General features: G+C 68.9%; 86 protein-coding genes (1 of these 86 cut by a window edge). 39 read left to right on the top strand and 47 right to left on the bottom strand.

Annotated elements, in window-relative coordinates; translation table 11 throughout:
• Positions 1 to 352: 352 nt before the first annotated feature.
• From ACIA8G_RS34115 to ACIA8G_RS34105, 3 genes are read right to left on the bottom strand one after another with little or no spacing between them, the layout of a single operon-like run.
• Positions 353 to 1,480 carry a sensor histidine kinase gene (locus ACIA8G_RS34115; RefSeq protein ID WP_396422832.1) on the bottom strand — a complete coding sequence of 376 codons (1,128 nt, stop codon included), beginning with the start codon at positions 1,478 to 1,480 and terminating at the stop codon, positions 353 to 355.
• A 2-nt stretch (positions 1,481 to 1,482) separates the two neighbouring features.
• Complete coding sequence (locus ACIA8G_RS34110) at positions 1,483 to 2,166, bottom strand: response regulator transcription factor (RefSeq protein WP_396422831.1); 684 nt, start codon at positions 2,164 to 2,166, stop codon at positions 1,483 to 1,485.
• A gap of 46 nt (positions 2,167 to 2,212) precedes the next feature.
• Positions 2,213 to 2,647, bottom strand: a complete 435-nt coding sequence (locus ACIA8G_RS34105; RefSeq protein ID WP_396422830.1) for a MarR family winged helix-turn-helix transcriptional regulator — start codon at positions 2,645 to 2,647, stop codon at positions 2,213 to 2,215.
• Between the two features lie 69 nt (positions 2,648 to 2,716).
• On the opposite strand from ACIA8G_RS34105, the gene ACIA8G_RS34100 reads away from it, so the two are divergent.
• Positions 2,717 to 3,673, top strand: coding sequence for a cytochrome P450 (locus ACIA8G_RS34100; RefSeq protein WP_396422852.1), 957 nt, complete (start codon positions 2,717 to 2,719; stop codon positions 3,671 to 3,673).
• Here ACIA8G_RS34100 and ACIA8G_RS34095 read toward each other — a convergent pair.
• From ACIA8G_RS34095 to ACIA8G_RS34080, 4 genes are all read right to left on the bottom strand, one after another.
• Entirely contained in the window at positions 3,660 to 4,298 is a 639-nt protein-coding gene (locus tag ACIA8G_RS34095) for an SPFH domain-containing protein (RefSeq protein WP_396422829.1), read from the bottom strand. The genes ACIA8G_RS34100 and ACIA8G_RS34095 overlap by 14 nt on opposite strands.
• A gap of 220 nt (positions 4,299 to 4,518) precedes the next feature.
• On the bottom strand, positions 4,519 to 6,432 hold the full coding sequence (dxs, locus tag ACIA8G_RS34090) for a 1-deoxy-D-xylulose-5-phosphate synthase (protein ID WP_396422828.1): 1,914 nt from the start codon (positions 6,430 to 6,432) through the stop codon (positions 4,519 to 4,521).
• Positions 6,433 to 6,494: 62 nt separating this feature from the next.
• Positions 6,495 to 7,685, bottom strand: a complete 1,191-nt coding sequence (locus ACIA8G_RS34085) for a class I SAM-dependent RNA methyltransferase (RefSeq protein ID WP_396422827.1) — start codon at positions 7,683 to 7,685, stop codon at positions 6,495 to 6,497.
• On the bottom strand, positions 7,682 to 9,667 hold the full coding sequence (locus tag ACIA8G_RS34080) for an APC family permease (protein ID WP_396422826.1): 1,986 nt from the start codon (positions 9,665 to 9,667) through the stop codon (positions 7,682 to 7,684). Before ACIA8G_RS34080 ends, ACIA8G_RS34085 begins: the two co-directional genes overlap by 4 nt.
• Positions 9,668 to 9,749: 82 nt before the next feature.
• On the opposite strand from ACIA8G_RS34080, the gene ACIA8G_RS34075 reads away from it, so the two are divergent.
• Both ACIA8G_RS34075 and ACIA8G_RS34070 read left to right on the top strand, forming a co-directional pair.
• Positions 9,750 to 10,412 carry a potassium channel family protein gene (locus tag ACIA8G_RS34075; protein WP_396422825.1) on the top strand — a complete coding sequence of 221 codons (663 nt, stop codon included), beginning with the start codon at positions 9,750 to 9,752 and terminating at the stop codon, positions 10,410 to 10,412.
• Complete coding sequence (locus ACIA8G_RS34070) at positions 10,412 to 11,068, top strand: potassium channel family protein (RefSeq protein ID WP_396422824.1); 657 nt, start codon at positions 10,412 to 10,414, stop codon at positions 11,066 to 11,068. Before ACIA8G_RS34075 ends, ACIA8G_RS34070 begins: the two co-directional genes overlap by 1 nt.
• On the opposite strand, the gene ACIA8G_RS34065 is transcribed toward ACIA8G_RS34070, so the two are convergent.
• Positions 11,065 to 11,562 carry an RICIN domain-containing protein gene (locus ACIA8G_RS34065; protein ID WP_396422823.1) on the bottom strand — a complete coding sequence of 166 codons (498 nt, stop codon included), beginning with the start codon at positions 11,560 to 11,562 and terminating at the stop codon, positions 11,065 to 11,067. The genes ACIA8G_RS34070 and ACIA8G_RS34065 overlap by 4 nt on opposite strands.
• Positions 11,563 to 11,601: 39 nt before the next feature.
• Complete coding sequence (locus ACIA8G_RS34060) at positions 11,602 to 12,090, bottom strand: RICIN domain-containing protein (protein ID WP_396422822.1); 489 nt, start codon at positions 12,088 to 12,090, stop codon at positions 11,602 to 11,604.
• A 125-nt stretch (positions 12,091 to 12,215) separates the two neighbouring features.
• On the opposite strand from ACIA8G_RS34060, the gene ACIA8G_RS34055 reads away from it, so the two are divergent.
• Both ACIA8G_RS34055 and ACIA8G_RS34050 read left to right on the top strand, forming a co-directional pair.
• Complete coding sequence (locus ACIA8G_RS34055; protein WP_396422821.1) at positions 12,216 to 14,768, top strand: AAA family ATPase; 2,553 nt, start codon at positions 12,216 to 12,218, stop codon at positions 14,766 to 14,768.
• Positions 14,769 to 14,851: 83 nt separating this feature from the next.
• Entirely contained in the window at positions 14,852 to 17,416 is a 2,565-nt protein-coding gene (locus ACIA8G_RS34050) for a LuxR C-terminal-related transcriptional regulator (RefSeq protein WP_396422820.1), read from the top strand.
• A gap of 67 nt (positions 17,417 to 17,483) precedes the next feature.
• Here ACIA8G_RS34050 and ACIA8G_RS34045 read toward each other — a convergent pair whose 3' ends face one another.
• The gene (locus ACIA8G_RS34045) at positions 17,484 to 18,188 is read right to left on the bottom strand and encodes a DUF3159 domain-containing protein (protein ID WP_396422819.1); all 705 of its coding nucleotides are present in this window, start codon (positions 18,186 to 18,188) and stop codon (positions 17,484 to 17,486) included.
• A gap of 41 nt (positions 18,189 to 18,229) precedes the next feature.
• The gene (locus tag ACIA8G_RS34040; protein WP_396422818.1) at positions 18,230 to 18,595 is read right to left on the bottom strand and encodes an OB-fold nucleic acid binding domain-containing protein; all 366 of its coding nucleotides are present in this window, start codon (positions 18,593 to 18,595) and stop codon (positions 18,230 to 18,232) included.
• Between the two features lie 84 nt (positions 18,596 to 18,679).
• Here ACIA8G_RS34040 and ACIA8G_RS34035 point away from each other — a divergent pair, with 84 nt between their 5' ends.
• On the top strand, positions 18,680 to 19,336 hold the full coding sequence (locus tag ACIA8G_RS34035; RefSeq protein ID WP_396422817.1) for an alpha/beta fold hydrolase: 657 nt from the start codon (positions 18,680 to 18,682) through the stop codon (positions 19,334 to 19,336).
• On the opposite strand, the gene ACIA8G_RS34030 is transcribed toward ACIA8G_RS34035, so the two are convergent.
• A complete protein-coding gene (locus tag ACIA8G_RS34030; protein ID WP_396422816.1) occupies positions 19,333 to 19,950 on the bottom strand; it encodes a DUF3710 domain-containing protein in 618 nt (205 codons plus the stop codon). The genes ACIA8G_RS34035 and ACIA8G_RS34030 overlap by 4 nt on opposite strands.
• A gap of 3 nt (positions 19,951 to 19,953) precedes the next feature.
• Positions 19,954 to 20,436 carry a dUTP diphosphatase gene (gene dut, locus ACIA8G_RS34025; RefSeq protein WP_396422815.1) on the bottom strand — a complete coding sequence of 161 codons (483 nt, stop codon included), beginning with the start codon at positions 20,434 to 20,436 and terminating at the stop codon, positions 19,954 to 19,956.
• Between the two features lie 24 nt (positions 20,437 to 20,460).
• Here dut and ACIA8G_RS34020 point away from each other — a divergent pair, with 24 nt between their 5' ends.
• Positions 20,461 to 20,922: a DUF3093 domain-containing protein gene (locus ACIA8G_RS34020; protein WP_396422814.1), complete on the top strand. Its 462-nt coding sequence runs from the start codon at positions 20,461 to 20,463 to the stop codon at positions 20,920 to 20,922.
• An 84-nt stretch (positions 20,923 to 21,006) separates the two neighbouring features.
• On the opposite strand, the gene ACIA8G_RS34015 is transcribed toward ACIA8G_RS34020, so the two are convergent.
• Positions 21,007 to 21,306, bottom strand: coding sequence for a DUF4193 domain-containing protein (locus ACIA8G_RS34015; protein WP_030474775.1), 300 nt, complete (start codon positions 21,304 to 21,306; stop codon positions 21,007 to 21,009).
• Between the two features lie 422 nt (positions 21,307 to 21,728).
• Between ACIA8G_RS34015 and cei the strand changes: the two genes are divergently transcribed.
• Positions 21,729 to 22,436, top strand: coding sequence for an envelope integrity protein Cei (gene cei, locus ACIA8G_RS34010; RefSeq protein ID WP_396422813.1), 708 nt, complete (start codon positions 21,729 to 21,731; stop codon positions 22,434 to 22,436).
• Positions 22,437 to 22,830: 394 nt separating this feature from the next.
• Here cei and ACIA8G_RS34005 read toward each other — a convergent pair whose 3' ends face one another.
• Entirely contained in the window at positions 22,831 to 23,625 is a 795-nt protein-coding gene (locus ACIA8G_RS34005) for an inositol monophosphatase family protein (protein WP_396422812.1), read from the bottom strand.
• A 115-nt stretch (positions 23,626 to 23,740) separates the two neighbouring features.
• On the opposite strand from ACIA8G_RS34005, the gene ppgK reads away from it, so the two are divergent.
• The 4 genes from ppgK to ACIA8G_RS33985 all read left to right on the top strand — a co-directional run bounded on the left by ppgK (position 23,741) and on the right by ACIA8G_RS33985 (position 27,462).
• Positions 23,741 to 24,502 (top strand): polyphosphate--glucose phosphotransferase, encoded by a 762-nt coding sequence (ppgK, locus tag ACIA8G_RS34000; RefSeq protein WP_396422811.1) that lies wholly within the window; start codon positions 23,741 to 23,743, stop codon positions 24,500 to 24,502.
• 227 nt (positions 24,503 to 24,729) lie between these two features.
• Positions 24,730 to 26,067, top strand: coding sequence for an RNA polymerase sigma factor (locus ACIA8G_RS33995; RefSeq protein WP_396422810.1), 1,338 nt, complete (start codon positions 24,730 to 24,732; stop codon positions 26,065 to 26,067).
• Positions 26,068 to 26,327: 260 nt separating this feature from the next.
• Positions 26,328 to 26,870, top strand: a complete 543-nt coding sequence (locus ACIA8G_RS33990) for a helix-turn-helix domain-containing protein (RefSeq protein WP_396422809.1) — start codon at positions 26,328 to 26,330, stop codon at positions 26,868 to 26,870.
• Between the two features lie 412 nt (positions 26,871 to 27,282).
• Positions 27,283 to 27,462: a hypothetical protein gene (locus ACIA8G_RS33985; RefSeq protein WP_030464836.1), complete on the top strand. Its 180-nt coding sequence runs from the start codon at positions 27,283 to 27,285 to the stop codon at positions 27,460 to 27,462.
• 71 nt (positions 27,463 to 27,533) lie between these two features.
• Here ACIA8G_RS33985 and ACIA8G_RS33980 read toward each other — a convergent pair whose 3' ends face one another.
• From ACIA8G_RS33980 to ACIA8G_RS33960, 5 genes are all read right to left on the bottom strand, one after another.
• On the bottom strand, positions 27,534 to 28,694 hold the full coding sequence (locus ACIA8G_RS33980; RefSeq protein ID WP_396422808.1) for an ROK family protein: 1,161 nt from the start codon (positions 28,692 to 28,694) through the stop codon (positions 27,534 to 27,536).
• A 4-nt stretch (positions 28,695 to 28,698) separates the two neighbouring features.
• Positions 28,699 to 30,129, bottom strand: coding sequence for a sugar ABC transporter permease (locus tag ACIA8G_RS33975; RefSeq protein WP_396422807.1), 1,431 nt, complete (start codon positions 30,127 to 30,129; stop codon positions 28,699 to 28,701).
• A 20-nt stretch (positions 30,130 to 30,149) separates the two neighbouring features.
• Positions 30,150 to 30,923, bottom strand: coding sequence for an ATP-binding cassette domain-containing protein (locus ACIA8G_RS33970; protein WP_396422806.1), 774 nt, complete (start codon positions 30,921 to 30,923; stop codon positions 30,150 to 30,152).
• Between the two features lie 73 nt (positions 30,924 to 30,996).
• The gene (locus ACIA8G_RS33965) at positions 30,997 to 32,118 is read right to left on the bottom strand and encodes a sugar ABC transporter substrate-binding protein (RefSeq protein ID WP_396422804.1); all 1,122 of its coding nucleotides are present in this window, start codon (positions 32,116 to 32,118) and stop codon (positions 30,997 to 30,999) included.
• A gap of 192 nt (positions 32,119 to 32,310) precedes the next feature.
• Positions 32,311 to 32,889 carry a TetR/AcrR family transcriptional regulator gene (locus ACIA8G_RS33960; protein WP_396422803.1) on the bottom strand — a complete coding sequence of 193 codons (579 nt, stop codon included), beginning with the start codon at positions 32,887 to 32,889 and terminating at the stop codon, positions 32,311 to 32,313.
• Between the two features lie 47 nt (positions 32,890 to 32,936).
• Between ACIA8G_RS33960 and ACIA8G_RS33955 the strand changes: the two genes are divergently transcribed.
• Complete coding sequence (locus ACIA8G_RS33955; protein WP_396422802.1) at positions 32,937 to 33,752, top strand: class I SAM-dependent methyltransferase; 816 nt, start codon at positions 32,937 to 32,939, stop codon at positions 33,750 to 33,752.
• 25 nt (positions 33,753 to 33,777) lie between these two features.
• Here the strand turns inward: ACIA8G_RS33955 and ACIA8G_RS33950 are convergent, their stop codons facing one another.
• Positions 33,778 to 35,463: a DEAD/DEAH box helicase gene (locus ACIA8G_RS33950; RefSeq protein WP_396422851.1), complete on the bottom strand. Its 1,686-nt coding sequence runs from the start codon at positions 35,461 to 35,463 to the stop codon at positions 33,778 to 33,780.
• Positions 35,464 to 35,604: 141 nt separating this feature from the next.
• Between ACIA8G_RS33950 and ACIA8G_RS33945 the strand changes: the two genes are divergently transcribed.
• Positions 35,605 to 36,708: a YihY/virulence factor BrkB family protein gene (locus ACIA8G_RS33945; protein WP_396422801.1), complete on the top strand. Its 1,104-nt coding sequence runs from the start codon at positions 35,605 to 35,607 to the stop codon at positions 36,706 to 36,708.
• Between the two features lie 87 nt (positions 36,709 to 36,795).
• Here the strand turns inward: ACIA8G_RS33945 and ACIA8G_RS33940 are convergent, their stop codons facing one another.
• Positions 36,796 to 37,044 carry a DUF3039 domain-containing protein gene (locus ACIA8G_RS33940; RefSeq protein ID WP_396422800.1) on the bottom strand — a complete coding sequence of 83 codons (249 nt, stop codon included), beginning with the start codon at positions 37,042 to 37,044 and terminating at the stop codon, positions 36,796 to 36,798.
• 31 nt (positions 37,045 to 37,075) lie between these two features.
• On the opposite strand from ACIA8G_RS33940, the gene ACIA8G_RS33935 reads away from it, so the two are divergent.
• Both ACIA8G_RS33935 and ACIA8G_RS33930 read left to right on the top strand, forming a co-directional pair.
• Complete coding sequence (locus ACIA8G_RS33935) at positions 37,076 to 37,966, top strand: pseudouridine-5'-phosphate glycosidase (protein WP_396422799.1); 891 nt, start codon at positions 37,076 to 37,078, stop codon at positions 37,964 to 37,966.
• Entirely contained in the window at positions 37,963 to 38,841 is an 879-nt protein-coding gene (locus tag ACIA8G_RS33930; RefSeq protein ID WP_396422798.1) for a carbohydrate kinase family protein, read from the top strand. Before ACIA8G_RS33935 ends, ACIA8G_RS33930 begins: the two co-directional genes overlap by 4 nt.
• Positions 38,842 to 38,947: 106 nt before the next feature.
• Here ACIA8G_RS33930 and ACIA8G_RS33925 read toward each other — a convergent pair whose 3' ends face one another.
• Positions 38,948 to 39,730 carry a DUF899 family protein gene (locus tag ACIA8G_RS33925; protein WP_396422797.1) on the bottom strand — a complete coding sequence of 261 codons (783 nt, stop codon included), beginning with the start codon at positions 39,728 to 39,730 and terminating at the stop codon, positions 38,948 to 38,950.
• A gap of 229 nt (positions 39,731 to 39,959) precedes the next feature.
• Positions 39,960 to 40,274, bottom strand: a complete 315-nt coding sequence (locus ACIA8G_RS33920; RefSeq protein ID WP_396422796.1) for a DUF3099 domain-containing protein — start codon at positions 40,272 to 40,274, stop codon at positions 39,960 to 39,962.
• A 75-nt stretch (positions 40,275 to 40,349) separates the two neighbouring features.
• Here ACIA8G_RS33920 and ACIA8G_RS33915 point away from each other — a divergent pair, with 75 nt between their 5' ends.
• The 5 genes from ACIA8G_RS33915 (at position 40,350) to ACIA8G_RS33895 (ending at position 46,865) form a co-directional block, all read left to right on the top strand.
• On the top strand, positions 40,350 to 41,834 hold the full coding sequence (locus ACIA8G_RS33915) for a PucR family transcriptional regulator (RefSeq protein ID WP_396422795.1): 1,485 nt from the start codon (positions 40,350 to 40,352) through the stop codon (positions 41,832 to 41,834).
• Between the two features lie 28 nt (positions 41,835 to 41,862).
• Positions 41,863 to 43,317 (top strand): methyltransferase, encoded by a 1,455-nt coding sequence (locus tag ACIA8G_RS33910; protein ID WP_396422794.1) that lies wholly within the window; start codon positions 41,863 to 41,865, stop codon positions 43,315 to 43,317.
• Positions 43,314 to 43,739 carry a D-aminoacyl-tRNA deacylase gene (gene dtd, locus ACIA8G_RS33905; RefSeq protein ID WP_396422793.1) on the top strand — a complete coding sequence of 142 codons (426 nt, stop codon included), beginning with the start codon at positions 43,314 to 43,316 and terminating at the stop codon, positions 43,737 to 43,739. The genes ACIA8G_RS33910 and dtd overlap by 4 nt, the downstream gene beginning before the upstream one ends.
• 223 nt (positions 43,740 to 43,962) lie before the next feature.
• A complete protein-coding gene (locus tag ACIA8G_RS33900) occupies positions 43,963 to 44,952 on the top strand; it encodes a sigma-70 family RNA polymerase sigma factor (protein WP_396422792.1) in 990 nt (329 codons plus the stop codon).
• Positions 44,953 to 45,206: 254 nt separating this feature from the next.
• Positions 45,207 to 46,865 (top strand): fumarate hydratase, encoded by a 1,659-nt coding sequence (locus ACIA8G_RS33895; RefSeq protein WP_396422850.1) that lies wholly within the window; start codon positions 45,207 to 45,209, stop codon positions 46,863 to 46,865.
• Positions 46,866 to 47,038: 173 nt separating this feature from the next.
• On the opposite strand, the gene ACIA8G_RS33890 is transcribed toward ACIA8G_RS33895, so the two are convergent.
• The 9 genes from ACIA8G_RS33890 to ACIA8G_RS33850 form a co-directional block, all read right to left on the bottom strand.
• The gene (locus ACIA8G_RS33890; RefSeq protein ID WP_396422791.1) at positions 47,039 to 47,836 is read right to left on the bottom strand and encodes an alpha/beta fold hydrolase; all 798 of its coding nucleotides are present in this window, start codon (positions 47,834 to 47,836) and stop codon (positions 47,039 to 47,041) included.
• A 3-nt stretch (positions 47,837 to 47,839) separates the two neighbouring features.
• Positions 47,840 to 48,364: a hypothetical protein gene (locus ACIA8G_RS33885; RefSeq protein WP_396422790.1), complete on the bottom strand. Its 525-nt coding sequence runs from the start codon at positions 48,362 to 48,364 to the stop codon at positions 47,840 to 47,842.
• 97 nt (positions 48,365 to 48,461) lie between these two features.
• Complete coding sequence (locus ACIA8G_RS33880; RefSeq protein ID WP_396422789.1) at positions 48,462 to 48,728, bottom strand: hypothetical protein; 267 nt, start codon at positions 48,726 to 48,728, stop codon at positions 48,462 to 48,464.
• Between the two features lie 257 nt (positions 48,729 to 48,985).
• Positions 48,986 to 50,113, bottom strand: coding sequence for a hypothetical protein (locus ACIA8G_RS33875; RefSeq protein ID WP_396422788.1), 1,128 nt, complete (start codon positions 50,111 to 50,113; stop codon positions 48,986 to 48,988).
• Positions 50,110 to 51,369 (bottom strand): glucarate dehydratase family protein, encoded by a 1,260-nt coding sequence (locus ACIA8G_RS33870; RefSeq protein WP_396422787.1) that lies wholly within the window; start codon positions 51,367 to 51,369, stop codon positions 50,110 to 50,112. The genes ACIA8G_RS33875 and ACIA8G_RS33870 overlap by 4 nt, the downstream gene beginning before the upstream one ends.
• A complete protein-coding gene (locus ACIA8G_RS33865; protein WP_396422786.1) occupies positions 51,366 to 52,268 on the bottom strand; it encodes a 5-dehydro-4-deoxyglucarate dehydratase in 903 nt (300 codons plus the stop codon). Before ACIA8G_RS33865 ends, ACIA8G_RS33870 begins: the two co-directional genes overlap by 4 nt.
• A gap of 9 nt (positions 52,269 to 52,277) precedes the next feature.
• On the bottom strand, positions 52,278 to 53,156 hold the full coding sequence (locus ACIA8G_RS33860) for a carbohydrate ABC transporter permease (protein ID WP_396422785.1): 879 nt from the start codon (positions 53,154 to 53,156) through the stop codon (positions 52,278 to 52,280).
• Positions 53,153 to 54,124 carry a carbohydrate ABC transporter permease gene (locus ACIA8G_RS33855; protein WP_396422784.1) on the bottom strand — a complete coding sequence of 324 codons (972 nt, stop codon included), beginning with the start codon at positions 54,122 to 54,124 and terminating at the stop codon, positions 53,153 to 53,155. The genes ACIA8G_RS33860 and ACIA8G_RS33855 overlap by 4 nt, the downstream gene beginning before the upstream one ends.
• Positions 54,121 to 55,437 (bottom strand): extracellular solute-binding protein, encoded by a 1,317-nt coding sequence (locus tag ACIA8G_RS33850; RefSeq protein WP_396422783.1) that lies wholly within the window; start codon positions 55,435 to 55,437, stop codon positions 54,121 to 54,123. The genes ACIA8G_RS33855 and ACIA8G_RS33850 overlap by 4 nt, the downstream gene beginning before the upstream one ends.
• 124 nt (positions 55,438 to 55,561) lie before the next feature.
• On the opposite strand from ACIA8G_RS33850, the gene ACIA8G_RS33845 reads away from it, so the two are divergent.
• The 5 genes from ACIA8G_RS33845 to ACIA8G_RS33825 all read left to right on the top strand — a co-directional run bounded on the left by ACIA8G_RS33845 (position 55,562) and on the right by ACIA8G_RS33825 (position 60,380).
• The gene (locus ACIA8G_RS33845; RefSeq protein WP_396422782.1) at positions 55,562 to 56,350 is read left to right on the top strand and encodes an IclR family transcriptional regulator; all 789 of its coding nucleotides are present in this window, start codon (positions 55,562 to 55,564) and stop codon (positions 56,348 to 56,350) included.
• Positions 56,351 to 56,393: 43 nt separating this feature from the next.
• Positions 56,394 to 57,221, top strand: coding sequence for an NAD-dependent epimerase/dehydratase family protein (locus ACIA8G_RS33840; protein WP_396422780.1), 828 nt, complete (start codon positions 56,394 to 56,396; stop codon positions 57,219 to 57,221).
• Entirely contained in the window at positions 57,218 to 58,720 is a 1,503-nt protein-coding gene (locus tag ACIA8G_RS33835; protein ID WP_396422779.1) for an aldehyde dehydrogenase (NADP(+)), read from the top strand. The genes ACIA8G_RS33840 and ACIA8G_RS33835 overlap by 4 nt, the downstream gene beginning before the upstream one ends.
• Positions 58,721 to 58,791: 71 nt before the next feature.
• Positions 58,792 to 59,376, top strand: a complete 585-nt coding sequence (locus tag ACIA8G_RS33830; protein WP_396422778.1) for a class I SAM-dependent methyltransferase — start codon at positions 58,792 to 58,794, stop codon at positions 59,374 to 59,376.
• Between the two features lie 191 nt (positions 59,377 to 59,567).
• Positions 59,568 to 60,380, top strand: coding sequence for a radical SAM/SPASM domain-containing protein (locus ACIA8G_RS33825; RefSeq protein WP_396422777.1), 813 nt, complete (start codon positions 59,568 to 59,570; stop codon positions 60,378 to 60,380).
• On the opposite strand, the gene cpt is transcribed toward ACIA8G_RS33825, so the two are convergent.
• Together cpt and ACIA8G_RS33815 are read right to left on the bottom strand one after the other, a co-directional pair.
• Positions 60,358 to 60,909 (bottom strand): chloramphenicol phosphotransferase CPT, encoded by a 552-nt coding sequence (gene cpt, locus ACIA8G_RS33820; RefSeq protein WP_396422776.1) that lies wholly within the window; start codon positions 60,907 to 60,909, stop codon positions 60,358 to 60,360. The two genes, ACIA8G_RS33825 and cpt, sit on opposite strands and share 23 nt — an antisense overlap.
• Before the next feature lie 161 nt (positions 60,910 to 61,070).
• Positions 61,071 to 62,390, bottom strand: coding sequence for a flavin-containing monooxygenase (locus ACIA8G_RS33815; RefSeq protein WP_396422774.1), 1,320 nt, complete (start codon positions 62,388 to 62,390; stop codon positions 61,071 to 61,073).
• Positions 62,391 to 62,485: 95 nt separating this feature from the next.
• Between ACIA8G_RS33815 and ACIA8G_RS33810 the strand changes: the two genes are divergently transcribed.
• The 6 genes from ACIA8G_RS33810 (at position 62,486) to ACIA8G_RS33785 (ending at position 67,380) form a co-directional block, all read left to right on the top strand.
• Positions 62,486 to 63,442: an ATP-binding cassette domain-containing protein gene (locus ACIA8G_RS33810; RefSeq protein ID WP_396422773.1), complete on the top strand. Its 957-nt coding sequence runs from the start codon at positions 62,486 to 62,488 to the stop codon at positions 63,440 to 63,442.
• A complete protein-coding gene (locus tag ACIA8G_RS33805) occupies positions 63,439 to 64,239 on the top strand; it encodes an ABC transporter permease (protein WP_396422772.1) in 801 nt (266 codons plus the stop codon). Before ACIA8G_RS33810 ends, ACIA8G_RS33805 begins: the two co-directional genes overlap by 4 nt.
• A 48-nt stretch (positions 64,240 to 64,287) precedes the next feature.
• Positions 64,288 to 64,959: a hypothetical protein gene (locus ACIA8G_RS33800; RefSeq protein ID WP_396422771.1), complete on the top strand. Its 672-nt coding sequence runs from the start codon at positions 64,288 to 64,290 to the stop codon at positions 64,957 to 64,959.
• A gap of 10 nt (positions 64,960 to 64,969) precedes the next feature.
• Positions 64,970 to 66,148, top strand: coding sequence for an RtcB family protein (locus ACIA8G_RS33795; RefSeq protein WP_396422770.1), 1,179 nt, complete (start codon positions 64,970 to 64,972; stop codon positions 66,146 to 66,148).
• Positions 66,149 to 66,218: 70 nt separating this feature from the next.
• Positions 66,219 to 66,809: a hypothetical protein gene (locus ACIA8G_RS33790; RefSeq protein ID WP_396422769.1), complete on the top strand. Its 591-nt coding sequence runs from the start codon at positions 66,219 to 66,221 to the stop codon at positions 66,807 to 66,809.
• On the top strand, positions 66,802 to 67,380 hold the full coding sequence (locus tag ACIA8G_RS33785; RefSeq protein ID WP_396422768.1) for a hypothetical protein: 579 nt from the start codon (positions 66,802 to 66,804) through the stop codon (positions 67,378 to 67,380). The genes ACIA8G_RS33790 and ACIA8G_RS33785 overlap by 8 nt, the downstream gene beginning before the upstream one ends.
• Before the next feature lie 57 nt (positions 67,381 to 67,437).
• On the opposite strand, the gene ACIA8G_RS33780 is transcribed toward ACIA8G_RS33785, so the two are convergent.
• From ACIA8G_RS33780 to ACIA8G_RS33760, 5 genes are all read right to left on the bottom strand, one after another.
• Positions 67,438 to 67,779: a hypothetical protein gene (locus tag ACIA8G_RS33780; RefSeq protein ID WP_396422766.1), complete on the bottom strand. Its 342-nt coding sequence runs from the start codon at positions 67,777 to 67,779 to the stop codon at positions 67,438 to 67,440.
• 557 nt (positions 67,780 to 68,336) lie between these two features.
• On the bottom strand, positions 68,337 to 69,104 hold the full coding sequence (locus ACIA8G_RS33775; protein ID WP_396422765.1) for a GntR family transcriptional regulator: 768 nt from the start codon (positions 69,102 to 69,104) through the stop codon (positions 68,337 to 68,339).
• A gap of 31 nt (positions 69,105 to 69,135) precedes the next feature.
• Complete coding sequence (locus tag ACIA8G_RS33770) at positions 69,136 to 69,921, bottom strand: glutamate ABC transporter substrate-binding protein (RefSeq protein ID WP_396422764.1); 786 nt, start codon at positions 69,919 to 69,921, stop codon at positions 69,136 to 69,138.
• A 195-nt stretch (positions 69,922 to 70,116) separates the two neighbouring features.
• Positions 70,117 to 72,744, bottom strand: coding sequence for a GNAT family N-acetyltransferase (locus ACIA8G_RS33765; protein WP_396422763.1), 2,628 nt, complete (start codon positions 72,742 to 72,744; stop codon positions 70,117 to 70,119).
• Between the two features lie 7 nt (positions 72,745 to 72,751).
• Positions 72,752 to 73,924, bottom strand: coding sequence for an acetoin utilization protein AcuC (locus ACIA8G_RS33760; RefSeq protein WP_396422762.1), 1,173 nt, complete (start codon positions 73,922 to 73,924; stop codon positions 72,752 to 72,754).
• 146 nt (positions 73,925 to 74,070) lie between these two features.
• On the opposite strand from ACIA8G_RS33760, the gene ACIA8G_RS33755 reads away from it, so the two are divergent.
• Entirely contained in the window at positions 74,071 to 74,673 is a 603-nt protein-coding gene (locus ACIA8G_RS33755) for a hypothetical protein (RefSeq protein ID WP_396422761.1), read from the top strand.
• Positions 74,674 to 74,706: 33 nt separating this feature from the next.
• Here ACIA8G_RS33755 and ACIA8G_RS33750 read toward each other — a convergent pair whose 3' ends face one another.
• Positions 74,707 to 75,555, bottom strand: a complete 849-nt coding sequence (locus tag ACIA8G_RS33750) for a sulfurtransferase (protein ID WP_396422760.1) — start codon at positions 75,553 to 75,555, stop codon at positions 74,707 to 74,709.
• A gap of 77 nt (positions 75,556 to 75,632) precedes the next feature.
• Between ACIA8G_RS33750 and ACIA8G_RS33745 the strand changes: the two genes are divergently transcribed.
• From ACIA8G_RS33745 to ACIA8G_RS33730, 4 genes are read left to right on the top strand one after another with little or no spacing between them, the layout of a single operon-like run.
• On the top strand, positions 75,633 to 76,328 hold the full coding sequence (locus ACIA8G_RS33745; RefSeq protein WP_396422759.1) for an iron dependent repressor, metal binding and dimerization domain protein: 696 nt from the start codon (positions 75,633 to 75,635) through the stop codon (positions 76,326 to 76,328).
• Positions 76,325 to 77,500, top strand: a complete 1,176-nt coding sequence (gene galK / locus ACIA8G_RS33740; protein ID WP_396422758.1) for a galactokinase — start codon at positions 76,325 to 76,327, stop codon at positions 77,498 to 77,500. The genes ACIA8G_RS33745 and galK overlap by 4 nt, the downstream gene beginning before the upstream one ends.
• A gap of 36 nt (positions 77,501 to 77,536) precedes the next feature.
• Complete coding sequence (galE, locus tag ACIA8G_RS33735) at positions 77,537 to 78,499, top strand: UDP-glucose 4-epimerase GalE (protein WP_396422757.1); 963 nt, start codon at positions 77,537 to 77,539, stop codon at positions 78,497 to 78,499.
• 6 nt (positions 78,500 to 78,505) lie between these two features.
• Positions 78,506 to 80,509 carry a prolyl oligopeptidase family serine peptidase gene (locus ACIA8G_RS33730; RefSeq protein ID WP_396422756.1) on the top strand — a complete coding sequence of 668 codons (2,004 nt, stop codon included), beginning with the start codon at positions 78,506 to 78,508 and terminating at the stop codon, positions 80,507 to 80,509.
• Here the strand turns inward: ACIA8G_RS33730 and ACIA8G_RS33725 are convergent.
• Positions 80,479 to 81,522 carry a DUF4192 domain-containing protein gene (locus ACIA8G_RS33725; RefSeq protein ID WP_396422755.1) on the bottom strand — a complete coding sequence of 348 codons (1,044 nt, stop codon included), beginning with the start codon at positions 81,520 to 81,522 and terminating at the stop codon, positions 80,479 to 80,481. The two genes, ACIA8G_RS33730 and ACIA8G_RS33725, sit on opposite strands and share 31 nt — an antisense overlap.
• A gap of 181 nt (positions 81,523 to 81,703) precedes the next feature.
• Positions 81,704 to 83,503 (bottom strand): Xaa-Pro dipeptidyl-peptidase, encoded by a 1,800-nt coding sequence (locus ACIA8G_RS33720; protein ID WP_396422754.1) that lies wholly within the window; start codon positions 83,501 to 83,503, stop codon positions 81,704 to 81,706.
• Between the two features lie 114 nt (positions 83,504 to 83,617).
• Here ACIA8G_RS33720 and add point away from each other — a divergent pair, with 114 nt between their 5' ends.
• Complete coding sequence (add, locus tag ACIA8G_RS33715) at positions 83,618 to 84,613, top strand: adenosine deaminase (RefSeq protein ID WP_396422849.1); 996 nt, start codon at positions 83,618 to 83,620, stop codon at positions 84,611 to 84,613.
• Positions 84,610 to 84,924, top strand: a complete 315-nt coding sequence (gene cutA, locus ACIA8G_RS33710; protein ID WP_396422753.1) for a divalent-cation tolerance protein CutA — start codon at positions 84,610 to 84,612, stop codon at positions 84,922 to 84,924. Before add ends, cutA begins: the two co-directional genes overlap by 4 nt.
• On the opposite strand, the gene ACIA8G_RS33705 is transcribed toward cutA, so the two are convergent.
• The 4 genes from ACIA8G_RS33705 to ACIA8G_RS33690 all read right to left on the bottom strand — a co-directional run.
• On the bottom strand, positions 84,907 to 86,844 hold the full coding sequence (locus ACIA8G_RS33705) for a UvrD-helicase domain-containing protein (RefSeq protein ID WP_396422752.1): 1,938 nt from the start codon (positions 86,842 to 86,844) through the stop codon (positions 84,907 to 84,909). The two genes, cutA and ACIA8G_RS33705, sit on opposite strands and share 18 nt — an antisense overlap.
• A gap of 166 nt (positions 86,845 to 87,010) precedes the next feature.
• A complete protein-coding gene (locus tag ACIA8G_RS33700; protein WP_396422751.1) occupies positions 87,011 to 87,814 on the bottom strand; it encodes a carbohydrate ABC transporter permease in 804 nt (267 codons plus the stop codon).
• The gene (locus ACIA8G_RS33695; RefSeq protein ID WP_396422750.1) at positions 87,811 to 88,677 is read right to left on the bottom strand and encodes a carbohydrate ABC transporter permease; all 867 of its coding nucleotides are present in this window, start codon (positions 88,675 to 88,677) and stop codon (positions 87,811 to 87,813) included. Before ACIA8G_RS33695 ends, ACIA8G_RS33700 begins: the two co-directional genes overlap by 4 nt.
• A protein-coding gene (locus ACIA8G_RS33690) for an extracellular solute-binding protein (protein ID WP_396422749.1) crosses the window boundary here: on the bottom strand, positions 88,674 to 88,799 show its 3' end. Its footprint extends 1,092 nt past the window's final position; 126 of the gene's 1,218 nt are visible here — the last part of the coding sequence; the start codon falls outside the window, past its right edge — the gene reads right to left on this strand; the stop codon is at positions 88,674 to 88,676. The genes ACIA8G_RS33695 and ACIA8G_RS33690 overlap by 4 nt, the downstream gene beginning before the upstream one ends.

The raw sequence follows: 88,799 nt of genomic DNA, 5'->3' as shown, positions 1-88,799 counted from the left end.
AAAGGAATTACCTCGACGAGGAGGTAATTCATATATTACTGGCTGTGTTATCGGCACGCTGTTGAGTTCTCAAAGAACACGCGCACACCGCAGTCCATCTCCGCGAGGAGGGAACTTCCGGGGCTGGTGTTGGTCTAGAAGTCTTTCGCCGCGCTCCGTTCCGGTTGTTTTCCGGCCCGTTCCGCGCTGGCAGAGAGAAAGTTACACGGCGGCCATCCAACATCCAAATCGGGGGTCACTTACGGCGTAACCGCAGGTCAGATGGCACGCGACTGGCCCAAACCAGGCAAGATCGACGCACAGTGTGACCGGGGCCACGTAGGCAATCTCGACGGTGACATCGTCCGGGGTGTCAGCTGGGTGCGCTCGGCAGGTGCACGGTCACCGACAGACCACCGGTCGGCACGGCCACTGCCTGCGCAAACCCGCCGTGCGCCGCCACCGCCGCCCGCACGATCGAGAGCCCGAGGCCGGTGCCGGACTGGCTGGTGCGGTCCTTGCCCCCGCGGCGGAACGGCTCGAACAGCTCCTCGACGCGGTCCGGCGGGATGAGCTGACCCGACGACGACACCCGCAGGACGGACCATTGCGGCCCGGTCTCCACCGCGGTCTCGATCCACCCGCCGACGTGGTTGTGCCGGACGGCGTTCTCCAGCAGGTTCCCCGCGATGCGCTCAAGCAGGGCGGGATCTCCGACCGCGAGCGCCGGCACGCATCGGAACACCGCGCGCACATGACGCACCTCGGCCTCGGCCCGCACCGCCTTCCACGCGGACTCGACCACCGCCGACAGGTCGACGGGCTCGCGCACCGCGAGCCCGACACCATCCGTGCGCGCGAGCAGCAGCAGCGCCGACACCAACTGCTCGGCACGCTCCCCCGCCGCACGCACGACACCGGCCATGCGCCGCAGCTCTTCGACGTCGGCATCCGGATCGGACAGCGTCACGTCCAGCTCCGTGCGCACCACCGAGAGAGGAGTGCGCAGTTCGTGCGACGCGTTCGCCACGAACCGGCGCTGCGAGTCGAAGGCGGCCTCCAGCCGGTCGAGCATCGCGTCGAACGTGTCCGCGAGCTCGGCGACCTCGTCGCGAGGCCCTTCCAGCCGCAACCTGGACCCCAGCGACTCCGCCGACAACCGGCGCGCGGCACCCGTGACGTCGTGCAACGGCTGCAGCACGCGACCGGTGAACGTCCACGCGAGCACCGCGGCGGCGAGCACCATGCACGCGAACGCGATCGACCCGGCCCGCAGCAGGTCTTGGCGCGCGGCGGCGGTCAAAGCGTCCGTCAGCACCGTCACGTCGACAGTGACGCCGTCGACGGTGACCTGACTACCCGCGGGAAAGGACGGGGAGGAGTCGAAGACCCGGCCGACCAGCACCCACCCGAGGAAGAGCAGCACAGCACTCACCACGGCGACGAGCGCGGTGGTGAGGAGCGTGATCCGGAGGCGGAGCCCCGGCCCGCGCCGACGCATGTTCAGTCCTCAGCTGGTCCGTTCGAAGCACTCGGCACCCGGTAACCGGAGCCCACGACGGTGTCGATGATGCCCGGTTCGCCGAGCTTCTTGCGCAACGTCATGACGGTGACGCGCACGGTCGTGGTGAACGGGTCCGCGTTCTCGTCCCACACGCGCTCGAGCAGCTCCTCGCTGCTCACCACCGAACCCTTGGCCGCGAGCAGCACCTCGAGCACGCCGAACTCCTTGCGGGTCAGCTCGATCGGCTGCCCACCACGCGCCACGGTGCGTCGCGCCGGATCCAGCTCCACGTCCTGAGCGGACAGCACGGGTGGCGTCGCCGGGGTCGCACGCCGAGCCAACGCCCGTACGCGCGCGACCAGCTCGGGGAACGCGAACGGCTTCGCGAGGTAGTCGTCCGCTCCCAGCGACAGTCCGGCCACGCGGTCCTCGATCGTCCCGCTGGCGGTCAGCATCATGACCCTGGTGAGCGCGCCGGAGCTGAGGATCTCCTTGCACAGTTCGTCGCCGGACATCCCAGGTAGGTCGCGGTCGAGCACTACTACGTCGTACCGCGTGACGGTCGACTTCTCGTGCCCGCTCTCGCCGTCGTAGGCGACGTCCACGGCCATACCTTCACGCCTCAGGCCGCGAGCGATCGCGTCGGCCAGAGGCGCCTCGTCCTCGACTACCAGAATCCGCACGCCACAAAGGTGCCACATGCACCTGAGAAGGCGCTTAACGACACCTTCACGTGCGCTGTTGGATCTCTTCTTCGGTCCGCACGGCCGCGCTGGTGAGGAAGCGCAGCACCACGGCCAGCTCGGCTTCGCTGAAAGAGCCGAGGTCAGCGCGGTGGCGTTCGTTCAGCGAGTCGTAGAGGCCGCCGACCCGCCGCACCGCGTCCTCGTCCGGTTCGATGACGACCTTCCGCCGGTCGAGCGGGTCCGGCACCCGGCGCACGAAGCCCGCCTGCACCAGCCGTTCGATCATCCGCGACGCCGATCCACTGGTCAGGTTGACCCGGCGGGCCAGCTCGCCCGGACTGGCCGGCCCCTGGTTGGCCAGCACGTACAGCGCCTGCAGGTCCGTCCACGTCATCCCGAGCTGCTCGGCGAGCATGCCGTTGAACTGGATGACCGGGATCTGCCACCGCGCGATGGCCCGCAGGACCTCTTCCGTCATGGCCGGCAGCCTACTTGCACCACGCAGTCGCTGCGTTACGCAGTAATTGAATGCTACGTTTACTGCGTGATGCAGCAAACCTGGTACGACCACCCCGTCTGGATCATCACCGACCCCGGCCTGGCCAGAACAGTGCTGTCCGACGGCCGTTTCGCCAAAGACCCCGCGTTGGCACCGAAGCACTGGGACACCCGCACGGCAGGTCTTGAACCCACCGCCGCCGAGCAGATGTCCGTGACCACACTCGACGGCGAGCCACACACACGGCTGCGCAAGGCGTTCGCGCCCCTCTTCAGCGCGGCGAAGATGCGCGCCTTCTACCCACGCATGCAGGCCATCGCGGCGAAGCTGCTCAACCAACTGCCGAACGAGGTCGACCTGATCGACGACTTCACGACCCGCTACCCGCTGGCGGTCCTCTGCGAACTGCTCGGCATCCCGGAGCACCACGTCGGCACGGCGATGGACGCCTGCCGCCTGATGCACGTCGACTACCCCGCCAACGTCCCCGCCGCGATGGCCGGATTCGCCCGCCTGGCAACGGAAGCGACCGCGGAGCTGCGCATGCCGGACGGCAGCACCGAGCAGGACCGCGACTACCAGATCTTCACGATCCTGTTCGCCGGCCAGCTCACCACCGACCTCGCGGCGGGCTTCCTCATCGCGAGAATCCTCAGCGACGCCAACGAATCCGCGGACGAACTGGTCCGGGAGACACTCCGCGAGCATCCCCCGGCACCGTTCACGCTCTGGCGCTTCACGACCACCGACGTGGAGATCGCGGGCACGCACCTGCCCCAGGGCTCACCGGTGCTCGTCGACCTCACGAGCACACCGGACCTGGTTTTCGGGTACGGCCCGCACTTCTGCATCGGCGCACAGCTCGCCCAGCTCGAACTCAAAGCCCTCGCCGAGACGTTCAGGACCGGCTATCCCAACGCGACGGCCACCGCACCGCTGACCCACAGCTCACCCGGCGGGATCATGGGCAGCAGGCTGCACGCGTTGCCGGTCAGGCTCGCTTAGCCCGATCCACCACCACGGTCGTCGCCGTCTGCAGGGCACGCAGCTCCAGCAACGCCGGGTGCTCCTCCGCCAGCCGGGCCGCGTTGAGCAACGACCGCAGCGCCGCGGTCTCCCCGCGTGCCCGCTCCAGCGCGGCACGGCCCTCGGACGCCGCTACGAGCTCGGCCAGTGCGGCCCGCCGCAGCTCACCGGGCATCACGACATCACGGACAGCCACGTCGGCCACCGACACACCCAGCTCATCAGCCCGTACGGCGACACCAGCCAGAACCTCGGCCGCAATGGCATCGCGCTCAGGGTCGACAGCGGAATGCGCGCGCGTCAGCACCGCACCGCGCAACGCCAGCTGCACAGCCGTGTAGAGCTCGGCCTCAGGCGCTGCCGTCTCCACGACGAACTTCGTCGGCGAGGACACAGCCCACCGCACCACCACGGTGACGCGCACCAGCACACCGTCCGAGGTCGGCACGTCCTGCGCGGCGGGAGTCATCGTGCGCGGACGGACGTCGACGCGGTGCAGCACGACGTGCCGCGAGAACTTGTGCTGTCCCGGCTCCACCTCGCCGATCAGCACGCCGCGGTCGAACCGGACGCCCCGCTCCCACGGGTACAACGTGTGCTTCATCGTCTCCACCTCCGTCCAGGCAGACCACGACCCCGGCCAGGCAGGGCGGCGGGCGGGAGTCCACAGGGGACTCGCAAAGCCCGAAACCCCCGTGTGCGACCGGGGTCGTGGCGTTCAGGGATCGAACCTGATGCTTCTAAGGCACCCAGCACCCGCCTGGACCGTGGAACCCGGCGAGGAAGACCTGCCGGGCCACAAAGAAGCGGGCGCGAGGTGGAGGTTAGCCGATCTGCTTGTCCGCGGGCTCGTCGATTTCGACCGGCAGGCACTCCAGCCGCGAAGCCCACTCGGTGACGCGACGCGCGACGTCCTGCGCGGTGATGCCGCACAACGCCAGCACCTCGGGACGCTCGCCGTGGTCGTGGAACTTCTGCGGCAACGCGATGTCGCGCAACGGCACCTCGACATCGGCGTCCCGCATCGCGGCCGCGAGCGAGGAGCCGAAGCCACCGTGGCGGCCACCGTCCTCAACGGTCACCACGAGCTTGAACGACGCCGCCATCTCCACGAGGTCCACCGACATCGGGTAGATCCAGCGCGGGTCGACGACCGTCACGCCGATGCCCTGGTCCTCCAGCCGTTGCGCGGCCTCGATACCGAGCTCGCCCAACGCGCCGACGGTCACCAACAGCACGTCGTTGCCCGACCGCCGAAGCACGTCAACGGAACCAATGCGCTCCAGAGCGGGCAGGTCGCCGCCGACGGACGCCTTCGGGTAGCGGATCACCGACGGTGCGTCCGAGATCGCCACGGCCTCGCGCAGCTCCTCGACCAGCGTCCCCGCGTCACGGGGCGCCGCCACGTGGACGCCGGGGATGACGCCGAGGATCGACATGTCCCACATGCCGTGGTGCGACGCGCCGTCCGGGCCGGTGACGCCCGCGCGGTCCAGCACGACCGTGACGCCCTGCTTGTGCAGCGCGACGTCCATCAGCAGCTGGTCGAACCCCCGGTTGAGGAACGTCGCGTAGACGGCCACGACGGGGTGCAGGCCGCCGATCGCCAGGCCGGCGGCGGAGGTCAGCGCGTGCTGCTCGGCGATGCCGACGTCGAAGAAGCGCGCCGGGAACGCCTTGGCGAACGGGTCCAGGCCCGTGGGCCCCTGCATCGCGGCGGTGATCGCCACGACGTCGGAACGCTCGCGGCCGACCTCCACCAGCGCGTCGGAGAACACGTGCGTCCAGGTGCGCTTGGACGGCTTGACGTCCTCGCCGGTGATCGGGTCGATGACGCCGGTGGCGTGCATCTGGTCGGCCTGGTGGTTCTCGGCGGGCGCGAACCCCATGCCCTTGCGGGTCACCGCGTGCACGATCACCGGGCCGCCGAACGACTTGGCGCGCTGCAGCGCGGACTCCAGCGTCGTCATGTCGTGGCCGTCGACCGGGCCGATGTACTTCAGGCCGAGGTCCTCGAACATCGCCTGCGGCGCCAGCGCGTCCTTGATGCCGCGCTTGGCGGCGTGCAACGCGGCGTAGAGCGGCTTGCCGAAGAACGGCGTCTGCTGCAGCGCGCTCTTGCCCTTCTCCAGCACGCGCTCGTAGCCGGGGCGCAGCCGCAGCGACGACAGGTGGTCCGCGAGACCACCGATCGTCGGCGAGTACGAGCGGCCGTTGTCGTTGACCACGATCACGACCGGACGCGTCTTGTCCGCCGCGATGTTGTTCAACGCCTCCCAGCACATGCCGCCGGTCAGCGCGCCGTCGCCGACGACCGCGACCACGTGGCCGTGGGCGCCGGTGATCTGCTTCGCCTTCGCCAGACCGTCCGCGTAGGACAGCGCCGTCGAGGCGTGCGAGCTCTCCTGCACGTCGTGCTCGGACTCCGAACGCGACGGGTAGCCGGACATCCCGCCCTGCTTGCGCAGCCGGTCGAAGCCGGCGCGGCGACCGGTGACGATCTTGTGCACGTACGACTGGTGTCCGGTGTCGAACACGATCGGGTCCTGCGGCGAGTCGAACACGCGGTGCAACGCCACGGTCAGCTCGACGACACCCAGGTTCGGGCCCAGATGCCCGCCCGTCTTGGACACCTTGTCGACCAGGAAACGCCGGATCTCCTCGCACAGCTGCTTCAGCTGCGCCTCGTCCATCCGTTTCAGATCCGCTGGTCCATGCACGGACTCCAGCAGGGTCACCACGCCCACCTCACTCCTGAAGACTGCCGCTCAGTCTACGGAGACTCGACTGAGACGCTTTGTCACCTGGTCTCAGGTACGAGCAACGCGATGCACTCCATGTGGTGTGTCATCGGGAACGCGTCGAACGCCCGCAGGTCTTCGAGCCGATACCCCTGAACTGTGAATTCAGCCAGGTCACGCGCCAGTGCGGCGGGGTCGCAGGCCACGTAGACGACCCGCTGTGGACGGCGGCGTGCGACTTCAGCCACAACGACCTTGCCCGCCCCCTTGCGAGGGGGGTCGAGCACCACGACATGAGGGTCCTCAACGGGCAGTCGGCGCGTCACCGCACGTTCCACCTTGTCCGACACCCACTCGACCTGAGGCATGCGGCGGAGGTTGCGCCGGCCGTCCTCGACGGCACCGGGGAAAGACTCCACGACCAGCACGGATCCGGTCTCGCCGACCTGCCGTGCGAGCACCGACGCGAAGAGCCCCGCACCGCCGTAGAGGTCCCACGCACGTTGCCCCGGTTCCGCCGCGGCCCACTCCCCCACGACCCTCGCGAACGTGTCCGCGGCCGCCGGGTGGACCTGCCAGAAACCGTCGGCGGAAATTCGCCACTTTCGTTGGGCGGCGGTCTCAACGGCTGTACCGGTTCCGGCGCGTCGCACGGTGTGTCGGCCGCGCACCTCACCCACATGCCGGTTGCCGTCACCGTCCTGGGTGATCGTCAGCTCCTGAGCTCGCCACTTTCGGTCGGTCACGGCCTCGACCATGCCCGGCCGGGCGATCACACAGTGGTCGATCGGGATCACATCGTGGGAACGGGTGCCGCGGAAGCCCGGCCTTCCGTCGCGGCCGACGGCCATCCGGATCCGGGTCCGCCACTCCAGCGGGCCGCCGGGCAGCGCCTCGACCTCCACCTCACGCTCGATCTTGCCGATGCGGGCGAGCTGCTCGTGGACGATCTGGGCCTTCAACGCCCGTTGCGCCTCCCACGACACGTGCTGGAAGTCGCAGCCACCGCACATCCCCGGCCCGCTGAACGGGCACGGCGCCTCGACGCGGTCCGGTGAGGGCTCCAGGATCTCCACGGCGTCCGCACGGCAGAACGACCCGCCGTTGTCCTCGTACACGGACACCACGACGCGCTCGCCGGGCAGTGCGTGCCGCACGAACAGAACGCGACCCTCATGCCGTGCAACGAAGTGGCCACCGTGTGCGACGGGACCGACCTCTACTTCGAACTTCTCGCCAACCCAGCTCATCGGTCGTCCAGTCCCCTTCGGACAGCGCCCGGTGCGATGACGTCCTTGTCGCGCACCTTTGTGGACGATGCGAGCTGCCACGGCACGCTGACCACCATCACACCGGGCTGGAACAGCAGTCTTCCCTTGAGCCGCAACGCGCTCTGGTTGTGCAGGAGCTGCTCCCACCAGTGACCGACCACGTACTCGGGAATGAACACCGTAACGACATCGCGCGGGTTGTCCGACTTCACCCGCTTCACGTAGTCGAGCACGGGCTTGGTGATCTCGCGGTACGGCGACTCGATCACCTTCAGCGGGATCTTGAAGCTCTCCTTCTCCCACTCCATCACGAGCTTGCGGGTGTCGCCGTCGTCGACGTTGACCGTGACGGCCTCCAGCACGTCCGGACGCGTGGCCTTGGCGTAGGACAGGGCCCGCAGCGTCGGCATGTGCAGTTTGGACACCAGCACCATCGCGTGGTTGCGCGCCGGCAGCGTGCGCACCCGCTCCTGCTGCCGCAGCTCCTCGGCGACGGTGTCGTAGTGCTTGCGGATCGCCGTCATCAACGCGTAGATGGCGGCCATCGCGGCGATGGCGATCCACGCGCCCTTGGTGAACTTGGTGATCAGCACGATGATCAGCACGGTCGCGGTGAGCGCCAGGCCGAACGTGTTGATCGCCTGCGACCGCCGCATCCTGCTGCGCGCCTGCACGTCGGCCTCGGTCTTCAGCAACCGCTGCCAGTGCTTGATCATGCCGAGCTGGCTCAGCGTGAACGACACGAACACGCCCACGATGTAGAGCTGGATCAGCCTGGTCACCTCGGCGTCGAACGCGATCACCAGCACGACCGCGAACCCGGCCAGGAAGAGAATGCCGTTGGAGAACGCCAGCCGGTCGCCACGGGTGTGCAGCTGGCGCGGCAGGTAGCGGTCCTGGGCGAGGATCGAGCCGAGCACCGGGAAGCCGTTGAACGCCGTGTTGGCCGCGAGCACCAGGATCAGCGCGGTGACACCGGCGATGAAGAAGAAGCCGGGCGGGAAGTTGTTGAAGACCGCGTGCGCGATCTGCGCCACCATCGTCTTCTGCACGTAGCCGTCCGGGGCGTTCGTGATCTGGTGGTCCGGCGACTCGGCCATCCGCACGTCGGTCAGCTGAGCGAGCACGATCAGGCCCATCAGCATGACCACCGAGATGCCGCCCATCAGCAGCAGCGTGGTCGCGGCGTTGCGGGACTTGGGTTTGCGGAACGCGGGCACGCCGTTGCTGATCGCCTCGACACCGGTGAGCGCGGCGCAACCGGACGAGAACGCGCGCAGCACCAGGAACACGAACGCGAGGCCCATCAGGTGGTCCTGCTCGGCGTGGATCTCCAGGCCGGAGCTCTCCGCCCGCATGTCGTCGCCCATCACGAAGCCGCGGAACAGGCCGTAGCCGATCAGCCCGAACACGCCGATCATGAACGCGTAGACCGGCACGGCGAACGCGCTGCCGGACTCGCGGATGCCGCGCAGGTTGACCGCCGTCAGCAGCACGATCGCGGCGACCGCGAACTCCGCCTTGTGCGTCGCGACGAACGGGATGGCCGAGCCGATGTTCGCCGCCGCCGCCGAGATGGACACCGCGACCGTGAGGATGTAGTCCACGAGCAGGGCGCTCGCCACCGTCAGCCCTGCTCTGCGTCCCAGGTTGACCGTCGCGACCTCGTAGTCACCGCCGCCGGACGGATAGGCGTGCACGTTCTGCCGGTAGCTGGCGACCACGGTGAGCATGACCACGACGACCGCGACGCCCACCCACGGTGCCATCGCGTAGGCGCTCAGGCCCGCCACCGACAGCATCAGGAAGATCTCCTCCGGCGCGTACGCGACCGAGGACATGGCGTCCGACGCGAACACGGGGAGGGCAATGCGTTTGGGGAGGAGGGTGTGAGCGAGGCGATCACTGCGGAACGGCCTGCCCACGAGGAGGCGTTTGGCAGCGGTGGCGAGCTTGGACACGGCCAGAGCGTAAGGGGTCCACTCACCGGGACGGGCTAATGCTCGGTAGGTTCTGCGGAGAGTTCGCCTGAGGAGGCATGTCGTGCACGTGGTGATCATGGGTTGTGGCCGGGTGGGTGCCTCCCTGGCCAGGGCCCTCGAACGACTCGACCACCAGGTCGCCGTGATCGACAAGGACCCCCAGTCGTTCCGCAGGCTGGGCAGCGACTTCCACGGTCAGCAGGTGATCGGGAACGGTTTCGACAAGAACGTGCTGGTCGAGGCCGGGGTCGAGCGCGCGGGCGCCTTCGCGGCGGTCTCCAGCGGCGACAACTCGAACATCATCTCGGCGCGGGTCGCCCGCGAGACGTTCGGCGTCGAACACGTCGTGGCGCGGATCTACGACCACAAGCGTGCCGCCGTGTACGAGCGGCTGGGAATCCCGACCGTGGCGACTGTGCCGTGGAGCACGGACCGGTTCCTGCGGATGCTGCTGCCCGAGGGCGCCGCGACCGCGTGGCGCGACCCGTCCGGCACCGTCGCGGTGCTGCCGATCGAGGTCGACGAGGCGTGGGTCGGCCGCCCCGTCTTCGAGCTCGAGGCCTCCGTCGGCGCCCGCGTGGCGTTCCTGATGCGGTTCGGCACGGGCGTGCTGCCCGACGCCAAGACCGTCGTGCAGGCCGACGACACCATCTACGTGGCGGCGCTGTCCGGCACGATCACCGACGTCGCGGCGGCGGCGCTGCAGGCACCGGAGGAGAGCTGATGCGGGTCGCTATCGCTGGTGCGGGCGCGGTGGGGCGGTCGATCGCGCAGGAGCTCGTGTCCGACGGGCACCAGGTCATGCTGATCGAACGCGACCGGGCGCACTTCGACCCCAACTCCGTCGAGCAGGCCGAGTGGGTGCAGGCCGATGCCTGCGAACTGTCCTCTCTGGAGGACGCCGGCATGCAGCTGTGCGATGTCGTGATCGCCGCGACCGGTGACGACAAGGTCAACCTCGTCGTGTCGTTGCTGGCGAAGACCGAGTTCGCGGTCCGTCGTGTCATCGCGCGCGTGAACGACCCCACAAACGAGTGGCTCTTCACCGAGTCGTGGGGTGTCGACGTGGCCGTGTCGACGCCACGGCTCCTCGCCGCGATGGTCGAGGAGTCCGTGACGATCGGCGACGTGGTGCGGCTGATGACGTTGCGGCAGGGGCAGGCGAACCTCGTGGAGATCACGCTCGACGAGGCGACGCCGTTCGCGGGCCGTGCCGTGTCCGAGCTGCTGCTGCCCCGCGACGCCGCGCTGGTGACGATCCTGCGCGGCGGGCGGGTCATCGTGCCGCAGCCGGAGGACACGCTCGAGGGCGGCGACGAGCTGCTGTTCGTCACGACCGCCGCCGTCGAGCAGGACATCAAGACCGCGCTGGGCTACTAGACCCACCACTTCTGGTTGAAGCCGTCGTGGCAGTCGTACAGCTGCACCGCCGCGCCGTTCCACCAGTTGGCGGCGGAGATGTCCACGCACCGGTACCCCGTCATCCAGATCCGGATCCGGCCGATCTCGTAGTCGTGCGAGGCCGGCCGGTAGAACGTCTGGTGGCCGGGCCTGTTCGGGTCGCAGTCGAACAGCTGCAGCTGGGCGCCGTTGTCACCGTTGCCCCAGGCGGCGGTGAGGCATCTGCCGCCGTCGGCGTTGCGCAGCCGCAGCCCGTCCCAGTACCAGCGCTGGGTCGGGGCGTTCTGGCAGTCGACCATGATGACGCCGGCGCCGTTCTGGCCGGTGGCGGCGGTCATGCACCGGCCGTTGAACTTCGACTGGACGTAGGCCCCCGTCTGCGCGCCCGCCGAGGCCGACGTGCCGACGAGCAGGCCGCCCGAGACGAGGGCGAGCGAGGCCAGGAGCGCGATCTTGCGCACGAAAGGTTTCATGCGCTCCTGACGCTCGCCGCGGGTGGCCTGATACAGCCGTCAGGAATTCCAGCGCTGGTGATTGCCGCCCGCGCAGTCCCACAGCTGCACGCTCGCGCCCTGCCACCAGTTGGCGCCCGAGATCTCGATGCACCGGTTGGGGCTGATCAACGTCCTGATCCGGCCTTCCTCCCCCGCCTGCCCGGACCGGTAGTAGACCTGCGCGCCGCCGGTGCCGCTGAAGTCGCAGGTGTACATGCTCAGGCTGGCGCCGTTGTCGCCGTTGCCGATCGACGGGACCAGGCACTTGTTGCTGAAGACGCTGCGCAGGCGTCCGCGGTCCCAGACCCACTTCTGGGTCGAGGCACCATTGCAGTCGTACATGTGCACCGACGCACCGTCGCCCGCGTTGAAATGCGCCACGCTGAGGCATCGCTGGTTGTGCCACGACCTGATCTCGACGCCTTCCTCGGCCGCCCCCGCCGACGAGGTGAACACGGTCCCCGCGATCAGTGCGAGCACCGCGAAGATCGCTGCCTTCTTCCTCATGACTCCCCCTTTTTCGTGCCGGATGTCGGCACTGAGGACATCCTGGGAGGGTCGCGAGTCGTCGTCATGAGCATGAGCATGCTCAACTTGGGTATCTGCACAACGGAAGCGAGCACTTACCAGCTGTGAGCGATCAGCTGCCCCTGGTCGGGCGCGAAGGAGAGCTGCGAGCCGCCCTGCGGGCGCTGGCCGCGGACGGAACCGTGCTGCTGTCCGGTCCGCCGGGCGTCGGCAAGACACGCCTGGCCGCGGAGGCACTCGCCGCCGTGCCGCACCCGGTGGTGCGGTGCTACGCCACGGTCGCCACCTCACGGATCCCACTCGGGGCGTTCGCGTCCCACGTGCCCACGGATCTTCCGGCCGGCGCGCCGGGACCCGGTCTGCTGCCCGCCGCGTCGGTGCGGGCCGCCGCCGAGCACCTCGCCCGCGGTGGACGCCGGGTGCTGTCGATCGACGACGCCCATCTGCTCGACGACACGTCGCTGGCGGTGTTGCAGCACGTTGTGCGCCACAAGCTGACGCGGGTCATCTGCACGGCGCGGCTGGGCTGGGGCCTGGCGGGGCTGACCGTCGTCCACGTCGACTCGCTCGACCAGGAGCGCGCGGACACCTTGCTCGCGACGGCTCTCGGCGGGCCGGCCGACGCCTCGACGCGGCACCTGGTGTGGGCGAACAGCCAGGGAAACCCGTTGTACCTCAAGGAACTCGTCGCCGCCGGCCTGCACTCGGGCGCGCTCGCCGAACGCGAGGGCGGCTGGAACTGGAGCGGGCCGCTGGAGCTGTCCGGGCGGCTGGCCGAGCTCGTCGACCTGACGCTCGGCCGCCTCGCCGACCCGCAGCGGCGGGCGCTCGAACTGCTCGCGTACGGCGAGCCGCTCGAACCGGAGCTGATGCCGATCCCGCAGGACCTCGTGGACATGGGGTTCGTGCGCATCGGTGACGACGGACGCGCGCGCGTCGCGCATCCGCTCTACAGCGCGCGCCTGCGGGCGACGTGCCCGACGTTGAGAGCCAGAGCGCACCGAAGAGCCCTGGCCGACCGGCTGGAGACAGGCGGCGCGGACCGGCCTGGTGACGCGGTCCGGGTCGCGACGTGGCGGCTGGACAGCGGCACGGCCGAGTCGCCGGACGTGCTCGCGCGGGCCGCCGAACAGGCGCTGTCCGCCCAGGACTGGGAGCTCGCGGAACGGCTCTCGCGCGCCGCAGTGGCACGTGGAGCCACATCACGCGTGGGGCTCGTGCTCGGGCTCGTGCTGATGTACCAGCGGCAGTGCGCGCAGGCCGAGGAAGTGCTCGCCGAGACCATGGCGGCGGGCGGCGACATGATCACCGTGATCCAGGTGGGCTGCACGCGCGCGTTCAACCTGTTCTTCGGCCTCGGCGACGAGGACGCCGCGGTCGCGGTGCTGGACGAGGTCACCGAGCAGGAGCTGCCGCCGGAGCTGGAGCACGCGGTGCTGTTCTTCGCGCTGACGTTCGCGCTGGAGGCCGCGCCGCTGCGGATCGCGCGGCTCGGCGGCGAGCTGCTGATCGCCGAGGGCGGCTGGGCGGAGACCGCCGGGCGGCAGCTGCTGGCGTTCGCCGATCAGTTCGCCGGCCGCTACACCGAGGCCATCGCCCGCGTCGAGGCCAACCACGAGGCGGTCATGGCGACGGCGGGCCGGTTCCCGTCGCTGATGAACGCGGCGAACGGCGTGCGGAACGAGAGCACCCTGCGCACCGGTGACCTCTCGGGTGCCGAGACGCGGGCGGCGCAGGCGCTGGCCGAGGTGATCGAGGAGGACCGCTGGTCGGTCACCCAGGTGCCACCGCGGGTGCTGCTGAGCCAGAGCGCCCGGCTGCGCGGGCAGGCGGCCGCGGCCGTGCGGATCACCGCGGAGGGCGTCCCGGAGTCGGGCGGGCAGCTGGCGATGATGTGGGACGTGCTGCTGCTCGCCGAGTTCGCGGCGGGTGCCGCGCTGCTGGGGCAGTCCGACCGTGCCGAACGGGCGCTGGCCAGGGCCGAGGCCGGGCTGCGGCCCGCGTGGCGTATCGCGCGGTTCGCCGTCGGTGCCGCACGGTCGTGGGTGCTCGCGGGCGCCGGACGTGTGAACGAGGCGATGCAGGCCGCTTTGGACAACGCCACCGCCGCACGGGCACACGGCGCGCACTCCGAGGAGATCGTGTCGCTGCACGACGCGGCCCGGTTCGGAGCGGACACCTCGCCGCGGCTGCTGGAGCTCGCGAAAACGCGCAAGGATCCGCTGACGACCGCGTACGCCTCACACGCTCAAGCGCGCGCGTTGCGTGACTCAGCGGGGCTGGAGGAGGTGGCGGAGGCGTTCATGGCGTGCGGGGCGACGTTGTACGCGGCCGAGGCGCTCGCGGAGGCCAGCAGGCTCTCCCGGTTGCTCGACCGGCCCCGTGACGCGGACCGGCTGGAACGGGAGGCGTCGGCGCTCGCGGAGTCGTTCGACGGCGCCACGACACCCGGTCTGGTGGTGACGAGCACCCTCGCCGCGTTGACCCCGCGTCAGCTGGAGATCGCGCGTCTGGCCGTGGCAGGGCTTACGAACGTGGAGATCGCCGAACGGCTGGCGATCGCCAAACGCACGGTCGACAACCATCTGCACACGACGTACGCGGCGGTGGGCGTGACGGGACGTGGCGGGTTGCGGGCACTGTTCGGGCAGAGCTGATGGGCACCCTTTCGTGCCCATCCTTTTCGGACCCGCACAAAACGATATGCGCGACCGACCCGGACTTCGGCACACTGCGCGTTGTGTGGCCGTTCGTGGGCAGGGTGCGAGAGCTCGGCGATGTGATGTCCGCGCTCACCGAGCCGACCGGGAAGGGCGCGGCGCTCGTCGGCCCCGCCGGTGTGGGCAAGACCCGGCTCGCGGACGAGGTCGTGACACTGCTGGAGCAGGCCGGGTGCACCGTGCGGCGCTGCTACGCGACCGTGGCGACGTCGGCGATCCCGTTCGGGGCGATGGCCGCGATGCTGCCCGCGGACATGCGCACCGCGAACCCGCTGGGTCGCGCCGTCGAGCATCTTCTCGCCGAACCGCAGCCGCTCGCGATCGTCGTCGACGACGCGCATCTGCTCGATGACGCGTCGATCGGGTTGCTGCATCACGTGATCCGGCACGGGCACGCGCGCGTGCTGGTCACCTCACGGCCGGGTGAACGTGCCGAGCTGTGGCAGGAGGGGCTGCTGCAGCGCTACCCGCTCGGTGACCTGTCCCGCGCGGAGTCCGACGAGCTGCTGGAACGCGCCCTGGACGGGCCGGTCGACTCGCGTTCGTCGTCGTGGTTGTTCGCGGGCAGCGCGGGAAATCCGTTGTACCTCAGGGAACTCGTCGTGTCCGGGCGTGCGATGGGGTCGCTGTGCGAGGTCGACGGGATCTGGTCGTGGCACGGCGCGATCGAGCTCGGCGGGCGGCTCGGCGAGCTGGTGCAGGAGAACCTGGGCAGGCTGGAACCGTCGCACCGGCGCGCGCTGGAGATGCTCGCCTACTCCGAACCGGTCGAGCTGGACCTGCTGGCGTCGCTCGTGCACGAGGAGGCGCTGGACGACCTCGAAACGCGCGCGTTGATCCGGGTCGAGTCGTCAGGGCGCCGAACCGTCGTGCGGCTCGGGCATCCGTTGTACGGGAGTCTGCTTCGGGCGACTTGTCCTTTGTTGCGCGCGCAGTCGCACCAACGCGCGCTTGCCGCCGCACTGGAGGCGACGGGCGCCCGTCGCCGCGAAGACCTGATGCGCATCGCGACGTGGCGGCTGGACGGCGGCTCACCCATCTCGCTGGACCTGCTCGCCGCGGCGGCCACGCAGGCCTGGGCCGCGCGGGACGCGACGCTCGCGGAACGCCTGTGCCGTGCCGCCGTCGACGCGGGCGGTCTGGGGCAGGTCGGGCACGTGTTCGGCCAGGTGCTGATGTACGGCCGCGCCCCGGACGAGGCGGAGGCCGCGCTGGCGGAAGTCATGGCGAGCCCGCTGTCACCGGCCGATCGCGCGCGGCTCGGCGCCGCCAGGTCCATGAACCTCTACTTCGGTCTCGGCGAGGTGGAGACGGCGGCCGCGCTGCTGGATCACATCGACGTGCCGGGGCTTCCCCAGGAGCTGCGGGATTGGCTGACAGTCGTGCGGAACGCGATCGAGGCCCAGCACCGGCACGTCGCCGAGGTGCTGGAGGCCACGTTCCAGCCCGTGGCGCCGCACATGTCCGTCTACCTGCAACAGAACAGGGCGCTGTCGTACCTGCACGCCGGCCGTTTCCGGGAGGTCGAGGAGGAGATCGCCCGCTACGAGCCGACAGTGCTGGCGTTGAGCGACGACGCGCCCCTTCTGCACAACGGCGCTCAGCGGATGCGGTGCTACGCGCTGGCGTTCAGCGGCCGGCTCGCCGAGGCCGAGCAGTTGGCGCTGACCGTCCAGGACACCCAGGTCGACGACCATCGCTGGACCTTCGCGGGGACGTCCTTCTACAGCGTGCGCTCGTTCTGCGCCCGCATGCGCGGGCATGGCGCCCAGGCGGTGCGCCTGGCTCGCGAGGGCGCGCCGGGCAGCCCGGACACCCCGCTCATCTACGACACGATCATCCTGTCCGACCTGGCCGCCTGCGCCGCCCTCATCGGCGACACCGCCCTGGCCGACGAAGCCCTGGCCCGTGCCGAGAAGGCCCAGCGCCCCGCGTGGCGGATCACCGGCGGCTCGGTCCTGCTGGGCCGCGCCTGGGTGCTGGCCGGCGCCGGAGACGTCCGCGGCGCGGCGAAGGCCGCCATGACCGCCGCCGACACCTCCGCCGAGTTGGGCGTGCACAGCCTCGAGGCGTGGGCGTTGCACGACGCCGCCCGTTTCGGCGTGGACACGTCTCTGCGCCTGGCGGCCCTCACGTCCACGATGGACGACCCGTTGACGTCGGCCTACGCGGCACACGCGACCGCTCTCGCGCACGCCTCACCGACTGTCCTGGAGGCCGTGGCGACCGATTTCCTGCAGCTGGGTGCGACTCTCTTCGCCGCAGAGGCTCTCGCCTCCGCCGCGCGCCTGCACCGGGCGCAGGACAACGCCAGGGCGGCCTCGCAGGCCTCCGCCCGCCAGGCTCTGCTGATGCGCGACTTCGACACCGTCCGCACGCCGGCGCTGCGGGCGGACGGCCTGACCCACCTGACCCGCCGCCAGGTCGAGGTGGCCCGGCTCGCCACGTCCGGGCTCACCAACCAGCAGATCGCGGAGAAGCTGCACACGTCCAAACGCACGGTGGACAACCACCTGCACGCGATCTACGGCGTTCTCGGGGTGACGGGGCGCGACGAGCTGCGGACCGTGCTCGGGCCGTCCTGACGGCGGTTACCCGGTAATGCGCACGGCCGGCACCTGTGTCAGGCGCCGGCCGTGGGAAGTGCGGTGATCAGTCGTGGGACTTGTCGCGTGACTCGGTCTCCACCACGCGCTTGAGCTCGTCCATGTCCGGGGTCAGCAGGTCGTCGGCCGTGCGGGCCAGCACCTCTTCCTCGGTCATCTTGGCCGCTGCGGCCTCCTCGGCCGCCTTCAGCCGCTTGTCCGCGCGGCGGACCGCCCACACCGTGGCGAGCAGCGCGATGGCCATCAGCGGGTAGCCCATGGCGAGACGCGCCACGGCCAGCCAGCCGACCTGGTCCTCGTCGTAGAGCCAGCGCTGCACGACGAACCGGGCGAAGAACACCAGGGCCCACACGAAGGTGGCGATGTCGTAGTCGCGGACCGAGGCCTTGTCGTCACGCCAGGAGCGATCGCGGCCGTTGAGGAACGTCCAGATCACGCCGGCGAGCGGCCAGCGAACGATGACCGACAGCAGGAACGCGCTGCCGTAGACGACGCTCTGCCATATGCCGAACAGGAAGAAGCCCTTGGCCTCGCCTGTCTTGTAGGCGATGAACGCGGCGATGCCCACGCCGAACACGGCGGAGATCGCGGGCTGGATCGTGCCCTTGCGGACCGCCAGCACCACGCCGATCACGATGGCCGCCGCGAGGGCGCTGATGATCGAGGCCATCAGGTTCTTGAACGCGAAGTTGACGAGCACGAAGACGACGACGGGCAGCGACGAGTAGAGCATTCCGCTCACGCCGCCCATCTGCTCTAGGACAGTGGGCTGTTTTTCAGTCTCAGCTGAGGTCATGAAGCGTTCTGCAACTCGTAGTAGGGGTTGTAGAGCACCTTGCGCCCGTCGCGCACGGCGATGCGGCCACGGGCCTTGATCGTCCGACCAGGCTCGATACCCGCGATGCGACGGCGGCCGAGCCAGACGAGGGTGACGCCCTCGGTCCCGTCGTAGAGCTCGGCTTCCAGCGTGGCGGCCGCGTCCCTGGGACAGAGCTCGACGCTGCGGAGCCGGCCGAGGACCGTGACCTCCTCACCGGACTTGCAGTCGCAGGCCTTCACCGCGCCGACGGCCTCCGCTTTTCGCGACAGGTCGTCTGCGTCGAGCTCGGCTGCATCGCTGGTCAAGCGATGAACCAAGCGGCGCCAATAGCCGCTCATCCCCGACTCCTGCAGTGCTCTGGTGGCCCCGTGGTGTGGACCGTCTGACAGTGAGGGTACGCACGAAGACCGACAATCTCGGGTGTGCCTGCCGAGACCGTCCTCCTGCTGCCCGGAACCGCCTCGGACGAGGTTTTTGTCCGTTCTGTCTTCACCGAACCGTTGTCGCAGGTCGGGGCCGTTTTGGACGCTCCACGCGTGCGCATGCTCAGTGAACGGTTGACGGCTCTCGACAGTGCCTGGAGAGGCCACCCGATCGTGGTGGGAGGTGTCTCACTTGGAGCGCACGTCGCGGCGCGGTGGGCGGTGCGGAATCCCGACAGGTGCGCGGGCCTCGTGCTCGCCCTGCCCGCCTGGACCGGCGCCCCGGACGGCGCGCCCGCCGCCCTCGCGGCCAGTGCCAGCGCGCAGATCGTTGCGGAGCAAGGCATCGACGCGGCTCTCGCCGGCACGACGGGCTGGCTGCACGACGAGCTCAAGCGCGCCTGGCACGGCTACGGCGACCTGCTGGTCCCCCACCTCGAAGAGGCGTCCGAATCGGCGGCGCCGACGCTCGACGAGCTCAGCACGCTCGACGTGCCAACGGGAATCGTCGGGTGCACCGACGACCCGGTGCACCCGATCGCCGTCGCGCAGGCGTGGGCAGCGGCGATGCCGCGGGCCGTCCTGACGACGACCACGCTGGACGCCTACCCGCACGCGCTGGGGCGTGCGGTGCAGGCGTGGCAGCAGGCCGGTTAGTCCTGCTGCTGCTGGATGTGGCGGGCGATCGCCTCCGGCAGCTCGACGGGCAGCGGGGTGCGGGGCGGCATCGGCTGCTCGCCGCGCACGACCACGGTGCCGCGCAGCATCTGCCGCAGCGCCTCCGAGTTCTGCTCGAAGTGCTCCTCGGGGCCGGCCGCGACGCCGCGCAGCATCCAGCGCGGGCCGTCGACGCCGACGAAGAGGATCTGCACGCCCTGGTTGCGCGCGGTGATCTCCTCGCCCCACTCGCCGTTCTCGCGGTTGATGCGGGCGCCGTCCTCCTTGAGGCCGACGACCAGCTCGGCGCCGACCTCCTTCCAGAGGCCACCCGACTTCGGCGCGGCGAACGCGCTCACCGTCAGCTGCCCAACGGACGTGAGGACGTGCACCGCGCGCACGGAACCGTTCTGCTGGTCCATCTCGACCTGCAACTGGGCCTCGTCCGGCATCGGCAGCTGCACCGATCCCAGGTCGAGCCGCTCCACGCCGTCACGGGGCGCCTCGGCCGAGTCCCACGGACCGTCGACGTCGTCGAAGACCTCGTCGTGCTCCGGGCCGGCGTCGACCGCCCCCGCGGAGTGACGACCGCGCTTGCGGCGCCTTCCGAACATCCCTTACCCCTCGGTCTCTGTTAGCGCTGAGCTGGCGAGCACCACGTGCCCGCCGGTCGAGCCGTAGCCTCCCGCACCGCGTTCCGTCTCCGGCAACGCGGTCACCTCGCGGAACACCGCCTGCTCGACGCGTTGCACGACGAGCTGGGCGATCCGGTCGCCGCGCGACAGCACGATCGGCTCACGGAGATCATGGTTCACGAGGCAAACGCGGATCTCACCGCGGTAGCCGGAGTCGATCGTGCCGGGCGTGTTGACCACGCTCAGCCCGACCCGCGCGGCCAGTCCGGAACGGGGGTGCACGAACCCGGCATACCCCGCGGGCAGCGCGATGGCGACACCGGTGCCGACCACGGCGCGCTCACCTGGTGGAATGACCACGTCCGATGTGGTGACCAGATCGGCGCCCGCGTCCCCCGCACGGGCGTAGGCGGGCACGGGAACCCCCGGATCGAGCCGGGTCAGCAACACCTCGACGCTGGACACGGCGGGCGAGATTACCCTGACGACGTGAGTGAGACTGCCGTGACCGCCACTACGACCTTCCGCGAGCGCCTGTACGTGACGTGGTGGATCTGGCCGCTGCCATTGCTGGCCACCGCGCTGCTGGCCGCCGAGGTGCACATGGGCTTCCCAGGCGTGCGGTCGTGGCTGCCGTACGTGATCCTGCTGCCGCTGATGATCGTGCTGATCGTGCGGATGGGCTCGACGAAGGTCGAGGTCGCCGACGGTGAGCTGCGGGCGGGCGACGCGCACATCCCGCTGGCGCTGCTCGGCGACGCGGAGATCATCGCCCCCGAGGACCGGCGCAAGGCCATGGGCCCGCAGCTGGACCCGGCGGCGTTCGTCGTGCACCGCGGCTGGGTCAAGCCGCTCGTGCGGGTGCGGGTGACCGACCCGGAGGACCCGACGCCCTACTGGGTGATCAGCACCCGCCGCCCGGAAGAGCTCATCGCGGCGATCAAGGCCTGAAACCAGGCTCGAAAGACACAACTGGGCGCCACCCGTGCGGGTGAGCGCCCAGTGTTATCGGCGGACTGGTTTGCGGAACGTCTGTCAGGCGCAGTCGCGGCAGATGTACGTGCCGCCGTTGTCCTCGGCGAGCCTGCTGCGGTGGTGCACCAGGAAGCACTTCGAGCACGTGAACTCGTCGGCCTGCTTGGGCAGGACCTTGAACGTGAGCTCCTCGCCGGAAAGGTCGGCACCGGGCAGCTCGAAGTTCTCCGCGCTCGCGTCCTCGTCGACGTCGACGACGCCGGACTGCGTCTCGTTCCGCCGGGCTTTCAACTCCTCGAGGGAGTCCTCAGCGAGTTCGTCCGCCTCGCTGCGACGCGGCGCGTCGTAGTCGGTCGCCATCTTCTTCACCCCTGCGGTCTACGGAGACTGTTCGTGTCGCTGGTTAACGCTCCAGCGACCTCTTTTGTGCCCCACGTCAAGGTGACGTAGGTCTCTCACACTCAAGTAGCAAGCCAACCCCCTTGACGTGACCGTCGGCTTGATCCACATGTGTGCGGAGCGCGCAGAGGGTAGCTCATTGTCCGAGTGACGCGGCATCGGGTTACCCCTTACCGACCGGACGGGTGACACAACCTTTCTACGCTGGACCGATACCCTGTGCGGGAGCACGTGCGCACCGGCGTGCAACCTGGCGCAGGGCCGGTACGTCCTGACTGTGAGCTATCAGGACGAGGCATTTGGGTCACGCCCGTCAGGGCGCGCGACAGCCGGGCAGGGCCTAGGCTGATCACAGGGGACGGAACACGGGGAGGGCTTCGGACGTGGGACCCGCATCGGGAAGTTTGACGCCCTACAAGCGGCGTCGGCCCGCGCCCGCGCTCGTCCTGTTCGCGGTGCTGCTGGTCAGCTCCGTGTTCGTGTGGGTGAAGGTGCTCGGCGGCGCGAGCGACGTGGACGCGGCCATCCGGTGCAACGCGCCTGGCCACGCGACCAGCACCGCCGACCCGGCGGCAGCCTCCTCGACGGCGCCTCCCCCTGTCCTGGGCACCGTGCTGGAGCACGACGCGCTCGACCGCACGAACCCGCTGCCGGTCGGCGACGTGAACTTCCGCGTGGTCAACGCCTCGACGCAGCGCAACCACGCGAAGGCCGTGGCGACGATGTTCACCGAGCTCGGCCTGAAGCAGGCGGCCGACCCCGGCAACGACCCGATCTATCCGGCGGGCGACATGGGCTGCCGCGGCCAGCTGCGCTTCGGCGCCCCCGGCGCGCAGGCGGCCAGGACGTTGTCCCTGCTCGAGCCGTGCCTGGAACTGGTGCGCGACGACCGGCAGGACGCCACGGTCGACGTAGCGGTGGGCAAGAAGTTCGACGAGGTCAAGCCGAACAGCGACGCCCGCAAGGTGCTCGACCAGCTCAAGGAGTGGGCCGAGCAGCAGCCGGAGCAGCAGGGCGGCCAGGTCGCGGCGGCCACCGCACCGACGCTGAACGCGGACAACCTCACCGCTGCGCGCGACGTGACCTGCTGACTTTGGTCCAGTTCACCCTCGGTGGCTGATCGCCGCCGCTTGTCTCGTCTGCTACGTCACCGATCAACGCGTGCTCGTCGTCACCGTGCTGTCCACGTTGACTGGACTCATGCCGCGTCAACGTGGACGACTCGAATCAACCTCGAATCAACATTGACGGCGCCTGGTCAACATTGACGCGTCCGATCAACATGTACAGGCCGGATCAACGTGCACAGCCTCGATCAACGTTGATCGCACCTCGTCAACGTGCACAGCCTCGGTCAACGTGCACAGCGCGCCAGTCAACGTTGACCGCGCCTCGTCAATGTTGACTGACCCCGTCAACGTTGACCGGCGCGAATCAATGTTGACAAGGCGCGATCAATGTTGATCCGGACGTTGACAGTGCAGGTCAGACCTTGCCGAAGCCCGACTCGACGAGCGCGGCGTACAGGGCGTCGGCGATACCGGGCGCGGCCGCGAACGTGGCGTCCTCCCCCAGCTCCGGCGACGACCCCGGCAGCCGCACCACCGCACCGGCCTCCTCCGCGATCAACCCGCCGGCCGCCCAGTCCCACCGGCCCAGCGCGTGCTCGGCGTAGGCGTCGAGCCGACCGGCGGCCACCGAGCAGAGGTCGAGCGAGGCGGCACCGGCCCGGCGCAGGTCACGCACCCGCGTCGCCATCCCGGCCCACGCGTCGGCCTGGCGCTGGCGGCGCTCCGGCCGGTACGCGAAGCCGTAACCCAGCAGCGACAGCGACAGGTCCGTGGTCGCGGACACCCGCAGCGGCGTGCCGTCCAGGAAGGCGCCGCACCCGCGGGCCGCGGTCCACACCCGCCCGGTCGCGGGCTCCACCACGGCCCCCGCGACCGACACCCCGTCGAGCTGCGCGGCGATCGAGACCGAGTACCAGGGGATGCCGTAGAGGTAGTTGACGGTGCCGTCGATGGGGTCCACGACCCAGGTCAGACCCTCGACGACAGCGCCGCCCTCCTCCTCGCCGAGCACCGGCTCACCAGGACGCAACTCGGACAGACGCGTCCGGACGAGTTGTTCTGAGGCGCGGTCGGCGGCCGTCACCACGTCCGTCGAGGTGCTCTTCGTGTCGAAGGAGACCACCGCTTCGGCACGCATTCGCTGAACAAGAGCACCCGCTTCCCGTCCGATGGCCGTAGCGATGTCAACGAGTGGCCGGGGATCGAACACGACCGGTTCCCTCCTGCGTCACTAGCACGGGACTATCGGGCAACGTCAGGCTAATGTCTGCGCACCACGGTTACTGAATCGAAGCCAGCAGGATCGAGTAGGAAGGACCACGGGGATGGGCATCACCCGCGGGTTCGGTGTGGACATCGGCGGCTCCGGCGTCAAGGGCGGCCTGGTCGACCTCGAAGCAGGAGCACTGGACGGCGAGCGCATGCGGATCCCCACGCCCCAGCCCTCGACGCCGGAGGCGGTGGCGGAGGTCGTCGCCGAGATCGTCGAGAAGTTCCAGTGGGAGGGTCCGGTCGGCATCACTCTGCCGTGCGTGGTCAAGCACGGTGTCGCTCTCAGCGCCGCGAACGTGGACAAGGGCTGGATCAACTGCGACGCCGCCCAGCTCTTCGCGGACCGCCTCAAGCGCAGGCCAGAGGACATCGTCGTGATGAACGACGCGGACGCGGCCGGCATCGCCGAGATGTCGTTCGGCGCGGGCGTCGGCAGGGACGGGACCGTGGTGCTCCTGACGTTCGGCACGGGTATCGGCAGCGCGGTGTTCCTCGACGGCAAGCTCGTCCCGAACACCGAGTTCGGCCACCTCCAGGTCGACGGGCACGACGCGGAGACCCGCGCGGCCGCGTCGGTGAAGGAGGAGAAGGGCCTGTCCTGGGAGGAGTGGACGCCCAGGGTGACGCGCTACATCAACGTCCTCGAAGACCTCATCTGGCCCGATCTGGTGATCGCCGGCGGCGGCGTGAGCAAGAAGGCGCAGAAGTGGTTGCCTTTGCTCGAGGTCCGGACCGAAGTAGTTGCGGCGGCACTGAAGAACGACGCGGGGATCGTCGGCGCGGCGTGGGCCGCGGCACACGGAATCAGGCCGTAGCGACCATTCGACACCGAAACGTGTCCGACGCTCCTTGCTCGATCTAGCTGCGAGAACGCAGGTGGGAGCGCCCCGAAGGACCTCGGGGCGCAACACCGCGTCACCGACGTCGTTACAATGGAACACACACCCGCCAAGCAAGATCGGCGGGGAGATCCCCTGAACTCTGGCGACCGAGGTTTCGCGCCCTCTGGTTTGCCTTGAACGACCGTCGCGAAAGGGCGTACGTGGCAGCCGCAGAAACCGCAACCCGACGCTCCAGCTCCGCCGCGAGCGCCGCCAACACGACCAAGGCGACCGCGGCCGGCGAGGCCGAGGAGAAGCCGAAGCGCAAGACGACCGCTGCGGCAGCGAAGAAGCCCGCCGCCGCCAAGGCCGCCGGCGCCAAGACCCCGCGCAAGCCGGCCGGCAAGGCCGATCCTGCCGCGAAGGGCGCGACCAAGAAGGCCGACGGCGACGAGCCGGAGGACATGGAAGGCGCTCCCGGCGCCGAGGACTTGGTCGAAGACGTCGAGATCGTCGACGAGCCGGTGGTGGACGAGCCGGAGACGGCGGCGGAGGACCCCAAGAACGAGGGCGACTTCGTCTGGGACGAGGAGGAGTCCGAGGCCCTGCGCCAGGCGCGCAAGGACGCGGAGCTCACCGCTTCGGCCGACTCCGTCCGGGCCTACCTGAAGCAGATCGGCAAGGTCGCCCTCCTCAACGCCGAGGAAGAGGTCGAGCTCGCCAAGCGCATCGAGGCGGGTCTCTACGCCGCCGAGCGCGTGCGCCGCTCCGAGGAGGAGACCGAGAAGCTCACTCCTCAGCTGCGCCGCGACCTGCGCTGGATCGTCCGTGACGGCGAGCGCGCCAAGAACCACCTGCTCGAGGCGAACCTGCGCCTCGTCGTGTCGCTGGCCAAGCGCTACACCGGCCGCGGCATGGCGTTCCTGGACCTGATCCAGGAGGGCAACCTGGGTCTGATCCGCGCCGTCGAGAAGTTCGACTACACCAAGGGCTACAAGTTCTCCACGTACGCCACCTGGTGGATCCGGCAGGCGATCACCCGCGCGATGGCCGACCAGGCCCGCACCATCCGCATCCCGGTGCACATGGTCGAGGTCATCAACAAGCTCGGTCGCATCCAGCGCGAACTGCTCCAGGACCTGGGCCGCGAGCCCACCCCGGAGGAGCTCGCCAAGGAAATGGACATCACGCCCGAGAAGGTGCTGGAGATCCAGCAGTACGCGCGTGAGCCCATCTCGCTGGACCAGACGATCGGCGACGAGGGCGACAGCCAGCTCGGCGACTTCATCGAGGACTCCGAGGCCGTCGTCGCGGTCGACGCCGTCTCGTTCACGTTGCTGCAGGACCAGCTGCAGTCCGTGCTCGCGACGCTGTCCGAGCGCGAGGCAGGCGTCGTCCGGTTGCGCTTCGGCCTCACCGACGGCCAGCCGCGCACGTTGGACGAGATCGGCCAGGTCTACGGCGTCACGCGTGAGCGCATCCGCCAGATCGAGTCCAAGACGATGTCGAAGCTGCGCCACCCGTCGCGCTCGCAGGTCCTGCGCGACTACCTCGACTAGTCCTTTCCTGGGTATACGCAGAGATCCCCGCACCGGTTCGGTGCGGGGATCTTTCTTTTTGGGTGCGTTCCCCCGAGCCCCGGCGGTATGACCAGGTTTACCCATGCTCACGCCGTGACCTGCAGTGATCGAACGCATGCGAAAGATGAGTACCCATGTACTCATGTGCCGCCTATGCATCCGCGACAGCATCAGTGTGTGGCTGTGCCAGAGGGGTGCACAGGGGCAGTTCCGGACACCGGAACGAGGGGGCAGGAATCATGGGCAGGTCAGTACTCGAAGGGGCTTTCTCGCTGCTGGACAAGCTGATGGACGAGGGTGAGCTCGGGCTCACGCAACTCGCCGACCGCTGCGAGATGCCGAAGACGACGGTGCACCGCCTTCTGGACCAGATGGAGGTGCTCGGCGCGGTCGAGAACGTGCGCGGCCGCTACCGCATCGGCGCGCAGATGTTCCGATTCGGGCAGGCCTGGGAACCTGCCCCCGGCATCCTGCGGGTCGCCCGGCAGCCGCTGCGCGCGCTGTCCGCGACGATCCGGACGTCGACGATCCTCGCGGTGCCCCGGCGTGACCGGGTGCTCGTCGCCGCGGCGAGCATCGTGCGCGCCGAGGACGTGGCCCGGCTGCGGCCGGGTGCCACGGTGCCGGCGGGCATGGAGTTCGTCAGCGCTCCGGTCCGCACGCCGTCCAGCAGCGTCATCGGCACGGTGTCCGCGGTGCTGGACAGCGGCCGCAGCGCCACCGCACTGCGTGAAGCGGTGGGGCACGCCGCCCGTGCGATCAGCGCGGCCCTTGCGAGCTGATCGCCTCAGTTGATCAGTGCGACCGGGATTTTGATCACGGTTCCGCGTCCGAATTGTGGGACGTTCGTGACCTGTTCGCTGCGGGCGGACAAGCGCAACCGATATCACACTCCCGGTCGCACGCAACCGACCGAACGGACCGAATTCGCTGCTCCACCAGCGTGTTTCCAGTTGCTCTGGGTACGTGTCAAGACGGTGAACCGGTGGCAAATGCAGGTGTGAACCTCCTGCATCTGGGTAAATCGAGTAGTGACGCGAGTCGCCACGCACACGGGAACACTGACTATCGCCAAAACGTCTGTCAGAGTGGAGGCAGCGAGCACCGCGCACCGGCCAGGGGCGCTGTGGTCGCAGCTTGGTAAGAGGGCACCGAAACACTTCGTATCGGTGCTGGGACGGAGGGAGATCCATCATGACTGCAGCACTCACCCGCCCCGAGTTGACCGCTGCCGACCGCTGCGACCGCTGCGGGGCTGCTGCCCAGGTTCGCGCCGTTCTCCCGTCCGGGGGCGAGCTGCTGTTCTGCGGGCACCACTCCCGCGCACACAGCGAGAAGCTGCGCGAGCTCGCTGCTGAAATTCAGCAGGGCTGACTTCCACCCCACCTAGCCGCACGGGGCGGAGATCCTTCTGGGATCTCCGCCCCCTTCGCTTTCGGGGGCTTCTAGAGGGCGTCGAGAACCGGCTCGAAGGCGAGCTCGGCCGCGCCGATCAGCTTCGCGTCCCTGCCCAGCGGCGAGGTCACGATCTGGGTGCCGCCGACCGCGCGCGAGACCAGGCTCCGCCGCTGCACGACGGTGCTCACGTTGTCCACGACCGACATCGGCAGCGCGGTGTAGAGGTCGCCCAGCACGACCAGTTCCGGGCCGAGCACGTTGACGATGTTCGCCAGGCCCAGCGCGAGCCAGTCCGCGAACTCGTCCAGCACCGACGGGTCTTCCAGCGCCCGCAGTGCCGCCACGACGGCGCCGCGCGGGGCGTCCTCGGGCAACCCGAGCGCCCGGCACAGCGCCGGCTCGCCGACCTCGGTCTCCCAGCAGCCGTCACAGCCGCAGTAGCACCGGCGGCCACCACGCGGGTTGACCACCATGTGCCCGAGTTCCCCGACATAGCCGCCGGAGCCGCGCAACGGCTGCCCGGACAGGATCACGCCGCCGCCGACACCGACGTCCGCGGAGATGTAGACCATGTCCGAGGACGCACGGGCCGCGCCGCGCACGTGTTCGGCGAGCGCGCCGAGTTCCGCGTCGTTGCCGACCTGGACCGGCAGTTTGAGCACGGCCTCCAGCCGCTTGCCCAGCGCCACGCCCGTCCAGTGCAGGTTCGGTGCCTCGTGCACCTGGCCGTCCGAACGCCGGACCACTCCGGGCACCGACACGCCGACCCCGACCGCGGTGACGTCGAGTTCGTCGGCCATGAGGCGCGCCGACTCGACGATGTGCGTGATGACCTCCGCCGGATCACGCGTCCGGTGATGCAGGTTCCAGCTGTCCCGCCCGAGGACCTCTCCACCGAGGCCGACGAACCCCATCGCCACCTGCTCCACCCGCACGTCGATCGCGACGACGACCGCGGCGTGCGGCTGGGGCAGGACGAGAAGCGACGGGCGGCCCGCTCCGCTGCGCAGAGCGGGCACCCGTTCGGCGACCACACCGGCTTCGGCGAGGCCGTCCACCAGAGCCTTGATCGTGCTGCGGTTGAGCCCGAGCTCAGCCGCGAGCGACGCCCTGGTGGACGGTCCGTCGATGTGCAGGCGGCGCAGCAGCGCCGTCCTGTTGTGCCTGCGGATCTCGTCGGGACGAGTGCCGGACGTGGGTCCAGTCACCTCGTCATCGAACCGCGGTGGCCGCCCGGCGGCGGGACAACGCGTCGACGCTCGCGGCGAGCAGCAGGACCAGACCGGTCACCATGAACACAACTGCGGCCGGCTGCTTGAGCAGGCCCATGCCGTTCGCGATGACCGCGAGCACCGCACCACCGATGACGGCGTCACGCAGCCGGCCCTTGCCGCCGAACAGCGACGTGCCACCGATGACGGCCGCACCGACCGACATCAGCAGGGTGTTGCCACCACCGGCGTTCGGGTCGACCGAGCCGACCTTGGACGAGTAGACGATGGCGCCGATCGCGGCCGCGGAGGACGCGATCAAGAAGACGCTCATCCTGATCTTCTCGACGTTGACACCGGCCCGGCGCGCGGCTTCCTTGTTGCCGCCGACCGCGTAGATGTGGCGCCCGTAGCTGGTGCGGTCGAGCACGAACGTGCCGATCACCAGCAGCACGAGCACCAGCGGCACGACGTACGGCACACCGGCGATCACCACGAGGTCGCTGGGCGACCGGTTCTGCGTCAGCGCGAACGTGACGACCGCGGCGAGCAGGGCCAGGCACCCGATCTTGGCCAGCACGAGTGCCGTCGGCTGGGCCACGAGTCCCTTGCGCAGCCGGGTGAAGTGCCGGTTGAGCAGGACCGCCGCGTAACCGCCGACAGCCAGCACGCACAGGGCCCACGATCCGGCGGAGTTGAGGTTGCCGTTGGCGACGTTGAAGATCGTGTCGTCACGCAGGCCGAGCGTGCCGCCCTGACCGATGAACTGCAGCACCACACCGCTCCACACGAGGAACAGCGCCAGGGTCACGACGAACGACGGGATGCCGACCTTCGCGACCAGGTAACCCGTGATGCAGCCGATGGACGTGCCGACGCAGACCGCCAGCAGCATCCCGATCCAGGCGTTCGCGGGCACGCCGAGCACGGCGATGAGCAACGCGATGAGCGACATCGCGGCACCGACCCACACCCGCATCAGCACCGAGAGCACGATGGCGAGGATCAGCCAGCCGCAGAAGACGTAGAAGACCCCGTCTCCCATGCCGCCGAGCAGGTTGCCGCCGTTGATCAGGTCCAGTGCCATGACCGACGCGGTCACACCGGACGCGGTACCGGCGGACAGGTCGATCTCGCCGAGCAGCAGCACGAACACCAGGCCCATCGCGATGATGGTGATGCTGGCGCCCTGCTGGAGCAGGTTGGCGAGGTTGCCGAGGGTGAAGAACGTGTCGGACAACGAGCTGAACACGATGAGCAGCACGATCAGGCCGAGCAACGCGGGCAGTGAGCCGAGCTCACCACCGCGGACCCTGGCCCAGTAGTCGCGCACCGCCTCGCCCGTGGACTGGGACGTCGTGTCGATGCCGAAGTCGGAGATCGCGCCCGCCGCCGGGGTGTCCTGCGAGGGCGTCTCGGTGGTGTTGGTCATGCTGTCCTCTTCGGAACTCATCAGATCGTCGCCGCCTCGGGGCGGGCGATGCCCAGGTCACCGGAACGTCCGGCGGTGATCAGCTCGACGACCTGGCCGTGCGTGACGTCCTTGGACGACACGACGGCGGCCATCCGGCCGAGGTAGAGGCACGCGATCTTGTCGGCGACCTCGAAGACGTCGTTCATGTTGTGGCTGATCAGCACGACTCCCAGACCCTGCTCCGCGAGCCGGCGGACCAGGTCGAGCACCTGCCGGGTCTGGGCGACGCCGAGTGCGGCGGTGGGCTCGTCGAGCAGCACGACCTTGCTGTTCCACAGCACGGCCTTGGCGATCGCCACGGTCTGGCGCTGACCACCGGACAGCGACGCGACCTGCGTGCGCACCGACTTGACCGTGCGCACGGACAGCGACGCAAGTGTCTTGCGCGCCGCCTGCTCCATGTCCGTCTCGTCGAGCAGGCCACCCTTGGTGCGCTCACGGCCGAGGAACATGTTCTGGACGATGTCGAGGTTGTCGGCCAGCGCGAGGTCCTGGTAGACGACCTCGATCCCGAGCTCCGCGGCCTCGCGCGGGCCCTTGATGTGCACCGGCTGGCCCTCGAACAGGACGTCACCCGAGTCCGTCGGGTGGATGCCCGCGATGCACTTGACCAGCGTCGACTTGCCCGCGCCGTTGTCGCCGACGAGGGCGGTGACCTCGCCCGGTTGGACGGTGAGGTCGATGTCGTGCAGGACGTGCACGGGACCGAAGCTCTTGTTGATGCCGCGCAGCTCGAGAATCGGCTCGCTCACTGGGGTTCCTCCGTGTTACCACGCGCCGAAGCGGGGTGCGCAGGTTCCGCACCCCGCCTCGACGCAAGCGGTCCTACTTGATGCCGAGCTCGGTGCAGGCGGCCTGGGTGTCGGCCACGCAGATCTCCGCAGCCTTCACGAAGCCCGCGTCGACGACGCTCTTGACCTTGTCCTTGGTGATCAGCTGAGCGGACAGCAGCACGGACTTCACCTTGCGGTTGGCCTTGCCGTCATCCGTCGAGCCGGACGCCAGGGCGTCGGCGCCGGCGGTGTCGCCCTTGGCGAGAGCGGCGGCCAGCTTGGCAGCGGCCTCGGCCTCGTCCTTGATCGGCTTGAAGACGGTCATGTACTGGTCGCCGCGCAGCACGGCCTGCAGGCCGTCCGGGGTGGCGTCCTGACCGGTGACCGGGACCTTGCCGTTCAGGCCGACCTTCTTCAGCACCGTGATCACGGCGCCGGCGAGGCCGTCGTTCGCGGCGACGACGCCGTCGACCTTGTTGCCGTTGCTGGTCAGGATCTGCTCGAAGACCTGGCCACCCTTCTGGTTGTCCCAGCCCTCGATCGCCTGGGACTGGACCAGCTTGAGCTTGCCGGAGTCGTAGAGCGGCTGCAGGACCTTCTTCTGGCCCGCCGTGAAGAGAGTGGCGTTGTTGTCCGTCGGCGCGCCCTCGATCTCGATGACGTTGGCGCCCTGCGGAGCAGCCTTCAGAGCGTCGGCCATGCCCTGACCCTGCAGCTCGCCGACCTTCGTGTTGTCGAACGACACGTAGTAGGACGAGGAGCCACCGAGGTTCAGGCGGTCGTAGTCGATGACCTGAATGCCCTGCGCCTGCGCCTTCTTGGCGACGGACGCGCCGACCTCGCTGTTGGGGGTCGCGATGATCAGGACCTTGACGCCGGCGTTGATCATGCCGTCGGCCAGGGTGCTGAACTTCTGGACGTCGCCCTGCGCGTTCTGAATGTCGGGGTCGAGCCCTTCCTTCTTCAAGGCGGCCTCGAGGAGCGGCTTGTCAAAGCCCTCCCAGCGAGCGGAGGTGGCGGTCTCAGGAAGGATCACGCCGACCTTTGCGCCCCCGCTGCTGCCAGAGTTCGTGTTCGTGCTTCCTCCACCGGAGGACGTGTTGGCGCCACACGCCGAAACTGCCAGGGCCAGGCCCGCGGCAACGGCGATGGAAGCGAGGCTCTTGCTGCGCATCCGCCATCCCTTTCACTGCGCTGTGTCACAGAGAATGTTGTGGCGCACAACGTATGCCCCAGATATGCGTGACCGGAACCACACTGAATCGATTAAGTCGCAACGATGCGGTAACCCTGACGAAATCTGGTTACCCAGTGTCGTGAGAGCGTAACCACGGCGCTACTGCATTTCAGCCCGATATATTGGATATCAGTGCTTCTGCCCCAGGACGGTCCCGGTCATCCTGCGCACGGCGCCCGCGGGCGGTGGCGTGTCGCGGTCCGCGAACAGCAGATGCCCGGCGCCGATGAGCATGGGTGCGACGAACTCGACGTCGACGTTCTGGATGCGACCGAGCCGCTGTTCCGCCGCGAGGTAGCCCTCGATCATGACGACGGCCTCGGTCAGCACGGGAACGCCGGCGGGCCAGGTCTCCCGGAGCCGCCTGCGGAGGTCGTCGCGGAAGGTCACGAGGGCGACGACGGCGACCGCGACCGAGCCGAAGACGGCGGTGATCGCCTCCGCGAGGTTCTCCGCGACGTCGCCGGTCCCCGCCTTGCCGGTCAGCGCCCGCGCCTGAGCGTCCATCCTGGTCGCGCGGTCGACCACGAAGTCCGCGAGGAACGCGTCGAAGTCGTCGAAGTGCCGGTGCAGCACCCCCTTGGCCACGCCGGCCTCGGTCGTGACCGCCCGGCTGGTGAGCGCACTCGGCCCACCCGTCATCAGCAGGCGCTCGGCGGCGCCGAACAACTGCTCCCGCACGTCACGCAGGTGCACCCCGGTCGGCACTGTGTCGTCTCCTCGCCAGGTGGGCGCCCGCCCACTATGGTGGGCACATGCCCACTCTAGGCGAGGAACCCGACGGAACGCCCCAGTGGACACCCGAGGTCGTCCAGAAGCTCGCCCGATCTTTCGGCGCCGAAGCGGCCCGCTACGACCGGACCCGGCCGCCCTACCCCGACGCGCTGATCAACCGCATCGCCCGCCCTGGCCTGCGCGCGGTCGACGTCGGCTGCGGCACCGGCATCCTGTCCCGCCAGCTCCGGACCGCCGGCTGCGCGACGCTCGGCGTCGAACCCGACGAGCGCATGGCCGCGTTCGCCCGGCAGACCGGACTCGACGTCGAGGTCTCGGCCTTCGAGACCTGGGACCCGGCCGGACGTGAGTTCGACGCCGTCGTCGCCGGGCAGTCGTGGCACTGGGTCGACCCCGACGCCGGGCCGCGCCAGGCGGCACGGGCGCTGCGGTCCGGCGGGCTGTTCGTGGCGCTGTGGCACGTGTTCGCGGCGCCGGAGCCCATCGCGCGTGCCTTCATCGACGCCTACCGGCACGCGGCGCCCGACATACCGTTGCGGTTCGGCATCACGCCTGAAGAGGCCCGGGAGAGCTACGCGGCGCTCCTGGCCCGATCCACCGACGGCTTCCAGCGCTCCGGCGCCTTCGCCGAACCAGCGCGGTGGAGAGCCGACTGGGAGCACGGCTACTCGACCGCCGACTACGTCGCGCTGCTGCCCACCATGAGTCCGGTCGCCGCGCTCACCGCGGACCAGCGGACCGCCGTGCTCGACGCCGTGCGCGTCGCGATCGACGCACAGGGCGGCGAGTTCGTCATGCCGTTCAGCACGATCGCCCTCGCGGCGGTCCGCAGCTGATATATCGGATATCGGATATTGCCCGCTACCAGGAGCGGAGGGTGGCGATGCGTTCCTCGAGCTGGTCGATGGTGGCCATCGCCGTTGGCGGCCCGCCGCAGTATTCGCGCAGCTGGTTGTGAATCTTGCCGTGCGGTTTCTTCGTGCGGTGGTGGTGCATAGCCACGAGCGTGTTCAGCTCTTTGCGCAGTGAGGCGAGGCGTTCCTGCACGCCGACCGGTCGTGCCTCCCGCACCGCCGCCTCCGGCTTGGGCCGCCGGGCGGCGGAGGCGAGTTGCTCCTCCTGGCGTTGCATCAGCAGGGTGCGCACCTGGTCCGGTTCGAGCAGGCCGGGCAGGCCGAGGTACTCCTGCTCCTCGTCGGAGCCCGCGAACGTCGGCGTGCCGAACGACGCGCCGTCGAAGATCACCTGGTCGAGCTCGGCGGTGGTGCCCAAGGCGGTGAAGGCGCGTTCGTCCTCGCCCGGCTCGTCGTTGGCCTGGTTCGCGGCGGCCAGCAGCTCGTCGTCCCAGCCGTCCTTCTCGCGGTGCGGCTTGCCCAGGACGTGATCGCGCTCGGCCTCCAGCTCGGAGGCGAGCTGCAGCAGCACCGGCACCGAGGGCAGGAAGACGGACGCCGTCTCGCCGGGCTTGCGGTTGCGCACGAAGCGGCCGACGGCCTGGGCGAAGAACAGCGGCGTCGACGACGACGTGGCGTACACGCCGACCGCGAGCCGCGGCACGTCGACGCCTTCGGACACCATCCGGACGGCGATCATCCAGCGTTCGTTCGTGGCGGCGAACTCGGCGATCTTGCCGGACGCCTTCGGGTCGTCGGACAACACGACCGTCGCGATCTGGCCCGTCACCCGCAACAGCACCTGCGCGTAGGCCTTCGCGGTCTCCTGGTCGGTCGCGATCACCAGACCGCCCGCGTCCGGGATGCCGTTCTCGCGCTTCTGCGTGAGCCGTTGGTCGGCGGCGCGCAGCACGGACGCCATCCAGTCGCCGGCCGGGTCGAGGGCCGTGCGCCACGCCCGCGCGGTCTGCTCCTGAGTCAACGGTTCGCCCAGGCGCGCGGTGAACTCCTCCCCCGCACTGGTCCGCCACGACGCCTCGCCCGAGTACGCCAGGAACAGCACAGGCCGGACGACGCCGTCGTTCAACGCGTCGGAGTAGCCGTACGTGTGGTCGGCCTTGGAGGTCTTGAAACCGCCGTTGCTCTCTTCGTACTGCACAAAGGGGATCGGCGAGTCGTCCGAGCGGAACGGGGTGCCGGTGAGGCAGAGACGGCGGACCGCGGGCGTGAACGCCTCGCGGATCGCTTCACCCCACGACTTGGCATCACCACCGTGATGCACCTCGTCGAGCAGCACGAGCGTCTTGCGGTTCTCCGTGCGCACCCGGTGCAACGTCGGGTGGGCGGCGACCTGCGCGTACGTCACGGCCACACCGTGGTAGTCGCGGGAGGTCATCGCGTTGGTGTTGCGGAAGTTCGAGTCGATGTGGATGCCCTGCTCGGCGGCGGCCTTCGCCCACTGGTGCTTGAGGTGCTCGGTGGGCGTGACGATCGTGATGGTCTCGATGGTCCGGTCGGCCAGCAGCTCGGCGGCCACGCGGAGCCCGAAGGTCGTCTTGCCCGCTCCCGGCGTCGCGACGGCGAGGAAGTCCTGCGGCTTGGCGGCCAGGTACTTGGTCAGCGCCCGGCGCTGCCATGCCCGCAGCGGTCGCATTGCTGCTGTCGCTGTCACAGACGTGTTTCTCCTCGTTTTTGCAGGTCAGACATGGCAGTGCCCTCAGGCAGGCCGGTGCCGAGGGCACTGCGACTCTACCTGTTCCTGGCACCGATGCCGCGAAACGTGGCGGTATGCACCATGCTTGTCACTGCGATGGGTTCGCCTACCGACAACGACGCACGCAGGTCCGGCCGCAAGGGGCCGCTGCGTCTACTCGCGCGCACGCTGTCGAAGGCGTGGCAGGGCAACATCTTCTCAGAAGCCGCCGAGGCCGCGTTCTGGCAGACGCTGTCTTTCCCGCCACTGCTGCTCGGTGTGCTGGGCGCCATGGGTTATCTCGGCGACTGGTTCGACCCCGTGGTCGTCCAGGCCGTCCAGGAGAAGATCATCGGGTTCACCCGCACGATCTTCAGCGCCGACGTGGTCAACGGTGTGATCGAACCGACGGTCGCGGAGATCCTCACCACCGGCAAGGGCGAGATCGTCTCCGTCGGCTTCCTGATCTCGTTGTGGGCCGGCTCGTCCGCGATGTCGTCGTTCGTCGACGCGATCACGGTCGCGCACGGCCAATACGGCGTGCGGAACGAGCTGTGGCAGCGCATCTTCTCGCTGCTGCTCTACCTGGTTTCCCTGGTGGCGCTCGTGATCGGCCTGCCGGTCCTGGCGCTGGGCCCGGACATCCTGCCGCAGTTCTTCCCGACGTCGTGGCAGCCCTACATCGAGACGTGGGTCGGCCGCTTCTACTACCCCGGCGTCGCACTGCTGCTCGTGCTGTCGCTGTCGATGCTCTACAAGCTCGCCCTGCCGCGGAAACTCCCGTGGCACCGCGTGCTGCCGGGCGCGATCCTCGCGATGGCCGTGTTCATCCTGTCGTCCATCGGCCTGCGCCTGTACATCCAGTGGATCACCACCACCGGCTACACCTACGGCGCCCTCGCGACGCCGATCGCGTTCCTGCTGTTCGTGTTCTTCATCGGCCTCGCGATCACGATCGGCGCGTACTTCAACAGCGCGATCCAGGACATGTGGCCCGCGCGCATGACCCGCCGTCAGCGCCGCCGGTGGCGCCGGCTGGAGATGGAGCGCGCCGCCTCCCGCATCCGCGAGGAGAACGCGCAGCCCAAGCAGGAGGCCAACAACGCCACCTACTCGGCGCCTTCACCCGCCGACACGCAGCTGACGGCACCGCTCCAGATTCAGGAGCAGCGAGCTCACGCCGAGGAAGAAAAACAGCGGGGATAGCCGCCGAAACGCGAACAGCCGCGCCCGGTGCCTCGAGTCAGAGTCGAGGCACCGGGCGCGGCCGTGTGAAGTTCGGTGAGGCGCGACTTACTCGTCGCCGCCGGGAGGCAGGCCTTCGTAGATCTTCTTGCAGTCCGGGCACACGGGCGAACCGGGCTTCGGTGACCGTGTCACCGGGAAGACCTCGCCGCACAACGCGACCACGTGCGTTCCCATCACGGCGCTCTCGGCGATCTTCGCCTTGCGCACGTAGTGGAACATCTTCGGGGTGTCGTCCCCGGTCTGGTCGGTGCCTTCCGGCCGTACGTCGACCTCGGGGAGAGTCTGGGTGCTCACGCGCCCAGGGTACCTGGGATGATGTCCACTCGTGACCACGCTGCACATCGCTGAGGAAGTTGCCGCCGCACTGGCCGAGAACCGGCCGGTCGTCGCCCTTGAGAGCACGATCCTGTCCCACGGGCTGCCCGCGCCGCGCAACCTGGCGGTCGCCGCGCGCCTGGAGAAGGTCGTGCGGGAGGCCGGCGCCGTGCCCGCCACGATCGCCGTGCTCGACGGCGTGCCGCACGTCGGTCTGACCTCCGCCGAGCTGGACCGCGTGTGCAACGCGGGCGACCTGATCAAGCTGTCGTTGCGCGACCTCGGTGCCGCGTACGCGCTGGGCCGCAGCGGTGCGACGACGGTGGCGTCGACGGCGGCGCTCGCTGCTCAGGCCGGTATCCGGGTCTTCGCGACCGGTGGGCTCGGTGGGGTGCACCGCGGCGCGCGCGAGACGTGGGACGTGTCGGCCGACCTCGACGTGGTGGCGACGACGCCGGTGCTGATCGTCTGCTCGGGCGTGAAGTCGATCCTGGACATGGGCGCGACGCTGGAGGTGCTGGAGACCCGCTCGGTGCCGGTCGTCGGCTACCGCACCTCGCTCTTCCCCGCCTTCTACCGGCGCGAGTCCGAGTTCGAGCTGTCCTGGCGCGTCGAGGACGCGCGGGAGGCGGCCGCGGTGTTCGCGGCGGGAGAGCGCGGCATGCTGCTGGCGAACCCCATCCCCGCCGCGTTCGAGATGGACTCCGCCCTGCACGACCGGCTGCTGGCCGAGGGTCTGCAGAAGCTCGCCGACCAGGACGTGCGCGGCAAGGACGTCACGCCGGTGCTGCTCGAGCACTTCCACACCGCGAGCGCGGGCGTGAGCCTCGACGCCAACGAGGAACTCGTCGTGAGCAACGCGGCTGTCGCGGCCCAGGTCGCAGTCGAGCTGTTCCGATGAGGCCAGTGGTTGTCGTTGGCGATGCCGGCCTCGACGTGGTCGCCCGGCACAGCGGCCCCATCGCACACGGCGGTGACGTGCGCGCAAAAGTGACCATCGAACCCGGCGGCGCAGGCGCGAACACGGCCGTGTGGCTCGCCGCGTGTGGTGCGTCCCCGATGCTCGTCGCGCGCGTCGGCGCGGACTCGGCCGGCCGCCAGGTGCACGCCGAACTGACCTCCGCGGGCGTGCAGTGCGCGTTCGCCGTCGACCCGGACCTCGCGACGTGCTGCGTGGTCGTGCTGGTCGACGAGAACGGCCAGCGCTCGATGCTGCCCGACCGCGGTGCGAACGCTCGCTTCTCCCCCGCCGACCTCGACCCCGGCCTGCTCGCGGGCACCGACGGCCACCTGCACCTCTCGGGCTACGTGCTGCTCGACGCCACCTCCCGCCCCGCCGGTCTCGCCGTGCTGGAGGCTGCGCGCACCGCGGGCTGGACGACGTCGGTCGACCCGCAGGCGGCCGTTCTGATCCACTCGGCCGCCGCGTTCCTCGACGACGTGCGCGGCGTCGACTTCCTGCTCCCCAACGCCGACGAGCTCCTCGCCCTGACCGGCTCCGCCGACCCGGCCGCGGCGAAGGACCTGCTCTCCCACGTCGGCACGGTCGTGGTGACGTCCGGCGCGGACGGGGCGTCGTGGGTCGACGCCGACGAGATCGTCTCGGTGCCCGCCGAACCCGCCGAGTGCGTGGACTCGACCGGCGCCGGCGACGCCTTCGACGCGGGCTTCCTGGCGGCCTGGCTCGGCGGCGCGTCCAAGCGCCACGCCCTGCTCGGCGGCGTCCGCGCGGGCTCCCGCGCCGTCAGCGTCGTAGGCGCCCAACCGCCCCGCTAGAGCCCTCCTCCCCCGCCCCCACTGATATATCAGTCCCGCTGACCTGCCTCTTAGCAATGAGTCTTTTGACTTCGTCGGCAAAAGACTCATTGCCAAGGACCGTGGATCAGTGGCAGTCGCCCTGCCGGCCGAGAGTCTCCACGGGCGTCACGCCGGGACGGCTCCACTGCGGCACGGGCCGGCTGGTCGGTCCCCAGGTGAAGTTCCCGTCCGCGTCCGACCGCCACGACCAGCACGCGTGACGTCCCTCGGGCCAGCCTTCCGGGTTGTCCTCCCACTCCTCACCGCGGCCGCGCGACGTCATGTCGAGCAGGCCGAGGGAGGCGTTGACCCGTTCGTTTCCACGACCGGTCGTGGAGTAGGTGAGGAACACGCGGTCACCGTCGCGCAGGTAGCTGGTGAGGAAGCCCATGTGCCCACCGGCAGGCCCGTCCACGCCGCGCACCGAGTACCAGGGCTCGGTGTAGCCCATGAACTCGACGTAGGCAGCTACCTCATCCCAGCGACCCGTGGTCAGCACGGCGTACGAGACGCCGCGGGCGTTGAGGTAGACAGCGTCCTTCACGTGCCAGGCGGTCGTGGTGCAGCCTTCGCACTGCCCCTGGTGCGGCGCGCCGTCGTACCACATGTGCTTGTAGACGACGAGCTCGTCGCGCCCCTGGAACAGCTCGAGGAACGGCACCGGACCGTCGGGCCCGACGACCTCGACCGTCCCGTCGAACTCCACCATCGGCAACCGGCGGCGGGCCGCGGCGATGGCGTCGCCCTCGCGGGTGTGGGCCTTCTCCCGGACCAGGAGCTCGGCACGGGCGGCCTCCCACGTGGCGAGGTCGACGACGGGCGGACTGCCGGGCAGGGCGGTGGTCGGATCGCTGGGCGTTGTCGTCATGGCGTCCTCCGTGGTGTCTCGGTCATGCCCCGACGTCGAACCTGCCGCATCTATATCGACATCACCGAGGCTCTCGCCGCTCCACCGATATATCAGTCGCGCTGACCTGGCCCTTAGCAATGAGTCTTTTGCCGGCGAAGTCCAAAGACTCATTGCTAAGGGGTGGGCACAAAGCAGCGACGGCCGGATTCCGGCCGTCGCTGCTTTGGTGGTTTGGGTATCGGCGGGCTCAGCCGTCGATGACGGTGGTGCTCTTGCGTTCGATGGCGCGGCGCTCGACCTGGTAGCGGTTCGCCTTCTCGACCTTGCGCGGCGGCCGGTCGTTCGCGATCAGCACCGCCATCCACGGCAGCGGCACCGACAGCACGATGAAGAACAGGGCGAGCCACCAGGTCTGTGCGAACAACGCCGCGAGGATGAGGCACGGGAAGCGCAGGCTCATCATGATCGCGTACTTGCGGCGCCGGGCGGCGTGCTGTTCCTCGTAGGACGGGGCCGCCTCGGTGATCAACACCGGGGTGTCGTTCCGGTCGGGACTGCTCACGACACCACCTCCGAGTCATATGGTCCCACGTCCGAGTGACCCTCGGGACACCCGGTCGGCGGTTAACATCCGCCCGTGGTCGCCCTTGATCGCCTCGTGGACGTGCTCGGCAGTCTGGGCACGCATCTGGCGTGCGCGCCGAGGGGCCGAGACGTCGAACTGCGCGGAGTCGCCCTGCACGATCCGGCGGAGAACACACCGGCCACCGCGGGTGACGTGCTCCTCGGTCTGGGCACCCCGTCGGTGGCCGCCGCGGCCAGGTTGGTGTCGTCGACGGTCGCCTCGGCGGTCGTCCTGCACGGCAGACCCCCGTTGGACGAACGCGTGGTCGCCGCCGCCCGCAAGTCCGGTGCCGCCGTGCTGCTCGTCGATCCGTCCGTGCCGTGGGGCCAACTCGCGAACGTCACGCAGACGCTCGTCAACGGCGGCACCCGCACAGGTGACCTCTTCGGCCTGGCCGACGTGATCGCGGGCGTGGTCGGCGGGCCGGTGACGATCGAGGACCAGCAGTCCCGCGTGCTCGCGTACTCCTACCGCCAGGAGGACGTCGACCCGGTGCGCGTCCAGACGATCCTCGGCCGCCGCGTCCCGGAGGAGGCCCGTCGCGCGCTCGACGAGTTCGGTGTGTTCACCCATCTCGCCTCGTCCGACGAACCGATCTTCGTTCCCAAGCTGACCCCGCAGCTGGGCAACCGCCTGGTCGCCGCCGTGCGTGCGGGGCGCGAACTCCTCGGTTCCGTCTGGGTCGAGGTGACCGGGCCTGTCGACGCGGCACGGTCAGCGGCGTTGGTCGACGGCGCCCGCACGGCGGCGTTGCACCTGCTGCGCTCGCGTGCGTCGACGGACCTGGAACGCCAGGCCGAAGCCGACCTGGTGATCAGGCTGCTGGAACACCCGGAGTCCGCCGACGTCGCCCGCCTCGGCCTGCCGTCGGCCGATCTGCGGGTGATCGCCGTCCAGGCTCACGCGGGCGAGGGTGAGCACGGCGCGGCGGTACTCGCGTTCCAGCGGGCGACCGCTGGCTTCGGCTGGTCACGGCCTGGCCGCAGCGCACTGTTCGGCAACGTCCTCTACACCGTGATCCCGGCCGCCGACGACGCCGTCGGCTGGGTGCGCTCCCTGGTCCGCGAACTGCCGGCGGAGGCCACCGTGCTGGCCGGCATCGGCGGGCCGGCCGAGGCGACGCAGCTGCCGACGTCCCGTCAGGAAGCCGACGAGTGCCTCGCGCTCTCCACCGGTGCACCCGTTGTGTACGACGACGCGTGGGCCAAGGTCCTGCTGCAGCGACTCGCCGCCGTCGCCGAGGCCGGACGAGTGCCCACCCGCGGACCGATATCCAATATATTGCGCTACGACGCGGAGTACGGCACGCAATATGCGACGACGTTGAAGGCGTGGCTCGCGGCACAAGGGGACGTGCGGGCCGCGGCGCGCGAACTCAACGTGCACCCGAACACGCTGAGGTACCGCATGCAGAAGATGGCCGAGGTGACGCCGCTTCCGCTCGACGATCCGGACCAGCGCCTCGCCATGGCGATCGCCCTCTCGATCACGCGGTGACAACTGTCCCGTGAAAGCATGTGCACCCGTGCACCCTGATCTTTCCGTTGACCTGTGCGCCCGCCTGCGCGAGGCCTTCGAGAACGCCGGCTACACCGCGGACGGCGTCGTCGACGCACTCGGCCCCCAGGCCCACTCCGCGCTCGGCCGCGGCGAACCCGAACCCGCCCGCCGCGCCTCCAAAGACGCCGGGACGCTCGGCACGTTGATCCGCCTCTTCCTGCTGGGCGATCAAGAGCCGGAGCAGGACGTCCGCAAGGCACTCGACGGGGTCGACATCGACGACCTCGTCAACAACGAGGTGCTGACCAGCAACCTGACGGCCGGCCTCGACGTCCGGCCGTACGAGGACAACTGGTGGGTCATCGCGGACCTCGACTCCGACGTGCGGGGCGGAGCGGTTCCCGAGGACCACGTGCTCGGCGTCGGTCACGCCTCCATCAGCCTCGCCCGCGCCACCAAGCGGACGCCCGTCGGGACCCTGCTCGACCTCGGCACGGGATGTGGCGTCCAAGCGCTGCACGCCAGCAAGCATGCCGAGCGCATCACGGCGACTGACTTGTCCGAGCGCGCGCTCCGGCTCGCACAGGGCACGTTCCGGATCAACGGGCTGGACGTCGAGACGCTGCAGGGCGAGTGGTTCGGGCCGGTGCGCAACCGGCGCTTCGACCAGGTCGTGTGCAACCCGCCGTTCGTCGTCGGCCCGCCCCGCGTCGACTACGTCTACCGCGACTCCGGACTCGGCGGCGACGACGCGTCGGCGCTCGTCATCCGGCAACTGCCCGCGTTCCTCAACGAGGGCGGCGTCGGCCAGCTGCTCGCGTCGTGGCTGCACCGCAAGGGCGAGGACTGGGAGGAGCGGGTCTCCAGCTGGCTGCCTCGCGGCGGTGTGGACGCGTGGTTCGTGCAGCGCGACATCGCCGAGCCCGCCCTGTACGTCGGCACGTGGCTCAAGGACGCGGGCGTCGACCCGCGCAGCCCCGAGGGCAGGGCCAAGGCGAGCGCATGGCTCGACTGGTTCGAGGAGAACCAGGTTCAGGGCGTCGGCTTCGGCTACGTGACGCTGCGGCGCTCCGACGAGATGCACTCCCAGGTCGTGTGCGAGGACCTGCGCCACGCGTTCGACGACCCGCTGGGTCCTGAGGCGGCGCGGTGGCTCGACAACGTCGCGTGGTTGCGCGCGAACCCCGATCTGCTGGGCCGGCGGTTCCGGGTCGCCGACACCGTGCTGCTCGAAGAGGTGTCCGAACCGAGCGACGAGGGATGGCGCAAGGTCGTCGCCCGTCTGCACCGCACCGACGGGCCGGGTTGGCAGCACGAGGTCGACGAGGCGACCGCGAAGCTTGTCGCCGGTTGCAACGGTGCGCTGCCCTTGGAGGACCTGCTCTCACTGCTCGAGTTCGCTTACGGAGAAATCGATGCAGAAGCCGCCTTGCCGATCGTTCGTGATCTCATCCGGCACGGAATGTTGATTCCCGCGTGAAAGCAGTTGTGGCGCGCGTCACAGAGGCGAGCGTCGAAGTCGAAGGGGCGATCGTCGGCGCGATCGACGAGCCCGGATTGCTGGTGCTGCTCGGCGTCCACCACGACGACACGGCCGAGCACGCTCGCAAAATGGCGCAGAAGCTGCACGGCCTGCGCATCCTCAACGACGAGCAGTCATGCGAGTCGACCGGCGCTCCGCTGCTGGTCGTCAGCCAGTTCACGCTCTACGGAGACACGCGCAAGGGCCGCCGGCCGTCCTGGACGGCGGCCGCGCGGCCCGAGCACGCGGAACCGTTGGTGAACGCCGTCGTACAGGAACTACGCCAAAAGGGCGCGCGCGTCGAAACAGGACGATTCAGAGCGATGATGTCTGTGCGGAGCGTGAACGACGGCCCGTTCACGGTGCTCGTGGAGGTCTGACTAAAGGCTTCTCAGCCAATCCTCAGATTACTCGCGCAACCGCTGTGACAGTGGTGACGTCTTCAGGTCAGGAAGTCGGGAACGAATTCGGAATCGCCTTCGTTACCCAGGTATCAGCCAGCTAGCGATGGGATCCCGAGCGGGCCCGCCGCAACCGGCAGTTAGGGCGCAACGCCGCGCCGCCGCCTTGACCGCCACGCCCGCAACAGGGGGAGGGAGATCCATGACTGTCACGAGGATCTCCGACCGTGAAGTCGGAGAAAGCACCGTTCCCGTTGTCGAACACGACCTCGACGCTCAGGGGCCTGCGGCCGATCTGGTTCGAGTCTACCTGAACGGAATCGGCAAGACTGCGCTGCTCACCGCCGAAGAGGAGGTTGAGCTCGCCAAGCGCATCGAGGCCGGTGTGTTCGCGCAGCACGTCATGGAGACGGCCAAGCGCCTCACGCCCACCCGCCGCGACGAGATGGGGGCACTCGTCCGCGACGGCCGCCGCGCCAAGGATCACCTGCTCAAGGCGAACCTGCGCCTCGTCGTGTCGCTCGCCAAGCGCTACACGGGCCGCGGCATGCCGCTGCTGGACCTGATCCAGGAAGGCAACCTGGGCCTGATCCGCGCGGTCGAGAAGTTCGACTACACCAAGGGCTTCAAGTTCTCGACCTACGCGACGTGGTGGATCCGCCAGGCCATCACCCGCGGCATGGCCGATCAGGGCCGCACCATCCGCCTCCCCGTCCACCTCGTCGAGCAGGTGAACAAGCTCGCGCGGATCAAGCGCGACCTGCACCAGACGCTCGGCCGCGAGGCCACGCACGAGGAGCTCGCGAGGGAGTCCGGTCTCAAGGTCGACAAGATCGCCGACCTGCTCGACCACGCGCGTGACCCGGTATCGCTGGACATGCCGGTCGGCACGGAGGAGGACGCTCCCCTCGGTGACTTCATCGAGGACTCGGACGCGACCGACGCCGAGAGCGCCGTCATCTCCGGGCTGCTGCAGGACGACCTGCGCCGCGTGCTCGCGACGCTGGAGCCGCGGGAGCAGGCCGTGATCCGGCTGCGCTACGGCCTCGAGGACGGCCAGCCGCGCACGCTGGACCAGATCGGCAAGCGCTTCGGGCTGTCGCGCGAGCGGGTGCGTCAGATCGAGCGCGAGGTCATGTCGAAGCTCCGCCAGGGTGAGCGGGCGGCGAAGTTGCGGGCGTACGCCTCGTAAGTCACCCGTCCGGCAGTATTGACTTGTGACTCAACTCACGGCACGGTCGGGCGTTACCAAGCTTCGCGACGCCTCTCACCTCATGTCGTGACTGGACGTCGCCATCGAAGGAAGGTCGGGACGGCCGGGGGCCGCCCCGGCCTTCCGTATTTGTGGGGCACGGAACAGCGCGGCGGGCGGGGATCACATCAAAGTGGCCCTTTGGTGGCGGTACGGTTTTCTGATCCGAACTGCACACCGTTGGAGTTGTGTACATCGTGCCCACCACTTTCGAGTACACGGACGTCCTGCCTCTCGCGAAGGACACCGAGACCGAGTACCGCCTCGTCACCTCAGACGGGGTGAAGCTGATCGAGGCCGGTGACCGCAAGTTCCTGGAGATCGCCCCCGAGACGCTGACGCTGCTCGCGAAGGAAGCGATCCGGGACATCCAGCACCTGCTGCGCCCGTCGCACCTCGCCCAGCTGCGCAAGATCATCGACGACCCGGAGGCCTCGGGCAACGACCGGTTCGTCGCCATGGACCTGCTGCGCAACGCGGCCATCTCCTCCGGCGGCGTGCTGCCGATGTGCCAGGACACCGGCACCGCGATCATCATGGGCAAGCGCTCGGAGACCGTCCTGACCGGCGGCGGCGACGAGCAGGCCCTCGCCCGCGGCGTCTTCGAGGCCTACCAGGAGCTCAACCTGCGTTACTCGCAGATGGCCCCGGTGACGTTCTGGGACGAGAAGAACACCGGCACGAACCTGCCCGCGCAGATCGAGGTGTTCCACAAGCCCGGCCAGGAACCCGTGTACGAGTTCCTCTTCATGGCCAAGGGTGGCGGTAGCGCGAACAAGACGTTCCTCTACCAGGAGACGAAGGCGGTGCTGAACCCGAAGCGGCTCGCCTCGTTCCTGGACGAGAAGCTCCGCTCGCTCGGCACCGCCGCGTGCCCGCCGTACCACCTGGCAGTGGTGGTGGGCGGTCTCTCCGCCGAGCAGAACCTCAAGGTCGCCAAGCTCGCCTCCGCTCGCTACCTCGACAACCTGCCCACCGAGGGCTCGCCGCTGGGCCACGCGTTCCGCGACGTCGACCTCGAGCAGCAGGTCCTCGAACTGACCCGCAACTTCGGCATCGGCGCCCAGTTCGGCGGCAAGTACTTCTGCCACGACGTGCGCGTCATCCGTCTCCCCCGGCACGGCGCGTCCTTGCCGGTCGGCGTCGCGGTGTCGTGTTCGGCGGACCGTCAGGCCAAGGCCCGCATCACGGCCGAGGGCGTGTTCCTCGAGCAGATGGAGCGTGACCCGGCGCAGTTCCTGCCCGAGGTGGAGGGCGAGGACCTGTCCGACGAGGTCGTCCACATCGACCTCACCCGCCCGATGTCGGAGATCCGCGAGATCCTCACCAAGCTCCCGGTGAAGACCCGCGTCTCGCTGACCGGCCCGCTGGTCGTGGCGCGCGACATCGCGCACGCCAAGATCAAGGAACGGCTCGACGCCGGCGAGGAGATGCCGCAGTACCTCAAGGACCACCCGGTCTACTACGCCGGCCCGGCCAAGACCCCCGAGGGCTACGCCTCCGGTTCGTTCGGCCCGACCACGGCCGGCCGCATGGACTCCTACGTCGAACAGTTCCAGGCCGCCGGCGGCTCGCTGGTGATGCTCGCCAAGGGCAACCGCTCCAAGCAGGTCACCTCGGCGTGCAACACGCACGGTGGCTTCTACCTGGGTTCCATCGGCGGTCCGGCGGCCCGCCTCGCCCAGGACTGCATCCGCAAGGTCGAGGTCCTCGAATACCCGGAACTCGGCATGGAGGCCGTCTGGAAGATCGAGGTCGAGGACTTCCCCGCCTTCGTCGTCGTTGACGACAAGGGCAACGACTTCTTCGCCGAGACGTCCGCCCCGACCCTCCAGATCAGCTTCCGGCGTTGATCTTCGGGCGGTAGCCCGCCAGCCCGCGTGAGCCGGGCCAACCGATATATCGGTTGGCCCGGCTCACGTGTTCGATGACCTTTGCAACAGGTCTTTTGACGACGAAGTCCAAAGAGTCATTGCTAAGGGGCTGGTCAGCGGGGGTGCGGGAAGATCGAGTTGGGCGTGAACGGTCAGCGGGCCAGGAGCCAGTCGAGGGCGGCAGGCGCGTGGTCGAGCACTGATATATGGCCGTCGCCGGGGGTCACGCGGAGCTCGGCGCCGGGAATCCGGGAGGCCAGCCACCGGCTGTGCGAAGCGGGAACGACGCCGTCGCGCTCGCCGTGCAGCAGGAGGGTCGGTACCCGGATCGCAGCAGGGTCGAAGCCCCACGGGGTGACGTAGGCGAGGTCGTCGTCGATCAGCGGACCCGGACCGTTGGCCAACGCCGGTTCGACGACCTTGCCGAACCACGACCACGGCCCCCGCAGCGAGGCGAGGTCGGCTTCGGTGAACTCCGGGTCGTAGTCGGCGCCCGATGCCTCGTGCCGCACCTTCTCCGAGCGGCCGGCCGCCGCCGCCCGCAGCGAGGCCTCCCCCGAGGCGATCATGCCGGAGAACCAGGAGAGGCCCGCGGCGTCGAACGGGGCCAGCGAAGCACCGGCGACCACCGCGGTCACGCGGTCCGGCAACAGGGCGGCGCACGCGAGGGCGTGTGGTGCGCCGCCGGAGTGGCCGAAGACCGCGAACCGGGCGATCCCCAGAGCATCGGCGATATGCGATATATCAGCGGCGGCCGAAGCCACCGTTCTGCCTGGTACCGCCGTCGACGACCCATAGCCGGGGCGGTCGTAGGACACCCAGCGGACGCCCGGACGGAACAGCGGCTCCGGCGGCAGGCCGAGGTTCGGCGTGCCGTGGTGCCAGAACACCGGCACTCCCGAGCCGACGTCGTAGACGTGCAGAACCCGGTCCCCCAGCTGAAGATCCATATATCAGCCGGTCTCCTCGCGGGACTCCAAGGTCAGGCGGCGGTCGCCCAACGGCGCGGCCAGCCGGACGGTCAGCGGCACCTGGCGGATCTCCTGGGTGCACGCCACGCCCGTGGGCTGCTTCGTGATGGTGACCAGGGTGATCTGGACGACCTCCGCGGACTGGGCGGTCACCTCGGCGCGGGCCTCCTTGCAGCCCCCGCCGACGCCGAACACCTCGACGTCACGGCCGTCGCCGAAGACGTAGGCCTCGGTGCGGAAGGTGTCTGACAACGATGTCGCGTCAACCTTTTCCTTGGGCACCGGCGTGACGTTGGGCGGGACGACCGGCTTCTCCTCCGAGATCGAGACCGGAGGCTGCGCCGGGGCCGTGGGGTTCGTGCCGGAGCCCGGCACCGACGGCGCGGTGGCCGTGCCCGACGTGGGCGAACCACTGGACGAGCCGGATCCGGGCGCGCCGGTCTGCGTGCCGGACGAGCAGCCGGCGAGCACGACGGCAAGAGCAACGGCAGCGACGGCGTGTCTCATGCGCACCATCCTTGCAAACCGGGCCAAGAGGTCCCGGTGAAGTAGAGATGCCCGGCCGGCGGGGCAGATGCCGACCGGGCACCGTGGGGGGGAAGGTCTACTTCTGTTCCTGGCGCGACGTCAATGCGACCGTCCGCTCACCCAAGGGCTCGTTCAGCTGCACCGTCAACGCCGGGAAGCGGATGTCCATGGTGCACATCTGCTTGTCCAGCGGCAGTGTCTCGAGGAGCTCGATCTTCACGACGGAAGCCGACTGCTCCAGCACGGACGCGCTGGCCTTCCCGCACCCGCCCTCCTGGGCGATGACACCGACGGTCTTCCCGTCTCCCTGTGTCCACGCGGTGCGCGGATGGTCCGATGACAAGGCATTTGTGTCCAGTTTTGTCACCGGTTTGCCGTCCGGCGGAACTTCACCGGGTGCGATACCCGGCGGCAGCTCGGAGGGCGAGGTGGCGGTCGGCAACGTCGGACCGCCACCAGCCCCGGTGCCTGCGTTCTGCGCACTGCCACAAGCGGAAACCACCAGCAGCAGAACGCCAGTGCTAACTACGGTTCCAATGTGCCTCATGCACCAAGGACGGAACCGCGCTCACAACGGGTTGCAGTGACTTCCCTTCACAGTTACCGGGAAACGGCGGCCACGGCCTCGCGCAGTGCTTCCAGACGGGCGGCCGACGCCAGTCCGCCGTGGTAGAGGTGGAACTCCTCCACCCCGGCATCCAGGTAGGCCAGCCACTCCTTGGTCAACGCCGCCCCGTCCGCGGGCTTCGGCGGCAGGCCCAGCACGTACGCGGCGATCCGCGTGTCCGGCGCGGCCGCGCGCAGCGCCTCGATCCCCGGCACGGCGACCTCCGGGCCAGGCCAGCACATCGTCGTCAGCACGTCGACGTCCGCGTCCAGACCACCGGCGACGGTGGCGAACGGCCCGGTACCCCAGGGGTCCGCCGTCACGTGCATTCCGACCCGAACAGAAGGCGCGGCAGCACGAATCTCGCCGACCAGCTTCTGCCGCAACGACCGCACCACGCCGGTGCGCACGGCCTGAACGTCCTCCGCCAGCGCACCCAGCGCTTCCTCGACGCTGGGTGCACCGCGGTCCACCCCGGCCCGGACCGCTTCACGCAGGGCATCCGGGTCGGCGTACAGGGCGATGCAGGCCGAGCAGAAGCACAGCGACAACAGCTTCTGCTGCACCGCGTTCCAGTCCGTGCCATCGGTCTTCTCGTGGTGGCCGCCGTGGGAGAACCCCAGCGGGCCGCAGGCCTCCAGGATGATCCCGTCCGGCGCACCGAGTTCCAGCACCTCGGACACCAGCACCGACGTGTACTCGACAACGTCCGGCTGCGCGGTGCACAACGCGTACGGGTACCGATCCCCGAACGCGTTCACCACGGTCACGTCCGGGTGCAGGTCACCAAGGCGCGAGTTGTGCGTCAGCACAGTCCACGCGTAGACCGGCAAACCAGCGGCACGAACCAAAGCCGCCGCCGTGCCAAAGGAATCAGAACCGTCCACCCAGGACGGTTCGGCGGGCACCAGCCGGCCGAAGTTCGATTCCCGCACCGGAAGATAGAGAGCCGCGTGCCGTGCGTCGACGAGACGATGCTGCAGGTGCAACGGCGTCGCGGCCCGCACTGTGTGGTACGACGCGGCAAGGGCGATCGCGTCGACCCCGAGCGCCTGGTACCGCGCAACGGCGTCCGGATCACCGATCAGGTCCCACGGATAGGCGTGGACAACCGACTTCACCACCGGGGACGCATCCTCTCGTAGCTCGGGTCGAACTTCTGCATGTAACCGGTGTCGTCGCGCGAAGTGATGCCGCAACGCACGTAGTTCTCCGCCATGCGCGCCATCGCGTCACGGTCCAGCGACACACCGAGACCGGGCGTCGTGGGCACCGGCACCGCACCATCCACAAAGGACAGCACCCCCGGCTCCACGACCTCGTCCGCGGCGTTCCACGGGTAGTGCGTGTCGCACGCGTAGTTCAGGTTCGGCGTGGCCGCGGCCAGGTGCGTCATCGCGGCCAGGGAAATACCCAGGTGCGAGTTCGAGTGCATCGACAGGCCGATGCCGAACGTCTGGCAGATCATGCCCAGCTGACGCGAGCGCTGCAGACCGCCCCAGTAGTGGTGGTCGGACAGCAGAACTTGCACGGCATCCTGCTCCACAGACGGCCGCAAATGCTCAAAGGCGACCACGCACATGTTGGTGGCCAACGGCATCGGCGCCTTCGCGGCGACCTCGGCCATCCCGGAGATCTCCGCCGTCGGGTCCTCCAGGTACTCCAGCACGCCGTCCAGCTCCGCCGCGACCTTCAGCGACGTGGCGGGCGACCAGGCCGCGTTCGGGTCCAGCCGCAACGGGTGCTCCGGGAACGCCTCGCGCAGCGCCCGGATCGCCTCGATCTCCTGCTCCGGCGGGAACACGCCGCCCTTGAGCTTGATCGACCCGAAGCCGTACTCGGAGATCATCTTTTGCGCCTGCGCCACGATGCCGGCGGGGTCGATCGCCTCGCCCCACTCGTCCGCGTCCGCGCCGGGATGCCCGTCCCACTTGTAGAACAGGTACGCGGAGTACGGCACCGAGTCCCGGACCGCACCGCCCAGCAGGTCGTGCACGGGACGTCCCAGCGCCTTGCCCTGGATGTCCAGGCACGCGACCTCGAACGGCGAGTACACGCGGTCGACGGTGCTCTCCGCCGTGATCTTGCCAGTCAGCCCGTGCTTGTCCGGCCCCGCCTTGCCGCCCAGGACAGCGGCCACGCGCGCGTGCATCTCGTTCAACGCGAAGACGTCGAGCCCGATCAGGGAGGCCACCACGGACCGCGAGCGCTCCAGGTGCCCGAGGTCGCCATAGGTCTCGCCCAGCCCGGAGATGCCTTCGTCGGTGTGCACCTCGACGATCGTGCGCAACGCCCACGGCTCGTGCACGCCGGCCGAGTTCAGCAGCGGCGGGTCCCGGAACGCGATCGGCGTCAGGACGATCTCGGTGATCTTCATGCCAGCAGCGCCTTGCCGGCGGCGATGATCTTGTCCAACTCGGCGACGTGCTCGTCGCTCGGGTCGAGCAGCGGCGGCCGCACGCCACCGACGTCGAGCCCGTTCGCCCGCACCGCCGCCTTCACCAGGGCAACCGCGTAGCCGGGAACTTTGTCCCGCAGCTCGACCAGTGGCTTGTAGAACTCGAAAAGAAATCGGTTCACCAGCTCGGTGTCGCCTGACTGCACGGCGTTGTAGAAACCGATCGAGATGTCCGGCGCGAAGCAGAACACCGCCGACGAGTACAGGTCGACGCCGATGGCCCGGTACGCGAGCTGCGTCATCTCCGCGGTGGGCAGGCCGTTGAAGAACTGGAACGGCTTGTCAACGTTGGCACGAACCGACAGCACGATCCGTTGCATCAGGTCGAGGTCACCGATGCCGTCCTTGAAGCCCACGACGTTCGGGATCAGCGCGACCTCGACGGCGGTCTCCGGCGTGAACCGCGCGTTGTTGCGCTGGTACACGATCACCGGCAGCTCGGTGGCGCCCGCGACCTCCGCCACGAACCGCACGAGGCCGGCCGCCGGGTTCGTCACCAGGTACGGAGGCAGCAGCAGGATGCCGTTGGCACCCGCGCGCTCCGCGGCCTGCACGAACTGCTTGGCGGACGCGACCGAACCGCCCGCGCCCGCGAACACCGGCACCTTGCCCGCGGTCGCCTCGACCGCGACCGACACCGCACGCTCGAACTCGCCCAGCTCCAACGCGTGGAACTCGCCGGTGCCGCAGGCGACGAACACCGCGCCTGGCCCGGCGGAGACACCGTGCTTGACGTGCTCAGCCAGCACGTCGAACGCGATGTTCCCCTCGGTGTCGAACGGGGTCACCGGAAAGAACAGCACACCATCGAGTTGCATACCAGACACTCATCCCTTGATCGCTCCGGTGGTGATCCCACGCAGGAAGGACTTCTGCAGCGACAGGTACACGATGAGGCTCGGTACCAGCGCCAGCAACGCCCCGGCCAGCACGATGCCCGTTCCGACCATGTCGTCGGATCTGAGCGCGAGAAGTGCGACCGTGAGCGTGTAATCGGAGGGGTCAGCGGCGACGATCAGGGGGAGCAGGTACTGCTCCCAAATCATGTTGAAGCCGAACACGGCGATGACGCCGAGCGCGGGCTTGCACAGGGGGAGAATGATCTGCGCGAAGAGACGCAGCTCCCCGGCACCGTCCACTTTGGCCGCTTCCTCCAGTTCGGCGGGGATCTCCTTCGTGAACTCCGTCATGACGAAGATGGAGAAACCCCACGCCCCCAACGGGAGGATGACGCCGAGCAGGGTGCCCTTGAGACTCACGTGCACCAGCGGTAGGTCTCCGATCACCAGCGACAGCGGGATCGCGATGACCTCCTCCGGCAACATCATCGTGGCAAGGATGACCAACAACGCGATGGCCTGACCGCGGAACTTCTTGCGCGCCAGCGCGTAGGCGGCGAACACGCTCACCGCCAGCTGCAACAACAACGCACCACCCGCGATGATCAGCGAGTTCCACAGGTAGTGCCAGATCTGGTTCTCCGCCGCCACCTGGAAGTTGATCAGCGACGGGTTGTCCGGGATCACCGACAGCTGGGTCGGGTCCGGGTTGTGGTCGAACGCACCGGAGAAGATGACCAGCAGCGGGCCGCAGAAAAGGATTACAGCCACCGCACTCAGAACGACGCGGATGCCCTTGCTGACCCACGCGTCCGGACGGGTGGACCAGCCGATGGCGCTGTCGAAGCGGCTTGAGTTGACGCTCATCGCGCCTCCTTCCTCCGGCGGTACACCTGCACGCTGACCGTGAGCACGAGAGTAACGAGGAACAACAGCACCGAGCCCGCCGAAGCGAGACCGGCTTCGGACTGTTCGAACGCCGTTGTGTAGACGCGCGTCATCCAGACGTCGGTCGACCCCGCGGGGCCACCACCGGTGAGCACGTACACCTCGGTGAAGACACGCAGGCCGCGAATCGCCGCCAGCGTCAGGAGGATCGTGATGACAGGGCGCAGCGCGGGCAGCGTCACGCTGCGGATGCGTTGCAGCGTCGAAGCTCCGTCAATGGCCGCCGCCTCGTACTGCTGGCGGTCGATGCCGGCGAGCCCGGCGAGGATCAGCACCATGTCGTACGGCGCGTGCTTCCAGATTCCGACGAACATCACCGACACCAGCGAGGTGTCGGTGTCGTGGATGTACTCCCACGGCCCGAGGCCTAAGTAGGAGATGACGGTGTTGAGGAAGCCTTCCGGCGCCGGGTAGAAGAACAGGCGCCAGATCTCACCGATGACCGCGGTCGCGGCGACCACGGGCAGGAACACCGCGGATCGCACGAACCACAGCGACTTGGCGTGGCCTTCCAGCAGCAGCGCCAGGAAGAAGCCGATGAGCATCGCGCCGAGCGTCTGCCCACCGGCCAGTACCAGGGTGTGCCAGCTCGCGGTCAGGAACTTCTCGTCCTGAAGGATCGTGGCGTAGTTCTTGAAGCCGACGAAGATGTCGCCGAGAAACGGCCGGACCTCGAACAACGAGAGCCGGATGCCCTCGGCCATCGGGATGAACTTGAAGACCAGGAAGATCAGCGCGGCGGGGAGCAGGAACAACCACGGGATGAAGGTGGCTCCCGTGAGGCGGCGCCGGCGGCGCCGCCTCACGGGGTGGGTTTCGACGGCACCGCCGCCACTAGCCGTCGAGCCCACGTCTCGGGTGTCGCTGATCGGCTGAACTGCCGTCACTGCGACGCCTTCTGGTTCTCAAGCTCCTTCTTCAACGCTTCCGCGAGGGTCTTCAGCTCGGCCGAGGAGTCCGCGGGGCACTTCGCGAAGATGGAGTTCAGGGTCTCCGAGGTCTTCTGCCGGAAGGGCGTGAAGTTCGGAACGCTCGGGAACGGACGCGCTTCGCTCTTGTACACGCCCGCCACGGTCGCCCAGCGCGGGTCGTTGTACGTCGCGTTCACGTCGACGTTCTTGTTGACGGGCAGCCGGACCACCGGCTGCGGGTCGCCCTTCATGCCGGCCTGCTGCGCCTCGGGCGTGATCAGGTACTCGGCGAGCTTCTTCTGGTCCGCGGTCTTCGCCGACCCGGCCATCAGGTAGATGTCCTCGCCCTCGCCGAGCACCGTGGCGCCGGCCGGGCCGCGCGGGGACGCGATGACCTCGTACTTGTCCTTGCCGACCGACTTGTCGAAGCGGCCGATCATGTACGGGCCGGTGAGGTAGATGCCGCTCTTGCCGGACTCGAACAGCGGGTGCGCGTCGTTCGTGCTCAGCGTCAGCGAACCGGGCTGCATGACCTTGTCTTCACAGAAGAGCTTGCGCAGCCGCTCGACCGCCTTGGTCGACTCCGGCGAGTCGATGCCGACGGAGAACTTGCCGTCGCCCTCCTCGTCGAGGATGTCGCCGCCGCCCTGCCAGATGTAGCTGGCCGCCCACCAGCCGAGGTAGCCGCGGTCGGTCGTGCCCGGCACGAGCATGCCGTAGGTGTCGTTCTGCCCGTTGCCGTCGGGGTCGTTGCGGGTGAAGGCCTTCGCGAGGTCGTCGAGTTCGTCCCACGTCGTCGGGATCGGCTTGCCGAGCTTCTCGCGCCAGTCCTTGCGGATCAGCGTGACCATCGCCTGAGTGGAGTAGGGAACGGCGTAGTACTTGCCGTCCGCGCCCTTCGCGTTGTTCCAGGCGCGGTCGACGATGTCGCCGTTGCCCGCCAGGTCCTCGCGCTTGATCTCGGTGACCCAGCCCTGCTTGACGAAGTTGCCGAGTGAGCCGGTGTCGTTGATGACGACGTCGGGGAGGTCCTTCGACGCGGCGCGCTGCTGCACCTGCTTGTCGAAGTCGTTGAAGATCGGCTTGTAGTCGACCTGCACACCGGTCTTCTCGGTGAAGGACTTGAAGATCTTCTCGTAGACCTTCGCGGTCGCCTCGGTCGAGCGGGTCCACACCTCGAGAGGCTTGTTCGGGTCCTTCGTCGACGACGGCGTGTTCGAACTTCCACAGCCTGCAAGCAGCGCCACCACGCTGAGTGTGGCGATGGTCGTGGCAGTTCTGCGGCGCATCGTCGGAGCCCTTCGTTTTCACGTATGTGAACCGGGGTCGTACTTGTGAACCTGCTGCAGGACTGTAAGAATCAGCACAGCAACGTGTCAAGGGCATGTTGCGCAGAGGTTTCGAGGAGGCCAGGTGGCGTCGCCGATCGACAGGGGCACAGCTCGTCCGGGCGCAGTAAAGTCCGCTGACCGAACGGTGGAGCTGCTTGAAGTGCTCTCCGCGTCGGACCGCAGGCTGACGCTCACCGAGCTGCACCGTGAGCTGAGCTACCCCAAGTCGAGCCTGTACATGCTGCTGCAGACGCTCGTTGCGCGCGGCTGGGTGGAGGTCGACCCCGACAGGGGCACGTACGGCATCGGCGTTCGCGCGCTGCTTGTCGGTACGTCCTATTTGGACCACGACCCGGTGGTGCGTGCGGCCATCCGCGTGATGGAGCAGGTGCGGCAGGACATCAACGAGACCGTGCACCTCGCCCGGCTGGACGGCGCGGACGTCGTCTACCTGGCGAGCCGCGAGTCCGAGCACCACCTGCGCGTGGTGTCGCGCGTCGGCCGCCGGCTGCCGGCGCACTCGACGTCACTCGGCAAAGCCGTGCTGTCGACGCGCACGCCGGAGGAGGTCGACCAGATCCTCCCCGCCGAGCTGGCTCCGCTCACGCCGAACACCGTGATCGATCGGGCGGCGCTGCACGAGCAGCTCGCCGGGTTCCGGAATGTCGGTTATGCCCACGAACGTGAGGAGAACACGCCCGGGCTGGGCTGCTTCGCGGTGGCGCTGCCCTATCGAAATCCCGTTCTGGACGCTATGAGTTGTTCGGTACCACTGGGCAGACTGGACCCCGAGCACGAGCGACAGGTCATCGCCGCTCTGCTGGACGCTGCACGGACGATCACCGAGCTTCTCCGCCAGTTCGGTCGATGATTGAGTTTGCCGAGTACCTGCACAAGACGGAGGGGTCCAACCCGTGACCGCACGCATCCTGATCACCGGCGCCGGTGGCGGGGTGGGCACGCTCATGCGTACCCGCCTCGCGGCGGAGGGCCGCGTCCTGCGGCTGCTGGACATCGCGGAACTACCCGCGGCCGCTGAGGGCGAGAACGTCGAACTCGTCCAGGCGTCGGTGACCGACATGGCCGCGATGGAAGCCGCGATGAAGGAGGTCGACGCGGTGATCCACCTCGGCGGCCACAGCCTCGAGGAGACGTGGGACAAGATCCTCAGCGTCAACATCGACGGCACGCACACCGTGCTCGAAGCCGCGCGGCGCCAGGGCGTCCGGCGCGTCATCCTCGCGAGCTCGAACCACGCCGTCGGCTACGTGGAGCGCGCCGATGGCGACGCGGGCGACTACGTCTTCCCGCGCCCGGACACCTACTACGGTGTTTCGAAGGTGGCGCTGGAGGCGCTGGGGTCGCTGTACGCCGATCGGTACGGCCTCGACGTGATCACGATCCGCATCGGGTCGTGCTTCGAGAAGCCGCGCGACGTGCGGATGCTGTCGACGTGGATGTCGCCGGACGACGGCGCGCGCCTGTTCGAGGCGTGCCTTTCCGTTGCGTCACCGGGGTTCCGGATCGTGTGGGGCGTCTCGGACAACAAGCGCGGCTGGTTCTCCTTGGACGAGGCCCGCGCGCTGGGGTACGAGCCCCAGGACGACTCCGAGGCGTACGCCGCCGAGGTGCTGGAGCAGCACGGTGGTGAGCTCGATCCCTCGTCGTACGCGGCGAAGTACGTGGGCGGGGCCTGGTGCGGTCCCGATTTCGACACGGCAGTCAAGGAGGCAGGGCGTTGAGCAGCGTCGTCCAGGGATACAACCCGCGCACGGGTGAGCCGTTCGGCGAGCCGGTGACGAAGACTCCGGACAGCGAGGTCGACCGGATCGCCTCGGCCGCGGCCGTCGCGTTCTCGGCGTGGTCGGTCGTGCCGGCCGCGGACCGCGCTGTGGTGCTGGAGAAGGTCGCGGACGCGCTGGACGCCGAGTCGCCGTTGCTGGTGGAGACGGCGGACGGCGAGACGGCGCTGGGCGTGCCGCGGCTGACCACCGAGCTCAAGCGCACGACGAACCAGCTGCGGCTGTTCGCCGAGGTGCTGCGCGAGGGCAGCTACGTCGAGGCCACCCTGGACACGGCGAACCCGGACATCATCCCGCCGCGGCCGGTGCTGCGCCGCGTTCTCCGTCCTGTTGGGACGGTCGCGGTGTTCTCCGCGTCGAACTTCCCGTTCGCGTTCTCGGTGGCCGGTGGTGACACGGCTTCCGCGCTGGCGTCCGGCTGTTCCGTTGTCGTGAAGGCACATTCCGCGCACCCCTCGACTTCGCGTGAGACCGCGCGGGTCGTCATCGACGCGCTTCGTGACGCCGGGGCGCCCGAGGGTGTGTTCGGCATCGTCTACGGCACCGAGTCCGGCGTCGCGCTGGTGCAGCACCCGGTGGTCAAGGCTGTTGGCTTCACCGGGTCGACCGGTGGCGGCCGGGCGCTGTTCGACCTGGCGCAGGGCAGGCCGGACCCGATCCCGTTCTACGGCGAGCTGGGCAGTGTGAACCCCACGGTGATCCTGCCGGGCGCGGCCAATCCCGATACCGCCGCGGGTTTCGCGGGATCGCTGACGATGGGTGTCGGGCAGTTCTGCACGAACCCCGGTCTCGTGTTCGCGCCTGCCTCGCTGGTGCCCGCACTGGGTGAGGCCGTCGCGGCGACCGCCGGTGGCGCGATGCTGAACGAGCGGATGTGCGACTCCTACAAGGCTTCGACGGACGCGCTGGGTGCCTCGGACCTGGTGTCGGTGGTGTCGGCGGGTACGCGACCGGACGAGGCGTGGGCGGTGTCGCCGCGGCTGTTCAGCGTGCCGGTGACGGTGTTCGAGGAGAACCTCGAGAAGCTGACCGAGGAGCACTTCGGGCCGGCCGCGATCGTCGTGACGTACTCGTCGCCGGCCGAGCTGCACTCGGTGCTCGCGAAGCTGCCGGGCACGTTGACCGGCACGGTGTGGGCGGCGGACTCCGATCACGCGGAAGCCGGTGAGATCGCGGAGATCCTGCGGAGGATCGCGGGCCGGTTGATCTTCAACGCGTGGCCGACCGGTGTCGCGGTGGCGTGGGGTCAGCACCACGGTGGCCCGTGGCCGTCGACGACGAACGCGCTGCACACGTCCGTGGGTGCCACGTCGATCCGTCGGTGGATCGCGCCGGTGACGTACCAGTCGTGGCCGGACGCGCTGCTGCCGGTGGAGCTGCAGGACGCGAACCCGCTGGGCATCCCGCGCCGGATCGACGGCGTGCTGGGCGTGCACTGAGACTCTGTTGTTCCTGATGGTGGGGCTGCTGACGTAATGTCGGCAGCCCCTCTGTCGTTGGGAGGCCCGCCGTGGCGATAGGTCGTCGTGCCTACGACTTCATGTACCGGACGTGGGCGCCGTGGGAGGTGGGGCCGCGGGCGGAGCTGGCCAGGCTGGTGACTTCGGGGCGGGTGCAGCCCGGCCGTGCGATCGACCTCGGGTGCGGCAGCGGGGCGAACTCGATCTTCCTGGCGGCGCACGGGTTCGACGTGACGGGCGTGGACTACTCCCCCGTCGGCATCGAGAAGGCCCGGCGCGCGACGCCCGAGTCGTTGTCGGTCTCGTGGGTCGTCGGCGACCTGACCGCCACCTCGATCCCCGGCGTGTCCGGGACGTTCGACCTGCTCGTCGACTACAGCGTGCTGGACGACATGAGCGGGCCCGCGCTGGACGCGATGGCGGCGACGGTGCTGCGGCTGTCGCACCCCGGTTCGGTGTTCGTGCTGTGGTGCTTCTTCGACGAGATCCCGTGGTGGAAGCGGCGTGGCGGGCGCATCCCCGGTCTCGCGGTGGGCGAGGAACAGCGGTTGTTCGGCAACGAGTTCGACATCGAGCGCCTGCCTGAGCCTGCCGTGGGCAGTGGTTACGCATGCTTCGTGATGACGCGCGCCTGACCTGTTGTGAGTGCTGCCGACTGAGGATTTGATTAGTAAATTAATGCGATCTGTCAGACGGCTGCCGGATTGGTGTTGGGGACATGTCATTGCGTCAACAGCTACCGGATGTTTGAACGAATTCGACAGCTCCATTCGCGATGCGCCGGGGCAAGATGGTTGACGCACGGCGACGTCCAGGGGAGCGGGACATGACCGACCTGCGTTTCGCATGGCTTGAGATCACCGGAAAATGCCAACTGAGCTGCACGCACTGCTACGCGGAGTCCGGCCCGCGCGGCACCGAGGGCGTGCTTCGCACATCCGATTGGTTACGCCTCATCGACGACGTGGCCGAACTCGGCGCGCAGTCGGTTCAGTTCATCGGCGGCGAACCGACATTGCACCGCGATTTACCGGAGTTCGTGGATCGCGCACTCGGCTTGGGCCTCGAAGTCGAGGTGTTCAGCAATCTCGTGCACATCGGGCCACGCCTGTGGGACACCTTCTCCCGCCCCGGTGTCCGGCTCGCCACGAGCTACTACTCCGACGACGCCGACCAGCACGAGGCGATCACCCGCCGGCGCGGCAGCCACGCCAGCACCAGAGCCAACATCGCGGAGGCCGTCGACCGCGCCATCCCGCTGCGCGCCGGCGTCATCGACGTGAGCACGTCCGATCACATCGGCCAGCAGAGAACCCACGCCGCGCGGTCCGACCTGTCGAAGCTGGGCGTCCCGGACATCGGCATCGACAGAGTGCGTGCCGTCGGCCGCGGCGCAAACGCTTCACCGGGCCCTGACCAGCTGTGCGGCCGCTGCGGCCACGGCGCCGTCGCCATCTCCCCGTCGGGCGAGGTGTGGCCCTGCGTGTTCGCGCGCTGGATCTCACTGGGCAATATATTGGATACGGATCTTCACACGATCCTGTCGGCCGAACGGGCAGCGCCCCCGGTCACCGCGGGCCCGTCGTGCTGGCCCCAGGGCGGCGGCACCTGCGCCCCTAACGACGAACCCCGCCCTTGATCCGGTCGGCGATGACCCTGGCGCACTCGACGGCCTCGGCACGAGAGGTGTCGACCTCGACGTCGTAGGTCATGCCCCGGTGCACCAGATCGGCCTGCACTTCGGCCATCCCGGAAACCCGATCGCCGCGGGCGAGCTCCCGGCCCGCGGCGACGGCGGCGTCACACCGCACCCCGACCCACAGCACGTCGAGGCCGTCCAGCGCCTTCTCCCACCGCTGCCGCGACTCGGGCCCGCCGAGAAAGACGTCGTCGACGACGACCCGCGCCCCGGCGCGCACCATCGCGGCGACCCCTGCCATCCACGCGTCCTCGAGCTGCCGGAACTCCTCCCCGACGGTCACCTCACCGTCGTCGGCGAACCCGATCCCCTCGGATCCGAGCTGCAGCCGCGCGGGCATCACGTCGATCAACGTGTCGACCCCGATCGCCAGCCACGCTTCGGGCAGCAGCGCCTGCAGGCACCGTGCGATCCCCGACTTGCCGGAGCTGGACCCGCCGTTGAGAACGATCACCTGAGCACTCGACACGCCCCGACCGTACCCAGGCACCCTCCACCCGACGACCGGGTTCCCGCCCCTCGCCCACCCCACCACCGGATGCAAAAAACGTTTGCGGACGAAGTCAAAAGACTCATTGCAAAGGCCTGAACGGCGCGGCCAGGCGTGAACGGGGCAACCGATATATCAGCTCAGCGGCGCGCGGCACCGGCCCGGCGCTCCGCCTGCAGCTCACGCTGGTACCCGAGGAAGTCGACCTCCAACGTGTGCCGCTTCGACTTCACATACCGGCTCCGCAGCGAAGCCCGGTACCCGGCGATCTCCGCCTTCATCTCCGGCACCGGCGGCAGCGCCGCCTGCCCGGACACGAGGTCGGCGATCCACTCCGACTGCGCCTCCGCGAGCGGCATGATCGCCCCGAGCGGCTGGATCAGCCCGAGGAAGTACAGCCCCGGATGCGCCGGATCCACGACCCGCCGGTACAGCGACACCTCGTTGTCCGGCGACGACACAGCGGAGAACTCGGCGGCGTCGAGGAACGGGAAGTCGACCTTGTACCCGGTGCAGTAGACGATCACGTCGATGTCCTCGCGCGTGCCGTCGGCGAACACGACGCCGGAGCCGTCCAATCGCTGCACGTTCGGCTTCACGGTGATGTCGCCGTGCCCGAGCCGGGTCAGCAGGTCGTCCGACACCGTCGGATGCGCCGCCAGGATGCCGTGCGAGGGCTCAGGCAGCCCGTAGTCGGAGAGCTTGCCGCGGGAGAGCCGCAGCATCGCCCGAACGGACAGCGCCTGCAGCCAGGACGGCGCAAAGCGGGCAAGCGGCGAAGTCGTCAGGTGATCGGTCGGCATGCCGAACAGGAACTTGGGCATGATGTGCGCGCCACGACGCATCGCCAAATACGTCCGCGAGGCCACGCGCGAAGACTCGACCGCGATGTCGCACGCCGAATTCCCGATGCCGAGCACCAGCACTTTCTTGTCCGCGAATCGCTCAGGCGTCTTGTAGAAGTGCACATGCAGTTCTTCGCCGTCGAACGAACCAGGAAAGGCCGGCTCGGGCAGCCGCGGCGACCAGTGATGCCCGTTCGCGACGATGACCGAACCGTAAGAAGCGGAAACCTCCTCGCCCGTGTCACGGTCGCGCGTGGTGACCGCATAACCATCCGGAGCAGGGGAAACCCGCGTCACCTCGGTGCGAAACCGGATCCGGTCGCGGAAACCGTGATGCTTCACGAAGTCGTCGAAGTACTCGGCGATCTGGAAGTGCGACGGGTACGTCGGCAGATGCTGGGGCATCGGGAACGACTTGAACTCCATCATCTGCCGTGAGGTGTTGATGTGGAGCGAGCGGTACGCCGATGACATGCCGTTGTCGTTGAGGTAGCGCCAGTTGCCGCCTATCTCCGACCCGGTCTCGAGGCAGTCGTAGTCGATGCCCCGAGCGCTGAGCACCTGACATGCGGCGATGCCGGAAGAACCCGCCCCGATGACGCACACGCGATCCATGTCTGAAGGATTCTCACGTTCAAAGCGGCTGTCAATCACCGGTACGCGGGCGAAAATCGGACGAAATTGTCAGACCCGAGGCTCATGATGCCCGCATGACAGACGCGATCGTGGCCGAAGGCCTGGTCAAACGCTACGGGTCGGTCGTCGCGCTCAACGGCTTCGACCTCAGAGTGCCCGAGGGCACCATCACGGGCCTGCTCGGGCCCAACGGCGCCGGCAAGACCACGGCGGTGCGGGTGTTCACCACCCTGCTCGACACCGACGAGGGATCAGCGCACGTCACCGGGCTCGACGTCCGGAAGCAGGCCAACGAGCTGCGCAAGCGCATCGGCCTGTCCGGCCAGTACGCCGCCGTCGACGACAACCTGACCGGCTTCGAGAACCTCGACATGGTCGCCCGCCTCTACCACCTCGGCCGCGCACGCAGCCGCGCACGGGCCCGCGAGCTGCTCGCCAGGTTCGACCTCGAGGACGCCGCCGATCGTCCGGTGAAGGGCTACTCCGGGGGCATGCGCCGCCGTCTCGACCTCGCGGGCGCGCTCGTCGCGGAGCCACGGGTGCTGTTCCTCGACGAACCCACGACCGGCCTCGACCCGAGGTCCCGGCTGGGCATGTGGGACGTGATCGAGGAACTGGTCGCCGGCGGCACCACCCTCCTCCTGACCACCCAGTACCTGGAGGAGGCCGACCGCCTGGCCGACCAGATCGCCGTGATCGACCAGGGCAGGGTGATCGCCGAGGGCACCGCCGACCAGCTCAAGGACCAGGTCGGCGGCGAGCGCCTCGAACTGTCCTTCGCCAGTGCCGCCGAGCTCGCGACGGCGAAGACCACGCTCGCCGGCCTCGCCGTCGGCCAGATGGAGTCCGACGAACGCCAGCACCACCTCACCGTGCCGGTCGTCGGCGGGTCGAGCGTGCTGGTGGAGGCGATCCGGCGGCTCGACGCCGAGTCGGTGAAGGTGCTCGACGCCGGTCTGCGCCGGCCGACGCTGGACGACGTGTTCCTGGCGCTGACCGGCCACCACGCCGACGGAAAGGACGAGACGTGAACCTGCTGCAGACGCTCGGCGACGGCGCGGTGGTCGCCAAACGCAACCTCATCAAGATCAAGCGCGTGCCGGACCTGCTGGTGTTCTCGACCGCGATGCCGATCATGTTCGTGCTGCTCTTCGCGTACGTGTTCGGCGGCTCGATCGAGATCCCCGGCATGAACTACCGCGAGTTCCTGATGGCGGGCATCTTCGCCCAGACAGTGCTGTTCGGCGCCACGATCACCGGCAGCGGCCTCGCCGAGGACATCACCAAGGGCATCATCGACAGGTTCCGCTCGCTGCCGATGGCCCGATCCGCGGTCCTGGTGGGGCGCACGACGTCCGATCTGCTCAACAACGCCCTGATCGTCGCGATCATGATGCTCAGCGGCCTGGTGGTCGGCTGGCGCATCCACTCCTCACCGCTGGAGGCGCTCGCCGGGGTCGGCCTGCTGTTGCTCTTCGCCTACGCGTTCTCCTGGGCGATGGCCTGGGTCGGGTTGCTCGTGCGCAGCCCCGAGGTGTTCAACAACGCGAGCTTCATCTTCATCTTCCCGCTGAGCTACATCGCGAACACCTTCGTGCAGTCGGAGAAGCTCCCCACGGCGCTGCGCCACTTCGCGGAGTGGAATCCGGTCTCCGCGGTGACGCAGGCGACCCGTGAGCTGTTCGGCAACACCTCTCCCCTGTCGCCGCCACCGGACGTCTGGCCGCTGCAGCACCCCGTCCTCGCCTCGCTGGGCTGGGTGGTGATCTTCCTGGCCGTCTTCATCCCGCTGGCCAACCACCAGTACAAACGAGCGGTGGCCCGCTGAGCGGAACTGGGTATGCCCAGCTCACCCGGAGCCAATACCTTGTGGCACATGCGAAAGCTTCTCGTGGCAGTCATGACGGTGCTGGCGTTCACGGTCTCCACCGGCACGGCGGCGGGCGCACCGCTGCCGTGCCCGGAGATCTTCGCGACCAACAACACCGCGATCATCACCGACCCCGCCGATCCGCGCCTGAAGGACCGGCTGGTCAAGTTCGACCGCGAGGTCCGCGGCATCGTGTTCGCCAACGGCGGCGTCACCACCCGCTCCACGCTGCTCGACGGCGTGTTCTGGTCGAGCGTCCTGCAGCAGACGACGTTCGAGCGCTCGCGCAAGTTCGACGTCACCCTCAACGAGGCGAGCCTGCGGCACACCGCCTCTACGATCAGCAAGCAGTTCAGGCAGGAGTCGGTGCTGACGTTCCGCTTCCTGCCGTCGAACTCGCCGAAGGTCGACGCCGTCCAGGTCGAGGTCCCCGGCGTCACGGCGACGCAGGTGCGCGAAGGCCTCCTCAAGGACGCGGTCGCCCGCGAGAAGCTCGGCGGCGGCAGCGTCACGTTGCAGAGCAAGGCCATTCTCATCGCGGACGTGAACGACCTGCCGACCGTGCGCGCGTTCGTCACCAACCTCGGCGGTGACATGAGCAAGGCCAAGGTGCACAGGGGTGCCTGGGAGTTCGTCGGTGCCGAAACTCCTTTGTGGAGCAGCCAGAACGCGGCCTAACCTCGTAGCCATGGCAGCAAACCTGGTCCGCGGTAAGAACGTGGACATCCGCATGTGGACTCGGCCGGACGAGGTCGAAGAGTTCGCCATGCAACAGCTTCAGAACATCTCCGCGCTGCCGTGGGCCGTCAAGCACATCGCTGTGATGCCGGACGTGCATTACGGCAAGGGCGCCACGGTGGGGTCGGTGATCGCGCTGCGCGACGCCGTCTCCCCTGCGGCGGTCGGCGTGGACATCGGCTGCGGCATGACCGCCGTGCGCACCTCGCTCACGGCCAGTGACCTGCCGGAGACGCTGCGCGGGCTGCGGTCCCGCATGGAGGCCGTGGTCCCCGTCGGTTTCGGTCAGCACAAGGCGACCGCGTTCACCGAGAGGGACGCGTCCGACTGGGCGCCGTTCTGGAGGAAGTTCGACGACCTGACGCCTGCTGTGAAGGCGCGCGCCGACAAGGCGCTGCACCAGATGGGCACGCTCGGCGGCGGCAACCACTTCCTCGAGGTCTGCCTGGACAGCGACCAGCAGGTGTGGGTCATGCTGCACTCGGGGTCGCGTGGCATCGGCAACGAGCTGGCGCAGCACCACATCGCGGTGGCGCGCAAGCTCGCGCACAACGCCGAGCTGCCGGACCCGGACCTCGCCGTGTTCCTCGCGGGTACCCCGGAGATGGCGGCGTACCGGCACGACCTGTACTGGGCGCAGGACTACGCGCGGCGCAACCGCGCGGTCATGCTGCGCCTGGTCTGCGACGTGCTGCGCGCCGACTTCCCGCACATCGCGTTCGAGGAGCCGATCTCGTGTCACCACAACTACGTCGCTGAGGAGACCCATTTCGGCGAGGACGTGCTGGTGACGCGCAAGGGTGCGATCCGCGCCGGGCGTGGCGACCTGGGCATCATCCCCGGCTCGATGGGCACCGGTTCGTACATCGTGCGCGGGCTCGGCAACCCGGACTCGTTCGAGTCGGCGTCGCACGGCGCCGGCCGGAAGATGTCGCGCAACAAGGCCCGCAAGACGTTCACCACGCAGGATCTCGCCGCCCAGACAAGTGGTGTCGAGTGCCGCAAGGACTCCGGCGTGGTGGACGAGATTCCGGGCGCCTACAAGGACATCGACACCGTGATGGCGAACCAGTCCGACCTCGTCGAGGTGGTCGCCAAGCTCAAGCAGGTGGTGTGCATCAAGGGCTGATGTTTCTCCTGCCCCGGTGAGGGAAAGCCTCCAGGACACAAAGGCTTTTTGCCTGTCTTGGAGGTTTTCCATGTCAACGGGCGCCATCATCGGCCTGGTGGTCGCGATTCTCGTGGTGCTGGTGGTCCTCGCGTTCGTGCTGAGGCCCGCCTGGCAGCGCAAGAAGTTGCGCGACCGTTTCGGCCCTGAATACGACCACGCGGTCGAGCAGAGCGACAGCAGAACGGCCGCGGAGAAGGAGCTCGCCGAGCGGGAGCACCGCCACAGCGAGTTCGACCTGAAGCCGCTCAGCCCTGCGGCACAAGAGAGTTACCGCCGGCACTGGGCCGGCGTGCAGGCCAAGTTCGTGGACTCGCCGAGCACGGCGATCACCGATGCCGACAAGCTGGTGACCGACCTGATGGCCGAGCGCGGCTACCCCACCGAGGGTTACGAGGCGCAGCTGAGCGTGCTGTCCGTGGAACACGCGCGAACGTTGGAGCACTACCGCAAGGCGCACGACATCTCCGAGCGCCAGGAGCTCGGCGAGGCGAACACCGAGGACCTGCGCACCGCGATGGTGCACTACCGCGAGCTGTTCGACGACCTGCTCGAACGCGGCGCTGGTCCGCGCAAGGACAGGGAAGCGGAAGCCGCGCGGAAGGAGAAGAGCGATGCCTGACACCGTCCCCGCCCCGTCCGAGCAGGCCAGGGCCACTGCCGCCCACGCACAGCGCGAAGCGAGGCCTGACGAACGGCGTGACGAGCGGCGCGACGAACGAACCGCTCAGGTTCAACAGGCGCAACAGCGAGAGGCCGCCCAGCGCGAGACATCTCAGCGCGAGACATCTCAGCGCGAGGCATCTCAGCGTGAGACTCCGCAGCACGAGACGTCACAGCGGGAGACCCCGCAACGCGAGACGTCACAGCGGGAGACCCCGCAACGCGAGATGCCGCAGCGGGAATCCGCACAGCGCGAGATGCCGCAGCGCGACGCCGTTCCTGAACAGCAGCGGCCGTCGAACAGGCTCTCCGACGAGTGGCAGGCCGTGCAATTCGAGTTCGTCGACGACCCGAAGGCCGCGGTCCGCAAGGCCGACGAGCTCGTGACGCGGGCGATCGAGGAGCTGACCTCCCGCCACCGCTCGCTCTCCCAGCAGTGGAAGGGCGATGGCGACCACGAGACAGAGGACTTGCGACTGGCTCTCCACCGCTATCGGGAATTGTTCAAGTCGCTCGTTGCCGTGAAGTGATCTGAAGCCCCGGCGCCGTGGCCGTAACAGGTTGCGGCGCCGGCAGGCATGTCCGCCTCAGCTCGGCAGCTCGCGGATCTCCATCTCCAGCACGTCGATCTCGTCGCTGATGGCCTCGTCGAGCATGTCGTCCAGCAGCTTGCGGCACTCCGCCGATCCGCACCGCGGAAGGCCCGCCCCGAAACGCGGCACCTGCTCCCACCACACAGCCGGGTTGTTCCAGAACGACCCGGAACCCTGATCGACGCCTTCGAGGCAACGCAGTCGCTGGTCGCGCTCGGGAAGGGCCCGCACGAACTCGATGAACAACGCCAGTGCGTCGTGATTGCTCACCGGGACCGCGCCGTAGCCGCGCAGGCAATCCTCGAGTTCAGCGAGGAACTCCGCCTTGAAAGACACGGCACACCCCCGCTCCTCCGCACCGTTGCGGAAATACTGAGTTCGTACTACCAACAGTACCTCCGCGGCCTGCACGGGAAACGAGTGCGAACGGGCGGTATCTTCCTGCGCTCGCAGGGGATCCGGTGACCCGCAGTCACTTCATCGCGCCGCCGCGCAGCCTCGGGTGTGACGTATCGAGACCCGGGAAACCCGTTGCCCAGCTTGACGATCTGGCCCCCCGACCAGCTTGCCTGCCGAAAGGGCCGCCGGCGCCGGGGCGGGCGAACGTCAGCCTCCCGGACGCGCCGGGGAAGTCACGCAAAGTGCGCGCGGCAACGCCGAGGGGTCATGGGCGGGGAGAGCGCATCCGTTGGGGCCCGAAAGGAATGCCCTCGTCGAGCAGCTCGTCCCGGCGAATCGTTTGATGTCTTCCAGATTCCACTCGGCAGTGACCCGCGCGAGCGCAACGCACACCATCCGTTGTGGACAGTCGAGCAGAAAGCCGCGCCGCACAACGCATGCAGCCGAACGTGACGACCACCGGCAGGGGGTGGTTGCCACGACGATCTCCGGTTCTAGCGGTCGGCGTGCAGCCTCGCCACGAAGCTGAACCGGTCACCCCGGTACAGCGATCGGGCGCGTTCGATCGGGTGACCGTCGACGTCGTAGGAGACGCGGTGCAGCAGCAGCATCGGCAGCGCGGGGTTCGTGCCGATGAGCAACGCCTCACGCGGCGTGGCGAGCACCGTTTCGACGCGTTCCTCGGCTTCGGCGAAGCGCACGCCGAGACGCTCGGTGAGGCACGCGTACAGCGATCCGGCGGGGTCGAGCTTGTCCAGGAGGTCCGGGAAGCGACCCAGGGACAGGTACGTCGACTCCAGGCCGATGCGCTCGTCGTCAGCGAGCAGCACGCGCTCCAGGTGCACGACCGGGTCACCTGGTTCGAGCATCAGGTCGCGGGCCAGGCCGTCGTCGGCACCGAGCTCCTCGACCGTGATCACGGTCCGGTTGGGCTCGACTCCCTGACGGCGCATGCCCTCGGTGTAGCTGACCAGCGACAACGGTTGGATGAGCTTCGGCGGGGCGACGAACGTGCCACTGCCTTGGCGGCGGATGAGCAAGCCTTCGAGCACCAGTTCGCTGACGGCCTGGCGGAGCGTGACGCGCGAGACGGAGAACCGCTCGGCGAGCTCGCGTTCGGACGGCAGGACGGTACCTTCGCCGAGGGTTTCGACGAGATCGAACAGCTCGGCCTTGACCGCGTAGTAACGCGGGACTCGGCCGTGTTCTGGGATGCCCGCGCGAACAGGTCGATCAGCGCGGTGCGGCGGGACGCGGTTCACGTGGCGTGAGCCTACGTCACGCCCCGTGTGATCAGGGCGCCAGCTTCGGCGGGTCGGGGATCTTGTAGCCGGAAGATCCGATGTTGGCCTCCAGCGACTTGCGCCAGGCGCCCGAGTCGATCATCTTCTGCAGCGCCGCCTGCACCTTGGCCTTGCTGGTGGGGTCGTCGCGACGCAGGCCGACGCCGTACTCCTCCTTGCTGAACGGGTCGCCGACGACCCGCAGGAGCTCGGGGTTCTGGGCGGCGTACCCGGCGAGGAGGACGTCGTCCGTGGTCACGGCGTCGACGTTGTCCGCGAGCAGCGCCGTGACGCAGTCGCTGAACTTCGCGTACTCGACCAGGTTCACGTCCTTCGCGAACTGTTCCTTCACGTACGCGGCGGACGTGGAACCCGCCGTCGAGCACAGGTCCAGTTCGGCGTTGAGCGACTTGGGACCGTCGATGCGGCTCTCGTTCATGCGAACCAGCAGGTCCTGGCCGGCGACGAAGTACGGGCCGACGAAGTCGACGATCTGCTTGCGCTTGTCCGTGATCGAGTAGGTGGAGACGACCATGTCGGCCTCACCGCTGGTCAGCAGCGTCTCCCGGTTGCCGGGCTGCGCCTCCCGCCAGACGATGTTCTGCTCCTTGACGCCCAGCTCGCCGGCGATGAACTTGGCGACGTCGACGTCGAACCCGCGGTAGGCGCCGTCGAGCCTGCGCACCGCGAGGCCCGGCTGGTCGTACGAAACGGCGATCGTCATGCGGTCGTTCGCGCTGACCTTGCCAGCCATCGTGGACTCGTCGCCGCCCGCGCACGAAGCGAGGAGAAGCACGGCCGCACATGTTGTCGCCACCAGGCGGAGGAGCGCTCTCGGCGTCATTCATCCCTCTTACAGCGTCGTTCCACAGGCATGCGCCGACGCACCTCGGGTGGTGCTGAGCGGCGATGCGGGAAACCTAAGCGGCTATCCGACGCATGTCCATACCCCGGAGCGAATGAAACATACGGAATCGTTGCGGTAACGCCCTCAGCGCAGGCGGCGTGGACCGGCGTCGTGCAGGGAGGGCGGCGGACCGACGACGATGCGCGCACTGCTGACGAAAGCCCCTGCGGCAGAGGCAAGAACGGGCTCGAGCTTGAGCGCGCGCACCTCCGGAAGGTCCTCCGCCAATGCGGCCAAACGGAGTACCAGTTCCTGAAGTGCTTTCAGGTCCGCGGGTTCGTCGCCGCGGTAACCGGTGAGCAGCGGCGCGGCCTTCGGTGCGGCAACGAGTTCGGCCGCGTCGGTGTCGGTGAGGGGTACCGCCCGGTAGGCGCGGTCGCCGAGGAGGTCGCTGACCAGACCCGACAGTCCGAACCAGACCAGAGTGCCGAACGACGGGTCGTCCTGGAGGCCGAGGACGCAGCTGACTCCCTTGGGGGCCATGCGTTGCACGTACACGTCCGTTTTGCCGGAGAGCTCGGCCAGGTCCTGGTAGGCCCCGGTGACCGATTCGGCGTGGGCGATGTCGAGCCGGACGCCGACGAGATCCGTGCGGTGGCGGAGGCGTTCACTCGTGGCCTTCATCGCGACCGGATAGCCGAGTTCGTCCGCTGCCCGCACGGCTTCCTCGGCGCTGTGCGCGATGCGGAACGGGACGACGTCGATGCCGTAGCACTTCAGGAGTTCGAGCGCGGTGTCGTCGTCGACCATGCGGTCGGTCTGCCCCAGCATCTGCTCCACAATGGACCGCGCCGCGTCGCTGTCGATGCCGTCCGGTCTCGTGAAACGGCCCTGAGGCGCGGCACGCCAGCGGGCGTAGCGGATGGCGCGGGCGAGGGCGAGCACGGCGCGTTCGGGACTCGCGTAGCTGGGGATCGAGCCCTTGCCCGGCACCCTCAGCTCCTCCGGGATGCCCTCGACCGCGAGGAACGTGGAAACGATCGGCTTCGTGCGGTGCGCGGCTTCCTTGAGCGCGCGGGCGTAGGCGGCGCCGGGGACCGCGATCGGTGGCACGAACACGACGACGAGAGCGTCGGTGTCCGCGCGGTCGAGGGCCGCGGTCACCGCCTTGGCGAACTCCTCCGGGGTCGCCTGGGCGCCGACGTCGACGGGGTCGCCCGCGAGGTCGAGATCCTGGGCGAGCAGCGTGTCGGCGGCGAGCAGTCCGATGGCGGTCGAGTTGCCGACGACGGCGACGCGCTTGCCCTTGGGCAGCGGCTGGTGGGCGAGCAGCAGCGCGGTGTCGAACAGCTGGGCCAGCGATTCGACCCTGATCACGCCGGCCTGCTCGAACAGCGCCTGGACGCTCGCCTCGTCGACCTTCGCGCCGGTGGCGGCGAGGCCGGGCACGACGGCGTGCCGGCCGGACTTCACCGCGACGATCGGCTTGGTGCGGCCGAGGCGTCGCGCGAGCCTGGCGAACTTGCGCGGGTTGCCGAACGACTCCAGGTAGAGCAGCACGACGTCGGTCGCGGGGTCGGTCTCCCAGTACTGCAGCAGGTCGTTGCCGGAGACGTCGGCGCGGTTGCCGGCGGAGACGAACGTGGACAGACCGAGGCCCCAGCCCGCAGCGTTGGCCAGGATGGCCGTGCCGAGGGCGCCGGACTGGCAGAAGAAGCCCGCGCGGCCGCGTGCCGGGAGCTTCGGCGCGAGGCTCGCGTTGAGGCGGACCTTGGGGTCGAGGTTGAGGACGCCGAGCGCGTTCGGTCCGACGACGCGCATGCCGTGCGCCCGTGCCTCGGCGGCGAGCCTGCGTTCGGCGGACAGGCCGTCCGGGCCCGTCTCGCCGTAGCCGCTCGAAACGACGACCAGCGCCTTCACGCCCTTGGCGAGGCAGCCGTCCATCACCTCGTCGACGCTGGCGGCGGGGACGGCGACGACGGCGAGATCGACGTCGTCGGGGATGTCGAGCACGGTCGGGTAGGCCCGCACGCCCCGGACCGCGCGGTGCTCGGCGTTGACCGGGTAGACGGGGCCGTTGAAGTCGGCTTCGAGGAGGTTCTTGAGGACCGCGTGACCGATCTTGGTCGGGTCGGTGGAGGCACCGATGACGGCGACGCTCTTCGGGTGCAGGAGGTTGTGCACGCTGCGCGCCTCAGCGGCCTGCTCACGGGCCCTGGCGACGGCGACGGACTCGTCGGTGGGGTCGATCGCGAACTCCAGGTGCAGCACGCCCTCCTCGAACGCCCTGCTGACCTGGTAGCCGGCGTCGCGGAACACCCGGACCATCTGCCCGTTCTCGGCCAGCACCTCGGCCTCGAACCGGGTGAGCCCGACCTCCCTGGCGGCCGCCGCGAGGTGTTCGAGCAGGATGCTGCCGAGCCCGCGCCCCTGGTGCGGGTCCTCGACGACGAACGCGACCTCGGCGGACTCACCTTCGTTCAGACGGTCGAACCGGCCGACGGCGACGATGTCGTCGCCGAGCAACGCGACGATCGCGACCCGGTCGTGGTGATCGACCGTGCTGAACCGCTCGAGGTCGCGCTGCGGGATCCGCGGGTAGGGGCCGAAGTAGCGGAAGTACCGCGTCCGCTCGGACAGCCGGCCGTGGAACTCCTTGAGCTGCTCGCTGTCGTCCGGCGTGATCGGCCGCAGGTGGACGGTGCCGCCGTCGCTGAGGACGACGTCCGCCTCCCAGTGCCTCGGGAAGTCGAACGGATCTCTGGAGCCCACTGTGGTTTCAGTCCCTGGGGTCGTCGGGATCGAGCCCGTGCAACGGGAATACCGCCCGGCGCGTCTCGCGAATCGCCTTGTCCACCGGCTCCTCCGCATCCCCGCCCCACGGCTGGTGCACAGGGTCGCACTCATCCGTCATCGACGCAGGCAAAGGCCAGTCGGGTGCGATGCGCGTCGCATGCGCCACCCAGTCCGCCGGCAACGGCCGGTTCGGGTCGACATCGCGGTCCAGCACCGTGGCGAGCAGGTGCGTCCACGACCGCGGCACGACCCTGAGCAGCTCGTACCCACCGCCCCCGAGCGCGAGCCACTTGTAGCCGTGCTCGACGACCAGTTCGCGAAACGCCTGGTAGATGGCCCGATGCCCGTCCACGCTGAGCGCCAGGTCCGCGAGCGGATCCTCCTTGTGCGTGTCGACACCGCACTGCGTGACCAGCACCTGCGGCCGGAACGCCGTCAGCAACGCCGGCACCGTCGCGTGAAACGCCCGCAACCAGCCGCCGTCCCGCGTCCCCGCCGGCAACGCCACGTTGACCGCACTCCCCTCGGCCCCCGCGCCACCGACCTCGCCCGCCCACCCGGTACCCGGCCACAAGCTCATCGGATGCTGGTGCAACGAGATCGTCAGCACCCGCGGGTCGTCCCAGAACGCCGTCTGCACGCCGTCCCCGTGATGGACGTCGACATCGACGTAAGCGATGCGCTCCACGCCACTGCGCAACAACCACTCAATGGCCACCGCACAGTCGTTGTAGACGCAGAACCCGGCCGCGCTGTCCGGCATCGCGTGGTGCAGCCCGCCGGCGATGTTGACCGCCCGATCCGCCTCACCGGACGCGATGGCGCGCGCCGCCACCAGCGACCCACCGACCACCAACGCCGACGCCTCGTGCATCCGCTCGAACACGGGGTTGTCCGGCGTCCCCAGCCCGTGCCCGACGTCCCACCCGGCCGTGGGCGCCGCCTGCACCGCGCTCAGGTACCCCGGCCGATGCACGAGCTCGATCTCCTCGTCACTGGCCGCCTCAGGCACCCGCAGGTCGACGCCCTCGAGCACACCGAGCGCGGTGGCGAGCCGAACCGTGAGGTCGAGCCGAACGGGATTGAGCGGATGGTCGCCACCGAGGTCGTACCCGAGGAAGGACCTGTCCCAGACAACAGCGGCCGACTTACCCATGACCAGCAACCTACCCACCGATCGGCCCAACCGGTGATCACGTCTTGGTCGCCGCCCATGCCCGCCGACCCCCGGACGCCTACAGTCCCACCCGGCCGGCCACGAACGTCCGGAACCGAATCCACCGAACAGGGGTCAGAGGCGACATGCACCTGCGACCAGCAGCCATCCTCATCGCTCTGAGCCTGACCCTCACCGCCGTCACAGGCTGCGCCCAGCAGGTCAAGGGCTCGGCGGTCGCCGACACCAACGCCGCCCCCGAGCCCGCGGACCCCACCTCGACCTCGAAGAAGGCGCCGGCCAGCACCTCGGCCACGAAGCCCGCCGACCCGTCAGGCCAGAAGCGGGCCGACGTGAAGATCACCACCAAGAAGAAGGCCACGGGCCTCGAGACCTGCGGCGTTCTCAAGAGCGCGGACATCGAAGCCGCCACCGGCGGCAAGTCCTCCGCGGACGGCGGCTGCATCCACACCACCACCGGTCCGTCCACCGTCATCACCCAGATGGTCACGGTCCCGGACGTGGCGGACGGCGAAGGCGAGAAGAAGCAGATCGAGATCGGCGGCAACACCGCGTGGCAGGTGAGCAACGGCAAGGAGGACTGCCAGGTCACCGTCATGCTGACCGACGACCCGGCCGCCATCACCCCGGCCTTCTCGGTGAGCGTGCTGGCGATCGATGAACTCGACACCTGCGCCGCCGCCCTCAAACTGGCGAAGCAGGGCTTCGAACGCATCCCCAACGCCTGACCGGCCCACCCGCCCCGGTGCGCCCGGCCCTCGTCAGCCGGTGGCGACCTCCCGGTCCAGCGCGCACCAGTTCGACCACGACCCGGCGTACAACGCCGCCGGCTTCTCCGCCGAGGTGATCCCGGCAACCTCCAGCGCCAGCACCACGGACGAGGCCGTCACCCCGGACCCGCAGTACGCGCCGACAGCCACCTCACCGGCCTCGCCCGCCGGCACCCCGATGCCCGCGAACCGCTCGGCCAGCTCCGCCGCACCGAGCCACCGCCCATCGCCACCGACGTGCCCGGCCGACGGCGCGTTGAGCGCACCCGGAACGTGCCCGGCCTTGGGGTCGACCGGCTCCGTCTCCCCGCGGTACCGCTGCGGAGCCCGAGCGTCGAGCAACACGCCCTCGCGAGCCAGCACCGCCGCCTCGTCCGCGTCCAGCACGGGCATCTGCCCAGGTCGCACCACCACGTCGCCTTCGGCGGGCGACGGCTCCTCGGCGGTCACCGGCAGCCCTGCCGCCTCCCACGCGGCGAACCCGCCGTCCAGCACGGCCACGTCGCCGTACCCGGCCCACCGCAGCAGCCACCACACCCGCGCGGCCACCGACCCGTCCCCGCCGTCATACGCCACGACCTGGCCGCCCTCGCGCACACCGGCGCGGCGCAGCACCTCCTGCAGCCGCTCCGGATCCGGCAGCGGATGCCTGCCACCAACACCCGGCGGAGAGGACAACTCGGTGTCCAGATCGACGTACACCGCGCCGGACACGTGGCTGACCTCGTAGTCTTGGCGTCCGGGTGGTCCGCCGAGCCGCCACCGGACGTCCAGCACGACGGTGGCCGGCCGCGCACTCAGCGCGTCGGCGAGAGCTTCAGGAGTGATCAAGGGATGCACAACACACATCCTGCACCGCGCGGACACCTGTGTCCCCCGGCACGACTACCATCGACACCATACGAAGGGGAGCGGGTGTGAACGACCTCATCGACACCACGGAGATGTATCTCCGCACGATCTACGAGCTCGAAGAAGAGGGCGTGGTGCCACTGCGCGCCCGCATCGCCGAGCGTCTCGGCCAAAGTGGACCGACGGTGAGCCAGACCGTCGGCCGCATGGAGCGCGACGGCTTGGTGATAGTGGCGGAGGACCGCCACCTCGAGCTCACCGAGCAAGGTCGCAACCTCGCGATCGCCGTCATGCGCAAGCACCGGCTCGCCGAGCGCCTCCTCGTGGACATCATCGGGCTCGAATGGGAGCACGTGCACAGCGAGGCATGCCGCTGGGAGCACGTGATGAGCGAGGCGGTCGAGCGCAAGCTCATCAAGCTGCTCGGCAACCCCACCACCTCGCCCTACGGCAATCCGATCCCCGGCCTCGACAAGCTGGGCGACGGCGAGCCCGCCCCGCCCGCCGAGGCGGACCTGGTACGCGTGGACGAGGTGGCCCGCCGCGGCGGTGGCCGCGTCGAGGTGCGCCGCATCGCCGAGCACGTCCAGCTCGACCCGGACCTGATGGCCGAGCTGAAGGACGCCGGCGTGGTGCCCGGCGGCACCGTGGAGGTCGAGTCGCTGGGCAGCGGCAAGGTCATCCACGTGCGCGGCGGCAACGGCAACACGGCCGAACTCGACCCCGCGGTCGCCCACGCCGTCATGGTGCTCGCCCGGTGACCCAGGCGACGACACCGGCTGAGAAGGCGGCGGAGGCGTTCCAGCGCCTGCACGGACGCGCTCCGGAAGGGGTCTGGTCGGCACCGGGCCGCGTCAACCTCATCGGTGAGCACACCGACTACAACGACGGCTTCGTGCTGCCGTTCGCGTTGCCCCACCGCATCGCCGTGGCGGCGTCACCCCGAGCCGACGGCGTGCTGACCGTCAGCTCGCTCGGCAACGACGGCGGGGTGCAGGACGCGGACCCGGTCGTGGTGGCCGACCTAGTCCCGGGCACCGTCAACGGGTGGGCCGCGTACCCCTGTGGCGTCGCCTGGGCCCTGCGCGAGCAGGGGATCGACGTCACCGGAGGGGCGGATCTGATCATCGCGGGCGACGTGCCCGCGGGGGCCGGTCTCTCCTCGTCGCACGCGCTCGAGTGCGCGGTCGCGCTCGCGTTGCTCGGCCTTGCCGGCGTCAACGCGGAGCGGCCGGACATCGCGCGCTGGGTGCAGCGCTCCGAGAACGACTTCGTGGGCGCGCCAACCGGCATCCTTGATCAGACGGCATCGCTGTGCTGCGTCGAAGCGCACGCGTTGTTTTACGACGTGCGGTCCGGCAAGCCGGAGCAGGTCGCTTTCGACGCGGCTGCCAGCGGCCTCGAGGTGCTCGTCATCGACACCCGCGCGAGCCACGCCCTCGTCGACGGCGGCTACGGCGCCCGGCGGGCCGGCTGTGAGCGGGCGGCCGGGATCCTCGGCGTTCCCGCGCTGCGCGACGTCGACATCGCCGAGCTCGACGAGACGCTCGTCCGGCTGCCCGAAGAGCTGCGTCCGCTGGTGCGGCACGTCGTGACTGAGAACGACCGGGTCCTGCGCACCGTCGAGCTGCTCCGCGCGGGCAGGCTCGCCGACGTCGGGCCGCTCCTCTCCGCCTCGCACACGAGCCTGCGGGACGACTACCGCGTCTCCTGCCTGGAGCTCGACGTCGCCGTCGAGTCCGCGATGGCGGCTGGAGCGCTCGGCTCCAGGATGGTCGGCGGCGGCTTCGGCGGCTCGGCCATCGCCCTGGTGCCCGTCGAGCGGCACGACGAGGTCGAGCGGTCCGTGCTCGCCGGCTTCGCAGCGCGGTCGCTCACCCGGCCGCGACTCTTCACGGCGGTTCCGTCCGCGGGTGCGGGCCGGGACCGGTAGCAAAGAACGATCTTGACTAGGAATGCGAGGACTGTGGTGAAGCTGCTCGTCACGGGCGGGGCCGGATACGTCGGCAGCGTGTGCGCTGCCCGCTTGCTCGAAGCCGGGCACGAGGTGGTCGTGCTCGACGACCTCTCGACCGGGCACGAGGACGCCGTCCCGACAGGAGCGCGCTTCATCCGGGGCGACATCGCCGAGGTGATCGGCGATGTCCTCGCGGAAAGGTTCGACGGAGTTCTGCACTTCGCGGCGAAGTCCCTCGTGGGCGAGTCCATGCAGGACCCCGGCAAGTATTGGACGGGTAACGTCCTCACTGCGGTTCGCCTGCTCGATGCGATGAAGGATCACGGCACGCCGAAGCTCGTCTTCTCCTCGACTGCCGCGACGTACGGCGAGCCGCGGGAGGTGCCGATCCCCGAGACCGCGCCCACCGCGCCGACCAACACCTACGGCGCCACCAAGCTGGCCATCGACCACGCGATCACGTCGTACGCGGCCGCGCACGGCCTGGCGGCGACGAGCCTGCGGTACTTCAACGTCGCCGGCGCCTACGGCAGCATCGGCGAGCGCCACGCGACCGAGACCCACCTGATCCCGCTCGTGCTCCAGGTCGCGCTCGGGCAGCGGGAACACATCTCGATCTACGGCGAGGACTGGCCCACCGAGGACGGCACCTGCATCCGCGACTACATCCACGTCACGGACCTCGCGGACGCCCACCTCCTGGCGCTCGAGCACGCCACCCCCGGCGAGCACCGGATCTACAACCTCGGCAACGGCACCGGCTTCTCCGTCAAGCAGGTCATCGACACCTGCCGTGAGGTCACCGGCCACCCGATCCCCGCCGTCGTCGCCGACAGGCGCGCCGGCGACCCGGCCGTCCTCGTCGCCTCCGCCGAGCGGGCCCGCACGGACCTCGGCTGGAAGCCCGAGCGCGCCGACATCACCGGCATCGTCCGCGATGCGTGGGAGTTCACCCGCGCTCGACACGGGGCCTGAGCCGGGATGACCGACTTCGCCTCCTTCGAGAGCTACAACTCCACACAACGGCTCGCGTCGCTCGCGCTGTCCCCGGACGGCACGCGGCTCGTCACCGTCGTCTCCTCCCTCGCCCCGGACGGCAAGTCGTGGCAGGGCGCTCTCTGGGAGGTCGACCCCGCCGGCGAGCGAGAGGCGGTCCGCCTCACCCGCTCCGCCAAGGGCGACTCCTCCCCCGTGTTCGCGGCGGACGGGTCGCTGCTGTTCCTGTCGGCCCGCCCGGACCCGCTCGCGAAGCCGGGCGAGGCCAAGGAGCAGAAGGCGCTGTGGCGGCTTCCGGTCCACGGCGAGGCCGCCGAGGTCCTGAGGCCGGGAGGCGGAGTCGGTCAGCTGCGTGCCGCGGGCGAGACGGTGCTGCTCACGTCGTCGGCGTACCGCTTCACGGAGTTCGGCGACGAGAACGACGCCAAGCGCAAGGCCCGCGAGGACGCCGGCGTGACAGCGATCCTGCACGAGTCGTACCCGATCAGGTACTGGGACGCCGACCTCGGTCCCAGCTACCCGCGGCTGTTCTCGGTGCCGCTCAAGGACATCACCGCCGAGAACGTCGCCTCGCTCAGCGAAGACTCCGAGAGCAGGCTCAGCGACGAGGATGTCGCGCTCAGCCCGGACGGCAAGTGGGCCGTCTACGGGCACGGCGTGGACGTCAGCGCCTCCTACGGTCGCAGGACCGAACTGCGGCTGGTGGCGGCGGATGGTGGCCCGTCGCGGGTGATCGCGTCCGAGGACGGATTCTCCTTCTTCCACGCGGTCTTCGCGCCCGACTCCACCGCCGTGATCGCCATCCGGTTCCGTGAGTCCACCGCGGACTCGCCCTACCGGCGTGAGCTGGTGCGCATCGATCTGGCTGATGACTCGATCACACCACTGGCGCCCGGCTTCCAGCAGGAGCCGGACCATCCGGTAGTGAGCCCGGACGGGTCGGCCGTCTTCTTCGCCGCGAGCCACCTCGGTCACCAGCCGGTGTGGAAGCTGGACCTGGCGACGGGCGAGGTCACCAAGCTGACGGTCTCGGGCTATTACAGCGACGTGGTCGTGAGCCCGGACGGCAAGACGTTGTACGCACTGCGCAACTCGATCGACCACCCGCCGCAGCCCGTGCGGTTCGCCACGACCGGAGCCGACCAGGAACCGGCGCGGCTGCCCGCTCCCGGCGCGGTCGCGGCGGTGCCCGGCACCGTCACGGAGATCTCCACCGTCGTCGCCGACGGCAGGACCGTCCGCTCGTGGCTCGTGCTGCCGGAAGGCGCCTCGGCCGACTCCCCCGCCCCGCTGCTGCTGTGGATCCACGGTGGCCCGGTCATGAGCTGGAACGGCTGGAGCTGGCGCTGGAACCCGTGGCTGATGGCCGCCCGCGGCTACGCCGTCCTGCTGCCCGACCCCGCGCTGTCCACCGGCTACGGTCCCGACTTCATCGCGGCCGGCTGGGGCCGCTGGGGCGCCGAGCCCTACACCGACCTGATGGCCATCACGGACGTCGCGGAGGGGCGAGCCGACATCGACGCCTCCCGGACGGCGGCCATGGGCGGGTCCTTCGGCGGCTACATGGCCAACTGGATCGCAACCCAGACCGACCGGTTCCGCGCGATCGTCACCCACGCTTCGCTGTGGCACCTCGACGCGTTCTCCGGCGGCACCGACAGCTCCTACTTCTGGATGCGGGAGATGGGCGACCCCCTCACCCGGCCGGAACGGATCGTGGCCAACTCCCCGCACCTGCGGGTCGCCGACATCAAGACCCCGATGCTCGTCATCCACGGGGACAAGGACTACCGGGTGCCCATCGGTGAGGGGCACCGCCTGTACTTCGACCTCGTCCGCCACGGGGTCAATGCGAAGTACCTCTACTTCCCGACCGAAAACCACTGGATCCTCACCCCCGGCAACTCTCGGGTCTGGTACGAGACGGTGTTTTCGTTCCTGGCCGAGCACGTCCTGGATCAGGACTGGGAACGGCCAGAGCTGCTCTGAACCCCGGAGGCGAGCAGCCGGCGGGCGCCGTCCAGGTACTTCCTCGACAGCGCCCGCATCTGTTCCGGCGGGAACGCGGAGCTGAGGGCACGGCGCATGAGCCCGGCCAGCACGTGGCCGGGCACGGCGTCCTCGGCCGCGTCGAGCGCGATGGACGCGACCCCGCCGTCGCCGCGGTGATAGGCGAAGAACGCGAGCAGAACCGCGGGTTCCGCGCGTTCCGGTGATGGGCACGACCTCGTGAGTTCCAGCCACAACCGCTCGGCCAGTCTGGCCTTGCTGTGCGCCGCGAAACCCATGCACGCGTCGCGCACGTCCGGCACGGTCAGCGCCCTCGCCAATGCGACGATCTCGGTGTCCGGTAACGGTCCCTTGCGGGCTTCCACCGCGTCGATCGCGTCGTGCACCCGGCGCAGTTCGGTGCACGGATCGAGCTCGGGGGACTTCTCCACGAGCGCGTCGAGCAGCGCGGATCTGCGTTCCAGCGCTTCAGCGGAGTCCAGAGCGGCGATCGCGGCCATGGCAGCGCGCGATTCGAAAGTCACGTTGCCCTCGTGCGCCGACGCGGCCGCCAGCGCGGACAGTTGTGGGTCAGGCAGCGTGCCGTGGCAGTCGATGTCGAGGTAGCAGAGCCACCGGGCGTCCTTCTCGCACGACGGCAGCCACACAGCCTCGACGACCTCGATGCCCACGCCGCCCAGTTTGTGTCTGAGCGCGGTGATCAGCTGTTCGTGCGGCAGTTCCTCCGGCATGTCCGGCGACGGCGCGCAGACGACCGCGAGGACAACGTCTGTAGCGCCGTGTTCCAGCAGTGGCGCTTGTAGTTGTGCTGCCAGTTGGCCTCTATGTCGTGGGCGCGGGAGGTCGACGCGCATGGTCATGCTGATCACGCGGTCCTTCAGCACCAGCACGACGAGCGAGTCGGCCGGGTGGAACCCCATCAGGTGCGGGATCGCGGCGTAGAGGTCGCCGGCGGCGCGGACGCGGATGGGTTTGGGGAGGGTTGTGGGCATGGGGCCCACTGTGGCGGGTTCGGGCGGGAGCGGGTGGGGGCGGCGGGGAAGTTGTGGATTACTCGGGAGTTGTGGACAGGTTGAGATCTTGGAGCGCCCGGGAGCGGGGTTTTGTCGGGGGTGGGTGCTATGTTGCCGCGCTTCGGTCCCCGGCGATCAGGGACCGAAGCGCGGCGTCACATCAGAACGTCTGGAACAACGCGCGCCAGCCGCCGACGACCGGCAGCTCGACCGAGGTCCTGGTGAGGTCCAGCGACAGACCGGCACCCGGCTTCGGGCGCAGCGTGTAGTCGTAGTCGCTGGAGATCAGCACGAACTCGAGCCGGTGACCGGCCTGCAGGATGTAGTCGTCCGGCACGATCGGCACGTCGACGTCGTAGAACTTGCCGGGCTTGATCGGCGACGTCTTGTCCGGCCGCTCCCGGTTCTGCGGGTCGGTCGAGCCACGCGTGATGACGTGCGACTTGCCATCCGGCGCACGGTCGACGAGCAGCGTGGTCACGTTGGCCGCAGGCCGGTCGAACGCGACCCGCAGGTGCGCCGTCGACTTGCCGGAGAGCCGCAACGGTTTCTGCGTGGGCTCCGAGGTGTAGGAGAGCCGGTTCGGCGAGGTCGCCTGGTCGATCAACGACTCGGCCGTCTTCGTCGCGTCGTCGGTCAGCTTCTCCACGCCGTGGCCGGGCAGCAGCCCGAGGCCGCCCTTGGCAGTCCCGCCCGCGGACAACCGAAGCCGCACGTCGGACGTGCCGGGAGCCGGCCAGTCCTTCTCATCGACCCACGTCTTGTCCTCGCGCTGCAGGGTCGCCTTCGGCTCCTTGTCGACGCCGTTGCGGTGGCCCCACAGGTACTGCGTGAACCAGCGGTTGAGCGTGCGCCGCCACTCGACCGAGCGCAGCGTGTCGGCGTCGGTGTGCCCGGACTGGTGCAGCCAGATCTTGCGTGGCACACCGACCTTCTTCAGCGCGTCGTACCACTGCTCAACGTGCGTCATCTTGACGTTCCAGTCGTTGAGCCCGTGGACGGCGAGCACGGCAGCGCGCACCTTGCGGGCGTCGTTCAGGTAGTTCCGGTCATCCCAGAACTTGCTGTAGTCGCCGGTGATGCGGTCCTGGTCCTTCGCGATCTCCGCGATGATCGGCTTGCAGATCTCCCGGTCCGCGCGGGTGTAGACGTACTCCGCGAGCACGTCTGCGTCCTCGCCCTGGAACGTGCCGGGGGCGACGACGGCGCCGTCGGCACGGTAGTAGTCGTACCAGCTGGAGATCGCGGCGATCGGCACGATGGCCTCAAGGCCGCGCACGCCCGTGGAAGCGACGGCGTTGGGCAGCGTTCCGTTGTAGGAGACGCCCATCATGCCGGTCTTGCCGGTGGACCACGTCGCCTTGATGGGGTCGCCCGTGGCCGTACGCGCCGGTGCACGCCCGTTGAGCCAGTCGACGACGACACGCGCGCCGATCGTCTCGTTGACGTCGCCCGTCGTCGGGCAGCCCGTCGACTTACCGGTGCCGAGCGATTCGGCGTAGACAACGGCGTATCCGCGCGAGATGAAGTAGGCCTCGTAACGACCCGAGGTGATCGGGTTCGGGCCAACGGCGGCGGTGACGCGCTCGTCGGCAGAGGCCTTCAGCAAACGGCCGTTGCGCTTGTCGGGCACGTACAGCTCGACGTCGACGTTGTGGTTGGCAACGTCGTTACCGCCAGAGAAGTAAGGGCTGACCATGTAGACGACGGGGACTTTGAGGCCCCGTTCGGTGGCACGCGGCCGGACGACCTCGGTGTAGACCTCGTCGTCCTTGCCGTCGCGGTCGCTGTCGACCGGCGCACGGACCCAGAGGCTCTCTTTCACCACATCCTTCGGGTCGAAGACGGGTTGCGCCTCGCCGTCCTTGAACACCGGCCCTTCGGCGGCCTGAGCCGTGACGGGAAGGAAAGGCAGGACAAGCACCGCGGTCAGCAGTGCGACTCTTCGTGCGCCCCTCACGAGGCACCCCCAATGCGAAAGCCAGAGACAGGGATTCGCCCTGCACCCTTCCCTCTGACTGCAAGACATGTCACCCGTCGAACGGCTCTTGACCTGAGAGCATGGGCCGTGCCCATTTCCGACTTCGTCCACGCGCTGCCGAAAGCCGAGCTGCACGTCCACCTCGTGGGCGCGGCTTCCGTCGACACCGTCCTCGCGCTCGCCCGCAACCACCCCGGCGGGCCGGTGCCGACCGACGAGGCCGCGCTGCGGAGGTTTTACGAGTTCACGGACTTCCGGCACTTCATCAACGTGTACGGCATCGTCAACGACCTCGTCACCACCGGCGACGACATCCGCACCCTGGTCGTCGGGTACGCCCGCGACGCGGCGCGAACCAATATCCGATATGCGGAGGTGACGGTCAGCGCGACGAGTCATCTGCGGGCGGGGATCGCGCCCGACGAACTCGTCGAGGCACTGGCGGCCGGACGCGCCGAAGCGCTGGCCGTCCACGGCGTGACACTGCAGTGGATCTTCGACGTGCCCGGCATCTGGGACCGCGACTGGGGCGTGACGAGCGCGCGGTTCGCGGCGGAGTACCGGCCGGAGGGCCTGGTCGGGTTCGGGCTGGGCGGGTTCGAGTCGGACTCGCCGCGGGCGAAGTTCCGGGAAGCGTTCGCGATGGCGCGCGACGCCGGGCTGCACATGGTGCCGCACGCCGGCGAGACGACGCCGCCCAGCGAGATCTGGGCCGCGGTGCGCGATCTGCGTGCCGAACGGATCGGGCACGGTGTGAGTGCGGTGCGGGATCCGGAGTTGTTGCGGCACCTCGCCGGCGAGGGTGTAGTGCTGGAGGTGTGCCCGACGTCGAACATCCGCACCGGCGCGGTGGCGTCGCTGGACGAGCACCCGCTGCCGCGGCTCGTGGACGCCGGCGTGCCGGTGACGGTCAGCACCGACGACCCCGGCATGTTCCACACCGATCTCGACCGCGAGTACCTGGTGTGCCACGAGCGGTTCGGGTTCGGCCGTGACGAGCTCGCCGGCCTCGCACGGGCCGGGGTGCGGGCGTCGTTCGCGCCGGCCGAGCTGAAGGACCAGTTGTTGAAGGAGATCGACGCCTTATGAGTGGTGCGAGTGTGGTGACGACGACCGTCGACTCCGCCGAGGCCGCGGAGTCGTTGGCGAAGGGCATCGTCGAGGCGCGGGTCGGCGCGTGCGTGCAGATCGTGCCGGTCCGCAGCGTCTATCGCTGGGCCGACGAGGTGCGCGTCGACGCGGAGTGGCAGTGCGTCGTGAAGACGTCCGCCAACCGCGTCGACGACCTCGTCGCGCACATCAAGGCGAATCACACCTATGACGTGCCGGAGGTCGTCGTCACCCCCGTTGTCGGGGGCAACGACGAATACCTCACCTGGGTCTCAGAGGAGACTTCTTAGATGACGCGGCAGCGGCTCGGAGTGCAGGACGCCGAGCCGTTGCGTCGCCCTCGTCAACGCCACGTACAGCTCGCTGGGTGACATGCGTTGCGGTTCGACGACGAGGACGACGTCGAACTCCAGACCCTTCGACGCGCGCGGCGGCATCCAGCCTTCGCCGATGACGGCGATCGTGCGGCCGTTGCGTGCCGCGGCGTGTGCGTCGAGTTCGTCGTGAACCGCAGCCGATATATCAGTTACGTGGCGAGCCCACGGTCGCACGCCGGTGCTGCGCACCGACACCGGCGCCGACGCGTCAGGGTCGACGAGCTTCAGGACCGGGGTGGCGACGGCCATGATCTCGCCTGGAGTTCGGTAGTTGACCTCCAGCGTGCGGTAGGTGAAACGGTCGAACACCGATCCCCAGCTGCAGACGCCGCCCGCGGCCTGGCGCTGGGCGAGGTCGCCGACGATGGTCATCGACCTGTTGGGGCACCGGCGCAGCAGCACACGCCAGTCCATCGCAGACAGTTCCTGTGCCTCGTCGACGACGACGTGGCCGTACGTCCACGTGCGGTCGGCGGCGGCGCGTTCCGCGAGAGAACGGTGGTCGCGCACCTCGTTCCGGAACGCCAGCATCTCGGCGTCGACGAAGTCGGTGACGATGTACTGGTCGTCGTCGGCGCGCTCGTCGATCGACAGGACGTCCATCACGCCGCGGGCGTATACGAGCTGTTCCTCCTCCTCTCGTTGCGCCGCACGATCTGCGGCACCGTCGGACCCGAGCAGTTCGGCGAGCTCGTCGAGCAACGGCACGTCGGACACCGTCCACGCCTCGGCGTCCTCCCGATACAGCTCCGGCACCCCGATCCGGAAGCATCGGCCGCCGTACAGATCCGCGAGCAGCTGCTGCGGAGTGAGTTGCGGCCACAACCGGTCGACGGCCTCGCGCAACTCGGAGCTGCGGCGCAGCTCGTGGCGCACGTCCTCCTCGATCTCCGGCCAGTCGACGCCGATCAGCCGCAACGCCGGAGCGACGAGTTCCTCGGCGAGCGCGAGGAAGAAGTACTTGCGGGCGGCGTTGTGCGGCAGCCCGTAGTACCGCGTCTTCTCTCGCGCGACGGCGGCGATGTGCGCGTCGAGGGGGACGACGACGTCTTCGAGTTCGATGTCGATGGGTTCGTCGGGAAGTTCCTGCCGGTCGGCGACGGCGACGGCGAGCAGGTCCAGAACTGATATATCACCTTTCAGTCGTTGCAACGGCGGGGTGTCCTCGACGTCGGCGACCAAGCCGGGATACAGCTCGCCGGGCGTCGCGAACACGACGTCGGTCTCCCCCAACGACGGCAGCACGTCGCTGACGTAGCGGAGGAAGCCCGTGTTCGGGCCGATGATCAGCACACCATGCCGCGACAGGCGTTCACGGCGCGTGTACAGCAGGTATGCCACGCGGTGCAGAGCCACGGCGGTCTTGCCGGTGCCAGGACCGCCCTCGATCACCAGCACGCCGCGGCCCGAGAACCGGATGATCTCGTCCTGCTCGGCCTGGATGGTCGAGACGATGTCGCGCATCGTCTCGGTCCGCGGCGCGTCGAGGGCGTCGAGCAGCACTTTCGCGTCGGTCAGCAGTTCGTCGTCGTGGAAGTCGCGCAGCTCCCGGTCACGAACTCGGAAGTGGCGCCGCAACACCACGCCTTCCGGGTTCGCCGCGGTCGCGGTGTAGAACGGTCGTGCCGCGGGCGCCCGCCAGTCCAGCAGTAGCGGTTCGAAGTCGTCGTCGAACAACCCGACGCGCCCGATGTAGGTGCATTCGCCTTTCTCCGAGTCGATGCGGCCGAAGCACAACCCTTCCTCCGCCGCGCGATACTTCCCGACTTCCCTGGTCAGCAACGCGACGGCAGCGTCGCGTTCCAGCCACTGGGGAGCGGTGCCCCGCAGCACGGCCGCAAGGTCGGCCGCCGCTTTGTTCCGTTCCTGATCGAGCTTTTCATACAGAGAGGTGATCCGTGCCTGTTCGCTCGCCAACACCTTGCCCCCTGTGATACAATAATTCTGTCTTCCCGGAAAATTCATTCCGAAAATACAAAGCCATTCTTTGTATCACAGCTCAGCCGCGCACGGCACCCTTTGCGAGATCCGCGATGAAATTGCGTGCGCCGATAAGGAAGACGATCAGCAGCGGGATCACCGCGAGCAGCGTCCCCGCCATCAACATGCCGTAGTCGGTGTCGTGCGTGCGGTTGAGCTGACCCAACGCGACCTGCAGTGTCACCTGGTCCGGGTCGACCAGGACCACGAGCGGCCACAGGTAGTCGTTCCACACGCTGATGAAGGTGAAGATCCCCAGGAACGCGAGCGCCGGCCGCACCACCGGCAGGCCGACGTGCCAGTACTGCCGGAAGAAGCCGCAGCCGTCCAGCCGTGAGGCCTCCAGCAATTCGTCGTGCACCGCGCCCGAAATGTACTGCCGCATCCAGAAGATGCCGAATGCGTTGATCACCGCGGGCAGGACCAGCGCCTTCAGCGACCCGACCCAGCCGAACTGCGCCATCACCACGAACTGCGGGATGGCCGAGAGCTGCGGCGGGATCATCATCGTGCCGAGCAGCAGCACGAACAGCGCGTTCCGGCCGGGAAAGCGGAACTTGGCGAACGTGAAAGCCGCCAGCGAGTCGAACAGCAGCACGAGAGCGGTCGCGCCAACGGCCGCGACCACCGTGTTCAGCATCGCCCCGAAGAAGTCGATCTCCTCGAACACCTTGCCGACGTTGACGAGAAGCTCGTCGCCGGGCGTCAGCGCGGGTGGGAACTTGAGGATGTTCTCCGTCGCGTTGGTCGCCATGACGACCATCCAGTAGAACGGGAACAGCGACACCAGCACGCCCAGGATCAGCACGACATGGCGCTTCACGACCTCTCCCCCCGCTGCACGAGCCGCCAGTTGATGATCGAGAACAGCAGGATGACCACGAACAGGCCGATGCCGATCGTCGCGCCGTAGCCGAAGTCGTTGTGCTTGAACGCCTGCTGGTAGAGGTAGAGCACCATCGTCAGGCCGGACTGTCCGGGCCCGCCCTCCTCGCCGACGAGGATCTGCGCCTCGGTGAACGTCTGCAGCCCGCCGATCGTCGACGCGATCACGGTGAAGAGGATCACCGGCTTCATCATCGGGATCACGATGCGCCACAACGTCTGCCAGCGGCTCGCACCGTCCACAGTGGCCGCGTCGAGCACCTCAGCGGAGATGGCCTGCAGACCAGCGAGGTAGATGATCGCGTTGTAGCCGGTCCACTGCCACACGATCAGCGCCGAGATGGCGACCTTGATGCCCCACTCGCTGGTCAGCCATGGGATCTCGCCCGCGCCGAGCCACTCCAGCACGGCGTTGAGCAGGCCGAAGTGGCTGCTGAAGATCGAACCGAACACGATCGCGACGGCGACGAGCGATGTCACGCTCGGCACGAAGTAGGCGATCCGGTAGAAGGTCGTGAACCGCACCGACGAGTGCAGGACGTAGGCGATGACCAGGCCGAGGAACAGCGTCGGCACCGTCGACATCACCCAGATCTCGAGGGTGTTCACGAGCGAGAGCCAGAAGATGTCGTCGGTGACCAGGAACTTGAACTGGTCGAGGCCGACGAACCTCATCTCACCGATGCCGTCCCAGCTGTGGAACGCCAGATAGCCGAGGAAGACCATCGGGAACAGGCCGAACACGCCGAACAGCAGGAAGAACGGCGAGATCGCGAGGTACTGCGGCAGGTACTTCCTCATGCGAGCCCCACGTGGTCGGCGATCCTGCGGGCCTTGTGCTGCACGTCGCGCCACGCCTCCTCGGGTGGTTTGCCGACGGTTTCGACGTTGGCGAGCTCGTCGTAGAACAGCTGTGCCAGGCG

It is taken from the genome of Lentzea sp. NPDC051213 (assembly GCF_044455585.1).
Classification (GTDB): Bacteria; Actinomycetota; Actinomycetes; order Mycobacteriales; family Pseudonocardiaceae; genus Lentzea.
Note: the sequence above shows the minus strand (reverse complement) of the source record. Positions and strands in the feature narration are given on the sequence as shown.

Coding starts and splice junctions, on each gene's coding strand:
- ACIA8G_RS33810 (WP_396422773.1), top strand. CDS start 62,486: ATGACAGACGCGATCGTGGCCGAAGGCCTGGTCAAACGCTACGGGTCG.
- ACIA8G_RS33800 (WP_396422771.1), top strand. CDS start 64,288: ATGCGAAAGCTTCTCGTGGCAGTCATGACGGTGCTGGCGTTCACGGTC.
- ACIA8G_RS33990 (WP_396422809.1), top strand. CDS start 26,328: ATGGGCAGGTCAGTACTCGAAGGGGCTTTCTCGCTGCTGGACAAGCTG.
- ACIA8G_RS34095 (WP_396422829.1), bottom strand. CDS start 4,298: ATGAAGCACACGTTGTACCCGTGGGAGCGGGGCGTCCGGTTCGACCGC.
- ACIA8G_RS33865 (WP_396422786.1), bottom strand. CDS start 52,268: ATGCAACTCGATGGTGTGCTGTTCTTTCCGGTGACCCCGTTCGACACC.
- ACIA8G_RS33885 (WP_396422790.1), bottom strand. CDS start 48,364: ATGAGACACGCCGTCGCTGCCGTTGCTCTTGCCGTCGTGCTCGCCGGC.
- ACIA8G_RS34115 (WP_396422832.1), bottom strand. CDS start 1,480: ATGCGTCGGCGCGGGCCGGGGCTCCGCCTCCGGATCACGCTCCTCACC.
- ACIA8G_RS33825 (WP_396422777.1), top strand. CDS start 59,568: ATGACCGACCTGCGTTTCGCATGGCTTGAGATCACCGGAAAATGCCAA.
- ACIA8G_RS33950 (WP_396422851.1), bottom strand. CDS start 35,463: ATGCGACCGCTGCGGGCATGGCAGCGCCGGGCGCTGACCAAGTACCTG.
- ACIA8G_RS33955 (WP_396422802.1), top strand. CDS start 32,937: ATGCCCACTCTAGGCGAGGAACCCGACGGAACGCCCCAGTGGACACCC.
- ACIA8G_RS34085 (WP_396422827.1), bottom strand. CDS start 7,685: ATGAGCTGGGTTGGCGAGAAGTTCGAAGTAGAGGTCGGTCCCGTCGCA.
- ACIA8G_RS33785 (WP_396422768.1), top strand. CDS start 66,802: ATGCCTGACACCGTCCCCGCCCCGTCCGAGCAGGCCAGGGCCACTGCC.
- ACIA8G_RS33695 (WP_396422750.1), bottom strand. CDS start 88,677: ATGAGGAAGTACCTGCCGCAGTACCTCGCGATCTCGCCGTTCTTCCTG.
- cutA (WP_396422753.1), top strand. CDS start 84,610: ATGAGTGGTGCGAGTGTGGTGACGACGACCGTCGACTCCGCCGAGGCC.
- ACIA8G_RS34105 (WP_396422830.1), bottom strand. CDS start 2,647: ATGACGGAAGAGGTCCTGCGGGCCATCGCGCGGTGGCAGATCCCGGTC.
- ACIA8G_RS33925 (WP_396422797.1), bottom strand. CDS start 39,730: ATGACGACAACGCCCAGCGATCCGACCACCGCCCTGCCCGGCAGTCCG.
- ACIA8G_RS34015 (WP_030474775.1), bottom strand. CDS start 21,306: ATGGCGACCGACTACGACGCGCCGCGTCGCAGCGAGGCGGACGAACTC.
- ACIA8G_RS33725 (WP_396422755.1), bottom strand. CDS start 81,522: ATGCCCACAACCCTCCCCAAACCCATCCGCGTCCGCGCCGCCGGCGAC.
- ACIA8G_RS34065 (WP_396422823.1), bottom strand. CDS start 11,562: ATGAAACCTTTCGTGCGCAAGATCGCGCTCCTGGCCTCGCTCGCCCTC.
- ACIA8G_RS33760 (WP_396422762.1), bottom strand. CDS start 73,924: ATGGGTAAGTCGGCCGCTGTTGTCTGGGACAGGTCCTTCCTCGGGTAC.
- ACIA8G_RS34060 (WP_396422822.1), bottom strand. CDS start 12,090: ATGAGGAAGAAGGCAGCGATCTTCGCGGTGCTCGCACTGATCGCGGGG.
- ACIA8G_RS33965 (WP_396422804.1), bottom strand. CDS start 32,118: ATGCGCAGCAAGAGCCTCGCTTCCATCGCCGTTGCCGCGGGCCTGGCC.
- ACIA8G_RS33975 (WP_396422807.1), bottom strand. CDS start 30,129: ATGACCAACACCACCGAGACGCCCTCGCAGGACACCCCGGCGGCGGGC.
- ACIA8G_RS34070 (WP_396422824.1), top strand. CDS start 10,412: ATGCGGGTCGCTATCGCTGGTGCGGGCGCGGTGGGGCGGTCGATCGCG.
- ACIA8G_RS34040 (WP_396422818.1), bottom strand. CDS start 18,595: ATGAGCGGCTATTGGCGCCGCTTGGTTCATCGCTTGACCAGCGATGCA.
- ACIA8G_RS33930 (WP_396422798.1), top strand. CDS start 37,963: ATGAGGCCAGTGGTTGTCGTTGGCGATGCCGGCCTCGACGTGGTCGCC.
- ACIA8G_RS33890 (WP_396422791.1), bottom strand. CDS start 47,836: ATGGATCTTCAGCTGGGGGACCGGGTTCTGCACGTCTACGACGTCGGC.
- ACIA8G_RS33900 (WP_396422792.1), top strand. CDS start 43,963: ATGACTGTCACGAGGATCTCCGACCGTGAAGTCGGAGAAAGCACCGTT.
- ACIA8G_RS33730 (WP_396422756.1), top strand. CDS start 78,506: ATGACCGACTTCGCCTCCTTCGAGAGCTACAACTCCACACAACGGCTC.
- ACIA8G_RS34030 (WP_396422816.1), bottom strand. CDS start 19,950: ATGTTCGGAAGGCGCCGCAAGCGCGGTCGTCACTCCGCGGGGGCGGTC.
- ppgK (WP_396422811.1), top strand. CDS start 23,741: ATGGGCATCACCCGCGGGTTCGGTGTGGACATCGGCGGCTCCGGCGTC.
- ACIA8G_RS33795 (WP_396422770.1), top strand. CDS start 64,970: ATGGCAGCAAACCTGGTCCGCGGTAAGAACGTGGACATCCGCATGTGG.
- ACIA8G_RS33860 (WP_396422785.1), bottom strand. CDS start 53,156: ATGAGCGTCAACTCAAGCCGCTTCGACAGCGCCATCGGCTGGTCCACC.
- ACIA8G_RS34045 (WP_396422819.1), bottom strand. CDS start 18,188: ATGGGCGGCGTGAGCGGAATGCTCTACTCGTCGCTGCCCGTCGTCGTC.
- ACIA8G_RS33790 (WP_396422769.1), top strand. CDS start 66,219: ATGTCAACGGGCGCCATCATCGGCCTGGTGGTCGCGATTCTCGTGGTG.
- ACIA8G_RS33945 (WP_396422801.1), top strand. CDS start 35,605: ATGCTTGTCACTGCGATGGGTTCGCCTACCGACAACGACGCACGCAGG.
- ACIA8G_RS33815 (WP_396422774.1), bottom strand. CDS start 62,390: ATGGATCGCGTGTGCGTCATCGGGGCGGGTTCTTCCGGCATCGCCGCA.
- ACIA8G_RS33755 (WP_396422761.1), top strand. CDS start 74,071: ATGCACCTGCGACCAGCAGCCATCCTCATCGCTCTGAGCCTGACCCTC.
- ACIA8G_RS33870 (WP_396422787.1), bottom strand. CDS start 51,369: ATGAAGATCACCGAGATCGTCCTGACGCCGATCGCGTTCCGGGACCCG.
- ACIA8G_RS34100 (WP_396422852.1), top strand. CDS start 2,717: ATGCAGCAAACCTGGTACGACCACCCCGTCTGGATCATCACCGACCCC.
- ACIA8G_RS33985 (WP_030464836.1), top strand. CDS start 27,283: ATGACTGCAGCACTCACCCGCCCCGAGTTGACCGCTGCCGACCGCTGC.
- ACIA8G_RS33850 (WP_396422783.1), bottom strand. CDS start 55,437: ATGCGCCGCAGAACTGCCACGACCATCGCCACACTCAGCGTGGTGGCG.